The organism is Atlantibacter sp. (assembly GCF_032062175.1).
In the GTDB taxonomy this organism is placed as follows: domain Bacteria; phylum Pseudomonadota; class Gammaproteobacteria; order Enterobacterales; family Enterobacteriaceae; genus Atlantibacter.
Genome location: NZ_DAMBQK010000022.1, coordinates 1 through 85,486, shown reverse-complemented (window position 1 = coordinate 85,486; position 85,486 = coordinate 1). Strand labels below are relative to the sequence as shown.

Genomic DNA, 85,486 nt, shown 5'->3' with positions numbered 1-85,486 from the left:
ACCTGCCTGTCACGCAGGGGGTCGCGGGTTCGAGTCCCGTCCGTTCCGCCACTTATTAAAAAAATTAAGCCTGCTAACTTAGCAGGCTTAATGATAAAAAGAATATAGGGGCGTAGCTCAGTTGGTAGAGCACCGGTCTCCAAAACCGGGTGTCGCGAGTTCGAGTCTCTCCGCCCCTGCCAGTAATAATCCTTAGCTTCGGCTAAGGATTTTTTTTGCTTTTTTTCCTTCCTTATAGATCACCTTTCGGCCAATCAGATAATGATTGGCGCTTTCAGCAGTTCTTTAATCCATTGTTGCTTATCGCTATTTTGCAGCCAGATCGCATAGAGCGGGCGGGAGAGCGTGGCGGAATCAGCCACCATAAAAAGATCGTTTTTATCCGCAGCCCATGCGGTAGGCAACCAGGTGCAACCGTTCAGTTGTGGCAGCATTTTACGGGTAATTTCAGCGGAACTGGTGGTCAGAAAGGGAATATCATCCTGGCTGATAAGACCTGTCTCGTGTTGTTGAAAATCAGGCCCCCATTCCAATCGTAAGTAACTCAATTCAGCGCGTTTTTTGTCGGGTGCTGAAGCAAAAAGGGCCAGAGCGAAATGCCCCAGTAGCTGGCTGGAAAACTCATCCATTTTCGGCGCTTCGGTGGTAATGAGGAGATCCAGTTGGCGTTCATGCAACTGTTTGACCAGCGACTGACGTTGCGCGATGCGAGCCTCAAACTGAAGATTGCTGTAAGTCCCGTACAGGCGCGTCAGCCAGTCTGTCAGTACGCATTCCCATAACGACGCGCTAGCTCCGATCGACAATTCGTTATGGCGGGTAGTGTGCGCGACTTCTTTCTTTGCCGCCTGCCAGGTGCTCATCAAATTCTCAGCATAGGGCAGTAATTTTTCACCCGCTGTGGTCAGCCGGATGTTGTTACGATGGCGGGTAAAAAGATTCACGCCCAACTGGTTCTCTAACTGACGGATACGAAAGCTAACTGCTGATTGCGTCAGGTAAAGCGCTTCCGCAGCACGCCCAAAATGGCGAGTTCTGCTGACTTCAAGGAAGGTTTTAAGCAAGTCAGTATCCACATCTCTCTCCGCAAAATTTTTTGTCGTTATGATTTAAATGTTTTGTTTGACGCTCTGTCAAGCGTAACTAATACTCCGCGCCATAAATAGCTCGGCCAAGAGAATTAGGAGCGTGTAGGATGGCGGAAAGCTTTACGACGACTAATCGATTTTTCGACAATAAATATTATCCGCGCGGGTTCTCTCGCCATGGTGATTTCACTATCAAAGAAGCGCAGTTGTTAGAACGTTGTGGCTATGCGTTCAATGAACTGGATTTAGGAAAACGCGAACCCACAAACGACGAAGAGAAACAGTTCGTCGCTGTTTGCCGGGGAGAGCGCGAGCCTGTAACGGAAGCTGAGCGTGTGTGGAGTAAATACATGACGCGTATCAAGCGCCCAAAACGTTTCCATACCCTGTCAGGCGGCAAGCCGCAGATGGAAGGCGTGGAAGACTACACTGAGAGCGATGATTAAAAAACAGGGGGCGATAAGCCCCTTTTTTACGCCAGCATCTTTTGTAGATGCACCAGCATCCTGTCGATAGCACGATAGGATAACGCTTCCATAATGTGCTCGCGGAGTATCCGTTCTGACCCAGCCATATCCGCAATCGTCCTGGCTACTCTTAATAACCTGAACCACGCGCGAGTTGAAAGGCCCAGCGCGGTTAAGATCCCTTCCATCCAGACCGCATCCTCACTGGATAATTCGCAAAAAGCGTTAATGTCAGGGTTATCCAATTGTGCATTCAACTTACCCTGGCGTTCATATTGTCGTTCCTGAACACGTTGTACCCTTGCACGTACCACAGCGCTGCTTTCTGTCGATAAATTCCGTTGGCTTAACATGCCTGGCAAAGGCAGCGGGATCTCCAGCGACATATCAAACCGGTCGAGAAACGGCCCGGAGAGCCGTCCCAGATAGCGTAAGGTTTGTTCCGGCGTGCAGCGATTATGATTGCCCTGATAATGCCCCGTTGGGCTGGGGTTCATGGCAGCAATGAGTTGAAAGCGTGCCGGATAGCTGACTTTGGCGCGTGTCCGTGAGATATGGATCATGCCGGACTCAATCGGTTCTCTCAGCGCATCCAGCACGCGTCGCTCAAACTCCGGTAATTCATCCAGAAAAAGCACGCCATTATGGGCCAGTGAAATTTCGCCGGGTAAGGGAATAGCGCCGCCGCCCACCATCGCTGTTAACGACGCGCTGTGATGAGGAGCCCGAAAGGGGCGTTGACGCCACTGTTGATAGATCGTCAACGGGTTAACCAGGCTATGGATTGCTGCGCTCTCCAGCGCCTCCCGATCGCTTAATATCGGCAGTAACCCATTAAGCCGACTGGCTAACATGGTTTTGCCCGTACCGGGCGGCCCGATAAACAGCAAGTTATGGCCGCCCGCTGCCGTAATTTCCAGCGCACGCTTTCCCTGCTGCTGACCCACTACCTCATTGAGATCGCCTGTTATTACCGGTACCGCAAGAGGTTCTCTACAGGGCGGCTCCAGTTCAGCTTTGCCCTCAAGAAAAGCGCACACCTGCTGTAAATGCTGGGCAATGAGACAGCCTTCTTCCTGAATTAGCCCTACTTCCTGCGAATTGTCTTTGGAGACGACGATCTTTCTCCCGCAGCGTAATGCTTCCATTGCGGCGCAGATTGCGCCGGGAACGCCTCTCAGAGCGCCTGTAAGCGCAAGCTCACCAACAAACTCGTAACACTCCAGATTTTGGGCAGTAAGCTGCTCAGACGCCGCCAGCAGCGCCACAGCGATAGGCAAATCATATCTCCCTCCTTGCTTAGGTAAATCCGCCGGTGCCAGGTTAATGGTGATTTTGCGTGCCGGGAAGGTGTACCCGCTGTTGATCAAAGCGCTACGAACGCGATCTCTGGCCTCCTTCACGGTGGTTTCAGGTAGCCCAACAATAGTGAGCCCGGGTAAGCCCTGGCTAATATGAACTTCGACTGTCACCAGCGGGGCGGTGACGCCTAACGCTGCACGTGTATAGATGACCGATAGCGACATAACTCCTCCAGTGAGGAGATTTTGTCAGTTTGCTCGCTACAGAAAAAACTGTGTTTGATGAATTTACGAGCGTCATTCCAGGCTTTGTATGCAGTTTTCATATTTGACATGGGAACCGGAAGAGAAGCCGCAAAATTAAAAGCGAGCCAAAAACCGTGAGAACTGCGTTATTCCTGAAAAAAAATCATTTCGGATTTTAACGTTAAAAAACAGCAGTTTCTTGAATATTTCATCCGAAAGCAAAAACGCTAACTGTAAAAATTTGTTGTATGTTGTTCCCGCTCTATGGTAACTCTTTAGGTATTCCTTCGATTACGATGTAAGAAATAACCAAAATGACAGCCCTTCTACGAGTGATTAGCCTAGTCGTGATTAGCGTGGTGGTGATTATTATCCCACCGTGCGGGGCTGCACTTGGAGAAAGAAAGGCTTAAAAATCAAGCCTGAATCAACGAGAACCCCCGCACCGAAAGGTCCGGGGGTTTTTTATTAGCTAAAGAATGGTGATGAGAGGTGAATGATGTGTTCTAGCATAAAATCCTGTTTGCCTCATTCTGTGACGGAAGATTAACTATGAATGGTGCTCAGTGGGTGGTACATGCTTTGCGGGCTCAGGGAGTGGACACGGTTTTCGGCTACCCTGGTGGTGCGATAATGCCCGTGTACGATGCGTTATATGACGGAGGCGTCGAGCATTTACTGTGCCGCCACGAGCAAGGTGCCGCCATGGCCGCTATTGGCTATGCGCGTTCGACCGGTAAAACAGGCGTTTGCATCGCCACCTCTGGCCCTGGTGCCACTAACTTGATCACCGGCTTAGCGGATGCGTTACTGGATTCCGTTCCCGTTGTCGCCATCACCGGGCAGGTTGCTTCCCCGCTGATCGGCACCGACGCGTTTCAGGAGGTGGATGTGCTGGGTCTTTCACTGGCATGCACCAAGCACAGCTTCCTTGTTGAATCCTTAGAAGAATTACCAGGCATCATCGCCGAAGCGTTTGAAGTTGCGAATTCAGGCCGTCCTGGTCCGGTTCTGGTTGATATCCCCAAAGACGTACAAATCGCCAGCGGCGATCTCGAGCCCTGCCTGGCGGCAGTAGAAGACACCTTTGAGATGCCCCATGCCGAGCTGGAACAGGCTCGCGCCATGCTGAACCAGGCGAAAAAGCCGATGGTCTATGTGGGCGGCGGTGTTGGGATGGCGCAGGCCGTTCCTGCGTTACGTGAATTTTTATCTGTCACCGCGATGCCGGCCACCGTCACGCTGAAAGGCCTCGGTGCAGTACCTGCCGATTATCCGGGCTATGTAGGAATGCTGGGCATGCACGGCACTAAAGCCGCCAACCTGGCGGTGCAGGAGTGCGACCTGCTGATTGCCGTGGGCGCGCGCTTCGATGACCGCGTGACCGGCAAACTGAACACCTTCGCGCCGCACGCGAAAGTGATCCATATGGATATCGATCCGGCAGAGATGAACAAACTGCGTCAGGCGCATGTCGCCTTGCAAGGTTCCCTGAATCACTTACTGCCTGCTTTACAAAAACCGTTAGCCATCGATGCCTGGCGCGAAGAAGTTAGCGCATTGCGTGCCGAACACGCCTGGCGTTACGACCATCCCGGCGAGGCGATCTATGCGCCGCTGCTGTTAAAACAGCTCTCCGAGCGTAAACCGTACGATTGCGTAGTGACCACCGACGTCGGTCAGCACCAGATGTGGGCCGCACAGCATATGTCCTTCAGCCGCCCGGAAAACTTCATCACCTCAAGTGGTTTGGGTACGATGGGATTTGGCTTGCCGGCAGCGGTCGGCGCGCAGGTGGCGCGTCCTGACGATATGGTGATCTGCGTGTCCGGTGACGGTTCATTCATGATGAACGTCCAGGAGCTGGGCACGGTGAAGCGAAAGCAGTTGCCGTTAAAAATCGTGTTACTGGACAACCAGCGTTTAGGCATGGTTCGCCAGTGGCAGCAGTTGTTCTTCGCCGAGCGCTACAGTGAAACCACCCTGACCGATAACCCCGATTTTTTAATGTTGGCCCGCGCCTTCGGCATCCCTGGCCAGCACATTACCCGCAAAGACCAGGTAGAAGCCGCGCTTAACGAAATGTTGACGAGCGAAGGGCCGTATCTGCTTCATGTCTCAATCGATGAACTGGAAAACGTCTGGCCGCTGGTACCACCGGGTGCCAGTAACTCACAAATGCTGGAGAAATTATCATGATGCAACATCAACTGGCGGTACAGGCGCGTTTTCGTCCAGAGACGCTGGAGCGCGTGCTCCGTGTGGTTCGCCATCGCGGTTTTGAAATCTGCTCAATGAACATGGCGACGGCAAGCAACGCCGAAAATATAAATATTGAATTGACCGTTGCCAGCCTTCGCCCTGTCGAATTACTGTTTAGTCAGCTTAGTAAGCTGGTCGATGTCGCTTATGTCGAGATCCAGCAAGAAACACATCACTCATTATCACAACAAATTCGCGCATAAGCGCAAAGGAAGAAAAATGACGACGAAGAAAGCTGATTATATCTGGTTCAACGGTGAGATGGTTCCGTGGGGCGAGGCGAAAGTTCACGTGATGTCTCATGCGCTGCACTATGGTACGTCAGTCTTTGAAGGCATCCGTTGCTACGACTCCCATAAAGGCCCGGTGGTTTTTCGTCATCGCGAGCACATGCAACGTCTGCGTGACTCCGCAAAAATTTATCGCTTTCCGGTCACGCAGAGCGTGGACGCGCTGATGGAAGCGTGCCGTCAGGTGATCCGTAAAAACAATCTGGTGAGCGCTTACATTCGTCCGCTGGTCTTTGTCGGCGATGTCGGTATGGGCGTGAACCCGCCTCCGGGATACACCACCGATGTGATTATCGCCGCGTTCCCGTGGGGCGCATACCTGGGTGCCGAAGCGCTGGAGCAGGGCATCGACGCCATGGTTTCTTCCTGGAACCGCGTTGCGCCGAACACCATCCCGACCGCCGCGAAAGCGGGCGGCAACTATCTTTCCTCCCTGCTGGTTGGCAGCGAAGCGCGCCGCCACGGTTATCAGGAAGGTATCGCACTGGATGTGAACGGTTATATCTCCGAAGGCGCAGGTGAAAACCTGTTTGAAGTAAAAGACGGCATTCTGTTCACTCCGCCGTTCACCTCTTCGGCGCTGCCGGGTATCACCCGTGATGCGATTATCAAGCTGGCGCAAGATTTGGGTATCGAAGTGCGCGAGCAGGTGCTGTCCCGTGAATCGCTGTACCTTGCCGATGAAGTCTTTATGTCTGGTACTGCCGCTGAAATCACCCCGGTGCGCAGCGTGGACGGCATCCAGGTCGGCGAAGGCCGCTGTGGCCCAGTCACCAAACGTATTCAGCAAGCATTCTTTGGCCTTTTCACCGGTGAAACCGAGGATAAATGGGGCTGGTTGGATCAGGTAAATTCATAATTAAAAATGGGACGGCTCGCACCGTCCCATTTAACAGATACAGATGGGAGTAACTAAAGCATGCCTAAGTACCGTTCCGCCACCACCACCCATGGCCGTAATATGGCGGGTGCCCGCGCATTATGGCGCGCCACCGGCATGACCGACGCCGACTTCGGCAAGCCGATTATCGCGGTGGTGAACTCTTTTACCCAGTTCGTGCCGGGCCATGTGCACCTGCGTGATTTGGGCAAACTGGTTGCCGAGCAAATCGAGGCCTCAGGCGGCGTAGCAAAAGAGTTTAATACCATTGCTGTGGATGATGGCATCGCCATGGGCCACGGCGGCATGCTTTATTCACTGCCGTCCCGCGAACTGATTGCCGACTCGGTGGAGTACATGGTGAATGCCCACTGCGCCGATGCCATGGTGTGCATTTCCAACTGCGACAAAATCACCCCAGGAATGTTGATGGCCTCGCTGCGCCTGAATATTCCGGTGATCTTCGTTTCAGGCGGGCCAATGGAAGCAGGCAAAACCAAGCTTTCTGACAAAATCATCAAACTGGACCTGGTTGACGCCATGATCCAGGGCGCGGACCCGACAGTCAGCAACGAACAAAGCGATCAGGTTGAACGCTCGGCGTGCCCGACCTGTGGCTCCTGCTCCGGGATGTTCACCGCTAACTCCATGAACTGCCTGACCGAAGCGCTGGGCCTGTCGCAGCCGGGCAACGGCTCGCTGCTGGCGACCCACTCCGATCGTAAAGAGCTGTTCCTGAACGCCGGTAAACGCATTGTTGAATTAACTAAACGCTATTACGAGCAGGACGATGCCCGCGCGCTGCCGCGCAATATCGCCAGCAAAGCCGCGTTTGAAAACGCCATGACGCTGGATATTGCCATGGGCGGCTCGACCAATACGGTATTGCACCTGTTGGCGGCGGCGCAGGAAGCCGAAATTGATTTCACCATGAGCGATATCGATAAGCTGTCGCGCCAGGTGCCGCAGCTGTGTAAGGTTGCGCCAAGCACCCAGAAATACCATATGGAAGATGTGCACCGCGCAGGCGGCGTGCTGGGGATCCTGGGCGAACTTGATCGCGCGAACTTGTTGAATCGCGACGTGTATAACGTGCTGGGGTTAACCCTGCCGGAAACGCTCGATCGTTACGACATCATGCTGACCAAAGACGATGCGGTGAAAAGTATGTTCTCCGCAGGCCCGGCGGGTATCCGCACCACGCAGGCGTTTTCCCAGTCCTGCCGTTGGGATTCGCTGGATGATGACCGCCAGAGGGGCTGTATCCGTTCGCTGGAGCATGCCTACAGCCAGGACGGCGGTCTGGCGGTGCTGTACGGCAACTTTGCTGAAAATGGCTGCATCGTGAAAACCGCAGGCGTGGACGACAGCATTCTCAAATTCACCGGCCCGGCAAAAGTCTATGAAAGCCAGGACGACGCGGTAGAAGCCATTCTTGGCGGCAAAGTGGTGGCGGGCGACGTGGTGGTTATCCGTTACGAAGGGCCGAAAGGCGGGCCGGGTATGCAGGAGATGCTCTATCCGACCACCTTCCTGAAATCCATGGGTCTTGGCAAAGCCTGCGCGCTGATCACCGACGGACGTTTCTCCGGCGGTACTTCCGGCCTGTCCATCGGCCACGTTTCGCCGGAAGCGGCAAGCGGCGGCGCGATCGGCCTGATTGAAGACGGTGATCTGATTGCCATCGACATCCCGAATCGCGATATCCAGTTGCAGGTCAGTGACCGCGATCTGGCAGCCCGTCGTGAAGCCCAGGAAGCGCGTGGCGAGCAGGCCTGGACGCCGCGTAACCGCGAACGTCAGGTTTCCTTCGCCCTGCGTGCTTATGCAAGCCTGGCCACCAGCGCGGATAAAGGCGCGGTGCGCGATAAATCGAAACTCGGGGGTTAATCATGGCCGATGTCCAACCCCTGCCTGCCGCCCCCTGTGGGGCGGAGTATCTACGCGCGGTGCTGCGTTCGCCGGTATATGAAGTGGCGCAGGTTACCCCGCTGCAAAAAATGGAAAAACTGTCATCCCGCCTCGGCAACGTAATTCTGGTGAAGCGGGAAGATCGCCAGCCGGTTCACAGCTTTAAGCTGCGCGGCGCTTACGCCATGATGGCGAATCTTTCCGACGAGCAAAAATCTCGCGGCGTGGTCACGGCATCTGCCGGCAACCATGCCCAGGGTGTCGCGCTCTCTTCGTCACGCCTCGGACTGAAATCGCTGATTGTGATGCCGGTCAGCACGGCGGATATCAAAGTAGACGCGGTACGCGGCTTCGGCGGTGAAGTGCTGCTGCACGGTGCGAACTTCGACGAAGCCAAAGCCAAAGCGATTGAGCTCTCCACCCAGCAGGGCTTCACCTATGTGCCGCCGTTCGACCATCCGGCAGTCATCGCCGGGCAGGGCACGCTGGCGCTGGAACTGCTTCAGCAGGATGCGCATATCGACCGGGTATTTGTTCCGGTGGGCGGCGGTGGTCTGGCGGCGGGCGTAGCGGTGTTGATCAAACAGCTGATGCCGCAGATCAAAGTGATCGCCGTAGAAGCAGAAGATTCCGCCTGCCTGAAAGCGGCGCTGGATGCCGGTAAGCCGGTAGATTTACTGCGCGTTGGGCTGTTTGCCGAAGGCGTGGCGGTTAAGCGCATCGGCGATGAAACCTTCCGTGTCTGCCAGGAGTACCTGGATGACATCGTGACGGTAGACAGCGATGCGATTTGCGCGGCGATGAAAGATCTGTTTGAGGACGTGCGCGCCGTGGCGGAGCCGTCTGGCGCGCTGGCGCTGGCAGGCATGAAAAAGTATATCCAGCAGCACAATATTCACGGCGAGCGTCTGGCGCACGTGTTGTCTGGCGCGAACGTTAACTTCCACGGGCTGCGCTACGTTTCCGAGCGTTGCGAGTTGGGCGAACAGCGTGAAGCGCTGCTGGCGGTCACTATCCCGGAAGAGAAAGGCAGCTTCCTCAAGTTTTGTCAGCTGCTGGGCGGCCGTTCGGTTACGGAATTTAACTACCGTTTCGCGGATGCCAGAGACGCCTGCATTTTCGTGGGCGTGCGGCTGAGCCGTGGCATGGAAGAGCGCAAAGAGATCCTCAGCATGCTGGCCGACGGTGGCTACGCTGTGGTGGATCTGTCTGATGACGAAATGGCGAAACTGCACGTGCGCTATATGGTTGGTGGACGGCCTTCGCGCCCGCTCCACGAGCGGCTGTACAGTTTCGAATTCCCGGAATCGCCGGGCGCGCTGCTGAAGTTTTTACAAACCCTCGGCACCCACTGGAATATTTCGCTGTTCCACTACCGCAGCCACGGCACCGACTATGGCCGCGTGCTGGCCGCGTTTGAGCTGGGCGATCACGAACCGGATTTCGAGACCCGACTCAATGAGCTGGGTTACGACTGTCATGATGAGTCAAATAACCCGGCGTTCCGCTTCTTCCTGGCGGGTTAGTGGTTCGGCAATAACGTCCAGAACGCATCAATAAGCGGCTCATGCAGCCGCTTTTTTTGTGCGCAAACGCCAAGCTCAAACGGCGTTTTCTCATCGCTGCGCTCTAAAATCATCACGCGGTTACGCACCGGCTCCGGGCTGTTTTCCAGCACCACTTCCGGCAGCAACGCCACGCCGCAGCCGAGCGCCACCATGGACACCATCGCTTCGTGCCCACCGACGGTGGCATATATCGACGGATTGCTGATTTTCTGGCGGCGGAACCATAACTCGATGCGGCGGCGCACCGGCCCCTGATCGGCCATGATAAACGGCACCGTCGACCAGTCGGGGTCATCTACTGAGACCTGATTGCGTACCGGGCAGGGCAGCGCCGGGGCGATCAGCACCACCGCCAGATTTTCCAGCATCGAGAACGCCACCGCGCCGGGCAGCGTTTCCGGCTTGCCCGCAATCGCCAGATCCGCTTCGCCCGTGACCACTTTTTCCATCGCGTCGGCGGCATCGCCGGTGGTGAGCTTAATTTCTACCGACGGATGCTCGGCGCGAAACCGGTCAAGGATCGGCGGCAGATGGCTGTAAGCGGCGGTGACGGAGCAAAAAATATGCAATTCGCCCGAGAGCGACGGCCCCTGCTGATCGATGGTGTGGCGCAGTTGCTGATACTGCAACAGCGTTTGCTGGGCGAAAACGCGCAGCGATTCTCCGGCTTCGGTTAACGTCACCGTGCGGTTGTCGCGCACAAACAGCGCCTGGCCGAGATCCTCTTCCAGCCGCTGGATCTGCCGGGAGAGTGTGGAGGGGCTGACGTGCATCGCCCGCGCGCTACGGCCAAAATGGCGGCTTTCCGCCAGATGCAGGAAGGTTTTAAGATCGCGTAAATCCACAGGCGGCACTCCCGGTTTGATGTTGCAGAAATTGCAATGTGACGTTGTGAATATATCAATTTCCGCAATAAATTTCCTGTTGTAATGTGGGTACATTCTCGCTCGACAGCGAACCGAACAATAAGCATCACAACACGACGAGGTTTCATCATGGCTAATTATTTCAACACACTGAACCTGCGCCAGCAGCTGGCGCAACTGGGTAAATGTCGCTTTATGGGCCGCGACGAATTTGCCGATGGCGCAAGCTATCTTCAGGGTAAAAAAGTGGTCATCGTCGGTTGTGGCGCGCAGGGCCTGAACCAGGGCCTGAACATGCGCGACTCCGGTCTGGATATCTCTTATGCCTTGCGTAAAGAAGCCATCGCGGAAAAACGCGCCTCCTGGCGTAAAGCCACCGAAAACGGTTTTACCGTGGGCACTTATGAAGAGCTGATCCCGCAGGCGGACCTGGTGGTTAACCTGACGCCGGACAAACAGCACTCCGACGTGGTGCGTTCCGTTCAGCCGCTGATGAAAGACGGCGCGGCACTGGGCTACTCTCACGGTTTCAACATCGTTGAAGTAGGCGAACAGATCCGTAAAGACATCACCGTGGTAATGGTTGCGCCGAAGTGTCCTGGCACCGAAGTGCGTGAAGAGTACAAACGTGGTTTTGGCGTACCGACCCTGATCGCCGTTCACCCGGAAAACGATCCGAAAGGTGAAGGCATGGCGATTGCTAAAGCCTGGGCTGCGGCCACCGGCGGTCACCGTGCGGGCGTGCTGGAATCTTCTTTCGTTGCGGAAGTGAAATCTGACCTGATGGGCGAGCAGACCATTCTGTGCGGTATGTTGCAAGCCGGTTCTCTGCTGTGCTTCGACAAGCTGGTGGAAGAAGGCGCTGACCCGGCTTACGCGGAAAAATTGATTCAATTCGGCTGGGAAACCATCACCGAAGCGCTGAAGCAGGGCGGTATCACCCTGATGATGGATCGCCTGTCTAACCCGGCGAAACTGCGCGCTTATGCGCTGTCTGAGCAGTTGAAAGAGATCATGGCGCCGCTGTTTCAGAAACACATGGACGACATCATCTCCGGCGAGTTCTCCTCCGGCATGATGGCGGACTGGGCCAACGACGATAAAAACCTGCTGACCTGGCGTGAAGAGACCGGCAAAACCGCCTTCGAAACCGCGCCGCAGTATGAAGGCAAAATCAGCGAGCAAGAGTACTTCGATAAAGGCGTACTGATGATCGCGATGGTAAAAGCGGGCGTTGAACTGGCGTTCGAAACCATGGTGGATTCCGGCATCATCGAAGAGTCTGCATACTATGAATCACTGCACGAGCTGCCGCTGATCGCGAACACCATCGCCCGTAAGCGCCTGTATGAAATGAACGTGGTTATCTCCGATACCGCCGAGTACGGTAACTACCTGTTCTCTTACGCCTGCGTACCGTTGCTGAAAGAGTTTATGACCACGCTGCAACCGGGCGACCTGGGCAAAGCGGTAGAAGGCAGTGCGGTGGATAACGCGCAGCTGCGTGACGTGAACGACGCGATCCGCAGCCATGCGATTGAAGCGGTAGGCCAGAAACTGCGTGGTTATATGACGGATATGAAACGCATCGCTGTCGCAGGATAATCTCCGTTACGACAAAAAAACCCGGTGAATTTCACCGGGTTTTTTTATTAGTTACGGTACAGCACCTTAATGATGTGGTAACCGAACTGGGTGTGCAGCGGGCCGGTTGGTTCCAACACCGGGCAGGAGAACACCACTTTATCGAATGCCGGCACCATCTGGCCCTGGCGGAATTCGCCTAAGTGGCCGCCTTTTTTGCCTGACGGGCAAATGGAGTGCTTCTTCGCCAGCTTCTCGAAATCGCCGCCGTTTTTAATCTGCTCCAGAAGATCCAGAGCCAGTTTTTCTTCTTTAACCAGAATGTGCAGTGCTGCCGCTGTTTTAGCCATGTGGGTGCCTTAATTCATAGGGATTACGGCGGCTATAGTAGCGATCCTTAATGGCGATACAACACCTTAATGATGTGATAGCCGAATTTAGTTTTTACTGGTCCGAAAGGTTTTAACAGTGGGCAACTAAACACCGCCTGGTCAAAAGGGGCGACCATCGCACCTTTGCTGAACTCGCCCAGATTGCCGCCGTTGCGCCCGGATGGGCAACTGGAGTAGCGTTTTGCCAGGGTATCAAAACTGACACCGCGCTCGAGTTTTTGCATGATCTCCAGCGCCAGCTTTTCGGTCTTGACGAGGATATGCAGGGCCGCTGCGGTTCTTGCCATCATTAATCTCCGGGAAGTCATTCGCTTGCCTTCACTTTACCATTCCCTCACCGGATTGCCGTTAATTCCTCGTTCCGCTTTTGCTACAATCCCTCCCCCGTTCGAAGATTGAGCAACCATCATGCGTTTAAACCCCGGTCAACAACACGCTGTCGAATTCGTCACCGGCCCCTGCCTGGTGCTGGCGGGCGCTGGCTCCGGTAAGACGCGCGTGATCACCAATAAAATCGCCCACCTGATCCGCAGCTGCGGCTACCAGGCAAAACATATCGCGGCGGTGACCTTTACCAATAAGGCAGCGCGCGAGATGAAAGAGCGCGTGGCGCAAACCCTCGGGCGCAAAGAGGCGCGCGGCCTGATGATCTCGACGTTCCATACCCTTGGGCTTGATATTATCAAACGCGAATACAAAGCTTTAGGCATGAAGGCCAATTTCTCGCTGTTCGACGACACCGATCAGCTGGCGCTCATCAAGGAACTCACCGACGGATTGGTGGAGAACGATAAATCCCTGTACCAGCAACTGCTGTCTACCATTTCGAACTGGAAAAACGACCTGCTGAACCCGGCCCAGGCGGCGGCGCAGGCCAAAGGCGAGCGTGACCGCATTTTTGCCCATTGCTATAGCCTGTATGACGCCCATCTCAAAGCCTGTAACGTCCTTGATTTTGACGACCTGATCCTGCTGCCGACGCTGCTTTTACAGCGCAATGAAGAAGTACGCGAGCGCTGGCAGAACCGCATCCGCTATTTGCTGGTGGATGAGTATCAGGATACCAACACCAGCCAGTATGAAATGGTGAAACTGCTGGTGGGCGCGCGGGCGCGGTTTACCGTGGTGGGTGATGACGATCAGTCCATCTACTCCTGGCGCGGCGCGCGACCACAAAACCTGGTGTTGCTCAGTAAAGATTTTCCGGCGTTGCAGGTGATTAAGCTGGAGCAGAACTACCGCTCATCAGGGCGCATCCTGAAGGCAGCGAATATCCTGATTGCCAATAACCCGCACGTATTCGAAAAGAAGCTGTTTTCTGAACTGGGTTATGGCACTGAGTTAAAAGTGCTTTCTGCGAATCATGAAGAACATGAAGCGGAGCGGGTGGCGGGTGAACTTATTGCCCATCACTTCATCAATAAAACCCAGTACAAGGATTATGCCATCCTCTATCGGGGTAACCACCAGTCGCGGGTGTTTGAAAAACTGCTGATGCAAAACCGCATTCCGTATCGCATCTCTGGCGGGACGTCGTTCTTCTCGCGCCCGGAGATTAAGGATTTACTGGCCTATCTGCGAATACTCACTAACCCGGACGACGACAGCGCGTTTATGCGGATTGTGAATACGCCGCGCCGGGAAATCGGCCCTGCCACGCTGCAAAAACTGGGCGAATGGGCTAACCAGCGCAACAAGAGCCTGTTCACCGCCAGCTTCGATATGGGGCTGAGCCAGACCCTCACCGGGCGCGGCTATGAATCCTTAACCCGCTTTACCCACTGGCTGGGCGATGTAGCCCGCCTGGCGGAACGCGAGCCGGTGGCGGCGGTGCGCGATCTGATCCACGGGATTGATTACGAATCCTGGCTTTACGAGACCTCACCGAGCCAGAAAGCCGCGGAAATGCGCATGAAAAACGTTAACCAGCTGTTTAGCTGGATGACTGAAATGCTGGAAGGCTCGGAGCTTGAGGAGCCGATGACGCTTACTCAGGTTGTCACCCGTTTCACGTTGCGCGACATGATGGAACGCGGTGAAAGCGAAGAAGATCTCGATCAGGTCCAGTTGATGACCCTGCACGCCTCAAAGGGTCTGGAATTCCCTTATGTTTTCCTGGTTGGCATGGAAGAGGGCCTGTTGCCGCATCAGAGCAGCATTGATGAAGATAACGTCGATGAGGAGCGCCGGCTCGCCTACGTAGGGATCACCCGCGCCCAGAAAGAGCTGACGTTTACCCTGTGCAAAGAGCGCCGCCAGTACGGGGAATTAGTGCGCCCGGAACCAAGCCGCTTCCTGCTGGAATTGCCGCAGGACGATGTGCTTTGGGAGCAGGAACGTAAGGTGGTTTCACCTCAGGAGCGGATGCAGAAAGGACAGGGGCATCTGGCGAATTTGAAGGCGATGATGGCAAAGGCGCGAGGCGAGAACAATACGTAAGCGCCCGGAAAAGGGCGCAGACGATTAATGAATGTCTAACGGCCAGTGAACGTAACTCTGCCAGAGCTGTTCCTGCTCCAGCGATTCGGCGGCAAGCGGATGGCTGGATAACCAGTTTTCCGGCAGGGTGAGGGTGAGCGTATCGCCCTTTGCCGACAAATCTACCGTCGGCAGCGTATCGTCGCGACGGCGGCTGGCGAACATAATCGACAGCCGCAGCAGACGGCACAGCTGCTCGGCCACACGCGGCGGCACGGCGTTTTGCTGGTGCAAAGAAGAAAGATCTACCGGGCTGGTTTGATTCAACAGCAGGGTGGACAGCAGCTTTTTCTGGGCGGGGGTGAAGCCGGGTAAATCAAGGTTGCTCACCAGCCACGCGGCGTGCAGCGGTGCCTGTTTGAAATCGACGCTTAAACCAATTTCATGCAGTTGCGCCGCAGCATATAGCATCGCTTTGCTGAGTTCATCCAGTTGCCAGGCGTTCGCCGTCTGGGCGATAAACTTTTCTGCCAGATGCGATACGCGCTGTGCCTGTTCGGTATCTACTAAAAACCGGCGCTGAATATTACGCAGCGTGCGGCTACGAATATCCTGATCCACCGACAAATGCAGCATGCCGTAGACCAGCCCTTCGCGCAGCGCACCGCCCGCCAGCGTCATGCACTCAATCTTCAGTTCTTTAAAGATGGCGATCAGAATGGCGAGGCCGCTGGGGAATACCAGCGCGCGCTCCAGCGTCAGTCCTTCGATTTCCAGCTCTTCCAGGCGGCCACAATGAATAGCGCGCTGTTTCAACTGTTCGAGCTTGGCAAGCGTGATGCGTTCGTCCATGCCCTGCGCCATCATAATTTCCTGTAGCGCCTGTACGGTGCCGGATGCGCCGACGCAGGTTTGCCAGCCGTGTTTTTGCAGCTCGCCGATAACCGGTTGTAACACCGCGCTGGCAGCGTGCTGTGCAGCATCGAAGTTTTCTTTGGTCAGGCTACGATCGGTGAAAAAACGCTCAAGCCAGGTCACGCACCCCATCGACAGGCTAAACAGCGAGGTTGCCTGCGCGCCGGTGCCGGTCACCAGTTCGGTACTGGCACCGCCAATATCCACCACCAGACGACGATCTGCGCCACCCGTGGTATGCGCCACGCCCTGATAAATCAACCGCGCTTCTTCTTCACCGCTGATCACCTGAACCGGGCAGCCTAAAATTTGCTGTGCTTTTTCGATGAATTCGGCGGAGTTGACCGCGAGCCGCAACGTGGCGGTGGCGACGGCGCGTACCTGGAGGGAAGGGATATCCTGCAAACGTTCAGCGAACAGCCGCAGGCATTGCCAGCCGCGTTCCATTGCTTCTTGCGAGAGAGTGTTGTCACTGCTTAAGCCCGCCGCGAGACGGACTTTGCGTTTGATGCGCGTCAGGGTCTGGATACTTCCCGCCACCTCACGCACGACCAGCATATGAAAACTATTCGAACCGAGATCAATGGCTGCATACAGCGAGGCGGCGGATGGCATCTCTGTTAACCTGTGCGGCGACGGTTTCGGGGCGCGCCACCGGTGCGACGCGGGCCATTGCCGGAACGAACGCGGGTAAGGCGTTTCGGCGGCGGCAGCTGGCTCAGTAGCGCATCAGGGTTATATTTGCTGACCGGAATCGAGTGGCTGATATAGCTTTCAATTGCCGGAAGGTTCAACGCGTACTCTTCACAGGCCAGGCTGATGGAGTGCCCGCTGGCGCCTGCACGCCCGGTACGGCCAATGCGGTGAACGTAATCTTCGCAGTCGTCCGGCAGGTCGTAGTTGAACACATGCGTTACCGCTGGGATGTGTAAACCACGAGCCGCAACGTCGGTCGCAACCAGAATATCCAGATCGCCACGGGTAAATTCTTCAAGAATACGCAGACGTTTTTTCTGCGCTACGTCGCCGGTTAACAAACCGACGCGATGACCGTCGGCGGCAAGATGGCCCCAAATATCTTCACAACGATGTTTGGTATTGGCGAAAATAATCGCGCGGTCTGGCCACTCTTCTTCAATCAGCGTTTGCAGCAGACGCATCTTTTCTTCGTTGGACGGATAGAAAAGTTCTTCTTTAATGCGGTGGCCGGTTTTCTGTTCCGGTTCGACTTCCACATATTCCGCGTTGTTCATCTGCTCGAAAGCCAGTTCACGCACGCGGTAAGAAAGGGTGGCGGAAAACAGCATATTCAGACGCTGGGTCACCGGCGGCATGCGACGGAACAACCAACGAATGTCTTTAATAAAGCCGAGATCGTACATGCGATCCGCTTCATCAAGCACCACGACCTGGATTGCACCCAGATTAATGTGGTTCTGTTTGGCGTAGTCGATTAAACGACCGGTGGTGCCGATCAGGATATCAACGCCGCTTTCCAGCACTTTAAGCTGTTTATCGTAACCGTCGCCGCCGTAGGCCAGGCCGATTTTCAGGCCGGTGGACTGCGCGAGCGGTTCTGCATCAGAGTGAATCTGGACGGCGAGTTCGCGCGTCGGCGCCATAATAATCGCGCGCGGCTGATTCACCTGGCGGTTTTCGATCGCCGGGTTAGAAAGGAGATAATGAAACGTTGACGTTAAAAACGCCATCGTTTTGCCGGTACCGGTTTGCGCCTGTCCTGCAACATCACGTCCCGCCAGCGTCAGGGGAAGTGCGAGTGCCTGAATCGGAGTGCAATTATGAAAGCCTTTCTTTTCAAGGGCTTCAATCACCGCAGGGTGCAGGGCGAAGTCGGCAAACTTCTGTTCTGTTAAATGTGTTTTGCTCATAGTGTGGTAGAATATCAGCTAACTATTGCTTTACGAAAGCGTATCCGGTGAAATAAAGTCAACCTAATGTTGGTTAATGCTACACCAACACGCCAGGCCTAATCTTGTGGAGTAAAACATGAGCGATAAAATTATTCACCTGACCGATGACAGTTTTGACACGGATGTACTTAAAGCGGACGGGTTGATTCTTGTTGATTTCTGGGCAGAGTGGTGCGGCCCTTGTAAAATGATTGCGCCGATTCTGGATGAAATCGCTGATGAATATCAGGGCAAATTGACCATTGCCAAGCTAAACATTGACCAAAACCCAGGCACGGCACCGAAATACGGTATCCGCGGTATCCCAACCCTGTTGCTGTTTAAAAACGGCGAAGTGGCTGCGACTAAAGTGGGTGCGTTGTCTAAAGGTCAGCTGAAAGAGTTTCTGGACGCTAACCTGGCGTAATTGCCTCTTAGCCGGCGCGTGCACGGTCTGGAAAATTTTCGGACCGCTGGACGCCCGGCGATAGTCGTGCTAAGTTGTTTATCAACTGCTGTTTGAACTTGCCTTATAGTTTAAATCTTGTAATACCCAATACTTCCCGGCGCTGAAAGACAAACTTCTTTTAAGCACGCGTGAAGTGATTATTATCCGGGCTCATCATTCATTCCGTCTTGTCGTTTCAGTTCTGCGTTCTTTCCTGCAACCAGGCCACGAACAGACATGAGATGAAGGCCGTTAACAGGCATGGATGTTCCTGCCATACCATTCACAACATTAAGTTCGAGATTTACCCCGAGTTTAAGAACCCACCATTATGAATCTTACCGAATTAAAGAATACGCCGGTTTCTGAGCTGATTACTCTCGGCGAAAATATGGGGCTGGAAAACCTGGCCCGTATGCGCAAACAGGACATTATTTTCGCCATCCTGAAGCAACACGCTAAGAGTGGCGAAGATATCTTTGGCGACGGTGTGCTGGAGATATTGCAGGACGGGTTTGGTTTCCTCCGTTCCGCAGACAGCTCCTACCTTGCCGGCCCCGATGACATCTACGTTTCTCCCAGCCAAATCCGCCGTTTCAACCTCCGCACAGGGGATACCATCTCCGGTAAGATTCGTCCGCCGAAAGAAGGTGAGCGTTACTTTGCGCTGCTGAAAGTTAACGAAGTCAACTACGACAAACCTGAAAACGCCCGCAACAAAATCCTGTTCGAAAACCTTACCCCGCTGCACGCGAACTCCCGTTTGCGTATGGAGCGCGGCAACGGTTCAACCGAGGATTTAACCGCGCGCGTACTGGATTTGGCATCGCCGATTGGTCGTGGTCAGCGTGGCCTGATTGTGGCACCGCCGAAAGCCGGTAAAACCATGCTGCTGCAGAACATCGCCCAGAGCATCGCCTACAACCATCCAGACTGCGTGCTGATGGTGCTGCTGATTGACGAACGTCCCGAAGAAGTCACCGAGATGCAGCGTCTGGTGAAAGGCGAAGTGGTTGCGTCAACCTTTGACGAACCGGCTTCCCGCCACGTGCAGGTTGCGGAAATGGTTATCGAGAAGGCCAAGCGCCTGGTTGAGCACAAGAAAGACGTGATCATTCTGCTCGACTCTATTACCCGTCTGGCGCGTGCCTACAACACCGTGGTACCGGCTTCCGGTAAAGTGTTGACCGGTGGTGTGGACGCCAACGCCCTGCATCGTCCGAAGCGTTTCTTCGGTGCCGCGCGTAACGTGGAAGAGGGCGGTAGCCTGACCATCATCGCGACCGCGCTGATCGATACCGGCTCCAAAATGGACGAAGTTATCTACGAAGAATTTAAAGGTACAGGCAACATGGAACTGCACCTGTCTCGTAAGATTGCTGAAAAACGCGTGTTCCCGGCGATTGATTACAACCGCTCCGGTACCCGTAAAGAAGAGCTGCTCACCACTCAGGAAGAGCTGCAGAAAATGTGGATCCTGCGCAAGATTATTCACCCGATGGGCGAAATCGACGCGATGGAATTCCTCATTAATAAGCTGGCCATGACGAAGACCAACGATGATTTCTTCGACATGATGAAGCGCTCTTAAGTTGTAAAAACTCGGGGAACGCCACGCTTTGTCGTGGCGTTTTTCATTATAGTTTTTGGGATACGGAATTTTCCTCTTGCTCCAGGGTTTTTTCCCTGCCAAGGTCGCGTGACTTCTGTGAGTTGGCTATCTTTATCTTGCTGAATAATAAATAGTCCCATTCAAGGATGATGCATAACCGCCCTTCTGAAGCAATGACTTCGCGGTTATACTTCCAACGGACTTATCTTTTGCAGAGAGCGCACACTGTGAATTTAATCACCTCGGGTGCCGAGCTAATCGGTATCTTTTTATTCACAACCATTTTTCTTTTTTTCGCCCGTAAAGTGGCTAAAAAAATTGGATTGGTGGATAAGCCCAATTTCCGCAAACGCCATCAAGGATTAATTCCTCTGGTCGGCGGCATTTCCGTCTTTGCAGGCATCTGCTTTACTTTTGCGATTGCTGACTACTATATCCCCCATGCCATGTTGTACTTGTCGTGCGCCGGGGTACTGGTGCTGGTGGGCGCGCTGGACGATCGTTTCGATATCAGTGTCAAAATCCGTGCGTTAATTCAGGCGATAATCGCTGTCGTTATGATGTGGTTTGGCGGGTTGTACATGAGCAGCCTGGGCTATATTTTCGGCTCCTGGGAGATGGTGCTCGGTCCGTTCGGCTATTTCCTGACGCTGTTTGCGGTATGGGCCGCTATCAACGCGTTCAATATGGTGGATGGCATCGACGGGCTGCTCGGCGGCCTCTCCTGCGTGTCGTTTGCCGCCATGGGGCTGATTTTGTGGTTCGATGGGCAGCTCAGCCTGGCCATGTGGTGCTTCGCCATGATCGCGGCCATTCTGCCGTATATTCTGTCAAATCTCGGCGTACTGGGCCGCCGCTATAAAGTGTTCATGGGTGATGCAGGTAGTACGTTGATTGGTTTTACCGTCATCTGGATCCTGCTGGAAACCACCCAGGGCGTTACCCATCCGATTAGCCCGGTTACCGCGTTATGGATTATCGCGATCCCGTTAATGGATATGGTCGCGATTATGTATCGCCGCTTACGTCGTGGCATGAGCCCTTTCTCCCCTGATCGCCAGCATATTCATCATCTGATCATGCGGGCTGGTTTTACTTCCCGACAAGCCTTTGTACTGATTACGCTGGCAGCTGCGCTGCTGGCGGGAATCGGCGTTGCTTCTGAATACGCACATTTCATTCCTGAATGGGTGATGTTGGCATTGTTCTTGCTAGCATTTTTCCTGTACGGGTACTGTATTAAGCGAGCGTGGAAAGTCGCGCGTCTGATCAAGCGCATCAAGCGCCGTATGCGCAGAAATAACGATAACAACCCGACATTAACCAAATGAAGCTGGGGAAGTGATGAAAGAGCAATTGCCAGGCATGCAACACGGGATGGTTGAAAATGAACTGGACGTGCGCGGTTTGTTCCGCACGTTCTGGGCAGGCAAAATCTGGATCGTTGGTTTTGCCGCGCTGTTTATTCTCGGCGCGCTGGTGTACACCATTTTTGCTCGCCAGGAGTGGAGTGCAACGGCTATTACCGATCGGCCCACGGTGAATATGTTGGGCAGCTACTACTCTCAGCAACAGTTCCTGCGCAACCTGGACGTGAAAACAAATCCCAACGGCGTTGAGCAGCCTTCAGTCATGGATGATGCATATAAAGAATTCATCATGCAGTTATCTGCCTGGGATACCCGCCGTGATTTTTGGCTGCAAACGGATTATTACCAGCAGCGTAAAGCCGGAAACAGCAAAGTTGATGCGGCGCTGCTTGATGAACTGATCGGCAATATCCAGTTCACCGCAGGGGATTTCACCCGCAACGTGAATGACAGCGTTAAGCTGATCGCGGAAACCGCGCCGGACGCTAATAACCTGCTACGCCAGTACGTGGCGTTTGCCAGCGAGCGCGCCGCCAGCCACTTAAATGACGAGCTGAAAGGTGCCTGGGCCGCGCGGACCATCCAGATGAAAGCGCAGGTAAAACGCCAGGAAGCCGTGGCCAAATCCATCTTTAGCCGCAAAGTGCAAAGTGTGCAGGAGGCGTTAAAAATCGCCCAACAACACAATATCTCCACCAGCGAAACGCAGGTCCCGGCGGAAGAATTACCCGATTCTGAACTGTTTATGCTGGGCCGTCCGATGTTGCAGGCACGCCTTGAGAATCTGCAGGCGGTCGGGCCTTCTTTTGATATCAGCTATGACCAAAATCGGGCGATGCTCACGACGCTGAATGTCGGTCCATCGCTCGATCCCCGTTTTCAGACCTATCGTTATTTGAGAACGCCTGAAGAACCGGTGAAGCGCGACAGTCCGCGCAGAGCATTCCTGATGATTATGTGGGGTGCTGTCGGCGCGCTCATTGGTGCGGGTGTTGCCCTGGCCCGTCGTCGTCCCGTATAAGCATTTTTCAATGCGCGCAAGCCTGCGCGCAGGATTAAACAGAAGAGAAGCGTTGTGAAAGTATTAACCGTTTTTGGCACGCGTCCTGAAGCTATCAAGATGGCACCTCTGGTACATGCGCTGGCAAAAGACCCGTATTTCGATGCCAGGGTCTGTGTAACCGCACAGCACCGGGAGATGCTGGATCAGGTACTGCATTTGTTTTCTATCGTACCGGATTACGATCTCAACATTATGAAACCGGGGCAGGGATTAACGGAGATAACCTGTCGGATACTTGAAGGATTAAAGCCAGTCCTTGAAGAATTTAAACCTGATGTGGTGTTAGTCCATGGCGACACCACGACGACCGTGGCCGCCAGCCTTGCTGCGTTTTATCAACGCATTCCGGTTGGACATGTTGAGGCGGGTTTACGCACGGGTGATCTGTCTTCACCGTGGCCGGAAGAGGCAAACCGAACGCTGACTGGCCATCTTGCGATGTACCACTTTGCGCCCACAAAGAATTCACGTACCAACCTGTTACGCGAAAATATACCGGACGAACGCATTTTTGTTACCGGCAATACGGTAATCGACGCGTTGATTTCGGTGCGTGATTCTCTCCTTAGCGATGAGTCACGCCAACGCGAGCTCGCCTCTCGTTATCCTTTTTTGCGCGACGATAAAAAATTAATTCTGGTCACAGGGCACCGCCGTGAAAGTTTTGGTCAGGGGTTTGAGCATATTTGCCAGGCGCTGGCGGATATTGCTCGCGAAAATCAGGATGTACAGATTGTCTATCCGGTACATCTCAATCCGAATGTCAGCGAGCCGGTAAACCGTATTCTTGGCCAGGTCGAGAATGTCATTTTGATTGAACCGCAGGATTACCTGCCATTTGTATGGTTAATGAATCGCGCGTGGCTGATTTTGACGGATTCAGGCGGAATTCAGGAAGAGGCACCTTCATTGGGTAAACCCGTGTTAGTGATGCGTGAAACCACTGAACGACCAGAAGCGATCGAAGCAGGAACGGTACGTCTGGTGGGCACCGATAGTGCGCGCATTGTCGCTGAGGTATCTCAGCTACTTAATGACGATACGGAATACCAGGCGATGAGCCGGGCTCATAATCCTTATGGCGATGGAAAAGCCTGCGCTCGCATTTTGCAAGCGTTAAAGAATAATCGGATCACACTATGAGTTTTTCTACTATTTCAGTGATTGGACTGGGATATATCGGTTTACCGACTGCTGCCGCTTTTGCATCGCGCAAGACGCGGGTCATAGGGGTTGATATCAATCCTCGTGCGGTTGAGACGATTAACCGAGGTGAAATTCATATTGTTGAACCGGAGCTCGGCAGTGTAGTGAAAGCTGCCGTTGAAAACGGATTTCTAAGCGCAACTACGCAGCCTGTTGAAGCGGATGCTTTTTTGATTGCTGTGCCGACGCCGTTTAAACGAGAACACCAGCCCGATATGCAATATGTTCAGGCCGCTGTGGAGTCTATCGCGCCGGTATTGCGTAAAGGCAACCTGGTGATCCTGGAGTCTACCTCTCCCGTTGGCACTACCGAACAAATGGCGCAGTGGCTGGCGGCGTTACGCCCGGATCTCAGCTTCCCCCAGCAGGCCGGTGATGATGCCGATATCAACATCGCCTATTGCCCGGAGCGAGTGCTGCCGGGCCAGGTGATGGTCGAGCTGATTAAAAATGACCGCGTCGTCGGTGGGATGACGGCGGTATGTTCTGCGCGCGCCAGTGAACTGTATTGCATCTTCCTGGAGGGCGAGTGTGTGGTAACTAACGCCCGCACCGCTGAAATGTGCAAACTTACTGAAAACAGCTTCCGCGATGTAAATATCGCTTTTGCCAATGAGCTGTCGCTGATTTGCGCCGATCAAGACATCAACGTATGGGAACTGATTCGCCTGGCGAACCGCCATCCGCGCGTCAATATTTTGCAACCTGGCCCAGGCGTAGGTGGACACTGTATCGCGGTCGACCCGTGGTTTATCGTGGCGCAGAATCCGCAGCAGGCGCGTCTTATCCGCATCGCCCGTGAAGTGAACGATTACAAACCGCGCTGGGTGCTTGAGCGCGTTAAAGCGACCGTCGCCGATTGCCTTAACGCCAGCGGCAAGCGCGCCAGCGAACTGAAAGTCGCCTGTTTTGGCCTGGCATTTAAACCCAATATTGATGATTTGCGCGAAAGCCCGGCGATGGAAATCGCTCATCAAATCGCCCAGTGGAACAGCGGCGAAACGCTGGTGGTGGAGCCCAATATTCATGCGTTGCCCGAAAGCCTTGCGCCGCACTGTAAGCTGGTCACGATTGACGATGCGCTGGCGCAGGCTGATGTGCTGGTCATGCTGGTCGATCATGCGTCGTTTAAAGCTATTGAGGGCAGCGCCGTGCAGCAGGCATGGATTGTCGATACCAAAGGGGTATGGCGATGAAACGTATTCTGGTTACCGGCGGCGCGGGGTTTATTGGTTCTGCGGTGGTCAGACATATCATTAATGACACCGCCGACAGTGTGGTTGTCGTGGATAAGCTGACGTACGCCGGCAACCTTGCCTCGCTTGCGCCGGTTGCCGACAACCCGCGCTTTGCTTTTGAAAAAGTGGATATTGTCGACAGAGCCGAGCTGGATCGGGTATTCACAACCTGGCGGCCGGATATCGTTATGCATCTGGCGGCGGAAAGCCATGTTGATCGGTCAATCGACGGGCCTGCTGCCTTTATCGAAACCAATATTGTCGGAACCTATACGCTGCTTGAAGCCGCCCGCGCCTGGTGCAACTCACTGGATGCGCCAGGTAAAGCGCGCTTTCGTTTCCATCACATCTCCACTGATGAGGTGTATGGCGACCTTCACAGCAGCGATGACTTTTTTACCGAGACCACGGCTTACGCTCCCAGCAGCCCCTATTCTGCGACGAAGGCGGGCAGCGATCATTTGGTTCGTGCCTGGCAGCGCACCTACGGATTGCCTACGCTGATGACGAATTGCTCTAACAATTACGGGCCCTATCATTTCCCGGAAAAACTGATCCCGCTGATGATACTGAACGGGCTGGCAGGAAAGCCGCTGCCGGTTTATGGCGATGGGCAGCAAATCCGCGACTGGTTATACGTTGAGGACCATGCTCGTGCGCTCTACCTGGTGGCTACCCAGGGGGCAATTGGCGAAACATGGAATATTGGCGGGCATAACGAACGTAAAAATATCGATGTGGTGACTGCCATTTGCGATCTGCTTGAAGAGCTGGTCCCTCAAAAACCGCAAGGTATTGCGCAGTACCGCAACCTTATTAGCTGGGTGGCGGACCGCCCCGGCCACGATCTGCGTTACGCCATTGACGCCAGCAAAATCGAGCGTGAGCTGGGCTGGCGTCCACAGGAATCATTTGAGAGCGGTATTCGTAAAACGGTGCAGTGGTATTTGCAGAATCCGGCCTGGTGGCAGCAAGTATTAGACGGAAGTTATCAGGGCGAGCGCCTGGGTCTTCAGCGTTAATTATCAGGAGAGACGATATGAAGGGGATCATTCTGGCGGGTGGTTCAGGGACGCGTCTGCATCCCATCACGCGCGGCGTGTCGAAGCAACTTCTGCCCATCTATGACAAGCCAATGATTTACTACCCGCTCTCCGTGCTGATGCTGGCGGGGATTCGTGAGATTTTGTTGATCACGACACCTGAAGATTTGAGTAGCTACCAGCGTCTGCTTGGCGATGGCTCAGATTTTGGGATCAGCCTCCAGTATGCTGAACAACCCAGCCCCGACGGGCTTGCTCAGGCATTTATTATTGGTGAAGCATTTCTCGACGGTCAGCCCTCCTGCCTGGTATTAGGCGACAACATTTTCTTCGGACAGGGGTTCAGCCCGAAATTAAGGCATGTCGCGGCCCGCAGTGGGGGCGCGACGGTGTTTGGTTATCAGGTGATGGATCCTGAACGCTTCGGCGTCGTCGAGTTTGATGACAATTTCCGGGCGCTCTCCATTGAAGAAAAGCCTGAACAGCCTAAATCCAACTGGGCGGTTACCGGTCTCTATTTTTATGATGAACATGTCGCCGAGTACGCGAAAAAGGTCAAACCCTCCGGGCGCGGCGAACTTGAAATCACCTCCATCAATCAAATGTACCTGGAACAAGGCACGCTCTCTGTAGAACTGTTAGGCCGTGGATTCGCCTGGCTGGATACGGGTACCCATGACAGCCTGATCGAAGCCAGCACTTTTGTGCAAACCGTCGAGAAGCGCCAGGGATTCAAGATTGCCTGTCTGGAAGAGATCGCCTGGCGTAATGGATGGCTGGATGATGATGGCGTTAAGCGCGCCGCAGAACGCCTTGTGAAGACGGGTTATGGGCGTTATTTACTGGAGCTGCTTCGTGCCCGTCCGCGCCAGTATTGACCCCCTGGAATGGGAAAGCCGATTTTTCGGCATTAACAGCGCGATCCTCCGGCTCGCGGATGATGCCGCGCAGGTTGATCCGTCGCAGTTAGCCGTCTGGCCTCGGTTACAGGCAAAAGTGCCCGCACAGCGCACGGACTGGCTGGATAGCCTGCAACAGTTGCAGTTTCAGGTGGTGGAAGGCGAGGTGGATTTTGTGCTCGATATCGGTGTTGGCAACGACAACCCCGGTCTTCAGCCTGCGCAGAGCCGCGATATTCCCGCTCTTCGTGCGATGGCGACCACGCTGTTTGCTAATAGCCGCTTTCGTACGCCCTGGTACGCCCCTGACGCCAGCGGGCGTTTTTACGCGCAGTGGGTAGAAAATGCGGTCAATGGCAGTTTCGATCATACCTGCCAGGTAATGCGTGATGACGGTGGTGCGATCCGGGGATTTGTCACGTTGCGCCAGCTTAACAGCGGCGAAGCGCGTATCGGCTTGCTGGGCGGTTTTGGGGCTGGACGTATTCTGATGGACGCCGCGCGCCACTGGTGTGAAGTTCATCAATCAGCGGTGTTGCGCGTGGCTACCCAAATGGGCAATCGCGCCGCCATTCGTCGCTACATTCAAAGCGGTGCTACCCTGGACAGCGCCGCGTATTGGTTATACAGGTGAACAGATGATCCCATTTAATGCTCCGCCCGTGGTTGGAACGGAAATTGACTACATGCAGTCTGCAATGGGCAGTGGAAAATTATGCGGCGATGGCGGCTTCACCCGCCGCTGCCAGCAATGGTTTGAGCAGCGCTTCGGCAGCGAAAAAGTCCTTCTTACCCCGTCCTGCACTGCGTCGCTGGAGATGGCGGCATTGTTGCTGGATATCCAGCCCGGCGATGAAGTCATCATGCCAAGCTATACCTTCGTGTCGACTGCCAATGCTTTTGTGCTGCGCGGCGCGAAAATCGTCTTTGTCGATCTGCGCCCCGATACCATGAACATTGACGAGTCACTGATTGAAGCGGCAATTACCGATAAAACCCGTGTCATTGTGCCGGTGCACTATGCGGGCGTCGCCTGCGAAATGGATACCATCATGGCCATTGCAAAGAAGCATGAGCTGTATGTGGTGGAAGACGCGGCACAGGGGGTGATGTCCACCTATAAAGGCCGGGCGTTAGGCACGATTGGTCATATCGGCTGCTTCAGTTTTCATGAAACCAAGAATTACACCGCCGGAGGCGAAGGCGGCGCGACGCTGATCAACGATCCCAAACTGACTGAGCGGGCGGAAATTATTCGCGAGAAAGGCACTAACCGCAGCCAGTTTTTCCGTGGGCTGGTGGATAAATACACCTGGCGGGACATCGGCTCCAGCTATTTAATGTCAGATCTCCAGGCGGCCTATCTTTGGGCACAGCTCGACGCGGCGGACCGCATCAACCAACAGCGTCTGGCGCTATGGCAGACCTATTTTGACGCGCTTGAGCCGCTGGCTCGTGCAGGGCGCATCGAGTTGCCTTCGATCCCGGAGTCCTGTAGCCATAACGCGCATATGTTTTATATCAAACTGCGCGATATCGACGATCGCAGCAATTTGATTGCCTGGCTTAAAGAGGCAGAAATCCTGGCGGTATTCCACTATATCCCGTTGCACAGCTGTCCGGCAGGCGAGAAATTTGGCGAACTTCATGGCGAAGACCGCTACACCACCCGCGAAAGCGAACGCCTGCTGCGGTTACCGCTGTTCTACAATCTGGCGCCTTTCAACCAGCGTACGGTTATCAATTCGCTGTTAAGTTATTTCGCCTGATATGTCTCTTGCAAAAGCCTCAGTGTGGACGGCAGCGTCCACGCTTATCAAGATTGCCGCTGGTTTGCTGGTTATCAAACTGCTGGCGGTGGCGTTTGGCCCGGAAGGGGTCGGACAGGCAGGAAACTTTCGTCAGCTGATTACGGTGTTGGGCGTACTGGCGGGTGCTGGAATTTTTAACGGCGTGACGAAACTGGTCGCCCAGCATCATGACAATCCCGATGCGTTAAAGCAGGTCACCGGGACGTCGTCATCAATGGTGCTGGGGTTTTCTACGCTATTGGCGGTGATTTTTTTACTGGCCGCGCAGCCCATCAGCATTGGCCTGTTTGGGCACGATCGCTACCAGAATGTGGTGCGGCTGGTGGCTTTTATCCAGATGGGTATCGCCTGGGCTAACCTGACGCTGGCTATTCTGAAAGGCTTTCGCGATGCGCGCGGCAATGCGCTCTCGCTGATTGTTGGCAGCGTGACTGGCGTCGCCGCCTGGTATCTGTGTTATCGCCTCGGCGGCTACGAAGGTGCCTTGCTGGGGCTGGCGCTGGTGCCTGCACTGGTGGTATTCCCGGCGTTATGGATGCTGAAAAAGCGTGAACACGTGCCGTTTAGTTACCTCAAACCGCGCTGGAACGGCCCTCTCGCCAGGCAGTTGTCGAAATTTACCCTGATGGCGTTAATGACCTCGGTTACGCTGCCGGTGGCGTATGTGATGATGCGAAACCTGATGGCGGCGCAGTATAGCTGGGATGAGGTCGGCATCTGGCAGGGGGTGAGCACCATTTCCGACGCCTATTTGCAGTTTATCACCGCCACGTTCAGCGTCTGGCTGCTGCCCACGCTGTCGCGCTTAACCGCTAAAGACGACATTACCCGCGAGGTTGTGCGTTCGCTGAAGTTCGTGCTTCCGGCGGTCGCGGCAGCGAGTTTTACCGTCTGGGTATTGCGCGATGTCGCTATCTGGCTGCTGTTTTCAGCGAAATTTACCGCCATGCGCGATCTGTTCGCCTGGCAGCTGGTGGGTGATGTGCTGAAAGTGGGCGCTTACGTCTTTGGTTATCTGGTGATTGCCAAAGCGTCGCTGCGCTTTTATATCCTGGCGGAACTCAGCCAGTTTGCGCTGCTGACCGGGTTCTCCCGCTGGCTGATACCTACCCACGGCGCGCTGGGCGCGGCGCAGGCGTATATGGCCACTTATATTGTCTATTTCACCTTATGTTGCGGCATATTTTTACTCTGGCGCAGGAAAGCATGAACCCGTTAATCCATATTCTGGGGTCTGATATTCCCCACCATAACCAGACCGTGCTGCATTATTTCAACGATGAATTAGCGTCGCTGGGGAGCGTTGCCCGCCGCTTTATGGTGGTCTCGCAGGATCCGTTGTTGCAAAGCGAGTATCCGGCGCTGGAAATCGCCCGTTATCCTGATAAAAAAGCGCTCAGCGCTGCGGTTATCAAACTGGCGCGTCACGATCGCACGCAGCGTTTCTTCTTCCATGGGCAATTCAATGCGCCGCTGTGGATAGCGTTGCTGACGGGTGGCCTGACATCTTCACAGGTGAGCTGGCATATTTGGGGTGCTGATTTGTATGAAGCGTCGCGCAGCCTCAAGTTTCGGCTGTTTTATTTTCTGCGCCGGCTGGCGCACAAGCGCGTTGGGCATGTCTTCGCCACGCGCGGCGATCTGAATTATTTCCAACAGCGTAACCCTGCGGTGCCAGGCTCGCTGCTCTATTTCCCTACCCGTATGGATCCGGCGCTGAACGGGCTGGAAAAAGCGCCATCGTCTGGCAAATTGACCCTCCTGGTGGGGAACTCCGGCGACAGAAGCAATGAACATGTTGCGGCGTTGAAGGCCGTTCACCAGCAGTTTGGCGATAACGTAGACGTAATTGTGCCGATGGGCTATCCAGCCAACAATCAGGCGTACATTACGGAAGTGGAGCAGGCCGGGCGGTCGCTGTTCAGCACCGGTAATTTGCATGTTTTGCGCGAGCAGATGGCATTTGACGATTACCTCGCCATGCTGCGGCGTTGCGACCTGGGTTATTTTATTTTTGCCCGCCAGCAGGGCATCGGCACCCTGTGTCTGCTCATTCAGGCCGGGATCCCCTGCGTGCTGAGCCGCCAAAACCCGTTCTGGCAGGATATGGCTGAACAGCATCTGCCGGTTTTGTTCACCGACGATATACTTAACGAAACGGTTATTCGCGAAGCGCAGCGTCAGCTTGCTCTGGTGGATAAATCAACCATCGCCTTCTTCCGGCCCGGCTATCTCACAGGCTGGCATCAGGCGTTACGCGTGGCGGCGGGAGAGGCATCATGAATTTGTTGCAGTTTAGCGGCCTGTTCATCGTCTGGCTGCTGGCGACGCTGTTTATTACCACCACGACCTGGTTTGAATTCCGCCGGGTGCGGTTTAATTTTAATATTTTCTTCTCTTTATTGTTCCTGCTGACCTTTTTCTTCGGCTTTCCGTTTACCGCCTTACTGGTGTTTCGCTTTGATGTCGCCGTGGTGCCTGCGGACGTGCTGCTTCAGGCGCAGCTAGCCGCCGCGTGCTTCTATGGGATCTACTATGTGACCTATAAAACCCGGCTACGGTCACGCGGCAGCGAGCGAACGCGCCAGCTTTTCTCGGTGAATCGCGTTGAGGCGCAGTTGACGTGGATGCTGTTGATGGCGGTAGCGCTGGTCAGCGTGGGCATTTTCTTTATGCACAACGGCTTTTTGCTGTTCCGTCTGCATTCGTACAGCCAGATATTTTCCAGTGAAGTGTCCGGCGTGGCCCTGAAGCGTTTCTTTTATTTCTTTATTCCGGCGATGCTGGTGATCTATTTCCTGCGCCAGAGTGTCCAGGCATGGCTGTTTTTCCTGATTGCCACCGTGGGTTTTGGATTACTGACTTACGTGATTGTCGGCGGAACCCGGGCCAATATTATTATCGCTTTCGCGATTTTTCTGTTCATCGGTATTATTCGCGGCTGGATTTCGCTGTGGATGCTGGCGGCAGCCGGGGTGATGGGCATCGTCGGCATGTTCTGGCTGGCCCTGAAACGCTACGGCCTGGATGTCAGCGGAGACGAGGCGTTTTACACGTTCTTGTACTTAACCCGCGATACTTTCTCGCCGTGGGAGAACCTGGCGCTGCTGTTACAGAACTACGGTAATATTGAATTTCAGGGGCTGGCGCCCATTGCGCGCGACTTCTACGTCTTTATTCCCACCTGGCTGTGGCCGGATCGGCCTGGCATCGTACTTAACTCGGCGAACTATTTTACCTGGGAAGTCCTGAACAACCATTCCGGGTTGGCGATTTCGCCGACGCTGATCGGCTCGCTGGTGGTGATGGGTGGTGTGTGGTTTATTCCACTGGGCGCGGTGGTAGTCGGCTTGATTATTAAATGGTTTGACTGGGTGTATCAGCATGGCCTTAGTGAAAACAATCGTTATAAGGCGGCGATTTTGCAGAGTTTCTGCTTTGGAGCCATCTTTAATATGATCGTGCTTGCCCGGGAAGGTCTCGATTCGTTTGTCTCGCGCGTGGTGTTTTTTATGGTGGTCTTCGGTGCCTGTTTGCTGATCGCCAAATTGCTGTACTGGATGTTGGAAAGTGCCGGGTTGATTCGTGGCAAAGTCCGTTCACTTTCGGGGCGTTTTCCGCCCGGTCACAATCTCGGATAAGGAAGCAGATGGCTGATGACATTACCGCGCCGCGTTATACCTTACGCGGGCTGGATTTGCTCGGTTGGCGTGATAAACAACATGCCCTCGATTACCTCTATGCGAATGGACGCCTCAGATATGGGACGCTGGTGGCCATCAACGCCGAAAAGATGCTCACGCTCAATGACGATGCGGATGTCAGGGCGCTGATTGAGGCGGCGGAATACAAATACGCAGATGGCATCAGCGTTGTTCGCTCTGTACGCAAAAAATATCCGCAGGCTCAGATATCCCGCGTTGCAGGCGCGGATCTGTGGGAAGCCTTAATGGCGCGCGCCGGGCAGGAGGGCACGCCGGTGTTTCTGATAGGTGGTAAACCTCAGGTGCTGGACGAAACGGCCAGCCAGTTGCGGCAGCGTTGGCAGGTCAATGTGGTCGGCGAGCAGGATGGCTATTTTCCACCGGCAGCGCGTCAGGCGCTGTTTGAGCGGATCCGCGACAGTGGCGCAAAAATCATTACCGTGGCGATGGGCTCTCCACGGCAAGAAATTTTCATGCGCGACTGCCGTCAGGTCTACCCGGATGCGCTCTATATGGGCGTCGGCGGCACCTACGATGTGTTCACCGGTCATGTAAAGCGCGCACCAAAAGCCTGGCAGCGTCTCGGCCTGGAGTGGCTGTATCGTCTGCTTTCCCAGCCCAGCCGCATCACCCGCCAGCTTCGTTTACTGCGCTATCTCGCCTGGCATTATACCGGCAAGCTCTAACCTCCCCACGGCGGAACGCGCTTTCGCCGTATCGTTACCCCCCGCATTTTTTCTATTTCTCAACATTTTTTTAATCAGCCGTTTGCCATTTTGGAAAATTTAGGAAACCATGCGCGGGTTTTAGCGCCTGATATTCACGTCAGTGATGTCTGGGCCACGATTACCCCTATAGCATGACCCATAACAATAACCGGCGTAGCCGGAGCAACAACATCACAACACAGAGGATTTATGGCAGAGAAAAAACCTGAGCTTCAGCGTGGGCTGGAGGCTCGACATATCGAACTTATCGCCCTGGGGGGCACCATTGGCGTCGGGCTGTTTATGGGCGCGGCGAGCACCCTGAAATGGGCGGGCCCGTCGGTACTGCTGGCGTACATTATCGCGGGCTTGTTTGTCTTCTTTATCATGCGTTCTATGGGCGAAATGCTGTTCCTGGAACCGGTGGCCGGTTCATTCGCTGTTTACGCGCACCGCTATATGAGTCCATTCTTCGGCTATCTCACGGCCTGGTCGTACTGGTTTATGTGGATGGCGGTGGGGATATCAGAAATTACTGCCATCGGGGTTTACGTGCAGTTCTGGTTTCCGGAGATGGCCCAATGGATACCGGCGTTAATCGCGGTAGGTCTGGTGGCACTGGCAAACCTGGCGGCGGTCCGTCTGTATGGTGAAATCGAATTCTGGTTCGCCATGATCAAAGTCACCACTATTATCGTGATGATCGTGATGGGTCTCGGGGTGATTTTCTTCGGTTTCGGCAACGGCGGCCAGGCGGTGGGTTTCTCAAACCTGACGGAACATGGTGGATTCTTCGCGGGCGGCTGGAAAGGCTTTTTAACCGCACTGTGTATTGTCGTGGCGTCTTACCAGGGCGTGGAGCTGATTGGGATCACCGCCGGTGAAGCGAAAAACCCGCAGGTTACGCTGCGTAGCGCCGTCAGCAAGGTGTTATGGCGTATCCTGATTTTTTACGTGGGCGCGATTTTCGTTATCGTCACGCTGTTCCCGTGGGATCACATTGGCAGCAATGGCAGCCCGTTCGTACTGACGTTTGCCAAAATCGGTATTACCGCAGCGGCAGGGATCATCAACTTTGTGGTGCTGACGGCGGCGCTATCGGGCTGCAACAGCGGTATGTATAGCTGTGGACGTATGCTGTATGCCCTATCGAAAAACCGCCAGTTACCGGCAGCGGTAGGCAAAGTATCGAAAAACGGTGTTCCCGTGGCTGGCGTGGCGATTTCCATCGCCATTCTGCTGATAGGTTCCTGCCTGAACTACATCATTCCAAATCCACAGCGGGTGTTTGTGTATGTGTATAGCGCCAGCGTATTACCGGGCATGGTGCCTTGGTTTGTGATACTGATTAGCCAGTTGCGCTTTCGCCACGTACACCGCCAGGCAATGGCCAGCCATCCGTTCCGCTCGATGCTTTTCCCGTGGGCGAACTATTTGACCATGGCATTTTTAATTTGCGTACTTATTGGCATGGGTTTCAACGATGACACGCGCATGTCGCTGATTGTCGGGGCGCTATTCCTGGCGCTGGTGACGGTGGTGTACAGGCTTTTTGGCCTCAATCGACACAATTCACTGCCTAAAGTGGAGAGATAAGCGACAAAGTGCGCAAAGCATAACCAAACGCGCATTTTCTTAAAAAAAGCACTAGACAGCAGGGCACGAAGCCCGTAGTATCCCCCTCCGCAACGGCGCTACGCGCCCGTAGCTCAGCTGGATAGAGCGCTGCCCTCCGGAGGCAGAGGTCTCAGGTTCGAATCCTGTCGGGCGCGCCATTTTAATGAGGCGCTTGAGCGGTGAAGTAGAACAAAGCGCGTAAAGATTTGCAGTGGTGGCTATAGCTCAGTTGGTAGAGCCCTGGATTGTGATTCCAGTTGTCGTGGGTTCGAGTCCCATTAGCCACCCCATTATTTAGTGGCGATGCGAAGGTGGCGGAATTGGTAGACGCGCTAGCTTCAGGTGTTAGTGTCTTAACGGACGTGAGGGTTCAAGTCCCTCTCTTCGCACCACAACTGAATTGAACTAAAAATTCAAAAAAGCAGTAATTCGGCGAGTAGCGCAGCTTGGTAGCGCAACTGGTTTGGGACCAGTGGGTCGGAGGTTCGAATCCTCTCTCGCCGACCAATTTAGAACCCCGCTTCGGCGGGGTTTTTTCTTTTCTTTTTCTCCGTTATTACGCTTTCTTATCCCTTAACCGATCCTGTCGCTAAATGACAACGGCAACGACCCGCATTGTCGCTCATTTGAGACGCATAACCTTCTGTAATTAAAACAGAAAATAAAAAGGACTGTTGTTTGTCTCCTGGCAGCGACAGTTAAACCTTATCCAGATCACATTCTTATTGCCGCTATGGCGATTTTGCCGCGTTAACTCGCTGAATATCCCGGGAAGTTTTCGGAACATTTTACCCTGCGTGTTTGGCATAGATTGTGCAATAATATCTGCGTAGATGCTCATTCCATCTCTTATGCTCGCCGAAGGCTTCATAAACCCAGGAATGATGCAGAGCCGTTTAACGGTGCTTATCGTCCACCGAGAGATGTCGCTAACGCCTCATCAAACACCATGGACATAACGTTGAGTGAAGCACCTCTTTAGTTGTCACAGACCTCTTTAACACCTGCCAACTGGCAGGTGTTTTTTTATCTGCGTTTTAAAGCGATGCAAAGAAAAATCGCCTTCCCGATTGAGAAGGCGAAAGAGGAGGGTTACTGCGGAGGATTGTTTTGCAGCGTCAGCAGCAGGCCATCGCGGCGCATTTGCGCGGCTTCTTCCGGCTGATGCAGTCGGTCCAGCACATCGGCGAGCCAGGCGTAATCAAAGGCATCCGGACGCTGTTTTAACGCCGCGCGAAACGCGATGCTCGCTTCCTGCCATTCGCCATGCTTCATCAGCAGTTGGCCCAGGGTACTCCACAATAACGGGCGATCGCCCTGGGTTTTGATCTGCTGGCGTAGCGCTTTTTCAAGCTGCTCGGGATTGTCGGTTTTCAGGCGTGGCATCAGCATAACCAGACGCTCATCGTACTGGCGTTTCAGCCCATCGAGAATGATAGTCTGCGCGGTATCGTGATCGTCGCATTCGATAAGATGTTCCGCCATCGCCACCTGAAGCGCGGTTTGCTGACGCGTCTTACGGCTCTGGTTTTGCCACCAGGCTTTCAGGCCATCGCTGCCCTGTTCGGCACGCGCCTGTTCCATTAACCCAATCCACGCCTGCTGTTGCAGCGCGTCGCGATGGGCATCGTCCGCCACCTGCGCTTTTTGCATTGACGGCAGGATATCCAACAGCGAGCTCCATGCGCCGGTACGTATATACGCTTGTTCCGCCAGACGCAGCACTTCAGGATGACGCGGGGTAACTTCCAGCAGCTTATCAACGCCGTGACGCGCCGCGTGGTTTTCGTTACGCGCCAGTTGCAACCGCACCCGGGTGATTTCTACCGGGATCTGATCGCCATCGGCCAGTTCCGCCGCACGTTCAAGGTGCTGATTGGCGCGGATTTCGTCGCCGCGCTGCTGTGCTGCTTCCGCCGCCAGTAAATAGTTCACCACCGGCTGTTCGGCATGATCGGCATTTTTCGACATCAGTTTTTCAACCTGCTGATAGTCGCCTTCTGCCAGTTTCAATAACGCCTGGCTGGTTTGTTTACGGGCGCGATTACGCTTGCGGCCCAGGAACCAGCCGCGCGTGCGTGCGCCGGTACGGAACAGACGACGCAGGATCCACTCGATCGCAAACAACACCACCAACGCGAGGATCAAGATGATCGCCAACCCGGTAACGCTGGTTTCGATGTTCCAGTTGTCGGTCTGGATCAATACGTAGCCCTGGTGACCGGCGATCATGGGTCCCACAACGATCCCTGCCATCAGCAGCAGGAAAAGCAACAGTACTTTTACCATCACTGTTCTCCCTGGGCCGGTTCAGACGCCGCAGGCGCTTCGGCAGGTGCCGGTGCGGCCTCGGCAGGCGCGGCTTCTGGTGACGCGGCAGCAGGCTGCGCCAGCAGGTTACGCACCCGGGTTTGCATCAATTTTTCCAGAATCGGCTGGCTTTGCAGCGTTTCCGGGACATCCATGGTGATGTTTTGCTGGCTTAACGTATCCAACGTATCCAGAAAGCCTTTAGTCGTCGCGTCGTCAGTGTCGTAATAGGCGCGCACCCACGTCGACACGTTATCCAGCGACTGTTTATAGGTTTCATTCTGATGGCGCGGCACCGCCTGCGCGGCGATTAATAACCGTGAGCGGATATTCTCGCGCAGGTAGATGTCCTGATTCGGGGCCAGCAGCGGCACGGCGGTGTCGTCGCGGCGGCGAATGGTAATGAAGCTGTCCATAAAGTTATGCCAGCTCTTCACCAGGTTTTGACGCCATTCGGTAATAGTGCTGGAAAGCTCCGTACCGTCGCTATCCATGGGGGCGGAATCATTGTCGTTATCCGCCAGGCGCAGGTTATCTACCTGATTAGCCAACTGATTCAGCTTCAGGATAATGCCGTCATAATCTACCTGCGACACTGCAGACAGCGTGGCGATATCGTCAGTGATGGCGCGGCGTGCGGTAATCAGGCTCGGGTCATTCATATCCGCGAGGCTGGCATCGGCGCTTTTCAACAGTGCGGCGGCAGTGGTCACATCCTGATCGCTCCACAATTTGCGGCCAGCGAGTTTCACCAGGAAGTCCGACTGCGCCAGCAGCCAGGTTTTTGCGTCGGTACCAGAAATGGTGGCGACTTTCTGCTGCACTTCATCCAGTTGGCGCGTCAGATTTTCCTGCTCGCGTTTCGCTGCATCCAGCGCGCCCGCCTGCTGTTTAATGGTGTTTTCCAGATCGGATTTCTGGGTTTGCTGCTGCTGTTGCAGCGCCGTCAGCTGGCCTTCCAGCGCTTCAAGCGTGGCATTTTGATTCGCGGATTGATGTTTGCCCCAGCTATACAGGCCAACGCCAGCGGCCAGTGCAATGGCGATAGCGACTGCGCTTAGCGCCAGCGCGGTATTGATTTTGCGGTCTTTTTTCTCAGGTTGTTGAGGCGGGGAGGTGATTTCCACCGGATCCCTGTTTTCTTCAGGCACAGTTGAGGCGTTTTGTTGTTCCATCATTATGGCTTCCCATTATGAGAGTTATTGCAACACGCGCAGCAGCGCATCGTTGTCAGCATTATCGGCGACGGTAATGTCCAGCCAGCCCAGTTCCCGGGCGAGGGTCGCCAAACGTTCGCTGACGACAATCAGTCGGCAACGAAGTAACCAGTTCGTTTGATACCAGGGCGGGATCAGCGTAAACAGGCGCTTGAGCATTTCTCCGCTGGTGACAACCAGCGTATCCACGCCGCGCTGCTGCCAGCGATACGCTTCTTCCGTCCCGTCATAATATTTGTCATTACGTTGATAACATTCACAAAACGTCACGCTGGCACCGCGTTTGGCCAGGGTCTCGCCGATAAGCTCACGCCCGCCGTTGCCACGCAAAAGTACCGCGCGCTTACCTGCAACGTTTTGTAATTCTGGTAATTGTAGCAACACTTCGCTGATTTCCCGGTCGCGCGGATAATTAACCGTGAGCCCGCTGGCGGTATGCAGCGCAAGTGCCGTGGTGCGCCCGATGGCGAAAGCCTGAACCTGCGGCCAGGCAAAGTGTTGTTGCCGCAGCGTGGCCGCCGCATGTGACACGGCGTGTTGAGAAAGCGCGAATAGCAGATCGTCTGGTGACAGGGACGCCAGCAAATCCGGCAGAGCCGACAGTTCGCGTCCGGGAGAAAACTCAATCAGCGGTAAACTCCAGGCGACCTTTCCCTGCGCGCGCAAGCGGCTTACCAGCTCTTCTCCCGCGGGGGAGGGACGGGTCACCAGGATATTCATGCCGGTGCGTCTCCGTCATAAACTTCAGCCAGAATGGCGCGCGCGCCGTTTTCCAGCAGTTCTTCCGCCAGCGAGACGCCCATTTTTTCCGCGTCCTGCGCCGGACCGCGGCGTTCGCCACGGATCACCTGCGATCCATCCGGCGCGCCGACCAGCGCCCGCAGCCAGATCTCGCCGTTATCGATCTCCGCATAACTGCCGATCGGCACCTGGCAACCGCCTTCGAGGCGGGTATTCATGGCGCGTTCGGCGCTAACGCGAAGGGCGGTTTCATCATGGTTCAGCGGTGCCAGTAATTCACGGGTGCGCGTGTCATCAAGGCGGCATTCAATGCCGACCGCGCCCTGGCCCACGGCGGGAAGGGAGACGTCGGCAGGCATGGCGTAACCGATGCGGGCGTCCAGATCCAGACGTTTTAAACCGGCAACGGCGAGAATAATGGCATCGTAGTCGCCGTTATCGAGTTTGCTCAGACGGGTGCCGACGTTGCCGCGCAGCGAGCGGATTTCTAAATCAGGACGGCGCTCGGCGATTTGGCACTGGCGGCGCAGGCTGGAGGTACCAACCACGCTGCCGGCAGGCATATCGTCGAGGCTGGCGAAACGGTTAGAGACAAACGCATCGCGCGGATCTTCGCGCTCGCAAATGGTCACCAGACCCAGCCCTTCCGGGAACTCCACCGGCACGTCTTTCATGGAATGCACAGCGATATCAGCACGGCCTTCAAGCAATGCCAGTTCCAGCTCTTTAACGAACAAACCCTTGCCGCCCACTTTCGCCAGCGGGGTATCAAGAATAATGTCGCCTTTGGTCACCATCGGCACCAGTTCAACTGTTAATCCGGGATGAAACGCCTCCAGACGGTTTTTGACATAATGTGCTTGCCAGAGTGCGAGCGGGCTTTGGCGGGTGGCAATTCTTAGTACATTGTCTAACATGCTTGTTACCGTTAATTCGTCCATTTACCATCCTAACATTGTAACCAGAACAGTGTCAGTTTTAACGGGTTTTAGCAGGAAAGAGGGATATACGTCTTGTTCTAAGACTCCGAAGCGGGCTTTCAATGCTACAATGGATATGTAGCGCAACTTCCTTTACGGTCAACCCGCAAGGTGTTAAATTGATCACGTTTTAAGCCGAATGTCGGCCTCTCCAGGCAAAATGCGATAAGGCGACAAACGCGGCAGTTTTCCGAAATAGTGCAATCATCAGGCGATATGTCTTGTACCTCTATATTGAGACCCTAAAACAGAGACTGGATGCCATCAATCAATTGCGCGTGGATCGCGCTCTTGCTGCCATGGGGCCTGCTTTCCAACAGGTCTACAGTCTGCTGCCGACATTGCTACACTATCACCACCCGCTGATGCCGGGTTACCTCGATGGTAACGTTCCCCGTGGCATCTGCCTCTACACGCCTGATGAAACCCAACGCCACTACCTGAACGAGCTTGAACTGAAGCGCGGCCTGATTCCGCGTGAAATGCCTCAGGGCGAATTGCCGATCACCGGTCTTTACACCATGGGCAGCACCTCGTCCGTCGGGCAGAGCTGTTCATCCGACCTGGATATCTGGGTCTGCCACCAGGCCTGGCTCGATAATGAAGAACGCCGGTTGCTGCAACGCAAATGTAGCCTGCTGGAAAGCTGGGCCGCGTCGCTGGGCGTCGAAGTTAGCTTCTTCCTGATTGATGAAAACCGCTTCCGCCATAACGAAAGCGGCAGCCTGGGCGGCGAAGACTGCGGCTCGACTCAGCACATTCTGCTGCTGGATGAGTTTTATCGCACCGCCGTACGTCTGGCCGGTAAACGCATCCTGTGGAACATGGTGCCGTGCGAAGAAGAAGAGCATTACGACGATTATGTTATGACGCTGTACGCGCAGGGCGTGTTGACGCCTAACGAATGGCTCGATCTTGGCGGCTTGAGTTCGCTGTCGGCGGAAGAGTATTTCGGCGCCAGCCTGTGGCAACTGTATAAAAGCATCGATTCCCCGTACAAAGCGGTATTGAAAACCCTGCTGCTGGAGGCGTATTCCTGGGAATACCCGAATCCGCGCCTGCTGGCAAAAGACATTAAACAGCGCCTGCACGACGGTGAAATCGTCTCGTTCGGCCTCGATTCCTACTGCATGATGCTGGAACGCGTAACGGAATATCTGGAGCAGATCGAAGATACCGCCCGTCTGGATTTGGTGCGCCGCTGTTTCTACCTGAAAGTGTGCGAGAAACTCTCCCGCGAGCGTGCCTGTGTGGGCTGGCGTCGTGAAGTTATCAGCCAAATGGTGAAAAGCTGGGGTTGGGACGAGGCGCGCTTAACTATGCTGGATAACCGTGCTAACTGGAAGATCGACCAGGTTCGCGAAGCGCATAACGAACTGCTCGACGCCATGATGCAAAGCTACCGTAACCTGATCCGCTTTGCGCGTCGCAATAACCTGAGCGTCTCGGCAAGCCCGCAGGATATCGGCGTTCTGACCCGCAAACTGTATGCGGCTTTTGAAGCCCTGCCGGGTAAAGTCACTTTGGTGAACCCGCAAATTTCGCCGGATCTCTCTGAGCCGACGCTGACCTTTATTCATGTTCCGCAGGGCCGCGCCAACCGCAGCGGCTGGTATCTCTATAACCGCGCGCCGAACATGGAATCGATCATCAGCCATCAACCGCTGGAATATAACCGTTATCTTAATAAGCTGGTGGCCTGGGCCTGGTTTAACGGCCTGCTCACGTCGCGCACCCGCCTGTTTATTAAGGGCAACGGTATTTGCGACCTGGCAAAATTGCAGGAGATGGTAGCGGATGTCTCCAGCCATTTCCCACTGCGTTTGCCCGCGCCAACGCCGAAAGCGCTGTATAGCCCGTGCGAAATCCGTCACCTGGCGATTATCGTCAACCTCGAATACGACCCGACTGCCGCGTTCCGTAACCAGGTGGTGCATTTCGATTTCAGAAAGCTGGACGTGCTGAGCTTCGGCGAAGAGCAAAAATGCCTGATCGGCAGTATTGACCTGCTGTACCGCAACTCGTGGAACGAGGTGCGCACCCTGCATTTCAACGGTGAGCAGGCGATGATCGAGGCGCTGAAAACCATTCTCGGCAAAATGCACCAGGATGCCGCGCCGCCGGACAGCGTGGAAGTGTTCTGCTACAGCCAACATCTGCGCGGCCTGATCCGCACCCGCGTGCAGCAGTTAGTGTCTGAATGCATTGAATTCCGCTTATCCAGCACCCGTCTCGAACCGGGCCGCTTTAAAGCGTTGCGCGTAGCCGGGCAGACGTGGGGCTTGTTCTTTGAGCGCGTGAACGTTTCCGTGCAGAAGCTGGAAAACGCGATCGAGTTCTACGGCGCGATTTCCCATAACAAGCTGCATGGCTTGTCGGTACAGGTTGAAACCAACCAGGTGAAATTGCCGGCAGTGGTAGACGGCTACGCCAGCGAAGGGATTATTCAGTTCTTCTTTGAGAACACAAAAGACGATAGCGGCTTTAACATCTACATACTCGACGAGAGCAACCGCGCCGAGGTTTATCACCACTGCGAAGGCAGCATTGAAGAACTGGTACGCGACGTTAGCCGTTTCTACTCGTCATCGCATGACCGCTTCACCTACGGTTCCAGCTTTATCAACTTCAACCTGCCGCAGTTCTACCAGATTGTGAATATTGATGGCCGCAATCAGGTGATCCCGTACCGCAGCCAGGCGATTACTAACATAGTGCCGCCCCGTCAGGACGACACCACGCCGTTGCTGCAACAGTACCAGTCGTAATCAGCGAAAGCTGACGAGTTCGCCCGCTTGCTGCGTGCAGGCGGTTTCCAGCAAAGACCAGAATTTCTCGCCGCTACGATCGCACACCCATTCACCGTCACGTAAATCGAAATGGTAGCCGCCCTCTTTGGTTGCCAGCCAGACCTGATGCAGTGGCTCCTGGCGGTTAATGATGATTTTGCTGCCGTTTTCAAAGCTTAAGGTCAGCACGCCGCCGTTGATTTCACAGTCGATATCGGTTTCACCGTCGTAATCGTCGATACGTTCTTCGATGGTCTGCCACAGGCCATCGGCAAGGCGATGAAATTCACTGTCGTTCATGTCTGTTTCCTGTTGTGAGTTATGGCGAAAGTATAAAAGCTCTGGATCTGAATAGAAACCTTGCCGCTGCGCGCGTTTTACCGGGAACAGGAGATTGACGATGGCAAACTCTTGCTTTTGCGGCTTCTCCTGCGATGATAGAAAGCAAAGCATTAACTACAGGCATTCATAATGAAGAAAATTCTTTGCTCACTGGCCGTGGTGCTGGCGTTTGCAAGCCTTACGGGATGCGGCCTGAAAGGGCCACTTTACTTCCCGCCTGCGGATAAGAAAGCCCCGCCGCCGACGCGTCCGGTGCAGGATAATACCCAATCCACCATGCCCGACCGTAACGATCGCGGCCAGAACGATCAGCCGACTCAGGTGATTTACTGATCGATAACGATTTGTCACCGCGCTTACGGAGTGAAAAATGCAGTTTTCCAAAATGCATGGCCTGGGTAATGACTTTATGGTCGTCGACGCGGTCACACAGAACGTCTTCTTTTCGCCAGAATTAATCCGCCGCCTGGCGGATCGCCATCTTGGGGTTGGCTTTGACCAGTTGCTGGTGGTAGAGCCGCCCTACGATCCCGATCTCGATTTCCATTACCGCATCTTTAATGCGGACGGCAGCGAGGTTTCCCAGTGCGGAAACGGCGCGCGCTGCTTCGCACGGTTTGTGCGCCTGAAAGGGCTGACCAACAAACGCGACATCCGCGTAAGCACCGCCAATGGCCGCATGGTATTGACAGTCAATGAAGATGATTTAGTGCGGGTGAACATGGGCGAGCCGAATTTTGAGCCTTCACAGGTGCCGTTTCGCGCCAACAAGGCGGAAAAGACCTATATCATGCGCGCCGCCGAGCAAACCATAATGTGCGGCGTGGTTTCCATGGGGAACCCGCACTGCGTATTGCAGGTCGACAGTGTTGATACCGCCGCGGTAGAAACCCTCGGCCCGGTTCTGGAAAATCATGAGCGTTTTCCGGAGCGGGCGAATATCGGTTTTATGCAGGTGGTGACCTCCAGCCATATCCGGTTACGTGTTTTCGAGCGTGGCGCAGGTGAAACCCAGGCTTGCGGTAGCGGCGCGTGTGCCGCCGTGGCGGTCGGCATTTCCCAGGGATTACTGGCCGAGCAGGTGCGGGTAGAACTGCCTGGCGGCCTGCTGGATATTGCCTGGAAAGGGCCGGGAAATCCGTTATATATGACGGGCCCGGCTGCTCATGTTTACGATGGATTTATACATTTATGAATAATATCGGGGAACCGCAAGCGCTCCTTGCCGAGATGGACGACAGCGCAGTCTGCGAATATCTGCTGCGCAACCCTGACTTCTTTATCCGCAACGCCGCGCTTGCCGAGCAAATGCGGGTACCGCATCCGGTACGCGGAACGGTATCGCTGGTGGAGTGGCACATGGCGCGCGCCAGAAACCATATCAACCAGCTGGAAGAGAATATGTCGCTGCTGATGGAGCAGGCCAGCGCTAACGAAGGGCTGTTTTATCGTCTGTTAAAGCTACAGGGGCGGCTGGCGTCTGCGCCCAGTTTGCAGGAAATGCTCAACCGCCTGCATCGCTGGGCCAGAGAAATGGGGCTTGCGGGCGCGTCCGTGCGCCTGTTTGCCGACTGCTGGCGCATCGGCGCGCCGTCGGATTTCACCCATCTGGCGCTGTCACGCCAGGCGTTCGAGCCACTGCGCATTCAGCGTCTGGGCCATGAAAATCACTACCTCGGTCCGTTAAACGGGCCAGAACTGCTGGTGGTGTTGCCGGAAGCTAAAGCGATTGGTTCGGTGGCGATGTCGTTAATGGGCGGTGATGAAGCATTAGGCGTGGTGATGTTCACCAGCCGCGATCCGCAACACTATCAACCTGGCCAGGGCACTCAACTGCTCCATGAGCTGTCTCTGATGTTGCCGGAACTGCTGGAGCGTTGGGTTGAACGCGTATGACGCTGTTACAGGAACATGCCGATCGTTTTCTGCGTTACCTGAAAGTCGAGCGGCAGCTTAGCCCGCTGACCGTCCTCAACTATGGCCGCCAGCTATCTGCGATTATTGCGCTGCTGGACGCCATGAAAATCACCCTCTGGCGGCAATGCGATGCCGCGATCGTTCGCAGCCTCGTGGTGCGCAGCCGTCGCGACGGTTTGCAGGCTTCCAGCCTGGCGCTGCGCCTCTCGGCCTTACGCAGCTTCTTTAACTGGCTGGTGAGCCAGGGCGAGCTGAGCGCCAACCCGGCCAAAGGGATTTCCGCACCGAAGCCACCGCGCCATCTGCCTAAAAATATTGAGGTCGATGACGTTAACCAGTTGCTGGATATCGATCTTAACGATCCGCTCGCCGTGCGCGATCGCGCGATGCTGGAAGTGATGTACGGCGCGGGCCTGCGTTTATCGGAGCTGGTGAACCTGGATTGCCGCCATCTTGATCTTATGACCGGCGAAGTCTGGGTGCTGGGTAAAGGCAGCAAAGAGCGACGCTTGCCGATTGGCAAAAGCGCGCTGGCGTGGACGGAACACTGGCTCGATTTGCGCGAGCTGTTCGGCCCGGAAGATGACGCGCTGTTCCTGGCGAAAACCGGCAAGCGTATCTCGGCGCGCAACGTTCAGAAACGCTTCGCCGAATGGGGCATCAAGCAGGGGCTTAACAGCCATGTGCATCCCCATAAATTGCGCCACTCGTTTGCCACCCACATGCTGGAGTCGAGCGGCGATCTGCGCGGCGTCCAGGAGCTGTTAGGGCATGCCAACCTCTCCACTACCCAAATCTACACCCATCTTGATTTCCAGCATCTGGCTTCGGTCTATGATGCCGCGCACCCACGCGCCAAACGAGGGAAGACGTAATGCATTTTTATCGCCCGCTGGGCACGATTTCTGCGCTCACCTTTGATCTGGACGACACGCTGTATGACAACGTCCCCGTGATCACCCGTACCGAACAGAAAGCGTTTGAATTTGTGCGTAATTTTCATCCGTCGCTTAACGCGCTGGAAGCCGATGAATTCCACCGCGTCCGCCAGGCGCTGCGCCATGCGGAGCCGGAGATTTATCATGACGTCACCGAATGGCGTCGCCGTGCGGTAGAGCGCGCCATGCTCGACGCGGGGTTAAGCGAACAAGAAGCGCGCAAGGGCGCGGATGCCGCGATGGAGAATTTCGCCTCCTGGCGCAGCCGTATCGACGTGCCGCAGGAAACGCACGACACCCTGAAAGCGCTGGCTGAAAAATGGCCGCTGGTGGCCATCACCAACGGCAACGCCGATCCGCATCTGTTTGGTTTGGGCGATTATTTCCAGTTTGTACTGCGCGCCGGTCCGCATGGCCGCTCCAAGCCGTTTAGCGATATGTACCACCTGGCGGCGGAAAAACTCAATATCAGCCCCGGTGAAATCCTCCACGTGGGCGATGACCTTACCACCGACGTGGCGGGCGCGATCCGCAGCGGCGTGCAGGCGTGCTGGATTAATCTGCGCGACGCCAGCCTGATGCGCGCCACCGACAGCCGCTTATTACCCCACGTGGAAATTTCACGGTTGGCATCCTTGACGGCACTGTTATAATTTCATCCATTCTGTATAAATTCACAGGGGTGCGTGCGCCCCTTCTTTCCCGGCGGTACCAATGGACGTTTCTTACCTGCTTGATGGCCTCAATGATAAACAGCGCGACGCCGTCGCAGCGCCGCGCAGCAATATGCTGGTGCTGGCGGGCGCGGGCAGCGGTAAGACGCGTGTACTGGTTCACCGTATCGCCTGGTTGATGATGGTGGAAAACGCGTCGCCGTATTCGATTATGGCGGTGACCTTTACCAACAAAGCGGCGGCGGAAATGCGCCATCGTATCGGCCAGATTATGGGCTCCAGCCAGGGCGGCATGTGGGTGGGGACCTTCCACGGTCTCGCGCATCGCCTGCTGCGTGCGCACCATATGGATGCCGGATTGCCGCAGGATTTCCAGATCCTGGATAGCGAAGATCAGTTACGTCTGCTGAAGCGCCTGATCAAAGCCATGAATCTGGACGAGAAACAGTGGCCGCCGCGCCAGGCGATGTGGTTTATCAACGGCAAAAAAGACGAAGGGCTGCGTCCGCACCATATCCAGAGCTACGGCAACCCGGTCGAGCAAACCTGGCAGAAGGTGTACCAGGCCTATCAGGAAGCATGCGATCGCGCGGGCCTGGTGGACTTCGCCGAACTGCTGCTGCGCGCCCATGAGCTGTGGCTCAACAAGCCGCATATCCTTAACCACTACCGCGAACGCTTTACCAATATTCTGGTGGACGAATTCCAGGACACCAACAGCATTCAGTACGCCTGGATCCGCATTCTGGCGGGCGACACCGGCAAAGTGATGATCGTGGGCGATGATGACCAGTCGATCTACGGCTGGCGCGGGGCGCAGGTCGAGAATATCCAGCGCTTCCTGAACGACTTCCCCGGTGCGGAAACCATCCGCCTCGAGCAGAACTATCGCTCTACCAACAATATTCTTAACGCTGCCAACGCGCTGATTTCCAATAACGCCGGGCGTCTCGGCAAGAATTTGTGGACCGATGGCAGCGACGGCGAACCGATTTCCCTTTACTGCGCATTCAACGAACTGGATGAGGCGCGTTTCGTGGTGAACCGCATTAAAACCTGGCAGGAAAGCGGCGGCGCGCTGGAGAAATGCGCCATTCTTTATCGCAGCAACGCCCAGTCGCGCGTGCTGGAAGAGGCGCTGTTGCAGGCCAGCATGCCGTACCGTATTTACGGCGGGATGCGATTCTTCGAACGCCAGGAAATCAAAGACGCGCTCTCTTATTTACGCCTGATCGCCAACCGCAACGACGACGCGGCGTTTGAACGCGTAGTGAATACCCCGACGCGCGGTATCGGTGACCGTACTCTGGACGTGGTGCGCCAGACCTCGCGCGAAAACCAGCTTACGCTGTGGCAGGCCAGCCGCCATCTGTTGCAGGAAAAAGCGCTGGCCGGCCGCGCCGCCAGCGCGTTGCAGCGCTTCCACGAACTGATCGACGCGCTGGCGCATGAAACCGCCGATATGCCGCTCCACGTACAAACCGACCGGGTTATCAAAGACTCCGGCCTGTGGATGATGTACGAGCAGGAGAAGGGCGAGAAAGGCCAGACCCGTATCGAAAACTTAGAGGAACTGGTGACGGCAACGCGCCAGTTCAGCTACAACGAAGAAGACGAAGACTTAATGCCGTTACAGGCATTTTTGTCCCATGCGGCGCTGGAAGCGGGCGAGGGGCAGGCCGATACCTGGCAGGACGCGGTACAGCTGATGACGCTGCACTCCGCTAAGGGCCTTGAATTCCCGCAGGTGTTTATCGTGGGGATGGAAGAAGGTATGTTCCCGAGCCAAATGTCGCTGGATGAAGGCGGGCGTCTGGAAGAAGAGCGCCGTCTCGCCTACGTCGGTGTGACCCGTGCGATGCAGAAACTGACCATCACCTATGCCGAATCGCGTCGCCTGTACGGCAAAGAGACCTATCACCGTCCGTCGCGGTTTATTGGCGAACTGCCGGAAGCCTGTATTGAAGAGGTTCGTCTGCGCGCCAGCATTAGCCGTCCGGTAAGCCATCAACGGATGGGTACACCGATTGCGGAAAATGATTCCGGCTTCAAGCTGGGCCAGCGCGTACGCCATGCGAAATTTGGTGAAGGCACCATCGTCAACCTCGAAGGCAGCGGCGAACACAGCCGCCTGCAGATTGCGTTTCAGGGGCAGGGTATCAAGTGGCTGGTGGCCGCTTATGCGAAGCTGGAAACCGTGTAACTTATAGATAAATCGCCCGATTTTTGATTCTTTACTAACCTTAAAGCATAACGGGCGTTTATTGTTCGTGGGCGCGCCGTTGCGTGTTGACGCTAAATTTTTGCTGGCGTAACATGCGCCCACGATTATGCTAAGAGGACATTCGCCTTGGACACACCCAGTAGATGCTGGCTCACCGTCCTGTTCAACAGGAACAACTCCTAAGGCTATCCTCGTATGCTGATAGCCTTAGCGGTTGTCAGCGACTGCATGTTTCCCCGTCGCGCTGAGTCAGGCTGTTTAATGGTCTGAAACCTCCTTTGTTTCTGTGTGCCAACCGAACTGTCCAGGATTTTTTGTATTGGGAGTCCCGGTCATGCTGAGCGCATTTCAACTGGAAAACAATCGACTGTCTCGTCTGGAACTCGATGAGGCGCAAACCTTAACAGACTCAGTGTGGGTAGATTTGGTCGAACCGGATGACGATGAGCGTCTCCGGGTGCAATCTGAGCTGGGGCAAAGCCTGGCGACACGTCCTGAACTGGAAGATATCGAAGCATCCGCGCGTTTTTTCGAAGACGAAGACGGCCTGCATATTCACTCCTTTTTCTTCTTTGAAGATGCCGACGATCACGCCGGTAACTCCACGGTGGCGTTCACCATTCGCGATGGCCGTCTGTTTACCCTGCGTGAGCGCGAACTGCCTGCGTTTCGCCTTTACCGTATGCGCGCCCGCGCGCAATCCATGACCGATGGCAACGCCTACGAACTGCTGCTCGATCTGTTCGAAACTAAAATCGAACAGTTGGCGGATGAGATCGAGAATATCTACAGCGACCTGGAAAAGCTCAGCCGCGTGATTATGGAAGGCCATCAGGGCGATGAATATGACGAAGCGCTGTCTACTCTGGCGGAGCTTGAGGACGTGGGCTGGAAAGTGCGCCTGTGCCTGATGGATACCCAGCGCGCGCTCAATTTTTTGGTCCGTAAAACCCGCTTACCGGGCGGCCAGCTTGAACAGGCGCGCGAGATCCTGCGCGATATCGAATCCCTGCTGCCGCATAACGAATCGCTGTTTCAGAAGGTGAACTTTTTGATGCAGGCGGCGATGGGTTTTATCAACATCGAGCAGAACCGGATCATCAAGATCTTCTCGGTGGTTTCCGTGGTGTTCCTGCCGCCAACCCTGGTGGCCTCCAGCTACGGGATGAACTTCGAATTTATGCCGGAACTGCACTGGAGCTTCGGCTACCCTGCGGCCATCATCGCCATGATGCTCGCAGGGCTGGCGCCATATCTTTACTTTAAACGCCGCAACTGGCTTTGACGTTCAGGCTCTTCTGGCGACAGGAGAGCTTAATTCCCGAGGCGCGTTCTGCGCTGCGTATACATCGCATCCATTACAAAAATCGCCAGCGCGACCCAGATAAACGCGAAGGTGACCATTTTGTCTTTGCCGGGGATTTCGTCATAAAACACCACCGCCAGCACAAACATTAACGTCGGCCCGATGTACTGGAAAAAGCCCAGCGTGGAGAGGCGTAAACGCGTGGCGGCAGCGGTAAAGCACAGCAGCGGAATCGTCGTGACAATGCCTGCCGCCATCAGCTCAAGGTTCAGCGTCAGCGAGTTAGCGCCCATATGGCTGGTTGGGCTATCGGCGATGCCAAACAGATAAATCGCGGCAACGGGCAATAGCCACAGGGTTTCAACCAGCATGCCGGTTTGCGCATCCACCATAATCTTTTTACGCAGTAGACCGTAAAGCGCGAAGCTGAACGCCAGCGCCAGCGCGATGATCGGCAGAGAACCAAAGGTCCAGAGTTGCACCAGCACGCCGCAGGCGGCCAGGGCGACGGCAACCCACTGCATACGGCGAAAGCGTTCGCCGAGGAAAATCATTCCCAGCAGGATATTTACCAGCGGGTTGATAAAGTAACCCAGGCTCGCTTCCAGCAGATGATGATTATTCACCGCCCAGATAAATAGCAGCCAGTTTCCACCGATCAGCACGGCGCTTAATGCCAGCGCAAATACTTTCTTTGGGGTCTCGAACAGGCGTTTCAGGCCACTCCACTGGCGGCTAATCGAAATCAGCGCCACCATAAAGAAGAATGACCAGATAACACGGTGAGTCAGGATTTCATCGGCGGGAACGAAGTCGATCAGCTTGAAATACGCCGGGGCTATTCCCCAAATAAAATAAGCGGCAAGGGCGAAGAAAACCCCTTGCCGCGTCTGTTTTGCATCCATTAGTCACGCCCGTTATCAAAAAGTGAATGCATTTTAACAGCTAATAATATTTAACCAACCATATAGGTTGCTGTGGCGCTGGCGATATACACTTGCTCTTCGTTATGCAGTTCGACCCGCGCCACAGCGACTTTGTTACCGGCGCGCAGCAGGCTGCTGGTGGCGGTGAAACGCGTGCCGCGCCCCGGGCGTAAATAGTCGACGCGTAAATCGATAGTGCCCATGCGCGATAAACGCTGACGCAGTTCTTCTTCGGTAATGGTTTCATGACGGGCCAGCGTGCTGCCTACGCACACCAGTCCAGCCGCCACATCCAGCGCCGACGCGATGACGCCGCCGTGCAGAATACTTTGCGCCCAGTTTCCGACCATCATCGGCTGGTTATTAAAGCAAAGCTCTGCATAATCTTTTTCATAGCGCATCAGCTCTAAACCCAGCGTACGGTTGAACGGCATGTGATAAACAAAAATCTCGCCGACCAACTGGAGCGCGGCTTCGTTAGTTAAAATCGTAGGGGACATGGGTTCCTTCCTCAAAAAGAGACCTGTTGTTAAATTCTTGTTGATTTTATGCTTCTTGTTTGTTGTTTTCCAGATTCAGAAAGCAAGACTAAGCAGTCGATAAATAAAAATGTAGAATGTCATCCGGATAATAATTCAGCGGTTTTATTGATTTGTTCAGGAGAACAGGCCACATGGGCAAATTTCTGGGTTGGGTAGGGGGCGTATGTTTATTGCCAGGCGCGGCATTGGCGCAGGAGGCTGTCGTTCAGGAAGTGCATGATGCGCCTGCGGTTCGCGGCAGCATTATCGCGAATATGCTTCAGGAGCACGATAACCCGTTTACGCTTTATCCTTACGAGTCGAACTATCTCATCTATACGGTCACAGACGATCTGAATAAAGAAGCTATCGAAACCTACAATTGGTCCGATAATTCTCGCAAAGATGAAGTAAAGTTTCAGTTAAGTCTGGCGTTTCCACTGTGGCGCGGTATCCTCGGCCCTAACTCGGTTTTAGGCGGTTCTTACACCCAGCGTTCCTGGTGGCAGCTTTCCAATAGCGACGAATCTTCGCCGTTCCGTGAAACCAACTATGAACCCCAGGCGTTTTTAGGCTTCGCGACTGATTATCGCTTTGCTGGCTGGACGCTGCGCGACGTAGAGTTTGGTTATAATCACCAGTCTAACGGTCGTTCAGACCCGACGTCACGTAGCTGGAACCGCATTTATACGCGCCTGATGGCGCAGAACAATAACTGGCTGGTAGAAGTGAAGCCCTGGTATGTGGTCGGCAATACCGATGACAATCCGGACATTACCAAATACATGGGCTATTACCAGTTAAAAATCGGTTATCAACTGGGCGATGCGATCCTGAGCGCGAAAGGACAATATAACTGGAATACCGGTTATGGCGGCGCGGAGCTTGGCTTCAGTTATCCGGTGACGAAGCACGTGCGCCTCTATACTCAGCTGTACAGCGGTTATGGCGAGTCGCTTATCGACTACAACTTTAACCAAACCCGCTTCGGCGTGGGCGTAATGCTTAACGATCTGTTCTAAGGGCATTGCAGTTTCCCCCGCAGGCGCTGAAAATAGCGCCTGTTTTATTTTTAGTGATGGAGTGAGCGTGGCGCAGGCAGAAGTAATGAATCAGGAGTCGCTGGCGAAACAGGTTTTGCAGGAAACCTTCGGCTACCAGCAGTTCCGCCCTGGCCAGGAAACCATCATAAATACCGTGCTGGAAGGGCGCGATTGCCTGGTGGTGATGCCTACCGGCGGCGGTAAGTCATTGTGTTATCAGATCCCGGCGCTGGTGAAAAATGGCCTGACGGTGGTGGTCTCGCCGCTGATTTCCCTGATGAAAGACCAGGTCGACCAACTGCTGGCCAACGGCGTGGCTGCGGCCTGCCTCAACTCCACGCAAACCCGTGACGAGCAACAGGCCGTGATGGCGGGCTGCCGAACCGGGCAAATCCGCTTACTGTATATCGCGCCCGAGCGCCTGATGCTCGACAATTTCCTCGACCAGCTTACCTTCTGGAATCCGGTGATGCTGGCGGTGGATGAGGCGCACTGTATTTCGCAGTGGGGGCACGACTTCCGCCGCGAGTACGCATTATTAGGCCAGCTGCGCGATCGCTTCCCCAATGTGCCTTTTATGGCGCTGACCGCCACGGCAGACGAGGCCACGCGCCGCGATATCGTTCATCTGCTTGGCCTGCACGATCCGCTGATCCAAATCAGCAGCTTTGACCGGCCCAATATCCGCTATATGTTGATGGAGAAATTCAAACCGCTCGATCAACTGATGCGCTATGTGCAGGACCAGCGCGGCAAATCCGGCATTATCTACTGCAACAGCCGGGCGAAAGTGGAAGACACCGCCGCGCGGCTGCAAAGCCGGGGCATTAGCGCCGCAGCCTATCATGCCGGCCTGGAAAACGACGTCCGCGCCAACGTGCAGGAAAAGTTCCAGCGCGACGACCTGCAAATTGTAGTGGCGACAGTTGCCTTCGGGATGGGCATCAACAAGCCGAACGTGCGCTTCGTGGTGCATTTCGACATCCCGCGCAATATCGAATCTTACTACCAGGAAACGGGCCGCGCCGGGCGTGACGGGCTGCCTGCCGAAGCGATGCTGTTCTACGATCCGGCGGATATGGCCTGGCTGCGCCGCTGCCTTGAAGAAAAACCGCCGGGTCAGCTCCAGGATATTGAGCGCCACAAACTCAACGCCATGGGCGCGTTTGCCGAGGCGCAAACCTGCCGCCGGCTTGTGCTGCTGAACTACTTCGGCGAAGGGCGGCAGGAGCCGTGCGGCAACTGCGATATCTGCCTCGATCCGCCGCGCCGCTATGACGGCCTGGTAGAAGCGCAAAAAGCGTTGTCATGTATTTATCGCGTTGGGCAACGTTTCGGGATGGGCTACGTGGTTGAAGTGCTGCGCGGCGCAAACAACCAGCGCATCCGCGAATTCGGTCACGATAAGCTTAAAATTTACGGTGAGGGGCGTGACCATACCACTGAACATTGGGTGAGCGTCATCCGCCAGCTTATCCATCTGGGCGTAGTAACACAGAACATTGCTCAGCATTCGGCGCTGCAACTGACCGAAGCGGCGCGGCCATTCTTACGCGGCGAAGCGCCGTTGATGCTGGCGGTGCCGCGCGTCGTAGCGCTGAAATCGCGTGTGGCGCAGAAATCCTACGGTGGGAACTACGACCGTAAACTGTTCGCCAAACTGCGTAAGCTACGCAAAGCCATTGCCGATGAAGAAAACATCCCGCCTTACGTGGTGTTTAACGATGCCACGCTGATTGAAATGGCGGAGCAGATGCCGCTCAGCCCCAGTGAAATGCTCAGCGTCAACGGCGTGGGGATGCGTAAGCTGGAACGCTTCGGGAAAGAGTTTATGGCGTTGATTCGCAGCCATGCAGATGGTGACGACGAAGAGTAGTCAAGGCCAGGCAAACATGTCAGGATAGTTTCTCTCTTTATTGTTTGCCTGCGAGTCAATCATGTTAACGCTTTTCTTTACGGTGGCGCTGGTTCATCTGGTGGCGCTCATGAGTCCCGGCCCTGATTTTTTCTTTGTCTCCCAAACGGCGGTAAGCCGCTCGCGAAAAGAAGCGATGCTTGGCGTACTGGGTATTACCGCAGGCGTAATGGTGTGGTCCGGCGTGGCGTTGCTGGGTTTGCACATTATTCTCGAAAAAATGGCCTGGCTGCATAACATCATTATGGTGGGTGGCGGGTTGTATCTGTGCTGGATGGGCTATCAAATGCTGCGCGGCGCACTGAAGAAAAGCGACGCCCCTGCCCACGAACCAAACATTGAACTGGCGCGCGGTGGACGCAGCTTCCTGAAAGGTCTGCTGACTAACCTGGCGAACCCGAAAGCGATTATCTATTTCGGCAGCGTATTCTCGTTGTTCGTCGGCGATAACGTCGGCAGCAGTGAACGCTGGGGCATTTTCTTGCTGATCGCTCTGGAAACCTTCGCCTGGTTTACCCTGGTTGCCAGCCTGTTCGCACTACCTGCGATGCGTCGCGGTTACCAGAGAATGGCGAAATGGATCGACGGCGTAGCCGGTGCGCTGTTTGCCGGCTTCGGGCTGCATTTGATTATTTCGCGTTAAGCTGCGTTTCAACCATAAAAAACGCCTGATACGATGTGTCAGGCGTTTTGTTTTCTGAGCGCGTCTTCAACGCTGCGTTGTTATAGTGATATAAGTGATTGTATCTCGTTAATATATTTCTGCCACTTTTTCTCCCAGGCTGCTAATTTTTGTGTTTTTTCAACTGTAGTCATGCCGCTATAGGTATAGGAGTTTTTAATAAGCTCTTTGACGTCGCTGAGGTCAATCATGGCCCCGTGATAAACCTCCCAAAGATCATAATAAATACCTGCGGTTTCGAATATCTGCGGATCGTCAGAGCAAATCACGCATTTTACGCCTTGCTGCATAAACTGAGCGATAGGGTGAATTCGCAGATCTTTGGTGTAACGCAGCATTTGATTGCTGACAGGGCAGATTTCCAGACAGATTTTCTCATCGCGAATTTTTCCCAATAACGTTGGAAAGTTATAGAGGTTAATCCCATGCCCGATGCGTTGAGTTCCTAATGCCCATGCTGAGTGGATATTATCATTATCAACCCAATTGCTTTCCCCGTCATGGAAGTAAAAGCTAACAGGGCTTCTCATGTCGATAATTTTTTGGGCATAATCCTGCGTTCTGTGATTTATATCTTCTTCACTGACTACGTCAAAGCCAATGATAAACTCAGAGTCATCGTCATCTTTTAATTTGCGTTGCCATTCGGGGATGCATTTCAGAATTGCCATCGCTTCCGTGATGTCGCTATCAGGATCTTTACTGGTGCGTCGGCTCGGCGCGACAATGGCTTTAACTTTTAAGTCAGGGCACCCCGAATTTTTCGCTTCGCGGTATGCGGCCTTCAATAACGTGAGGGCTTCCGGTGGCTCGGCAGTATAGGCTGATTTTGACGGTTCAGTAGCCGTAATTTCAGCGTCGTTGCTATCTACCAGAGCAGGAACACCGGCCCTAATTTCAATATAATCATTTCCATGTTCATACTGATGCTTAAACGCGGCGACATAGTATTTTTTATATATCTCTCTTACTTTGAGGATTGAGGAAACTGCAATAAAATAATCATTAAAACCATCCCAAATGTACTCTATATCATCTACGCGCGGATCAATAAACGTCAACATCTTCTTAGAATGCATGAATACGGGAGAATTGGATTTAGCGATCTTGCTGTAGTTATAAAAATTTGGACTTGTAGGTGCTTTTTTTAAATAATAAAGTTTTCCATTTGGGTATGACGGTTTTAACCCAGCATCAGGATCCCAATACACATACACGTTAGGATCATCTGCAAGCATTTTAGTAAATTTATCGTTATCCCAGGTTGCGCCTGTATGAATATGTAAGTTTCCTCCCTGAGGCATTCTTTTAAATATCTCAAACAACGCATTGTGCATGATGTCATTTTTAGCGTAATGAAACATCAATGAAGGCGAGTAAGCGTCGTAAATATATTTCCTGTTACCAATCAGTTCATCTCTTTTCTTTTTCATATACGCATTGAGCTTTTCTTCTCCCTGCGTCAGTTTGGCTTCTGTTTGGTTAAACCAGGTTTTCCGGTCTTGATCTTTAATGCTCTTGATAAGCGCTAAATACTCGTCATAAGTGGCCGCACCTTTCATATTAAATGCCCTCCGCGTTTTGCGCGTTCATATCGCCGACAAGAATACCGTTAGCATAGAATCCCTCATCATTATCCAGTGACAGGTTGTAGACAGTGCCGCTGCATGTGAGAGGCTGGATTAACTCGACACGATGCCAGGCGATACCCTGCTGGCTTGCCGTCGCTATACAATCATTGGCATTGATATCCTTGACGCGTTTCAACTTGATAGGGTTTTCGCTCCGTACAAATAACGGATGACTGGCGGTCGCTTCAAGTTGGCTGCCATCTTCAGCCGTAATTAAAAACAGCTTATCTTCCGCTCCCTTCCAGATATTACTTACGGTAGCAATTTTTTTGTTAATACCACTCAAAACCCGATCGCCAATGCAAAGAGCATTAATAGGTTTGCACTGACCATCAGAGAGGGTGATTACTGTCGATTCTGCCAGACATCCCCACATAATTTTCAACGGTAAAATAGGTTCCTGGATAACTGTTCCGGTCCTGATTCGTTCCTTCGTCTTGCTGGTAAGTTTAAAATTAACTGTTTGGAGACTTCCGGCCGGGAGATGGTAACCGATATCAAAACTCACCGTGAAATTATAGGTCTGAGGCCTTAAATCACCCGCTTGTTTTAAATATATGCCCCAATCAGTATCAAGTTCGTATTGAAGCGTCCCATTGTCGATGATTTCTGGTAAGAATTTATCATGGGGGATGATGGCAACGCCGCCTTCGCTAATTCTTTCAATTATTGCCTTTCTGTTTTTTACTACAGGATCGATTATTACGCTGCGGCCTAGTCGAATGATACCTTTTGCTGGTATTGCCAGGATGGGGTAGTAATCGAGCATATGCTTACTGTCAAAATTACAAACATAATCGCAGTCGCCTGACTGTTCGGGTAATCGACGAAGCGAGATAACAATATTGTTCTCATCGCGATGATAGGTAACAGGGAGGTAGGGGGCCCTGTTAGTGCCAAAAATAATAGTCGAATCCTCTTTTTTAGGATAAATATGGGTATAAACAGGTGCTAATTCATATGAGCCAAAATCAAGATCTGGCTGCTTGATTGTTATCTCTTTCATCATATGTAGCTGAACAGTACGACCCAGGTAATCTACTATTTGGCATTCAACGACAACAGTGAGATTTTCAATATCAGTAATATCATGGATTTTTTTTAGCGAGATTTCATTAGTCGATGTAAAACGATCCGTGTTTGCCGATGAGACCAGTTCAATCGAAGTATAGCGATCAGAAGTTAACGCATTAAAAAAATGAGCAACAAAATTAATCTGGCATTTCTCTTCCAGAAGCGAGGCGTAAATATTCAGATGGGTAATGTCATCGCCTCGTTGCCATGAAAAGTCATCAATGTTGATATAATCGTAAAAATAGAAGGGCTCCGGGGCTTCTGTTTCATGGAGAGTTAACCGTAATGCCTGATATCCCTGTTCGATTTCCTGCGTATTTTTTTGCGCTGGAGAAGAGGGGGGAATGCGTAAAATATGGTTAGAGCAATTGCGAATGGTATTAATATCGATGTTACTTTCTTCACGTGAATTTTTAATTAACGTCATGGCGCTCACCTGCCTGAATTGAGGGGAATATATAATGACTTGTATTCACAAATGGCTTTTAGTAAAGCCATGAGATCCTGTGGCTTAAAGTAACAAATCAATTTTTTTATATCATGAAGCGCATCACATTTATTTTTATTTTCGAAATGAATGGAATGGTGTTAATTATTAGGCCAGAATGATTGTTTTCTCAATAATTGCGGAAGTTAAAGATGATAGATAAATTATTGTGGCTTCGGGAATATATAAAAATTAACTGGAATGAAAATCCTTTCCCCGCTCAGAAAACAGTTTAATAAGAGATATACGCTTTAATTCAGGGATTATATATAATCCCTGAATTACTATCAGGCATGTCGTGCGCTGGCCAGTAGCGCGCCCACCAGCATAAACAGCGATCCAAATACTCTGTTCAGCGCTTTCATCTGCTTCGGCCCTTTGATCCACAACGCGATGCGGGTGGCGAGCGTGGCATAACCAATCATCACAATCACGTCCACAACAATGGTCGTCACGCCGAGGATCGCATACTGCACGGTCTGCGGCTGATGCGGCACGATAAATTGCGGAAACAGCGCGGCAAGAAACACGATGCTTTTCGGGTTGGTTAAATTTACAAATACCGCGCGCTGGAACAGTTTGCGGCGCGGCTGGCTTTGCGCCAGAGTCTGTAAATCAATGGCGCCTGCGGCCCGCCACTGCTGAATACCCAGCCAGATGAGATACGCAGCGCCCGCCCATTTTAAAATCTCAAAAGCCATTAATGAACGGGAAAACAGCGCGCCGAGACCCACCCCCACCAGTACAATATGAATCGCCAGCCCGAGCTGTAAGCCAGTAATAGACGCAACTGCACCGCGATAGCCGTGGCTCATCGCCGTACTCATGGTGTTGATGGCCCCGGAACCAGGAGAAAGGCTGAGGATGATTGTGGTGAGCAAATAGGTACACCACCATTCGAACGACATGGGGAACTCCCTGAATAAGCGCTTTTATGTCACAATACGCTATACCTTCTATCTTTCAAGTAGCCGACTCGCTGGCATCGCAAACAAAGCAGGAATCCGCATTTTTCATACGTATTCACTCCGTAACGTCAGGGCAGGGCATCCCATGATTGAGCACAAAAATGGATGGTATTCCCGGGAAAAAGCATTCGCTGCTTTTACTATGGGGCCGCTCACGGCGTTCTGGCAGCAGCGCGAAGAAGATGAATTTACCGGCGTGGACGGCGTGGCGGTGCGCTTTGTGCGTTTCCGCGCAGCCAGTCACGATCGGGTAGTGGTGATTTGCCCTGGCCGTATCGAAAGCTACGTGAAATATGCCGAGCTGGCGTGGGATCTGTTCCATTGCGGCTATGATGTATTAATCATCGATCACCGCGGCCAGGGGCGTTCGGGGCGAATGTTGTCCGATACCCATCGCGGGCACGTGGTGCGTTTTAGCGATTATGTCGACGATCTGGAACTGTTCTGGGAACAGGAAATCAAGGACGGTCCGTGGCGCAAGCGCTATGTATTAGCCCACTCCATGGGCGGTGCCATCTCCGCGCTGTTCTTAGAACGCCGTCCGGACGCATTCGACGCCATCGCGTTTTGCGCCCCGATGTTTGGGATTGTGCTGCGCTTGCCCGACTGGATGGTGCGTCAAATCCTCGACTGGGCTGAAGGGCACCAGCGTATCCGGGAAGGCTATGCTATTGGTACTGGCCGCTGGCGCGCGTTGCCGTTTGCGATTAACGTGTTAACCCACAGCCGGCAGCGCTATCGCCGCAACTTGCGTTTTTACGCCGATGAACCGACGTTGCGCGTAGGCGGGCCGACGTATCACTGGGTAAGAGAAGGCATCCTTGCCGGAGAGCAGGTTTTAGCAGGGGCCACTGCGATGACCACGCCGACATTGCTACTCCAGGCAGAAGAAGAACGTGTGGTGGATAACCGCATGCACGATCGCTTCTGTGAAATTCGGGCCGCGGCGGGCCACCCCTGTTGGGGGGGTAAACCTTTCGTCATTAACGGTGCGTACCATGAGATCCTGTTTGAAAAGGACGCTATGCGCGCCGAGGCGCTGAATGCCATCGTCGACTTTTTCGATGCGCATAATTAACTACTGGCGGTCAGGCCGCCTGTTACCAACCAGAGGTTATTATTTTTATGTATCAGGTCGTTGCGTCTGATTTAGACGGTACCCTTTTATCCCCTGACCATACCCTGTCTCCTTTTGCGAAAGAGACGCTGAAACTGCTGACGGCTCGCGGCATTAACTTTGTATTTGCGACGGGGCGTCACCATGTGGACGTGGCCCAAATCCGCGACAACCTTGAGATCAAGGCCTACATGATCACCTCAAACGGTGCGCGGGTGCATGATACCGACGGCAAGCTGGTGTTCAGCCATAACCTGGATCGCGATATCGCCGCCGATCTGTTTGGCGTGGTGCATACCAACCCGGATATCGTGACCAACGTTTACCGTAATGACGACTGGTTTATGAACCGCCACCGCCCGGACGAAATGAAGTATTTCCGCGAAGCCGTCTTTAAATACACCCTGTTTGAGCCGGGCGTGCTGGAGCCGGAAGGCATCAGCAAAGTGTTCTTCACCTGTGACGATCATAAGAAATTACTGCCGCTGGAGCAGGCGATTAATGCGCGCTGGGGCGACAGGGTTAACGTCAGTTTCTCTACCTTAACCTGCCTGGAGGTCATGGCGGGCGGCGTTTCCAAAGGCCATGCGCTGGAGGCGGTATCTAAAGCGATCGGCTATTCCCTGAAAGAGTGCATCGCGTTTGGCGACGGGATGAACGATGCCGAGATGCTGTCGATGGCAGGCAAAGGCTGCATTATGGCTAACGCACACCAGCGCTTGAAAGATCTGCTGCCGACGCTGGAAGTGATTGGCACTAACGCCGACAATGCGGTCCCGCACTATCTGCGCCGTTTATTCCTTAACGAAGCCTAAGCGACACGGTGACGAGTGGTTTATATTTAACCACTCGTCAACTAAATACCCAAGCTCATATCGTTCACTCTCGCTACAATGCGGTTTTATGCTGGAAACGGGTATTCCCGGGGAAAACATTGTGCCGCTACTCATTATCACCACTATTCTGTGGGCGTTTTCTTTTAGCCTGATTGGCGAATACCTTGCCGGGCATGTCGACAGCTATTTTTCCGTGCTGATGCGCGTTGGGCTGGCGGCGCTGGTGTTTTTGCCGTTCCTGCGTTTTAAAGGCCTGAAGCCGAAAGTTATCGCGCTATATATGCTGGTGGGCGCGCTTCAACTGGGCGTGATGTACCTGTTCAGCTTCCGCGCTTATCTTTACCTGACGGTTTCCGAGTTTTTGCTGTTTACCGTTCTGACGCCACTGTATATCACGCTGATTTACGACCTGCTCAGCCGTCGCCCATTGCGCTGGGGCTACGCGTTTAGCGCGCTGCTGGCGGTGATTGGCGCGGCGATTATTCGTTACGACCAGCTCAGCGAGCATTTCTGGTTTGGGCTGCTGCTGGTGCAACTGGCGAACATCAGCTTTGCTATCGGCATGGTTGGCTACAAGCGGCTGATGGAAGTGCATCCGATGCCGCAGCACAACGCGTTCTCGTGGTTTTATCTCGGCGCGTTTGTGGTGGCGGGCGTGGCCTGGCTGGCGTTAGGCAATCCAAACAAACTGCCTGGCACCACGCTGCAATGGAGTGTGCTGGTTTGGCTGGGCGTTGTGGCGTCCGGGCTGGGTTACTTTATGTGGAACTACGGGGCAACCCAGGTGGATGCCGGTACGTTAGGGATCATGAACAACGTGCATGTCCCGGCGGGGCTACTGGTTAACCTCGCCATCTGGCAAGAGCAACCCCACTGGCCGAGTTTTATTATTGGTGGGTCGGTGATAATGGCTTCGCTGTGGGTCCATCGACGCTGGGTCGCGCCGCGCTCTTCACAAACGGCAGATGATCGCATGCGTGGTTCCGCGCAGAGCGAATAAACGCATCGATAACCGGCTGACGCTGCTCGCCATCGCGCACAGCGGCGTACAGCCGGCTCCATAATCCTTCACCCAGGGTTTTGGTCACAACCAGGCCCTGGCGTTCAAAACTCTCCACTACCCAGTGCGGCAGCGCAGCGATACCCATCCGCGCCGACACCATCTGAATCAACAGCAGCGTGTTATCAACGCTTTTCAGCGACGGGCTGACGCCAGCAGGCTCCAGAAAATGACGCCACACGTCCAGGCGCTGGCGCTGTACCGGGTAAATCAGCAGCGTTTCACCGGAGAAGTCTTCTGGTGTGATGCGCGGTTTGCTGGCCAGCGGATGATCGGTCGCCAGCACCAGGCGCACTTCAAAATCAAACATCGGCGAATAGTGCAGACCGCTGCGCGGCAGAATATCGGACGTTAATACCACGTCCAGCTCGCTCTGCTGAAGCGCAGGTTGCGGGTCGAACGTGACGCCCGATTTGAAATCCATTTCTACCTGCGGCCACTGCTTGCGGAAATTCTCCAGCGCCGGGGTCAGCCACTGAATACAACTGTGGCACTCAATCGCAATCCGCAACTGGGACTGCTGCGGTTCATTGCAATCCTGTAACGCCCGGCTGATTTGCGGCAGCACCTGAGTCGCCAGTTGCAGCAGGATCTCACCCTGCGGGGTAAAGCGCAGCGGCTGGCTTTTACGAACGAATAGCTTAAACCCGAGGCGCTGCTCCAGATCGCTGAACTGATGAGAGAGAGCAGACTGCGTCTGATGCAGCGTGGCGGCCGCAGCGGCGAGTGAACCGCAGTTCTGCAGGGCCAGCAGGGTCTTAAGGTGTTTAATTTCGATCATGAAAGTCCTTCACTTTGCCATGAGGAATTTGCGCTTGAGGAATATACAGTAACTGCTGATTATGGATGTGTAAACATCTGGACGGCTAAATACCAAGAATTCCCTAAGAGGCAGACAATGACAATCTACAATCACACCCTCGGTTTCCCTCGCGTTGGCCTGCGTCGCGAATTGAAAAAAGCGCAAGAAAGTTACTGGGCGGGCAACAGTACCCGTGAAGAATTACTGGTGGTGGGCCGCGAGCTGCGTGCCCGCCACTGGGATCAGCAAAAAGCGGCAGGTGTGGACCTGCTGCCGGTGGGCGATTTCGCCTGGTACGATCATGTTCTGACGACCAGCCTGCTGCTGGGCAACGTGCCGGCGCGCCACCAGAATAAAGACGGCTCCGTGGATATCGATACTCTGTTCCGCATTGGCCGTGGCCGCGCGCCAACCGGTGAACCGGCAGCGGCAGCAGAAATGACCAAATGGTTTAACACTAACTATCACTACATGGTGCCGGAGTTTGTTAAAGGCCAGCAGTTCAAACTGACCTGGACTCAGCTACTGGATGAAGTGGACGAAGCGCTGGCGCTGGGCCACCACATTAAACCGGTACTGCTGGGGCCGATCACCTATCTGTGGTTGGGCAAAGTGAAAGGCGAACAGTTTGATCGCCTGTCGCTGCTCAATGACATCCTGCCGGTTTATCAGCAGGTGCTGGCGGAACTGGCAAAACGCGGCATCGAGTGGGTACAGATTGACGAACCGGCGCTGGTGCTGGAACTCCCGCAAGCGTGGCTGGATGCCTACAAACCGGCTTATGACGCGTTGCAGGGCAATAGCAAACTGCTGCTGACCACCTACTTTGAAGGCGTCACGCCGAATCTGGATACCATCACCGCACTGCCGGTGCAGGGCCTGCACGTTGATTTAGTGCACGGCAAAGACGACGTAGCAGAACTGCATCAGCGGTTGCCGTCCGAGTGGCTGCTGTCTGCGGGTGTGATTAACGGTCGTAACGTCTGGCGTGCCGATCTGACGGAAAAATATGGGCAGATTAAAGACATCGTCGGTAAACGCGCCGTATGGGTGGCATCCTCCTGCTCCCTGCTGCACAGCCCAATCGATCTGAGCGTGGAAACCCGTCTGGATGCGGAAGTAAAAAGCTGGTTCGCCTTCGCCCTGCAAAAATGTGAAGAGCTGGCGCTACTGCGCGACGCCCTGAAAACCGGCGATACGGCTAAAATTGCCGAATGGAGCGCCCCGATTCAGGCGCGTCGCCACTCTGCCCGTGTACACAACCCGGCGGTGGGCGAGCGTCTGGCGGCGATTACCGCGCAGGATAGCCAGCGTGCCAGCGCCTATCCGGTACGTGCCGAAGCACAGCGTGCGCGGTTTAATCTTCCGGCATGGCCGACCACCACTATCGGTTCATTCCCGCAAACCACCGAGATCCGCGGCCTGCGCCTGGACTTCAAAAAAGGCAATCTGGACGCCAGCAACTATCGCACCGGTATTGCCGAACACATCAAGCAGGCAATTGTTGAGCAGGAGCGCCTCGGCCTGGACGTGCTGGTTCACGGTGAAGCGGAACGTAACGACATGGTGGAATACTTTGGCGAGCACCTCGACGGCTTCGTGTTTACCCAAAACGGATGGGTACAGAGCTATGGTTCACGCTGCGTGAAGCCGCCGGTGGTGATTGGTGATATCAGCCGTCCTGAGCCGATTACCGTGGAGTGGGCGAAGTACGCGCAGTCCCTGACCGACAAGCCGGTTAAAGGCATGTTGACTGGCCCGGTGACGATCCTTTGCTGGTCGTTCCCGCGTGAAGACGTCAGCCGCGAAACCATCGCTAAGCAGATTGCGCTGGCGCTGCGCGATGAAGTGGCCGACCTGGAAGCCGCCGGGATTGGCATTATCCAGATTGACGAACCGGCACTGCGTGAAGGGCTGCCGCTGCGTCGCGCCGACTGGCAGGCCTATCTGGCGTGGGGCGTTGAAGCGTTCCGCCTGAACGCCGCCGTGGTACGCGATGATACCCAGATCCACACCCATATGTGTTACTGCGAGTTCAATGACATCATGGATTCCATTGCCGCGCTGGATGCAGATGTGATCACTATCGAAACCTCACGGTCGGATATGGAACTGTTGGAATCCTTTGAAGAGTTCGAATACCCGAATGAAATCGGCCCGGGCGTGTACGATATCCACTCGCCAAACGTACCGGACGTGGAATGGATTGAGGCTTTACTGCAAAAAGCGGCGCAGCGTATCCCGGCGCAGCGTTTGTGGGTTAACCCGGATTGCGGCCTGAAAACGCGCGGCTGGCCGGAAACCCGCCAGGCGCTGGCGAACATGGTCAAAGCGGCGCAAAACCTGCGTAGCGCGTAATAAAAAACCCGCTCCTGAACAGGAGCGGGTTTAACTTTTGATGCAAACTGGCCGTTACTTTTTAGTGCCGTAACGGCTAAACCACTCCAGCATTCTTTGCCAGCCATCTGCGGCAGATTCCGCATGATAGCTCGGGCGATAATCAGCGTTAAACGCGTGGCCAGCTTCGGGATAAACCACGATTTCTGCGTTAGCATTCGCAGCGCGCAGCGCCTGGCGCATCGTCTCCACGCTTTCCAGCGAAATGCCCGTGTCCTGAGCCCCGTACAGACCCAGCACCGGCGCGTTAAGATCCACGGCGATATCCACCGGATGTTTTGGCGAGTTGAGCGTTTTATCCCCCAGCAGTTTCCCATACCAGGCCACAGCGGCTTTTAGCTGCGGGTTATGCGCGGCGTATAGCCACGTGATGCGCCCGCCCCAGCAGAAACCGGTCATCATCAGACGATGCGGGTCGCCGCCCTGACGGGAAGCCCAGTTTGCCACATGATCGAGATCCGCCAGCACTTGAGCATCGGGCACTTTGCTGACCAGGCCGCTGAACAGCGACGGGATATCGTCATATTCCGCCGGATCGCCCTGGCGGAAATAGAGCTCCGGCGCGACGGCCAGGTAGCCTTCATGGGCCAGGCGGCGGCAAATATCGCGAATATGTTCGTGGACGCCGAAAATCTCCTGCACCACGATAACCACCGGTGAAGGCTGGTCGGAATTTTCCGGGCGGGCATACCAGGCCGGCATGTTTTCGCCCTGGCTTGGAATTGAAGTTTCGCCACAATGGATGGCATCTTCGGAGGTATGTACTACCGTTGAAGCGACAGGTGAAGCGGCGGAAGCAAATCCTGAAGGGTTATCTGTTGTGTTTTGTTTTGTCATGGCCAGGCTCCGTAACCATTTTTTTAGCGCAAACCTAACTATAGCCTGCGAGTCGAAAATTCGTATACGTAAAACCCGTTCCTGTGATCGTCACCGGGATGGGCTTTTATTGTGATTGATGTCACTATTTTATGGAAATGTTATGCAAGCGAATTCCATACAAGTGAATTGAGTCACGAAATTACCCTGGCAGCTTCTGTAAAGTACCCTTTTGCAGCTTCTGACAAACCGACCCAAAGAGGAGTCATTTATGTCTACGTCTGATGTTTTTCACCTCGGCCTTACAAAAAGCGACCTGCAGGGCGCAACGCTTGCCATCGTACCTGGCGACCCGGAACGAGTGGAAAAGATCGCCGCGCTGATGGATAAGCCGGTTAAGCTGGCATCACACCGCGAATTCACCTCCTGGCGCGCAGAGCTGGACGGCAAACCGGTTATCGTCTGCTCTACCGGTATCGGTGGCCCGTCTACCTCCATCGCTGTTGAAGAACTGGCACAACTGGGCATCCGTACTTTCCTGCGCGTGGGAACCACTGGTGCAATCCAGCCGCATATCAACGTTGGCGATGTGCTGGTAACGACGGCGTCCGTCCGCCTTGATGGCGCAAGCCTGCATTTCGCGCCGATGGAATACCCGGCGGTAGCGGATTTCGCCTGCACCACCGCGCTGGTAGAAGCGGCGAAAGCCGTGGGCGCTACCACACACATCGGCGTCACCGCCTCTTCCGACACCTTCTACCCAGGCCAGGAGCGTTACGACACCTTCTCCGGCCGCGTAGTCAGCCGCTACAAAGGCTCGATGGAAGAGTGGCAGCAGATGGGCGTAATGAACTATGAGATGGAATCGGCAACGCTGCTGACCATGTGCTCCAGCCAGGGGCTGCGTGCAGGGATGGTTGCCGGGGTTATCGTTAACCGCACCCAGCAGGAAATCCCGAACGCGCAAACCATGAAACAGACCGAAAGCCATGCGGTGAAAATCGTGGTTGAGGCTGCGCGCCGCCTGATCTAACGTACTTCGCCAGCCCTGCATTTCTGTTGGGCTGGCACCTGTCCCACCGGTTTTCCCTTCACTGGCGCGCGTTGTTTTGAATCTTTTGCGCGAAGCCTCGCAGTAAATGCCTTTAAAACTGGACATTTATCCAGCACAATCCCATTTTGCTCAGGTGGGGTTAATGCGGGAGGCATTATGGATTTCTCTCTGTTACTGATGGCGGCGGTTGCGCTGGCGGGCGTGTTGCTCGGCTGGCTGGGCGCAAGCCTGCGGGCATCGCAGCGTCAGGCTGAGCTGCTGGCGGAGCAGCGCGATGTGTTCAGTGAGTTGAGCGCGACGAAACAGGCGTATGAGCACTGGCGCGAAGAGTGCGAATTGCTTAACGGCGAACTGCGCACCCTGAGGGATATCAAAAGCTCGCTGGAAGCCGATCTGCGCGAAGTCACCACGCTGCTTGAAACCACGCGTCAGCATAACGACGATAAACTGCGTCAGATGGTGAGCAGCGAGCAGCGCCTCAGTGAGCAGTTCGAAAACCTCGCAAACCGCATTTTTGACCGCAGCCATCGCCAGGTGGAGGAGCAAAACCGCCAGAGCCTGAACGGGCTATTAACCCCGCTGCGCGAACAGCTTGATGGTTTTCGCCGCCAGGTGCAGGACAGCTTCGGCCAGGAAGCGCGTGAACGCCATACGCTGACCCATGAAATCCGCAATTTACAGCAGCTCAACGCGCAAATGGCCCAGGAGGCGATTAACCTGACCCGGGCGCTGAAAGGCGACAATAAAACCCAGGGCAACTGGGGGGAAGTGGTGCTGACGCGGGTACTGGAAGCATCCGGTTTACGCGAAGGGTATGAGTATCAAACCCAGGTCAATATTCAGTTAGACGATCGCAGCCGCATGCAGCCGGACGTGATTGTGCGTCTCCCCCAGGGCAAAGACGTGGTGGTAGACGCCAAAATGACGCTGGTAGCCTACGAGCGTTACTTTAACGCTGAAGATGAATATCAGCGTGAACTGGCGCTGAATGAGCACATCGCGGCCATTCGCAGCCATATTCGCTTACTCAGCCGTAAAGATTACCAACAGCTTCCCGGCTTGCGGTCGCTGGATTATGTCTTAATGTTTATTCCCGTCGAGCCCGCATTTTTACTGGCTATCGACCGGCAGCCGGAACTGATCAGCGAAGCGCTGAAAAGTAACATCATGCTGGTCAGCCCCACCACTTTGCTGGTGGCGTTACGCACCATTGCCAACCTGTGGCGGTACGAGCATCAAAACCAGAACGCCCAGCAAATTGCCGAACGCGCCGCAAAGCTGTACGACAAAATGCGGCTGTTTGTCGATGATATGTCTGCGGTCGGGCAGGGGCTGGATAAAGCGCAGGAAAACTACCGGCAGGCCATGAAAAAGTTCAGCTCCGGACGTGGAAACCTGCTGGTGCAGGCCGACGCGTTTCGCACGCTTGGCGTGGAAGTGAAGCGCGAGATTAATCCGGAAATGGTGGAGCAAGCGCGTCTGGATGACGAAGAGTTTCGTTTGCGCAGCATTGACGATGAGCTGGAAAACTATTCGCAAAACAACGCGCCAGGGCCGATTCCGCCTGTTCAGCGCACCGGTAACGATTGTTAAAACAGGCTTGAAACATAGGGCAATCGCGCCCAATCTGTTACACTTCACGAACATTTTTTATCAATAGCAGGCTCCGAAATGGTTGATGATTCACAGGACACAACGCACTTTGGCTTTCAGACCGTAGCGAAAGCGCAGAAGGCGGATATGGTGGCGCAGGTTTTCCATTCTGTTGCAGCGAAATATGACGTTATGAATGACCTGATGTCGTTCGGGATCCATCGTTTATGGAAGCGCTTTACTATTGATTGCAGCGGTGTGCGCCGTGGACAGAAGGTGTTGGATCTGGCGGGAGGGACAGGCGATCTGACGGCGAAGTTTTCCCGTCTGGTGGGCGAAACCGGTACGGTGGTGCTGGCGGATATCAACGATTCGATGCTGAAAATGGGCCGTGAAAAACTGCGCAATATCGGCGTGGTGGGCAACGTTGAATACGTTCAGGCCAACGCGGAAGCGCTGCCGTTCCCGGATAATACCTTTGATTGCATCACCATCTCGTTTGGCCTGCGCAACGTCACTGACAAAGACAAAGCGCTGCGCTCCATGTATCGCGTGTTGAAGCCCGGTGGCCGCCTGCTGGTGCTGGAGTTTTCCAAACCGGTTATCGACCCGTTAAGCAAAGCCTATGACGCTTACTCATTCCACGTGCTGCCGCGCATTGGCGAGCTGGTGGCGCAGGACGCGGAAAGTTACCGCTATCTGGCGGAATCTATCCGTATGCATCCAAACCAGGACACGCTGAAAGCGATGATGGCGGATGCCGGTTTCGATAACGTCGAATATTTCAATATGACCGCGGGTATTGTCGCGCTTCATCGTGGTTATAAGTTTTAAGGGAGGCCGCGGATGCCAATAACACCGCTTATTACCGCCGGTATCGAAGGGGCGTTAAACGCTTTTTTGTATCAGGATCGGGCGCTTAAATCTGCACGTCAGCGGTTGCAGGGAAAGGTGTTGCGTATTGCCCTCCGCGAATTCTCTACCCCGCTGGTATTGATCTTCAGCGAACAGCAGGTTGATGTGCTGGGGCAATGGGAAGGCGAGACCGACTGTTCGGTGACAACGCGTCTCTCCGTATTGCCGGAACTGCGCAACCGCCAGCAGTTGACTGCGCTGATCCGCCGTGGCGATCTGGAAGTCGAAGGCGATATCCAGGTGGTACAGAATCTGGTATCCCTGATGGATTTGGCAGAGTTCGACCCGGCTGAACTGCTTGCGCCCTACATTGGCGATATCGCCGCAGAAGGGCTGGGCAAATTTTTACGCACCGGCGCGCGCTTTGTGAAAAAAGGCGTTGAGCGCAATCAGCGCTATCTTGCAGAAGCGGTGACGGAAGAGTGGCGCATGGCCCCCAGCCCGCTGGAAGTCGCCTGGTTTGCTGAAGAAACTGAGGCACTTGCGCGCTCGCTCGATGCGCTTATTGGTCGTTTAGAAACGCTGGAGGCCAAATGACGCCAGGTGAAATTCGGCGCCTGTACTTCATCATTCGTACTTTCTTAAGCTATGGGCTGGACGAGCTCATACCGAGGATCCGCATCACATTGCCGCTGCGCTTATGGCGGCGCACCCTGTTCTGGATGCCCAACCGTCATGGCGATAAAGAGTTAGGCCAACGGCTGCGTCTGGCGCTTCAGGAACTCGGCCCGGTGTGGATTAAGTTTGGTCAGATGCTGTCTACCCGCCGTGACCTGTTCCCACCGCAAATCGCCGACCAGCTTGCTATGTTGCAGGATCGCGTTGCGCCCTTTGACGGCATGCTGGCGAAGCGCCAAATCGAAAAGTCGATGGGCGATATTCCGGTGGAAACCTGGTTCGATGAGTTCGACATCAACCCCCTGGCATCGGCGTCCATTGCCCAGGTGCATACGGCAAAGCTGAAAGAGAACGGTAAAGAAGTCGTCATTAAGGTTATTCGCCCTGACATCCTGCCGATTATCAGAGCTGATATGAAGCTTATCTACCGTCTGGCACGCTGGGTACCGCGCTTATTGCCGGATGGCCGCCGTTTACGGCCGGTGGAAGTGGTGCGGGAGTATGAGAAAACGCTGATTGATGAGCTGAATCTGCTGCGCGAAGCGGCAAACGCCATCCAGCTACGGCGCAATTTCGAAGAGAGCCCGATGCTGTATGTGCCTGAAGTTTATTCAGATTATTGCAGTGAAAATATGCTGGTGATGGAGCGCATTTACGGTATTCCGGTCTCTGACGTGGAAACGCTTGAGCGCAACGGCACCAATATGCAATTGCTGGCGGAACGCGGTGTTCAGGTGTTTTTCACTCAGGTCTTCCGTGACAGTTTCTTCCATGCCGATATGCATCCAGGCAATATTTTCGTCAGCTATGAACACCCAGAAAACCCCAAATACATCGGTATCGACTGCGGTATCGTCGGCTCGCTGAATAAAGAAGATAAACGCTATCTGGCGGAAAACTTCATCGCCTTCTTTAATCGCGATTACCGTAAGGTGGCCGAACTGCACGTGGATTCAGGCTGGGTACCGCCGGATACCAACGTCGAAGAGTTTGAGTTTGCGATTCGTACCGTGTGCGAGCCCATCTTCGAGAAACCGCTGGCGGAAATCTCTTTTGGTCACGTGCTGCTGAATTTGTTCAACACTGCGCGTCGTTTCAATATGGAAGTGCAGCCGCAACTGGTACTTTTGCAAAAAACGCTGCTGTATGTGGAAGGCGTTGGACGCCAACTTTATCCACAGCTCGATTTATGGAAAACGGCGAAACCTTTTCTGGAATCCTGGATCAAAGATCAGGTGGGTTTTCCGGCGCTGGTTCGCTCTTTTAAAGAGAAAGCACCGTTCTGGATCGAAAAAATGCCAGAAATACCTGAACTGGTGTACGACAGTTTGCGCCAGGGCAAACAATTGCAACAAAGCGTTGATAAAATCGCCCGCGAGTTACACGAACAGCGCGTGCGGCAAGGACAGTCACGTTACCTGTTTGGTATTGGCGCGACGTTGCTGTTAAGCGGAACGTTAATGCTAGTGACTCGCCCGGAATGGGACTTAATCCCGGCATGGGTTATGGCGGGCGGTATCGTCGTATGGCTGATTGGCTGGCGTCGTACTGGCTCGATTTAATACATCATGGAATGACTGCGTTGAAAATTAACCAGAAAGCGAGCGATATTTTCACAATTTGCACAAAAACTCTGTGACCATTGTGGATATGTTTACCATCGCTGATGCAGCCTGGATAATGAGCGGTATATAATGCGGTTTGCAAATTTCATCATCTGTAGCTGAGGATTTATATGGGTGGCATTAGTATTTGGCAGTTATTGATCATTGTCGTTATCGTCGTTCTGCTTTTCGGGACCAAAAAGCTCAGTTCTCTGGGTTCCGATCTGGGTGCCTCCATCAAAGGTTTCAAGAAAGCCATGGGCGATGACGAGCCGAAAAACACCTCCACTCAGGATGCTGATTTCACTGCGAAATCCCTTTCTGATAAGCAAAGCGACGTAAAGAAAGACGAAGCGAAGAGCAACGATAAAGAGCAGGTGTAAGCCGTGTTCGATATTGGTTTCGGTGAGCTGGTTCTTGTCTTTGTCATCGGCCTCATTGTGTTGGGGCCGCAGCGTTTGCCTGTTGCGGTCAAAACCATTGCCGGGTGGGTGAGGGCACTACGTTCCCTTGCCACCACCGTGCAGAATGAGCTGACCCAGGAGTTAAAACTCCAGGAATTCCAGGACAGTCTCAAGAAAGTTGAGAAAGCGAGCCTTAATAATCTCACCCCAGAGCTCAAGGCTTCCATGGATGAATTGCGTGAAGCGGCAGAGTCAATGAAACGCACCTATACGGCGAATGACCCGGAAAAGGCGCATGACGAAGCACACACCATTCATAATCCGATTGTGAAAGACAACGAAGCGGCGCATGAAGGCGTTACGCCAGCTACGGCAGAAAATCAGGCGAGCGCGTCGGCACAAAAACCGGCTCCGGCTGTTGAACAGCCTGTCGATCTGACCAAAGCGCCACCGGCTTCGACGTCTTCTCCGGCAGACGCCGCGCCGTCGTCCTCAAGTGAAAAATCCTGAACATGGCTGTAGAAGATACTCAACCCCTAATCAGTCACCTGATTGAACTGCGTAAGCGTCTGCTGAACTGCGTTATTGCGATTCTGGCGATCTTCCTGGCGCTGGTCTATTTCGCTAACGATATCTATCAGTTGGTCTCCGCGCCGTTGATAAGCCAGATGCCACAGGGCGCAACCATGATTGCGACTGATGTGGCATCGCCGTTTTTCACGCCGATCAAGCTGACCATGATGGTGTCGGTGATCCTGTCCGCACCGGTGATCCTCTACCAGGTATGGGCATTTATCGCCCCGGCGCTGTATAAGCATGAACGCCGTTTAGTGGTGCCGCTGCTGGTTTCAAGTACGCTGCTGTTCTACATCGGTATGGCGTTTGCCTATTTCGTGGTGTTCCCGCTGGCGTTTGGCTTCCTGACCCATACCGCGCCGGTCGGCGTGGTGGTTTCAACCGATATCGCCAGCTACCTGAGCTTCGTTATGGCGCTGTTTTTAGCGTTTGGCGTGTCGTTTGAAGTCCCGGTTGCCATTGTGCTGCTGTGCTGGCTGGGCGTCACCACGCCAGACGACTTACGTAAAAAGCGTCCGTATGTGTTAGTGGGTGCGTTTGTCGTGGGTATGCTGCTGACCCCGCCGGATGTCTTCTCGCAAACCTTGTTGGCGATCCCGATGTATTTTCTGTTTGAAGTCGGGGTGTTCTTTGCCCGCTTCTATGTTGGCAAACGACGGGAACCGACGGAAGAAGAAGAAACGCAAGAGTCTAAAGAATAATTGAAACCGCCTCCGGGCGGTTTTTTACAGGATAAATGGCATGTTTGATATTGGCGTTAACCTCACCAGCGGGCAATTTGATAAAGATCGGGATGACGTGGTGACGCGGGCTTTCGCCGCAGGTCTGTCAGGTATGTTAATAACCGGTACCAACCTTGACGAAAGCCAGCAGGCGCAGCAGCTTGCCAGCCGCTACGATCGCTGTTGGTCGACTGCGGGCGTTCATCCCCATGACGCCAGCCACTGGCTGCCGGAAACCGCTGATGCGCTGCGCGCACTGGCAAAAGCGCCGGAAGTCGTCGCTATCGGCGAATGTGGCCTGGATTTCAACCGCAATTACTCTACGCCAGAAGATCAGGAGCGGGCGTTCACTGCTCAACTGGCGCTGGCGGCGGAATTATCGCTGCCGGTGTTTATGCATTGCCGCGATGCCCATGAGCGGTTTATCGCCCTGCTGACGCCCTGGCTTGATAAGTTGCCGGGCGCAGTGCTGCACTGCTTTACCGGTACGCGAGAAGAAGCGCGCGCGTGCCTGGATTTAGGGGTTTATTTAGGTATTACGGGGTGGGTATGCGATGAACGTCGCGGGCTTGAACTGCGCGAGTTGCTGCCGATGATACCCGCTAATAAACTGTTTTTCGAAACCGATGCGCCCTGGCTGCTGCCGCGCGACCTGCCAGCCAAACCCTCATCGCGCCGAAACGAGCCGTGCTATCTGCCGCATATTATTAGCCAGTCGGCGATGTGGCGCGGTGAAGACGCGCAGCAATTGATCCAGCAAACGGACGAGAATGTGCGAACGCTGTTTGGCATCCGCTTCTGATTATTGCTTTTTGAACTCGGTATTCTGCACGCTTTGCAGCACCTGTTGATTGAGCAGATTTAACAGCAGCATGGAGCGCGCTTCGCCGTCAGGCTCGGTAAAGATCGCATTCAGGCCTTTGAACGCGCCGTGGGTGATAACAACGGTATCGCCGGGATAAGGTGTGCCCGGATCGGTTATCTCTTCAGACTGGTATTGTACCAGCTGGTCAATAACGGTAACCGGTACGGTGGCTGGCTGGGTGCCGAAGCGTACAAAGTGGCTGACGCCACGGGTGGCGTTAATCGTCGTAGTGTGGATGACTTCCGGGTCAAATTCGACAAACAGGTAGTTTGGAAACAGCGGTTCACTGACTGTAGTGCGTTTTCCACGCACCATTTTTTCCAACGTGATCATTGGTGTGAGGCAGGTCACCGCCTGGCGTTCCAGATGCTCCTGGGCACGCTGAAGTTGACCTCGTTTACAGTACAGTAGATACCAGGATTGCATAAACACTCTTCTTCGATTATCAGGCGCAAAAGGATATCAAAACTCCTTTTAGATAGCTAAAACCATTATAACCAAAACGAAAGGTGCCCTCGTGTCAGTTCACGCTAATTTAACAAAATTACAGCATGCCTGCGACGAACACCGTATAATGAAGCGCTAAACGAAAAGGCATAAATAACTGCATGAAATATCACGATCTGCGCGATTTCCTTACGCTGCTTGAGCAGCAAGGCGAGTTGAAACGCATCTCGCTGGCTGTCGATCCTCATCTTGAGATGACTGAAATTGCTGACCGCACGCTACGTGCCGGTGGGCCCGCCTTACTTTTTGAAAATCCAAAGGGTTATGACATGCCGGTGCTCTGCAACCTGTTCGGCACGCCGAAGCGCGTTGCGATGGGGATGGGGCAGGAGGATGTCACGGCGTTGCGTGAAGTGGGCAAACTGCTCGCTTTTCTAAAAGAGCCCGAGCCGCCGCGCGGATTTCGCGATCTGTTTGATAAATTGCCGCAGTTTAAACAAGTTCTGAATATGCCGACGAAGCGGCTGCGCGGCGCGCCTTGCCAGCAAAAAGTGCTTCAGGGCGAGCAGGTCGATTTAACCCGCATTCCAATTATGCAGTGCTGGCCTGAAGACGCCGCACCGCTCATTACCTGGGGGCTTACCGTCACCCGTGGTCCGCACAAAGAGCGCCAGAACCTGGGTATCTATCGCCAGCAGTTGATCGGTAAAAACAAGCTGATTATGCGCTGGCTTTCCCATCGCGGCGGCGCGCTGGATTTCCAGGAGTGGTGCGCGGCGCATCCTGGCGAACGTTTCCCTGTCTCGGTGGCATTAGGGGCCGATCCGGCTACCATTCTTGGCGCAGTGACGCCGGTGCCGGATACGCTGTCGGAATACGCTTTTGCCGGATTGCTACGGGGTACCAAAACCGAAGTGGTGAAATGTCTGTCCAACGATCTTGAAGTGCCCGCCAGCGCGGAGATTGTGCTCGAAGGGTATATTGAGCAGGGTGAAATGGCACCGGAAGGGCCGTATGGCGACCATACTGGCTACTACAATGAAGTGGATAACTTCCCGGTGTTCACGGTGACGCACATAACCCAGCGCGAAGATGCGATTTATCACTCCACTTATACCGGACGTCCGCCGGATGAACCCGCGGTACTGGGCGTGGCGTTGAACGAAGTGTTCGTGCCGATTTTGCAGAAACAATTCCCGGAAATTGTTGATTTTTACCTACCGCCCGAAGGTTGCTCTTATCGCCTGGCGGTAGTGACCATGAAGAAGCAATACGCCGGACACGCCAAACGCGTGATGATGGGCGTGTGGTCATTCCTGCGGCAGTTTATGTATACCAAGTTTGTCATTGTCTGTGATGACGATGTCAATGCGCGTGACTGGAACGATGTAATCTGGGCCATTACTACTCGTATGGACCCGGCCCGCGACACCGTTCTGGTAGAAAACACGCCGATCGATTACCTGGATTTTGCCTCGCCGGTTTCCGGTTTGGGTTCAAAAATGGGACTGGACGCCACCAACAAATGGCCCGGCGAAACCCAGCGTGAATGGGGTCGTCCGATTCAAAAAGATCCGGCGGTGGTCGAACGTATCGACGCCATCTGGGATCAACTGGCCATTTTTAATGACGGTAAAAGCGCCTGACGCGACCGTTGCGGTTTTGCAATATTGACCCGACAGAGGGAACGCATGACAACCTTAAGCTGTAAAGTGACCTCGGTGGACGCGATCACAGAAACCGTGTACCGCGTTCGTTTAGTACCCGACTCACCTTTTTCTTTTCGTGCAGGCCAGTACCTGATGGTGGTGATGGACGAGCGCGACAAGCGCCCGTTCTCGATGGCTTCAACGCCGGACGAGCAGGGATTTATCGAACTGCATATCGGCGCATCGGAGCTTAATCTCTACGCGATGGCAGTGATGGACCGCATTCTTAAAGACCGCGAGATCGTCATCGATATTCCCCACGGCGATGCCTGGCTGCGTGACGAAGACGATCGTCCGCTGATTTTAATCGCGGGCGGCACCGGGTTCTCCTATGTGCGTTCTATTCTGTTTACCGCGCTGGCGCGTAACCCTTCCCGTGAAATCGCCATTTACTGGGGCGGCCGCGAGGAAAAACATCTCTACGATTTAGCCGAGCTGGAAGCGCTGTCGGTTAACCACCCGAATCTTAGCGTGGTGCCGGTAGTGGAACAGCCGGAAGAAGCGTGGCGTGGACGCAGCGGAACGGTGCTGACGGCGGTAATGCAGGATTTCGGTACGCTGAGCGAGCACGACATTTATATTGCCGGGCGCTTTGAGATGGCGAAAATTGCCCGCGACCTGTTCTGCAACGAGCGTGGCGCGCGTGAAGACCGGATGTTTGGCGACGCGTTTTCGTTTATTTGATCGTATAAAAAAACCCGCCCCTGACAGGCGGGAAGAACGGCAACTAAACTCTTTTCTTTCTTGCCTTTGTCACCGTAGCGGCGTTTTATTTCCTGCCGCTACGGTGTCGTGTAACACTTAAACCCGCTCAAACACCGTCGCGATGCCCTGACCTAAACCAATACACATCGTGGCAAGCCCGAACTGCGCGTCTTTGCGTTCCATCAGGTTAATCAGCGTGGTGCTGATACGCGCCCCGGAACATCCCAGCGGATGTCCTAACGCGATGGCACCGCCGTTGAGGTTTATCTTCTCGTCGATCTGCTCCATCAAGCCCAGATCTTTAATGCATGGCAGGATCTGCGCGGCAAACGCTTCGTTCATCTCAAACAGATCGATATCCGCTGCGCTCAGGCCCGCTTTCTTCAGCGCCAGCTTCGAGGCCGGAACCGGGCCGTAACCCATAATCGACGGATCGCAACCGACCACCGCCATTGAACGGATACGCGCGCGCGGCGTCAGGCCCAGTTCCCTGGCGCGGCTTTCGCTCATCACTAGCATGGCTGCTGCACCATCGGACAGGGCAGAAGACGTCCCTGCGGTAACCGTTCCGCTGACCCGATCGAACGCGGGTTTCAACGTCGCCAGGCTTTCCACGCTGGTTTCCGGGCGGATCACTTCATCGTAGTCGTAGCGCTTCAGTACGCCGTCGGCGTCATGGCCGTTGACCGGGACTATCTCATTTTTGAAATGACCGGCCTGAGTCGCTGCCCATGCGCGCTGGTGCGAGCGGGCGGCAAAGCTGTCCTGCATCTCACGGCTGATGCCGTGCATCCGCGCCAGCATTTCCGCCGTCAGGCCCATCATGCCCGCGGCTTTCGCCACGTTGCGGCTCAGACCGGGGTGGAAGTCTACGCCGTGGTTCATTGGCACGTGGCCCATATGCTCCACGCCGCCGATCAGGCAGGTTTGGGCATCGCCGGTCATGATCATGCGTGCGGCATCGTGCAGCGCCTGCATCGACGATCCGCACAGGCGGTTAACCGTCACCGCCGGTACACGGTGCGGGATTTCCGCCAGCAACGCGGCGTTACGCGCAATGTTAAAACCCTGCTCCAGGGTTTGCTGCACACAACCCCAGTAAATATCATCAATCGCTGAAGGCTCCAGCGCCGGGTTACGCGACAGCAGGCTGCGCATCAAGTGCGCCGACAGATCTTCCGCCCGCACCTGGCGAAACGCGCCGCCTTTGGAACGGCCCATCGGGGTGCGGATTGCGTCAACAATTACCACCTTTTCCATCTTTCGCTCCTTAAGCCGTTTTCAAATCGCCAACCGGGCGCGCGGGTTCAACCGGGGGATAATACGGTTCGTTGAGACGCGCTTTGGCGCGCAAACCGTCCGGCACCGCATACAACGGACCGAGGTGTTGATATTGCTGAGCCATATCCAGATATTTGGCGCTGCCCAGAGTATCCAGCCAGCGGAATGCGCCACCGTGGAACGGAGGGAAACCGAGACCGTAAACCAGCGCCATATCCGCTTCCGCCGGGCTGGCGATAATGCCTTCTTCCAGGCAACGCACCACTTCGTTGACCATCGGGATCATCATGCGGGCGATAATTTCTTCATCGCTGAACTCGCCCTTCGGCTGGCTGACTTCCGCCAGCAGGCCTTCCACGTCCTCGTCCTGCTCTTTACGCGGTTTGCCTTTGTTGTCTTCTTTATAACGCCAGAAGCCAAGACCGTTTTTCTGACCGTAACGACCGGCGTCGAACAGGGCATCAATCGCATCGCGATAATTTTTGGCCATCCGCTGCGGGAAGCCCGCCGCCATGACCGCCTGAGCATGATGCGCGGTATCAATGCCGACCACGTCGAGCAGGTATGCCGGGCCCATCGGCCAGCCAAACTGTTTTTCCATCACTTTATCGATCTGGCGGAAATCCGCGCCGTCACGCAGCAACTGGCTGAAGCCGGCAAAATAAGGGAACAGCACGCGGTTGACGAAGAAGCCAGGGCAGTCGTTAACCACAATCGGGGTTTTACCCATTTTGCTGGCCCACGCCACCACTTTGGCGATAGTGTCGTCAGAGGTTTTCTCGCCGCGGATCACTTCAACCAGCGGCATACGGTGTACCGGGTTGAAAAAGTGCATTCCGCAGAAGTTTTCCGGGCGCTTCAGCGCGCTGGCTAATTCGCTAATCGGGATGGTCGAGGTATTCGATGCCAGTACGGTATCCGGACGGATTTTGTCTTCAGTCTCCGCCAGCACCGCTTTTTTGATTTTCGGGTTTTCGACAACCGCTTCAACTACGACATCCACACGCTCGAACCCGGCATAGTCCAGGGTCGGGTGAATGGTGGAGATCACGCCAGCCAGTTTCAGGCCGTCGATTTTGCCGCGCTCAAGTTGTTTATTCAGCAGTTTGGCGGCTTCTGTCATACCAAGCGTTAACGATTTGTCGTTGATATCCTTCATGACCACCGGTACGCCTTTCCACGCGGACTGATAAGCGATGCCGCCGCCCATAATCCCCGCGCCCAGCACAGCCGCCTGTTTCGGCGTCTCGACCGATTTGGACTGCTGCTTCGCCAGGCCTTTTACGTACTGATCGTTCAGGAAAATCCCCACCAGGGCGCGCGCCTGCGGCGTGTGCGCCAGCGGAACAAAGCTTTGGTTTTCTAATTTTAATGCTTCATCACGGCCCAGTGTGGCAGCGGCTTCGATGGTTTTCACCGCCGTGATGGGTGCCGGGTAGTGTTTGCCTGCCGTTTGCATCACCATGCCTTTGGCGATGGTAAAGCTCATGGCGGCTTCGATTTTGCTTAAATGCAGCGGCTCCAGCTTCGGTGCGCGCTTCGCTTTCCAGTCCAGATCGCCGTTAATGGCCTGACGCAATACGCTTAACGCGCCGTCGACCAGTTTTTCGGGTTTAACAATCGCATCGACCAGGCCGACGCTCAGCGCCTGCTCAGCGCCCACGTCTTTACCCGCAGCAATGATTTCCAGCGCGCTGTCCGCACCCAGCAGGCGAGGCAGACGCACCGAGCCGCCAAACCCCGGCATGATCCCCAGCTTGGTTTCCGGCAGGCCAATACGCAGATCCGGCGTAGCGATACGGTAGTCGGTGGCTAACACGCATTCGCAGCCGCCGCCCAGCGCATAACCGTTAACGGCGGACAGCGTCGGTACCGGCAAATCTTCCAGGCGATTAAAGACGCTGTTGGCAAAATGCAGCCACTGGCTGAGTTGCTCCTGCGGAACCAGGAACAACGAAAGGAATTCGGTAATATCCGCGCCGACAATAAATGCCGCTTTTTCTGAGCGCAGCAGCAGGCCTTTGAGTTCGCTTTGTTTTTCTAATACATCCAGCGCGTGGCCGAGGCTTGCAACCGTCGCGGTATCAAGTTTGTTTACTGAGCCGGGGGCATCGAACACCAGTTCGGCGATGCCGTCTTCCAGCCAGTTAACGTACAGGGTGTCGCCTTTGTAGAGCATGTCAGTCTCCTGAATCCAGCATGGGGATCTGGTCGTACCAGATGAGTCGGAGTGTGGAATTGATGTTAATGAAATGCAAATAAGACTTTAAATATTTGCAAAGGGGATCACGGATGGTCGAAATCGCTGCGGTGCTGAATCGGTGTGCTAATATGCGAGAATTTATTGTTGAACAAGAAGAAGGGTAGATTATGGATTCGCTGGCAACACTTTATAAAAACCACCTGGCGACGCTACAGGAACGCACGCGGGATGTGCTCTCTCGTTTTCAACTTGATGCGTTACTGATCCACTCCGGTGAGCTGTTTAATGTCTTTCTTGATGACCATCCGTATCCGTTCAAAGTGAATCCGCAGTTCAAGGCGTGGGTGCCCGTCACCCAGGTGCCAAACTGCTGGCTGCTGGTGGATGGCGTGAATAAGCCCAAACTGTGGTTTTATCTGCCGGTGGATTACTGGCACAACGTCGAGCCGTTGCCGACCTCGTTCTGGACCGAGGAAATCGACATTGTTGCGCTGCCGAAAGCCGACGGCATTGCCAGCCAACTGCCTGCGGCGCGCGGCAACATGGCGTATATCGGGCCGGTGCCTGAGCGCGCGCTTCAGCTGGAGATCCCTGCCGCCAATATCAACCCGAAAGGCGTGATTGATTACCTGCACTATTACCGTTCTTATAAAACCGACTATGAACTGGCCTGTATGCGTGAAGCGCAGAAAACGGCGGTAAACGGGCACCAGGCGGCGCACGAAGCGTTCCTGTCCGGGATGAGCGAGTTCGATATCAACCAGGCGTATCTCACCGCCACCGGTCATCGCGATACCGATGTGCCGTATAGCAATATCGTGGCGCTGAACGAACATGCCGCCGTGCTGCACTACACTAAACTCGACCACCGCGCGCCTTCTGAAATGCGCAGCTTCCTGCTTGACGCCGGAGCAGAATACAACGGCTATGCTGCGGATTTGACCCGCACCTGGGCGGCGAACAGCGATAACGACTACGCGCAGCTGATTAAAGACGTTAATGAAGAACAACTGGCGCTGATCGCGACCATGAAAGCCGGTGTGCGTTATACCGAATACCATGTGCAGTTCCATCAGCGCATCGCCAAATTATTGAAGCGTCATCAGATTGTCACTGATATCAGCGAAGAAGCTATGGTGGAAACCGATATCACCGGACCGTTTATGCCGCACGGGATTGGGCATCCGCTGGGTCTACAGGTGCATGATGTAGCAGGCTTTATGCAGGATAACAGCGGCACTCATCTTCCTGCCCCGGAAAAATATCCGTACCTGCGCTGCACCCGCGTGCTTGAGCCGGGCATGGTGCTGACCATTGAGCCAGGCATTTACTTTATCGAGTCGCTGCTGGCCCCGTGGCGCGAAGGGCAATACGCGAAACACTTCAACTGGCAGAAAATCGACGCGCTGAAGCCGTTTGGCGGGATTCGTATTGAAGATAACGTCGTGATCCATGAAAACAGTATTGAAAACATGACGCGGGATTTGAAACTCGCCTGATGGATAGCTGGCTTATCCCGGCGCAGCCGGTCACCCTGACGGAAGAGATTAAAAAGAGCCGCTTTATTACCCGCCTGGCGCATACGCCAGACGTGGAGGCGGCAAAAGCGTTTGTGGCGCAGATGCGCGCGGAGTATCCCGATGCGCGGCACCACTGCTTTGCCTGGGTGGCGGGGGCGCCGGATGATTCGCAGCAGTTAGGTTTTTCGGATGACGGCGAGCCCGCAGGCACGGCGGGCAAGCCGATGCTGGCCCAGCTTATGGGGAGCGGGGTAGGCGAAATTACCGCCGTGGTGACCCGCTATTATGGTGGCGTGAAGCTCGGCACCGGTGGTCTGGTAAAGGCCTATGGCGGCGGCGTTCAGCAGGCGTTGACGCAACTCTCCACGCTGCGCAAAGTGCCGCTGACTGAATATACTTTGCAGTGTGATTATGCGCAGTTGGCGGGCGTTGAAGCACTGGTTAAGCAGCATAATGGTCTGATTGTGCACAGCGATTTTCAGGCCAGCGTGCAGTTACGCATCGCGCTGCCGCATCTGCAACTGCCGGAATTTACAGCAAAGCTGATGGATTTTAGTCGCGGCGCATTGCATTTGTTACCGATTGAATAATAATCCACACCTCTTTTTTGACTTCTAAGGAAGTGGCTAATGCAACTTCGCGCGATTACCCGCATCGTAGGGCTACTGGTGATTCTGTTTTCAGGGACCATGATCCTGCCGGGGTTGGTGGCGTTGATCTACCGCGACGGCGCCGGGCGCGCATTTACCCAAACTTTCTTTGTGGCGCTGGTGATTGGTTCCATGCTGTGGTGGCCGAACCGCCGTGAGAAAAAAGAGCTCAAATCCCGGGAAGGCTTTTTGATTGTGGTCCTGTTCTGGACGGTGCTGGGCAGCGTCGGGGCATTACCGTTTATCTTTTCTGAGCAGCCCAACCTGACTGTCACCGACGCCTTCTTTGAATCCTTCTCCGGGTTAACCACCACCGGGGCGACCACGCTGGTGGGGCTGGATTCGCTGCCGCACGCCATTCTGTTTTACCGCCAGATGCTGCAATGGTTTGGCGGTATGGGGATCATTGTACTGGCCGTGGCGATACTCCCGATACTCGGCGTCGGGGGGATGCAGCTGTATCGTGCGGAAATGCCCGGCCCGCTGAAAGATAACAAAATGCGCCCGCGTATCGCCGAAACGGCAAAAACGCTGTGGCTCATTTATGTATTACTGACTGTAGCCTGTGCGCTGGCGCTGTGGTTTGCCGGGATGCCAGCCTTTGACGCCATCGGCCATAGCTTTGCCACAATCGCGATTGGCGGGTTTTCTACCCATGACGCCAGCATCGGCTATTTCGACAGCCCGACAATTAACACCATCATCGCCATCTTCTTATTAATCTCCGGCTGTAACTACGGCCTGCACTTTTCCTTGCTGAGCGGACGCAACCTGAAGGTGTACTGGCGTGACCCGGAGTTTCGGATGTTTATCGGCGTGCAGTTTACCCTGGTAGTGATCTGCACGCTGGTGCTGTGGTTCCATGACATCTACAGTTCGGCTGTCACTACGCTCAACCAGGCGTTTTTCCAGGTGGTGTCGATGGCGACCACGGCGGGCTTTACCACCGACAGTATCGCCAAATGGCCGCTGTTTTTGCCGGTCCTGCTGTTGTGCTCTGCATTTATCGGCGGCTGTGCGGGGTCGACGGGCGGCGGGCTGAAGGTCATCCGTATTCTTCTCTTATTTAAACAAGGCAACCGCGAGTTGAAAAGGCTGGTGCATCCCAATGCCGTGTATAGCATCAAGCTCGGCAACCGTGCGCTACCCGAACGTATTCTCGAAGCGGTATGGGGCTTCTTCTCCGCCTATGCGCTGGTATTTATTGTCAGTATGCTGGCGATTATCGCGACGGGTGTGGATGACTTCTCTGCCTTTGCTTCTGTGGTGGCTACGCTGAATAACCTTGGGCCTGGCCTTGGCGTGGTGGCAGATAACTTTGCCAATATGAACCCGGTGGCGAAATGGATTTTGATCGCCAATATGTTGTTCGGGCGTCTTGAGGTCTTTACCCTCCTGGTGCTTTTTACCCCAACATTCTGGCGCGAATAACTGGAGCGTATCGTGAAAACCTTAATATTGTTCTCTTCGCGTGATGGACAGACCCGTGAGATCGCCGCTTTTATTAGCTCGGAGTTAAAAGAGCAGGGGATTGAAAGTGACCTGGTGAATTTGCACCGCACCGAGGAAATCCACTGGGATAGCTATTCGGCGGTGGTGATTGGCGCGTCTATCCGCTACGGTCATTTTCATTCGTCCCTCAACGCCTTTGTGAAAAAGAACTTCCAGACGCTGAACGGAATGCCGAGCGCGTTCTTCTCGGTCAACCTGGTGGCGCGTAAAGCCGAGAAGCGTACGCCGCAAACCAACAACTATACGCGGAAGTTCCTGATGCAATCCCCCTGGCGGCCTGATATCAGCGCGGTGTTTGCCGGTGCGCTACGCTATCCGCGCTACGGCTGGCTTGACAAGATGATGATCCGCCTGATTATGAAGATGACGGGCGGAGAAACCGATACGTCTAAAGAAGTGGTCTATACCGACTGGCAGCAAGTCACCAGTTTTGCGGGCGATATCGCACGTTTATCGACCGAGAGGCGCGTTAAATAGACGTATCGCCTGGAAAGTGAGCGAACAAAAACTTTTTTGAATTTAACGCTTGTCAGATTCTGATTACTCCCTATAATGCGCCACCACTGACACGGAACAACG

General features: G+C 54.5%; 77 protein-coding genes and 5 tRNA genes. 60 read left to right on the top strand and 22 right to left on the bottom strand.

What is annotated here, in order from left to right:
• The first annotated feature begins 106 nt into the window (after window positions 1-106).
• A tRNA-Trp gene (locus tag RT120_RS17495) sits at window positions 107-182 on the top strand.
• A 72-nt stretch (window positions 183-254) separates the two neighbouring features.
• Here the strand turns inward: RT120_RS17495 and hdfR are convergent.
• Window positions 255-1,106 carry an HTH-type transcriptional regulator HdfR gene (gene hdfR, locus RT120_RS17490; RefSeq protein ID WP_409515066.1) on the bottom strand — a complete coding sequence of 284 codons (852 nt, stop codon included), beginning with the start codon at window positions 1,104-1,106 and terminating at the stop codon, window positions 255-257.
• Between the two features lie 89 nt (window positions 1,107-1,195).
• Here hdfR and RT120_RS17485 point away from each other — a divergent pair, with 89 nt between their 5' ends.
• Window positions 1,196-1,534 carry a DUF413 domain-containing protein gene (locus RT120_RS17485; protein ID WP_312984603.1) on the top strand — a complete coding sequence of 113 codons (339 nt, stop codon included), beginning with the start codon at window positions 1,196-1,198 and terminating at the stop codon, window positions 1,532-1,534.
• A 26-nt stretch (window positions 1,535-1,560) separates the two neighbouring features.
• Here the strand turns inward: RT120_RS17485 and RT120_RS17480 are convergent, their stop codons facing one another.
• Window positions 1,561-3,081, bottom strand: coding sequence for a YifB family Mg chelatase-like AAA ATPase (locus tag RT120_RS17480; RefSeq protein WP_312984602.1), 1,521 nt, complete (start codon window positions 3,079-3,081; stop codon window positions 1,561-1,563).
• A 335-nt stretch (window positions 3,082-3,416) separates the two neighbouring features.
• Here RT120_RS17480 and ilvL point away from each other — a divergent pair, with 335 nt between their 5' ends.
• The 6 genes from ilvL (at window position 3,417) to ilvA (ending at window position 9,971) form a co-directional block, all read left to right on the top strand.
• Window positions 3,417-3,515 carry an ilv operon leader peptide gene (gene ilvL, locus RT120_RS17475; protein WP_071530467.1) on the top strand — a complete coding sequence of 33 codons (99 nt, stop codon included), beginning with the start codon at window positions 3,417-3,419 and terminating at the stop codon, window positions 3,513-3,515.
• Window positions 3,516-3,654: 139 nt separating this feature from the next.
• The gene (gene ilvG / locus RT120_RS17470; RefSeq protein WP_312984600.1) at window positions 3,655-5,301 is read left to right on the top strand and encodes an acetolactate synthase 2 catalytic subunit; all 1,647 of its coding nucleotides are present in this window, start codon (window positions 3,655-3,657) and stop codon (window positions 5,299-5,301) included.
• The gene (gene ilvM / locus RT120_RS17465) at window positions 5,298-5,567 is read left to right on the top strand and encodes an acetolactate synthase 2 small subunit (RefSeq protein ID WP_312984599.1); all 270 of its coding nucleotides are present in this window, start codon (window positions 5,298-5,300) and stop codon (window positions 5,565-5,567) included. Before ilvG ends, ilvM begins: the two co-directional genes overlap by 4 nt.
• 16 nt (window positions 5,568-5,583) lie before the next feature.
• Window positions 5,584-6,513 carry a branched-chain amino acid transaminase gene (locus tag RT120_RS17460; protein ID WP_312984596.1) on the top strand — a complete coding sequence of 310 codons (930 nt, stop codon included), beginning with the start codon at window positions 5,584-5,586 and terminating at the stop codon, window positions 6,511-6,513.
• A 60-nt stretch (window positions 6,514-6,573) separates the two neighbouring features.
• Window positions 6,574-8,424 (top strand): dihydroxy-acid dehydratase, encoded by a 1,851-nt coding sequence (gene ilvD, locus RT120_RS17455; protein ID WP_312984594.1) that lies wholly within the window; start codon window positions 6,574-6,576, stop codon window positions 8,422-8,424.
• Window positions 8,425-8,426: 2 nt separating this feature from the next.
• Window positions 8,427-9,971, top strand: a complete 1,545-nt coding sequence (gene ilvA, locus RT120_RS17450; protein ID WP_312984592.1) for a threonine ammonia-lyase, biosynthetic — start codon at window positions 8,427-8,429, stop codon at window positions 9,969-9,971.
• On the opposite strand, the gene ilvY is transcribed toward ilvA, so the two are convergent.
• Window positions 9,968-10,858 (bottom strand): HTH-type transcriptional activator IlvY, encoded by an 891-nt coding sequence (gene ilvY / locus RT120_RS17445; protein WP_125295432.1) that lies wholly within the window; start codon window positions 10,856-10,858, stop codon window positions 9,968-9,970. The genes ilvA and ilvY overlap by 4 nt on opposite strands.
• A gap of 150 nt (window positions 10,859-11,008) precedes the next feature.
• On the opposite strand from ilvY, the gene ilvC reads away from it, so the two are divergent.
• Window positions 11,009-12,484 carry a ketol-acid reductoisomerase gene (ilvC, locus tag RT120_RS17440; protein WP_312984590.1) on the top strand — a complete coding sequence of 492 codons (1,476 nt, stop codon included), beginning with the start codon at window positions 11,009-11,011 and terminating at the stop codon, window positions 12,482-12,484.
• A gap of 47 nt (window positions 12,485-12,531) precedes the next feature.
• On the opposite strand, the gene ppiC (RT120_RS17435) is transcribed toward ilvC, so the two are convergent.
• Together ppiC (RT120_RS17435) and ppiC (RT120_RS17430) are read right to left on the bottom strand one after the other, a co-directional pair.
• Window positions 12,532-12,813, bottom strand: coding sequence for a peptidylprolyl isomerase PpiC (ppiC, locus tag RT120_RS17435; RefSeq protein ID WP_001140255.1), 282 nt, complete (start codon window positions 12,811-12,813; stop codon window positions 12,532-12,534).
• A 47-nt stretch (window positions 12,814-12,860) separates the two neighbouring features.
• Complete coding sequence (gene ppiC / locus RT120_RS17430; protein WP_125295434.1) at window positions 12,861-13,142, bottom strand: peptidylprolyl isomerase PpiC; 282 nt, start codon at window positions 13,140-13,142, stop codon at window positions 12,861-12,863.
• Window positions 13,143-13,263: 121 nt separating this feature from the next.
• Here ppiC (RT120_RS17430) and rep point away from each other — a divergent pair, with 121 nt between their 5' ends.
• Window positions 13,264-15,294 carry a DNA helicase Rep gene (gene rep / locus RT120_RS17425; RefSeq protein WP_312984588.1) on the top strand — a complete coding sequence of 677 codons (2,031 nt, stop codon included), beginning with the start codon at window positions 13,264-13,266 and terminating at the stop codon, window positions 15,292-15,294.
• A 24-nt stretch (window positions 15,295-15,318) separates the two neighbouring features.
• On the opposite strand, the gene gppA is transcribed toward rep, so the two are convergent.
• Both gppA and rhlB read right to left on the bottom strand, forming a co-directional pair.
• The gene (gene gppA, locus RT120_RS17420) at window positions 15,319-16,803 is read right to left on the bottom strand and encodes a guanosine-5'-triphosphate,3'-diphosphate diphosphatase (protein ID WP_312984586.1); all 1,485 of its coding nucleotides are present in this window, start codon (window positions 16,801-16,803) and stop codon (window positions 15,319-15,321) included.
• Between the two features lie 5 nt (window positions 16,804-16,808).
• The gene (gene rhlB, locus RT120_RS17415) at window positions 16,809-18,077 is read right to left on the bottom strand and encodes an ATP-dependent RNA helicase RhlB (protein ID WP_312984585.1); all 1,269 of its coding nucleotides are present in this window, start codon (window positions 18,075-18,077) and stop codon (window positions 16,809-16,811) included.
• 118 nt (window positions 18,078-18,195) lie between these two features.
• Between rhlB and trxA the strand changes: the two genes are divergently transcribed.
• The 19 genes from trxA to RT120_RS17320 all read left to right on the top strand — a co-directional run bounded on the left by trxA (window position 18,196) and on the right by RT120_RS17320 (window position 35,323).
• Window positions 18,196-18,525, top strand: coding sequence for a thioredoxin TrxA (gene trxA / locus RT120_RS17410; protein ID WP_002437994.1), 330 nt, complete (start codon window positions 18,196-18,198; stop codon window positions 18,523-18,525).
• Window positions 18,526-18,877: 352 nt separating this feature from the next.
• Entirely contained in the window at window positions 18,878-20,137 is a 1,260-nt protein-coding gene (gene rho / locus RT120_RS17405) for a transcription termination factor Rho (protein WP_002437993.1), read from the top strand.
• Window positions 20,138-20,385: 248 nt separating this feature from the next.
• Window positions 20,386-21,489, top strand: coding sequence for a UDP-N-acetylglucosamine--undecaprenyl-phosphate N-acetylglucosaminephosphotransferase (gene wecA / locus RT120_RS17400; RefSeq protein ID WP_312984583.1), 1,104 nt, complete (start codon window positions 20,386-20,388; stop codon window positions 21,487-21,489).
• 13 nt (window positions 21,490-21,502) lie between these two features.
• On the top strand, window positions 21,503-22,549 hold the full coding sequence (gene wzzE / locus RT120_RS17395; RefSeq protein ID WP_312984580.1) for an ECA polysaccharide chain length modulation protein: 1,047 nt from the start codon (window positions 21,503-21,505) through the stop codon (window positions 22,547-22,549).
• A 54-nt stretch (window positions 22,550-22,603) separates the two neighbouring features.
• Window positions 22,604-23,734 (top strand): non-hydrolyzing UDP-N-acetylglucosamine 2-epimerase, encoded by a 1,131-nt coding sequence (wecB, locus tag RT120_RS17390; RefSeq protein ID WP_312984578.1) that lies wholly within the window; start codon window positions 22,604-22,606, stop codon window positions 23,732-23,734.
• Complete coding sequence (gene wecC / locus RT120_RS17385; protein ID WP_312984577.1) at window positions 23,731-24,993, top strand: UDP-N-acetyl-D-mannosamine dehydrogenase; 1,263 nt, start codon at window positions 23,731-23,733, stop codon at window positions 24,991-24,993. The genes wecB and wecC overlap by 4 nt, the downstream gene beginning before the upstream one ends.
• Complete coding sequence (rffG, locus tag RT120_RS17380) at window positions 24,990-26,057, top strand: dTDP-glucose 4,6-dehydratase (protein WP_312984575.1); 1,068 nt, start codon at window positions 24,990-24,992, stop codon at window positions 26,055-26,057. Before wecC ends, rffG begins: the two co-directional genes overlap by 4 nt.
• 17 nt (window positions 26,058-26,074) lie before the next feature.
• Window positions 26,075-26,956, top strand: coding sequence for a glucose-1-phosphate thymidylyltransferase RfbA (gene rfbA / locus RT120_RS17375; protein ID WP_312984573.1), 882 nt, complete (start codon window positions 26,075-26,077; stop codon window positions 26,954-26,956).
• Window positions 26,934-27,611 (top strand): dTDP-4-amino-4,6-dideoxy-D-galactose acyltransferase, encoded by a 678-nt coding sequence (gene rffC / locus RT120_RS17370; RefSeq protein WP_312984571.1) that lies wholly within the window; start codon window positions 26,934-26,936, stop codon window positions 27,609-27,611. The genes rfbA and rffC overlap by 23 nt, the downstream gene beginning before the upstream one ends.
• Window positions 27,612-27,615: 4 nt before the next feature.
• Window positions 27,616-28,746, top strand: coding sequence for a dTDP-4-amino-4,6-dideoxygalactose transaminase (gene rffA, locus RT120_RS17365; RefSeq protein WP_312984569.1), 1,131 nt, complete (start codon window positions 27,616-27,618; stop codon window positions 28,744-28,746).
• A gap of 1 nt (window position 28,747) precedes the next feature.
• Window positions 28,748-29,998, top strand: a complete 1,251-nt coding sequence (wzxE, locus tag RT120_RS17360; RefSeq protein WP_312984567.1) for a lipid III flippase WzxE — start codon at window positions 28,748-28,750, stop codon at window positions 29,996-29,998.
• Window positions 29,995-31,071 (top strand): TDP-N-acetylfucosamine:lipid II N-acetylfucosaminyltransferase, encoded by a 1,077-nt coding sequence (locus RT120_RS17355; protein ID WP_312984564.1) that lies wholly within the window; start codon window positions 29,995-29,997, stop codon window positions 31,069-31,071. Before wzxE ends, RT120_RS17355 begins: the two co-directional genes overlap by 4 nt.
• Window positions 31,068-32,429, top strand: coding sequence for an ECA oligosaccharide polymerase (wzyE, locus tag RT120_RS17350; RefSeq protein ID WP_312984562.1), 1,362 nt, complete (start codon window positions 31,068-31,070; stop codon window positions 32,427-32,429). The genes RT120_RS17355 and wzyE overlap by 4 nt, the downstream gene beginning before the upstream one ends.
• Window positions 32,430-32,437: 8 nt before the next feature.
• Window positions 32,438-33,178 carry a lipopolysaccharide N-acetylmannosaminouronosyltransferase gene (wecG, locus tag RT120_RS17345; RefSeq protein ID WP_312984560.1) on the top strand — a complete coding sequence of 247 codons (741 nt, stop codon included), beginning with the start codon at window positions 32,438-32,440 and terminating at the stop codon, window positions 33,176-33,178.
• Between the two features lie 231 nt (window positions 33,179-33,409).
• The gene (thrP, locus tag RT120_RS17340; RefSeq protein ID WP_312984558.1) at window positions 33,410-34,795 is read left to right on the top strand and encodes a bifunctional threonine/serine APC transporter ThrP; all 1,386 of its coding nucleotides are present in this window, start codon (window positions 33,410-33,412) and stop codon (window positions 34,793-34,795) included.
• A 102-nt stretch (window positions 34,796-34,897) separates the two neighbouring features.
• Window positions 34,898-34,974 (top strand) — tRNA-Arg (locus RT120_RS17335).
• A 56-nt stretch (window positions 34,975-35,030) separates the two neighbouring features.
• Window positions 35,031-35,106 (top strand) — tRNA-His (locus RT120_RS17330).
• Between the two features lie 15 nt (window positions 35,107-35,121).
• A tRNA-Leu gene (locus RT120_RS17325) sits at window positions 35,122-35,208 on the top strand.
• Window positions 35,209-35,246: 38 nt separating this feature from the next.
• Window positions 35,247-35,323: transfer RNA gene (locus RT120_RS17320), tRNA-Pro, on the top strand.
• Window positions 35,324-35,908: 585 nt separating this feature from the next.
• Here the strand turns inward: RT120_RS17320 and hemY are convergent.
• The 4 genes from hemY to hemC are packed head-to-tail and all read right to left on the bottom strand — an operon-like array spanning window position 35,909 to window position 40,001.
• Window positions 35,909-37,105 carry a protoheme IX biogenesis protein HemY gene (hemY, locus tag RT120_RS17315; protein WP_312984556.1) on the bottom strand — a complete coding sequence of 399 codons (1,197 nt, stop codon included), beginning with the start codon at window positions 37,103-37,105 and terminating at the stop codon, window positions 35,909-35,911.
• Window positions 37,105-38,304, bottom strand: a complete 1,200-nt coding sequence (hemX, locus tag RT120_RS17310; protein ID WP_312984555.1) for a uroporphyrinogen-III C-methyltransferase — start codon at window positions 38,302-38,304, stop codon at window positions 37,105-37,107. Before hemX ends, hemY begins: the two co-directional genes overlap by 1 nt.
• A gap of 21 nt (window positions 38,305-38,325) precedes the next feature.
• The gene (gene hemD, locus RT120_RS17305) at window positions 38,326-39,063 is read right to left on the bottom strand and encodes a uroporphyrinogen-III synthase (protein ID WP_312984554.1); all 738 of its coding nucleotides are present in this window, start codon (window positions 39,061-39,063) and stop codon (window positions 38,326-38,328) included.
• Entirely contained in the window at window positions 39,060-40,001 is a 942-nt protein-coding gene (hemC, locus tag RT120_RS17300) for a hydroxymethylbilane synthase (protein ID WP_312984553.1), read from the bottom strand. The genes hemD and hemC overlap by 4 nt, the downstream gene beginning before the upstream one ends.
• 284 nt (window positions 40,002-40,285) lie before the next feature.
• On the opposite strand from hemC, the gene cyaA reads away from it, so the two are divergent.
• The gene (gene cyaA, locus RT120_RS17295; RefSeq protein ID WP_312984552.1) at window positions 40,286-42,832 is read left to right on the top strand and encodes a class I adenylate cyclase; all 2,547 of its coding nucleotides are present in this window, start codon (window positions 40,286-40,288) and stop codon (window positions 42,830-42,832) included.
• Here cyaA and cyaY read toward each other — a convergent pair whose 3' ends face one another.
• Window positions 42,833-43,153, bottom strand: a complete 321-nt coding sequence (cyaY, locus tag RT120_RS17290; protein ID WP_312984550.1) for an iron donor protein CyaY — start codon at window positions 43,151-43,153, stop codon at window positions 42,833-42,835.
• A gap of 171 nt (window positions 43,154-43,324) precedes the next feature.
• Between cyaY and lptM the strand changes: the two genes are divergently transcribed.
• The 8 genes from lptM to corA all read left to right on the top strand — a co-directional run bounded on the left by lptM (window position 43,325) and on the right by corA (window position 50,233).
• On the top strand, window positions 43,325-43,528 hold the full coding sequence (gene lptM, locus RT120_RS17285; RefSeq protein WP_312984548.1) for an LPS translocon maturation chaperone LptM: 204 nt from the start codon (window positions 43,325-43,327) through the stop codon (window positions 43,526-43,528).
• A 37-nt stretch (window positions 43,529-43,565) separates the two neighbouring features.
• On the top strand, window positions 43,566-44,390 hold the full coding sequence (gene dapF, locus RT120_RS17280) for a diaminopimelate epimerase (protein WP_312984546.1): 825 nt from the start codon (window positions 43,566-43,568) through the stop codon (window positions 44,388-44,390).
• The gene (locus tag RT120_RS17275; RefSeq protein ID WP_312984544.1) at window positions 44,387-45,091 is read left to right on the top strand and encodes a DUF484 domain-containing protein; all 705 of its coding nucleotides are present in this window, start codon (window positions 44,387-44,389) and stop codon (window positions 45,089-45,091) included. The genes dapF and RT120_RS17275 overlap by 4 nt, the downstream gene beginning before the upstream one ends.
• Window positions 45,088-45,987, top strand: coding sequence for a tyrosine recombinase XerC (gene xerC / locus RT120_RS17270; RefSeq protein ID WP_312984542.1), 900 nt, complete (start codon window positions 45,088-45,090; stop codon window positions 45,985-45,987). The genes RT120_RS17275 and xerC overlap by 4 nt, the downstream gene beginning before the upstream one ends.
• Complete coding sequence (gene yigB / locus RT120_RS17265; protein WP_312984540.1) at window positions 45,987-46,703, top strand: 5-amino-6-(5-phospho-D-ribitylamino)uracil phosphatase YigB; 717 nt, start codon at window positions 45,987-45,989, stop codon at window positions 46,701-46,703. The genes xerC and yigB overlap by 1 nt, the downstream gene beginning before the upstream one ends.
• A 61-nt stretch (window positions 46,704-46,764) precedes the next feature.
• The gene (uvrD, locus tag RT120_RS17260) at window positions 46,765-48,927 is read left to right on the top strand and encodes a DNA helicase II (RefSeq protein ID WP_312984538.1); all 2,163 of its coding nucleotides are present in this window, start codon (window positions 46,765-46,767) and stop codon (window positions 48,925-48,927) included.
• Window positions 48,928-49,074: 147 nt separating this feature from the next.
• Window positions 49,075-49,131, top strand: coding sequence for a YsgD/CorL family protein (ysgD, locus tag RT120_RS21770; RefSeq protein ID WP_350029113.1), 57 nt, complete (start codon window positions 49,075-49,077; stop codon window positions 49,129-49,131).
• A gap of 151 nt (window positions 49,132-49,282) precedes the next feature.
• Complete coding sequence (corA, locus tag RT120_RS17255; RefSeq protein WP_312984537.1) at window positions 49,283-50,233, top strand: magnesium/cobalt transporter CorA; 951 nt, start codon at window positions 49,283-49,285, stop codon at window positions 50,231-50,233.
• A gap of 29 nt (window positions 50,234-50,262) precedes the next feature.
• Here corA and rarD read toward each other — a convergent pair whose 3' ends face one another.
• Together rarD and yigI are read right to left on the bottom strand one after the other, a co-directional pair.
• On the bottom strand, window positions 50,263-51,159 hold the full coding sequence (gene rarD / locus RT120_RS17250) for an EamA family transporter RarD (RefSeq protein WP_312984535.1): 897 nt from the start codon (window positions 51,157-51,159) through the stop codon (window positions 50,263-50,265).
• A gap of 50 nt (window positions 51,160-51,209) precedes the next feature.
• A complete protein-coding gene (gene yigI, locus RT120_RS17245; protein WP_125295468.1) occupies window positions 51,210-51,680 on the bottom strand; it encodes an acyl-CoA thioesterase YigI in 471 nt (156 codons plus the stop codon).
• A gap of 173 nt (window positions 51,681-51,853) precedes the next feature.
• On the opposite strand from yigI, the gene pldA reads away from it, so the two are divergent.
• The 3 genes from pldA (at window position 51,854) to rhtC (ending at window position 55,302) form a co-directional block, all read left to right on the top strand.
• Entirely contained in the window at window positions 51,854-52,723 is an 870-nt protein-coding gene (pldA, locus tag RT120_RS17240; RefSeq protein ID WP_312984533.1) for a phospholipase A, read from the top strand.
• Between the two features lie 67 nt (window positions 52,724-52,790).
• Window positions 52,791-54,620 carry an ATP-dependent DNA helicase RecQ gene (gene recQ / locus RT120_RS17235; RefSeq protein ID WP_312984531.1) on the top strand — a complete coding sequence of 610 codons (1,830 nt, stop codon included), beginning with the start codon at window positions 52,791-52,793 and terminating at the stop codon, window positions 54,618-54,620.
• A 61-nt stretch (window positions 54,621-54,681) separates the two neighbouring features.
• Window positions 54,682-55,302 carry a threonine export protein RhtC gene (gene rhtC / locus RT120_RS17230; protein WP_312984529.1) on the top strand — a complete coding sequence of 207 codons (621 nt, stop codon included), beginning with the start codon at window positions 54,682-54,684 and terminating at the stop codon, window positions 55,300-55,302.
• A gap of 80 nt (window positions 55,303-55,382) precedes the next feature.
• Here rhtC and RT120_RS17225 read toward each other — a convergent pair whose 3' ends face one another.
• The 3 genes from RT120_RS17225 to rhtB all read right to left on the bottom strand — a co-directional run bounded on the left by RT120_RS17225 (window position 55,383) and on the right by rhtB (window position 59,441).
• The gene (locus RT120_RS17225) at window positions 55,383-56,903 is read right to left on the bottom strand and encodes a hypothetical protein (RefSeq protein ID WP_312984528.1); all 1,521 of its coding nucleotides are present in this window, start codon (window positions 56,901-56,903) and stop codon (window positions 55,383-55,385) included.
• 1 nt (window position 56,904) lies between these two features.
• The gene (locus RT120_RS17220; RefSeq protein WP_312984526.1) at window positions 56,905-58,473 is read right to left on the bottom strand and encodes a Hint domain-containing protein; all 1,569 of its coding nucleotides are present in this window, start codon (window positions 58,471-58,473) and stop codon (window positions 56,905-56,907) included.
• 347 nt (window positions 58,474-58,820) lie between these two features.
• Window positions 58,821-59,441 (bottom strand): homoserine/homoserine lactone efflux protein, encoded by a 621-nt coding sequence (rhtB, locus tag RT120_RS17215; RefSeq protein WP_312984524.1) that lies wholly within the window; start codon window positions 59,439-59,441, stop codon window positions 58,821-58,823.
• A 145-nt stretch (window positions 59,442-59,586) separates the two neighbouring features.
• On the opposite strand from rhtB, the gene pldB reads away from it, so the two are divergent.
• The 3 genes from pldB (at window position 59,587) to RT120_RS17200 (ending at window position 62,454) form a co-directional block, all read left to right on the top strand.
• The gene (gene pldB / locus RT120_RS17210; protein ID WP_312984522.1) at window positions 59,587-60,579 is read left to right on the top strand and encodes a lysophospholipase L2; all 993 of its coding nucleotides are present in this window, start codon (window positions 59,587-59,589) and stop codon (window positions 60,577-60,579) included.
• A gap of 47 nt (window positions 60,580-60,626) precedes the next feature.
• A complete protein-coding gene (gene yigL / locus RT120_RS17205; protein WP_312984520.1) occupies window positions 60,627-61,433 on the top strand; it encodes a sugar/pyridoxal phosphate phosphatase YigL in 807 nt (268 codons plus the stop codon).
• Window positions 61,434-61,554: 121 nt separating this feature from the next.
• Window positions 61,555-62,454, top strand: a complete 900-nt coding sequence (locus RT120_RS17200; protein ID WP_312984607.1) for a carboxylate/amino acid/amine transporter — start codon at window positions 61,555-61,557, stop codon at window positions 62,452-62,454.
• Here the strand turns inward: RT120_RS17200 and metR are convergent.
• Window positions 62,342-63,295 (bottom strand): HTH-type transcriptional regulator MetR, encoded by a 954-nt coding sequence (gene metR / locus RT120_RS17195; RefSeq protein WP_312984518.1) that lies wholly within the window; start codon window positions 63,293-63,295, stop codon window positions 62,342-62,344. The two genes, RT120_RS17200 and metR, sit on opposite strands and share 113 nt — an antisense overlap.
• Window positions 63,296-63,412: 117 nt before the next feature.
• On the opposite strand from metR, the gene metE reads away from it, so the two are divergent.
• Window positions 63,413-65,674 (top strand): 5-methyltetrahydropteroyltriglutamate--homocysteine S-methyltransferase, encoded by a 2,262-nt coding sequence (metE, locus tag RT120_RS17190; protein WP_312984516.1) that lies wholly within the window; start codon window positions 63,413-63,415, stop codon window positions 65,672-65,674.
• Between the two features lie 54 nt (window positions 65,675-65,728).
• Here metE and RT120_RS17185 read toward each other — a convergent pair whose 3' ends face one another.
• A complete protein-coding gene (locus tag RT120_RS17185) occupies window positions 65,729-66,550 on the bottom strand; it encodes a dienelactone hydrolase family protein (RefSeq protein WP_312984514.1) in 822 nt (273 codons plus the stop codon).
• 250 nt (window positions 66,551-66,800) lie between these two features.
• Between RT120_RS17185 and udp the strand changes: the two genes are divergently transcribed.
• The 9 genes from udp (at window position 66,801) to tatD (ending at window position 74,817) form a co-directional block, all read left to right on the top strand.
• Window positions 66,801-67,562: a uridine phosphorylase gene (gene udp / locus RT120_RS17180; RefSeq protein ID WP_125295478.1), complete on the top strand. Its 762-nt coding sequence runs from the start codon at window positions 66,801-66,803 to the stop codon at window positions 67,560-67,562.
• A 177-nt stretch (window positions 67,563-67,739) separates the two neighbouring features.
• The gene (rmuC, locus tag RT120_RS17175) at window positions 67,740-69,176 is read left to right on the top strand and encodes a DNA recombination protein RmuC (RefSeq protein WP_312984512.1); all 1,437 of its coding nucleotides are present in this window, start codon (window positions 67,740-67,742) and stop codon (window positions 69,174-69,176) included.
• Between the two features lie 78 nt (window positions 69,177-69,254).
• A complete protein-coding gene (gene ubiE / locus RT120_RS17170) occupies window positions 69,255-70,010 on the top strand; it encodes a bifunctional demethylmenaquinone methyltransferase/2-methoxy-6-polyprenyl-1,4-benzoquinol methylase UbiE (protein ID WP_125295480.1) in 756 nt (251 codons plus the stop codon).
• Between the two features lie 12 nt (window positions 70,011-70,022).
• Window positions 70,023-70,628 (top strand): SCP2 domain-containing protein, encoded by a 606-nt coding sequence (locus RT120_RS17165; protein WP_312984509.1) that lies wholly within the window; start codon window positions 70,023-70,025, stop codon window positions 70,626-70,628.
• The gene (ubiB, locus tag RT120_RS17160; protein ID WP_312984507.1) at window positions 70,625-72,271 is read left to right on the top strand and encodes a ubiquinone biosynthesis regulatory protein kinase UbiB; all 1,647 of its coding nucleotides are present in this window, start codon (window positions 70,625-70,627) and stop codon (window positions 72,269-72,271) included. Before RT120_RS17165 ends, ubiB begins: the two co-directional genes overlap by 4 nt.
• A gap of 173 nt (window positions 72,272-72,444) precedes the next feature.
• Window positions 72,445-72,696 (top strand): Sec-independent protein translocase subunit TatA, encoded by a 252-nt coding sequence (gene tatA / locus RT120_RS17155; protein WP_125295483.1) that lies wholly within the window; start codon window positions 72,445-72,447, stop codon window positions 72,694-72,696.
• A gap of 3 nt (window positions 72,697-72,699) precedes the next feature.
• The gene (gene tatB, locus RT120_RS17150) at window positions 72,700-73,227 is read left to right on the top strand and encodes a Sec-independent protein translocase protein TatB (protein WP_312984505.1); all 528 of its coding nucleotides are present in this window, start codon (window positions 72,700-72,702) and stop codon (window positions 73,225-73,227) included.
• Between the two features lie 2 nt (window positions 73,228-73,229).
• Complete coding sequence (tatC, locus tag RT120_RS17145; protein ID WP_312984503.1) at window positions 73,230-73,994, top strand: Sec-independent protein translocase subunit TatC; 765 nt, start codon at window positions 73,230-73,232, stop codon at window positions 73,992-73,994.
• A gap of 40 nt (window positions 73,995-74,034) precedes the next feature.
• Window positions 74,035-74,817 carry a 3'-5' ssDNA/RNA exonuclease TatD gene (gene tatD, locus RT120_RS17140; RefSeq protein WP_312984501.1) on the top strand — a complete coding sequence of 261 codons (783 nt, stop codon included), beginning with the start codon at window positions 74,035-74,037 and terminating at the stop codon, window positions 74,815-74,817.
• On the opposite strand, the gene rfaH is transcribed toward tatD, so the two are convergent.
• Window positions 74,818-75,306 carry a transcription/translation regulatory transformer protein RfaH gene (gene rfaH, locus RT120_RS17135; RefSeq protein ID WP_312984500.1) on the bottom strand — a complete coding sequence of 163 codons (489 nt, stop codon included), beginning with the start codon at window positions 75,304-75,306 and terminating at the stop codon, window positions 74,818-74,820.
• A 170-nt stretch (window positions 75,307-75,476) separates the two neighbouring features.
• Between rfaH and ubiD the strand changes: the two genes are divergently transcribed.
• Both ubiD and fre read left to right on the top strand, forming a co-directional pair.
• Complete coding sequence (gene ubiD / locus RT120_RS17130) at window positions 75,477-76,973, top strand: 4-hydroxy-3-polyprenylbenzoate decarboxylase (RefSeq protein WP_312984606.1); 1,497 nt, start codon at window positions 75,477-75,479, stop codon at window positions 76,971-76,973.
• Window positions 76,974-77,018: 45 nt separating this feature from the next.
• The gene (gene fre, locus RT120_RS17125) at window positions 77,019-77,720 is read left to right on the top strand and encodes an NAD(P)H-flavin reductase (protein WP_312984498.1); all 702 of its coding nucleotides are present in this window, start codon (window positions 77,019-77,021) and stop codon (window positions 77,718-77,720) included.
• 117 nt (window positions 77,721-77,837) lie between these two features.
• Here the strand turns inward: fre and fadA are convergent, their stop codons facing one another.
• Together fadA and fadB are read right to left on the bottom strand one after the other, a co-directional pair.
• Entirely contained in the window at window positions 77,838-79,001 is a 1,164-nt protein-coding gene (gene fadA / locus RT120_RS17120; RefSeq protein ID WP_312984497.1) for an acetyl-CoA C-acyltransferase FadA, read from the bottom strand.
• Window positions 79,002-79,011: 10 nt separating this feature from the next.
• Entirely contained in the window at window positions 79,012-81,201 is a 2,190-nt protein-coding gene (fadB, locus tag RT120_RS17115; protein WP_312984495.1) for a fatty acid oxidation complex subunit alpha FadB, read from the bottom strand.
• Between the two features lie 191 nt (window positions 81,202-81,392).
• On the opposite strand from fadB, the gene pepQ reads away from it, so the two are divergent.
• The 4 genes from pepQ to hemG are packed head-to-tail and all read left to right on the top strand — an operon-like array spanning window position 81,393 to window position 85,384.
• Entirely contained in the window at window positions 81,393-82,724 is a 1,332-nt protein-coding gene (pepQ, locus tag RT120_RS17110; protein ID WP_312984493.1) for a Xaa-Pro dipeptidase, read from the top strand.
• Window positions 82,724-83,335: an IMPACT family protein gene (locus RT120_RS17105; protein WP_312984491.1), complete on the top strand. Its 612-nt coding sequence runs from the start codon at window positions 82,724-82,726 to the stop codon at window positions 83,333-83,335. The genes pepQ and RT120_RS17105 overlap by 1 nt, the downstream gene beginning before the upstream one ends.
• A 39-nt stretch (window positions 83,336-83,374) precedes the next feature.
• Entirely contained in the window at window positions 83,375-84,826 is a 1,452-nt protein-coding gene (gene trkH / locus RT120_RS17100) for a Trk system potassium transporter TrkH (protein ID WP_183172374.1), read from the top strand.
• A 12-nt stretch (window positions 84,827-84,838) separates the two neighbouring features.
• Window positions 84,839-85,384 (top strand): menaquinone-dependent protoporphyrinogen IX dehydrogenase, encoded by a 546-nt coding sequence (gene hemG / locus RT120_RS17095; protein WP_312984489.1) that lies wholly within the window; start codon window positions 84,839-84,841, stop codon window positions 85,382-85,384.
• The last annotated feature ends 102 nt before the right edge of the window (window positions 85,385-85,486 follow it).

Coding starts and splice junctions, on each gene's coding strand:
- pldB (WP_312984522.1), top strand. CDS start 59,587: ATGATTGAGCACAAAAATGGATGGTATTCCCGGGAAAAAGCATTCGCT.
- gppA (WP_312984586.1), bottom strand. CDS start 16,803: ATGCCATCCGCCGCCTCGCTGTATGCAGCCATTGATCTCGGTTCGAAT.
- RT120_RS17220 (WP_312984526.1), bottom strand. CDS start 58,473: ATGACGTTAATTAAAAATTCACGTGAAGAAAGTAACATCGATATTAAT.
- hemC (WP_312984553.1), bottom strand. CDS start 40,001: ATGTTAGACAATGTACTAAGAATTGCCACCCGCCAAAGCCCGCTCGCA.
- trxA (WP_002437994.1), top strand. CDS start 18,196: ATGAGCGATAAAATTATTCACCTGACCGATGACAGTTTTGACACGGAT.
- rhlB (WP_312984585.1), bottom strand. CDS start 18,077: ATGAGCAAAACACATTTAACAGAACAGAAGTTTGCCGACTTCGCCCTG.
- fadB (WP_312984495.1), bottom strand. CDS start 81,201: ATGCTCTACAAAGGCGACACCCTGTACGTTAACTGGCTGGAAGACGGC.
- RT120_RS17225 (WP_312984528.1), bottom strand. CDS start 56,903: ATGAAAGGTGCGGCCACTTATGACGAGTATTTAGCGCTTATCAAGAGC.
- udp (WP_125295478.1), top strand. CDS start 66,801: ATGTCTACGTCTGATGTTTTTCACCTCGGCCTTACAAAAAGCGACCTG.
- ilvG (WP_312984600.1), top strand. CDS start 3,655: ATGAATGGTGCTCAGTGGGTGGTACATGCTTTGCGGGCTCAGGGAGTG.
- rho (WP_002437993.1), top strand. CDS start 18,878: ATGAATCTTACCGAATTAAAGAATACGCCGGTTTCTGAGCTGATTACT.
- yigB (WP_312984540.1), top strand. CDS start 45,987: ATGCATTTTTATCGCCCGCTGGGCACGATTTCTGCGCTCACCTTTGAT.
- thrP (WP_312984558.1), top strand. CDS start 33,410: ATGGCAGAGAAAAAACCTGAGCTTCAGCGTGGGCTGGAGGCTCGACAT.
- RT120_RS17485 (WP_312984603.1), top strand. CDS start 1,196: ATGGCGGAAAGCTTTACGACGACTAATCGATTTTTCGACAATAAATAT.
- ilvC (WP_312984590.1), top strand. CDS start 11,009: ATGGCTAATTATTTCAACACACTGAACCTGCGCCAGCAGCTGGCGCAA.
- ubiE (WP_125295480.1), top strand. CDS start 69,255: ATGGTTGATGATTCACAGGACACAACGCACTTTGGCTTTCAGACCGTA.
- wzxE (WP_312984567.1), top strand. CDS start 28,748: ATGTCTCTTGCAAAAGCCTCAGTGTGGACGGCAGCGTCCACGCTTATC.
- trkH (WP_183172374.1), top strand. CDS start 83,375: ATGCAACTTCGCGCGATTACCCGCATCGTAGGGCTACTGGTGATTCTG.
- dapF (WP_312984546.1), top strand. CDS start 43,566: ATGCAGTTTTCCAAAATGCATGGCCTGGGTAATGACTTTATGGTCGTC.
- xerC (WP_312984542.1), top strand. CDS start 45,088: ATGACGCTGTTACAGGAACATGCCGATCGTTTTCTGCGTTACCTGAAA.
- rffA (WP_312984569.1), top strand. CDS start 27,616: ATGATCCCATTTAATGCTCCGCCCGTGGTTGGAACGGAAATTGACTAC.
- rfaH (WP_312984500.1), bottom strand. CDS start 75,306: ATGCAATCCTGGTATCTACTGTACTGTAAACGAGGTCAACTTCAGCGT.
- fre (WP_312984498.1), top strand. CDS start 77,019: ATGACAACCTTAAGCTGTAAAGTGACCTCGGTGGACGCGATCACAGAA.
- ilvA (WP_312984592.1), top strand. CDS start 8,427: ATGGCCGATGTCCAACCCCTGCCTGCCGCCCCCTGTGGGGCGGAGTAT.
- RT120_RS17165 (WP_312984509.1), top strand. CDS start 70,023: ATGCCAATAACACCGCTTATTACCGCCGGTATCGAAGGGGCGTTAAAC.
- tatA (WP_125295483.1), top strand. CDS start 72,445: ATGGGTGGCATTAGTATTTGGCAGTTATTGATCATTGTCGTTATCGTC.
- wzzE (WP_312984580.1), top strand. CDS start 21,503: ATGAAAGAGCAATTGCCAGGCATGCAACACGGGATGGTTGAAAATGAA.
- RT120_RS17185 (WP_312984514.1), bottom strand. CDS start 66,550: ATGACAAAACAAAACACAACAGATAACCCTTCAGGATTTGCTTCCGCC.
- rep (WP_312984588.1), top strand. CDS start 13,264: ATGCGTTTAAACCCCGGTCAACAACACGCTGTCGAATTCGTCACCGGC.
- yigL (WP_312984520.1), top strand. CDS start 60,627: ATGTATCAGGTCGTTGCGTCTGATTTAGACGGTACCCTTTTATCCCCT.
- rarD (WP_312984535.1), bottom strand. CDS start 51,159: ATGGATGCAAAACAGACGCGGCAAGGGGTTTTCTTCGCCCTTGCCGCT.
- pepQ (WP_312984493.1), top strand. CDS start 81,393: ATGGATTCGCTGGCAACACTTTATAAAAACCACCTGGCGACGCTACAG.
- rffG (WP_312984575.1), top strand. CDS start 24,990: ATGAAACGTATTCTGGTTACCGGCGGCGCGGGGTTTATTGGTTCTGCG.
- cyaY (WP_312984550.1), bottom strand. CDS start 43,153: ATGAACGACAGTGAATTTCATCGCCTTGCCGATGGCCTGTGGCAGACC.
- RT120_RS17275 (WP_312984544.1), top strand. CDS start 44,387: ATGAATAATATCGGGGAACCGCAAGCGCTCCTTGCCGAGATGGACGAC.
- ilvD (WP_312984594.1), top strand. CDS start 6,574: ATGCCTAAGTACCGTTCCGCCACCACCACCCATGGCCGTAATATGGCG.
- hemD (WP_312984554.1), bottom strand. CDS start 39,063: ATGAATATCCTGGTGACCCGTCCCTCCCCCGCGGGAGAAGAGCTGGTA.
- RT120_RS17355 (WP_312984564.1), top strand. CDS start 29,995: ATGAACCCGTTAATCCATATTCTGGGGTCTGATATTCCCCACCATAAC.
- ilvM (WP_312984599.1), top strand. CDS start 5,298: ATGATGCAACATCAACTGGCGGTACAGGCGCGTTTTCGTCCAGAGACG.
- hemX (WP_312984555.1), bottom strand. CDS start 38,304: ATGATGGAACAACAAAACGCCTCAACTGTGCCTGAAGAAAACAGGGAT.
- RT120_RS17105 (WP_312984491.1), top strand. CDS start 82,724: ATGGATAGCTGGCTTATCCCGGCGCAGCCGGTCACCCTGACGGAAGAG.
- rfbA (WP_312984573.1), top strand. CDS start 26,075: ATGAAGGGGATCATTCTGGCGGGTGGTTCAGGGACGCGTCTGCATCCC.
- uvrD (WP_312984538.1), top strand. CDS start 46,765: ATGGACGTTTCTTACCTGCTTGATGGCCTCAATGATAAACAGCGCGAC.
- metR (WP_312984518.1), bottom strand. CDS start 63,295: ATGATCGAAATTAAACACCTTAAGACCCTGCTGGCCCTGCAGAACTGC.
- fadA (WP_312984497.1), bottom strand. CDS start 79,001: ATGGAAAAGGTGGTAATTGTTGACGCAATCCGCACCCCGATGGGCCGT.
- metE (WP_312984516.1), top strand. CDS start 63,413: ATGACAATCTACAATCACACCCTCGGTTTCCCTCGCGTTGGCCTGCGT.
- yigI (WP_125295468.1), bottom strand. CDS start 51,680: ATGTCCCCTACGATTTTAACTAACGAAGCCGCGCTCCAGTTGGTCGGC.
- tatD (WP_312984501.1), top strand. CDS start 74,035: ATGTTTGATATTGGCGTTAACCTCACCAGCGGGCAATTTGATAAAGAT.
- RT120_RS17460 (WP_312984596.1), top strand. CDS start 5,584: ATGACGACGAAGAAAGCTGATTATATCTGGTTCAACGGTGAGATGGTT.
- rhtC (WP_312984529.1), top strand. CDS start 54,682: ATGTTAACGCTTTTCTTTACGGTGGCGCTGGTTCATCTGGTGGCGCTC.
- tatC (WP_312984503.1), top strand. CDS start 73,230: ATGGCTGTAGAAGATACTCAACCCCTAATCAGTCACCTGATTGAACTG.
- ppiC (WP_125295434.1), bottom strand. CDS start 13,142: ATGGCAAGAACCGCAGCGGCCCTGCATATCCTCGTCAAGACCGAAAAG.
- wecG (WP_312984560.1), top strand. CDS start 32,438: ATGGCTGATGACATTACCGCGCCGCGTTATACCTTACGCGGGCTGGAT.
- rhtB (WP_312984524.1), bottom strand. CDS start 59,441: ATGTCGTTCGAATGGTGGTGTACCTATTTGCTCACCACAATCATCCTC.
- pldA (WP_312984533.1), top strand. CDS start 51,854: ATGGGCAAATTTCTGGGTTGGGTAGGGGGCGTATGTTTATTGCCAGGC.
- hemY (WP_312984556.1), bottom strand. CDS start 37,105: ATGGTAAAAGTACTGTTGCTTTTCCTGCTGCTGATGGCAGGGATCGTT.
- ppiC (WP_001140255.1), bottom strand. CDS start 12,813: ATGGCTAAAACAGCGGCAGCACTGCACATTCTGGTTAAAGAAGAAAAA.
- rmuC (WP_312984512.1), top strand. CDS start 67,740: ATGGATTTCTCTCTGTTACTGATGGCGGCGGTTGCGCTGGCGGGCGTG.
- wecC (WP_312984577.1), top strand. CDS start 23,731: ATGAGTTTTTCTACTATTTCAGTGATTGGACTGGGATATATCGGTTTA.
- wzyE (WP_312984562.1), top strand. CDS start 31,068: ATGAATTTGTTGCAGTTTAGCGGCCTGTTCATCGTCTGGCTGCTGGCG.
- ubiB (WP_312984507.1), top strand. CDS start 70,625: ATGACGCCAGGTGAAATTCGGCGCCTGTACTTCATCATTCGTACTTTC.
- lptM (WP_312984548.1), top strand. CDS start 43,325: ATGAAGAAAATTCTTTGCTCACTGGCCGTGGTGCTGGCGTTTGCAAGC.
- ilvL (WP_071530467.1), top strand. CDS start 3,417: ATGACAGCCCTTCTACGAGTGATTAGCCTAGTCGTGATTAGCGTGGTG.
- RT120_RS17480 (WP_312984602.1), bottom strand. CDS start 3,081: ATGTCGCTATCGGTCATCTATACACGTGCAGCGTTAGGCGTCACCGCC.
- corA (WP_312984537.1), top strand. CDS start 49,283: ATGCTGAGCGCATTTCAACTGGAAAACAATCGACTGTCTCGTCTGGAA.